Source organism: Pseudomonas sp. OVF7 (genome assembly GCF_030644265.1).
Lineage (GTDB): Bacteria > Pseudomonadota > Gammaproteobacteria > Pseudomonadales > Pseudomonadaceae > Aquipseudomonas > Aquipseudomonas gorinensis.
This window is the reverse complement of the sequence record NZ_CP128996.1, coordinates 4,984,132-5,095,903: the sequence shown is the minus strand read 5'-3', so window position 1 is coordinate 5,095,903 and position 111,772 is coordinate 4,984,132. Positions and strand designations below refer to the sequence as shown.

Sequence of the window (111,772 nt, the reverse complement as noted above, 5' to 3'; positions counted from 1 at the left end):
GCCAGCAGGCACAATCCACCGGCGCCCGTCACCATCAACGCCATGTACGCACCGCGCCGTGCATCAGCGCGGTGGTGCCAGTAGCCGATCAACAGGAACGAGAACAGGCTGGTCAGTTCCCAGAAGAACACGATCTGGATCAGGTTGCCGGAAATCACCAGGCCGAGCATGGCGCCCATGAACGCCAGGAAAAACGCGAAGAAGCGCGGCACCGGATCGTCCGGCGACATGTAGTAACGCGCATACAGCGACACCAGCGTGCCGATGCCGAGCACCAGCATCGAGAACAGCCAGGCGAACCCGTCCATACGCAAGACGAAATTCAGGCCGAGGCTGGGCAACCACATGAATTCTTCGCGGATCACGCCACCGTGGGCGATCTGGGGGTAGAGCAGGGCGACTTGAACGGTTCCGACCAGGGCCACAAGGCCAGCCAGCAGGGATTCGGTGTTACGTGCGTTATGCGGCAGCAAGGCCGCCAGACAGCTGCCAATGAAAGGCAGAAGCAGTAGAACTATCAGGGACATAGGCTTCTAATCTGCAGGAGTTTGGGATGCATCATACGTGCCGCTTTCGTGATCACCAAACGGCAAGATGTGGCAGGATCCTACAAGATAGGTCGAATAATCCCATTTGGCAGTGTTTCGGACCTGATCGCTCCCCTGTGGCTGCTGTGGCAGCGGGCTTGTTGTGGCGAGCGGGCTTGCCCCGCGTTGGGCTGCGAAGCAGCCCCAAAACACAGCCCCGGGAGCAGCCTGGCACACCGCAGCGTTCTTATTGGGGCTGCTGCGCAGCCCAACGCGGGGCAAGCCCGCTCGCCACAACAAGCCCGCTTGCCACAACAGGCCCGCTTGCCACAACAAGCCTGCTTGCCACAACAGGCCCGCTTGCCACAACAAGCCTGCTTGCCACAACAGGCCCGCTTGCCACAACAAGCCTGCTTGCTACAACACACCCGCTTGCCACAGTTACCGTGTTCCTCCTTGACAGACTGGCATCAGGGCTTGCCCGCGTTAGGTTGCTTCGCAGCCCCCAGCTGCCTCAATTCTGACGCTCTTGCTCCAACGCCTCTTCCAGCGCCTGCGCCTTTTGCCCGCGCGTCTTCATCTCGCTCACAATCACCGCCACCACAATCAACGCCGCCCCCAGCATCGCAATCGGCGAGAACCGCTCGCCAGCGATCCGCCCCACAACGCCTGCCCACACCGGTTCCCCGGCATAGATCAACGTGGCCCGTGTCGGCGAAACGCTCTGCTGCGCCCAGTTCATTGCGACCTGGATCACCGCACTGGTCAGGCCCAGGCCCACGGCGCTGAACAGCAGCAGCCAGGAGAACCCCGGCAACGCTTCGCCCATCGGCACCACCATCAGGAACGACAGCAGCGACGCCGTTGCCAGTTGCACCACGGTCACCCGGCGTACGTCTACCTGCCCGGCAAACGCACTGATCAAAATGATCTCGGCGGCTATCGCCACCGCACCGATCAAGGTCGCGATCTCCCCAGCGCTGAAATTCAGCGATGCCCCAGCCGGCCCGGTCAACAACATCAACCCGGCAAACGCCAGCATGATGCCAATGCTCGGCATCAACCCCGGACGACGGCCCAGCACCAGCCATTGCAGCAACGGCACAAACGGCACATACAGCGCGGTAATGAACGCCGATTGGCTGCTCAAGATCGTCTGCAGGCCAATGGTCTGCAAGCCATAGCCGAACATGATCGCCACGCCGATAAACACGCCCGCCTTCAGTTCGAACAACGTCAGGTCGCGTAAGGTCCGCAAGGAAAAGAACCCCACCACAACCGCCGCCGCGGCAAAGCGCAGGCCCACGAAAAACATCGGCCCGCTGACGGTCATGGCGTGTTGCACCAGCAAAAACGTGCCGCCCCAAATCATCGTGATAAACACCAGGATGCATTCGGCTTTGCTGAAGCGGTTGAAACGCGGGGAGGATTTCGGGGTGGTCATGGCGGCTCGGTCTTGCAAGGGAAAGGCACGGACCGCACAATGCGCCGCACGCTGGGCAGTATACTGCGCACACCCACCCATTGAGCAATATAGTGCACAAAGAAAATCCACAACGGGCTTCGGTCCTGCAGCACGTCAGCCAGAACGTTCGTCGCCTGCGTCATGCTGCCGACATGAGCCAGACTGCGCTTTCGGAAAAGTCCGGGGTCAGCCGGCGCATGCTGGTGGCCATCGAAGCGGGGGAGAAGAACGTCAGCCTGTCCACCCTCGACCGTGTGGCCGAAGCGCTGGATGTGGCGTTCAGCGACCTGATCCAGGCGCCGGATGTGCGCGATCACAGCCGCATCAACGAGCTGGCCTGGGCCGGCGAAATCGACGGCAGCAAGGCGGTGTTGCTGGCCAAGGCCACGGCGCGGCGTGAGGTCGAATTGTGGGAGTGGCGCCTTGAGCCGGGTGATCGCTATTGCCCGGACCCCGACCTGGAAGGGTGGAGCGAGCAACTGTTCGTCTTCGAGGGCAGCCTGACGTTGGTGGTCGGCGACCAGGAAAACACCATCGGTGCCGGCGAATTCTTCATGTTCGCCAGCCACCAGCCCCATGCCTATCGCAATGACGGCCACGTTGCCGTGCGCTTTGTGCGCAATGTGGTGATCTAACTGTTTGCCAGCCAACAGTGGATGGACACTTTGCTGGTTTGAAACCGCGGTTGCGCGCCCGTATACGCAGCAACCCACTGATTTTACTGACGATTAAATTCAGGCACGACTCCTGCAATCACTCCAGCATCCCCTCGGAGCCTGGAGTCGGCCCATGTCTGCCCACCCTCAACACCCTGCCCATATCATCCGCTCGGACGCGGAAGCCATCGAGGTCGCCCAGCGCCTGGCCGAACGCTTTGCGGTCGACGCCAGTGCGCGCGACCGTGAGCGGCGCCTGCCGCTTGCCGAGCTTGACGAGTTTTCCGCCAGCGGCTTGTGGGGCATCACCGTTCCCAAAGCCTACGGCGGCGCCGAGGTGTCCTATGTGACCGTGGCCGAGGTGATCAAGTTGATCTCCGCTGCCGACCCTTCACTGGGGCAAATCCCACAGAACCACCTGGGCGTGGTGGATATCCTGCTGCAAACCGCCACCGAGGAACAAAAGCGACACTACTTCGGTAAGGTCCTGGCCGGCTACCGTTTCGGCAATGCGTTCTCCGAGGCCAAGAGCAAAAACGCCGGCACCTTCGATACCCAGATCCGTTTTCACGGCGACACCGCGCAGATCAATGGCGAGAAGTTCTACTGCACCGGTGCGCTGTTCGCCCATCTGGTGCCCACCGTTGGCAATAACGAGCACGGCCAGGCGTTTATTGCCTTGGTTGAACGCGATGCGCCAGGCCTCACCGTTATCGACAGCTGGGACGGCTTCGGTCAGCGCACCACCGCCAGCGGCGGCGTGACCCTCGATGGCGTAACCGTGCCCCTCAGCGCGGTGATCCCCGCTCACCAGGCCTTCGATCAACCCACCGCCAACGGCCCGATTTCACAGATCATCCAGGCGGCGGTCGACACCGGCATCGCCCTGGGCGCCCTTGAACAAGCCAAGATCTATGCGCGCCAGGCGCGACCCTGGATCGACAGCCAGCAGGATCACGGCTGGCAAGACCCGTTCACCATCGCCGCCATCGGCGATCTGGAATGGCGTGTGCACGGCACCGAAGCCATCCTCGCCAAGGCCGGCCTGGCGGTGGACCGTGCCCTCGCCGAGCCGAGTGAAGACAGCGTGGCCCACGCCTCGTTGGTGGTCGCCCAGGCCAAAGTCCTGTCGGCCGAAACCGCGTTGCTCGCCAGCAGCAAGCTCTTCGAACTGGCCGGCACCCGCTCCGTCACCGGCAAACACAACCTTGACCGCTTCTGGCGCAACGCACGCACCCACACCCTGCACGACCCGGCCCGCTGGAAATACCACCTGATCGGCAATTTCGTGCTCAACGGCGTGAAGCCCGCGCGCCACGCCTGGAACTGAGGATTGACCATGACCGCACTGAGCCTTGCGCGCCAACTGTTGGACAGCACCCGCCGCCATGTCGAGACAAGCGATGACCCCTATGTCATCAGCCGCTTCGGTGATCTACAGATCCGCGTCGACGTGGCCGCCGCCCTGCTGGAACGCGCTGAAACCCACCCCAGCCCGGTGGCCGCCACCGAAGCGCAGATCGCCGCCGCCGAAGCCCTCATCGCCGCGAGCAACGCCGAATTCGAACTGACCGGCCAACGCACCGAACTGCCGTCGAGCCTCGATGACCCGTTGCGCTGGAAATACCAGATCGTCGGCAACTATCACCTCAACGGAGTGCTTTGATGTCCCGTGAAATCCGCTTGAATGCCTTCGACATGAACTGTGTCGGCCACCAATCGCCCGGCCTGTGGGCGCACCCGCGTGACCGTTCGTGGCAGTACAAGGACCTGGAGTACTGGACCGACCTGGCGAAAATCCTTGAGCGCGGCAAGTTCGACGGCTTGTTCATCGCCGACGTGCTGGGTATCTACGATGTGTACAACGGCAATGGCGACGCGGCCATTCGCCAGGCGACCCAGGTGCCGGTCAACGATCCGTTATCGCTGATCGCGCCGATGGCGCTGGTCACCGAGCATCTGGGCTTCGGCCTGACTGCCTCGCTGTCCTTCGAGCATCCGTATCCATTTGCCCGTCGGCTCTCCACCCTGGATCACCTGACCAAGGGCCGTATCGGCTGGAACATCGTCACCTCCTACCTGGAAAGCGGCGCCAAGAACCTCGGCCAGAAAGCCCAGACCGAACACGACGCGCGCTACGACTACGCCGAGGAATACCTGGAGGTCTGCTACAAACTCTGGGAAGGCAGTTGGGAGGAGGGCGCCGTGTTGCGCGACCGCGAGCGCCGGATTTTCAGCGACCCGAGCAAGATCCACGAGATCCGTCATGTCGGCAAACACTTCCAGGTGCCCGGTATTCACCTGTGTGAACCCTCGCCGCAGCGCACGCCGGTGCTGTACCAGGCCGGTGCGTCCAGCCGTGGCAAGCAGTTCGCCGCTGAACAGGCCGAATGTGTGTTCGTCGCCGCGCCATCTAAAGTCTTGCTGAAAAAGACCGTTGCCGACATCCGCCGTCGTGCCGCCGAGGCCGGGCGTGACCCGAAGAAAATCCTGATCTTCAACCTGCAGACGGTGATCGTCGGCGAGACGGATGCCAAGGCCAAAGCCAAGTTCGACGAGTACAAATCCTACGTCAGCTACGAAGGCGCGATGGCGCTGATCTCCGGCTGGACCGGTATCGATTTTAGCCAGTTCAAACCGGATGAACCGCTCAAGCATGTGCATACCAACGCCATTCAATCGGCGGTGGAAGCCTTTTCCACGGCAGACCCGAACAAGGTCTGGACGCCCAACGAGCTCGCCGATTGGGTCGGCATCGGCGGTTTTGGCCCGCTGTTTGTCGGTGGTCCGGAAACCGTGGCGGATCTGTTGCAGGAGTGGGTGGAAGAAACCGATGTGGATGGCTTCAACCTGGCCTATGCATTGACTCACGAAACCTTCATCGACGCCGTGGAGTTGCTGGTGCCGGAGTTGCAGAAGCGCGGTGTGTACAAGACTGAATATGCCCAGGGCACGTTGCGCGAGAAGTTATTTGGCAACGGAGCAAGGTTGTCGAGTTCCCATCCAGGCAGTGGTTACAGGATTTTGGAAGGTTTGCAGTGAGACAAGTACGCATATGATCCTGCTGTGTAAATGGTTCAGCGGGGGATGTGATAAAGATCGCAAACCCCGCATGAAAGATAAACGCCTATCGAGTAATACTGAAAACGCCATTGCGTGCTTCGGTAAAGTGTCGCCCACCACTGGGGTCGGTTGCACCGGCCACAAAGTTGAACGTTCCTGCGAAGGTTCCCGTAATGTTATTGTTACTGTCAACGTTGGGGAGTGAACGTATTGTCAACTGACCTTCTTCGCCATGGTAGATATAAGATCCACTCATGTTATAAAAAATAACACTGACCTCTTTGCTGTCTTCACTGATAGCGTAGGTGCCTGTCGGAAGGTCTCTTGAAATGAATATGGCTATTCGATAGTCGTATACGTCTGGCCTTGTCGAAAACGCTCGCGACCATCCCGCGATCTGGTTATTTGAACTGATGTATAGATTATCCTCATTAGACTCATAGCGTGCGTTGATATCGCGACTCAGGTCGCACACAACTGTCGGTGCCGCATAATTTCTTCTGCTTTCTGTGAACCCCACAAGCTCCAGAACGCCCTCACTCACGGTGACTGTTTTACCCCTGTTCTGCCCCTTGAAGTTGAAAGTCGCCTTGATTGTTTTGGTGCTCTTGTCAAATGTCAGTTTCAGGCTGCCTTCGGTGGCGGTGTAGTTGATTTGAGAGAAGGGGCCTGATTTTGACCAGAGGGCATTAACGCCAGAGGTGGTAGTGAAGTCTGAAGTGATGGCGTATGTTTTGTCAGTGACGTCGCCCTCGTTAGGGATAAAAAAAGAAAATTCTTGAAAGTCTTGGTTCTCATTTTTTTCGGTGCGTATGTTGAGGAGCCACTTGAGTGGCAGGTCATTCATGAATAGTGAATAGTGAACGCCATCGAATGCGTCATATTCATCTTCCTCGTCTTTGATCGTTGCAGTGCACTTTAGAGATGTGTTGGCTGAGATTTTTCCGGAAGTGTTCATGATGATTCTTCCTCTGTGGGAGCATGAGGCTAAAGATTATTCGGGGGGATGTGCGACGTCTACTGTCAGGTTTGACAGGTATAGCGGGAGTTTTTTTTATTTCGAAAGATACGCTCATGCTCGTGTGGCTAAGCAGGTTTAGGTATGAGGTCGCTGTTGCTCACACCGACGGCTTAGTTGGCTTTCTGTTGCTCCAGCAACAGTTGATATGCACTTTGTTCAACGAGGCTTCTGCCCGTCGTTGTAAGCCTATGAATTAGCTGAGTTTGAAGGCAATTCTGCATTGGCATAGTTAATGCTTTGCTCTGATTGCTATTTACCGTTACCGCTTGACCCCAGACAGCCAGCGGACCACCGCACGCTTAACTCCCAGTAGGAGCTTTACCCCTATGAGCGTGCACGTACTAAAAAGCCCGCTGGCCCTGGAATGGCCCGCCGAGCGGCTCGGCAACCTGCCCAACGCGCTGGAACATCTGCACCACTGGGCGCAGACCACGCCGCTGCACACCGCCTTGCGCCACAAGCGCCAGGGCCAGTGGTATGCGTGGCGCTGGATCGACGCCTTGCGAGATGTGGAGCGCCTGGCCGATGGCTTGCGTCAGCAGGGCTTTGACGAGCAATCGCGCTTGGCCCTCAGCGGGGCGTTCGAGCCGAACCTGTTGCTCCTGGCTCTTGCGGCTCAAGCCATCGGCGGGCAAGTCCTGACCCTGGCCGATGACTTGGAGCCCGAAGCGCTGCAACAACATTTATGGCGCATCCGTCCCACCCATGCCTACACCCAGGACCGTCAGCAAGTGCGGCATTGGCAGTCGGCCAACCTGCTGGATTTTGCCCCGTTGCTCGGCCCGATCGACCCGACGCAGCACCTCGTACGCTGGTGGCAACCCAGCGGCGAAACCGCGTTGTGGAGCGAAGAGGGCACCCACTGGGAGGGGGGGCTGGCGGTGGTGTTGGAGCAATGGCTGAACAGCGGCCATGGCCTGGCCTTTCCGGAAAGCCTGGCCTCGGCGCGGCGCGATCGCAGCGAAGTCGCCCCCACCGGCTTGCTGTTGTCACCCGCACGCTTGCAACACCTGGCCGACGAAATCGAAAGTCGCCTTGCACCCCATGGCACCTGGCGTCGGCGCCTGTGCGACTGGGCCATCGCCCACCCGCAAAGCGGCCTGCGTCGCCTGTTGAAAAAGCGTGTGCGCAAGCTGCTCGGCTTTCAGCGCCTGGCTTACATCTGGCAACCCCACACATCCACCCCTTCGCCGGTGTGGCTGGCGGAATTCAAACGGGACATCGCATGAGCCAAGCCATTCTCCAGGTGCGGGATATCTCGCTGTCGTTCAAGGGCGTCAAGGCGATCAATGCCTTGTCCTTCGAGGTGGCGCGCGGCGAGATCTGCGCGCTGATCGGTCCCAATGGTGCCGGTAAAAGCTCATTGCTCAATGTGCTCAACGGCGTGTACCGCTTCGATGCTGGCGAGATCGTCTTCGAAGACCAGCACTTCCAGCGCATCGACCCGCTGGGTGCCGCGCGCCGGGGCATTGGTCGCACCTTCCAGAACAACGCGCTGTTCAAGAAGATGAGCGTGCTCGACAACATCCTTACCGGCCTGTCGCGGCATATGCGCAGCCGTTTTATTGAACAAGCCCTGGGCTTGCCGCGCGCACGCCGGGAAGCCGAAGCGTTCCGCCTGCGCGCCCAGGGCATTCTCGAGTTTCTTGAGTTGCAAGCTCAGCGTGATGTGCTGGTGGGCAACCTCTCTTATGGCCTGCAGAAGCGTGTCGAGTTGGGCCGGGCATTGATCGCTGGGCCTAGCCTGTTACTGCTCGACGAACCCATGGCGGGCATGAACGCTGAGGAAAAACAGGAAATGGCACGCTTCGTCGCCGATGTGAACCGCGACCTGGGCACCACCGTGGTGTTGATCGAGCACGACATGGGCGTGGTGATGGGCCTGTCCGACCATGTGGTGGTGCTCGACTACGGGCGCAAGGTCGGCGACGGAACCCCCGCCGAGGTGCAGGCCAACCCCGATGTGATCGCGGCTTATCTCGGAGTGGCAAACGAATGACGTTCTTCTTCGAAACCCTGCTCGGCGGCCTGCTGGCCGGCACCATGTATTCGTTGGTCGCCATCGGCTTCGTGCTGATCTACAAGGCCAGCGGTGTGTTCAATTTTGCCCAGGGCTCGATGCTGCTGTTTGCCGCGCTGACCTTCGTCAGCCTGCATGACCAGGGCGTGCCGTTTGCCCTGGCACTGCTGCTGACGGTGATCGTGATGATCGTCGGTGCCTTGCTCATCGAGCGCCTGGTCCTGCGGCCCTTGGTGAACCGTTCGCAGATCACCCTGTTCATGGCCACCCTTGGCCTGTCGTTCATCATCGAGGGCCTGGCCCAGGGCTTGATGGGGTCCCAGGTGCGTGCACTGGACCTGGGCATTGATGACGTGCCGCTGTTCATCGGGCCGCTGATGCTCAGTCAGTTCGATCTGATCGCGGCCGCGGCTGCCGTGTTGTTGGTGACGGTCCTTGCGCTGCTGTTCAACAAGACCCGCATCGGTGTGTCCCTGCGTGCGGTGGCGGATGACACCACGGCGGCGCTGTCCATCGGCATCAACCTCAACCGTATCTGGCAGATCGTCTGGGCGGTGGCGGGGATTGTCGGGCTGGTGGCCGGCTTGCTCTGGGGGGCGCGCCAGGGCGTGCAGTTTTCGCTGTCGCTGGTGGTGCTCAAGGCCCTGCCGGTGCTGATCATCGGCGGCTTTACCTCGATTGGCGGGGCCATCGTCGGCGGGCTGATTGTCGGCGCGGCGGAAAACCTTGCCGAGGTGTATATCGGCCCGTTGATCGGCGGCGGCATCACGCCGTGGTTCGCCTATGTATTGGCCTTGGCCTTCCTGTATATCCGTCCCGCCGGCCTGTTCGGCGAGCGCGCCATCGAGCGAGTCTGAAACCATGTCGATTCCCGTTGCTCAACAAACCGCACCGTTGCTGCTGGTGCAGCGACGCGTGCCCTGGGGCCTGATCGGCCTGCTGGCCCTGGCCTTTATCGTGGTGCCGCTGTGGGGCAATGACTATTGGCTCAATGCGATCCTGATCCCGTTCCTGGTGCTGTCCCTGGCCGGGCTTGGCTTGAATCTGCTGACCGGCTATACCGGGCAAACCTCGGTCGGCGCGGCGGGTTTCATGGCCGTCGGCGCGTTCGCGACCTACGGTTTCCTGTTGCGCCTGCCGGAGCTGGGCCTGCCGCTGGCGCTGCTCGGTGGGGGGATTATCAGTGCGTTGGTCGGTTTGCTGTTCGGCTTGCCCAGCTCGCGGATCAAGGGCTTCTACCTGATGGTCACCACCCTGGCCGCGCAGTTTTTCCTGGAGTGGCTGTTCGTCAAGTTTCCCTGGTTCTACAACTACGGCTCGTCCGGGACCATCTCTGCGCCGAAGCTGGCGCTGTTCGGCCATGACCTCAACACGCCGCTGGGCCGCTATTGGCTGACGTTGGTGACGGTGCTGCTGTTGACCTGGACCGCCATCAACCTGGTGCGCAGCCAGGTCGGGCGCAATTGGATGGCGATCCGCGACATGGACACCGCCGCCGCCGTGGTTGGCATCCCGGTGGTGCGCTACAAGCGCCTGGCGTTTGCGGTCAGCTCGTTTTACCTGGGCATTGCCGGCGCGCTGTGGGCGTTCGCCTACCTGGGCACGGCCAGCGCCAGCAGCTTCGATATCAATCGCTCATTCCAGATCCTGTTCATCATCATCATCGGCGGCATGGGCAGCATCGCCGGCAACTTCGTGGGTGCGGCGTTTATCAGCCTGCTGCCGATTGTCCTCAGCCATGCCGGGCAGGCGCTGTTCGGCGGTTCGGTGGACGCGGGGCAGTTGCAGAACCTGCAAAAAATCATCTTTGGCGTGTTGATCATCGTGTTCCTGATCAAGGAGCCCGAGGGCTTGATCCGCCTGTTGCACAACCTGCATGACCGTGTGCGGCAGTGGCCGCTGCGTTTCTGACATTCCTCCAAGAGAATCCTTATGCGTGCATCCTTGAAACGTTCCTTGATCGGCGCCGCGTTTACGTTGGCAACCCTGGCCGGTGCTGTCCCCCAAGCGATGGCCTCGCCGGACCAGCAATTCATTCCCCTGGCCACCTATCGCGTGGGCGCCTACGCGTCCAGCGGTGTGCAGGTGTGGGCCGGGATGATCGACTACCTGCGTTATATCAACGAGGTCGAAGGCGGCATCAATGGCGTCAAGTTGGTGTGGCAGGAATGCGAGACCGAGTGGACGGCGGAGAAAGGCATCGAATGCTACGAGCGCTTCAAGCATGGCCTGGAGGGCGCGCCGGTCGCGGTGTACCAGCCCAATGGCGCGCCGGCGGCCTATGCGCTCAGCGAAAGGGCAGAGGTGGACAAGATCCCGCTGATCACCCTCGGTTACGGGCGCACCGAAGCCACCGACGGTACGGTGTTCCCGTATAACTTTCCGGTGATGCTGACGTTCTACAGCGAGGCGTCGACCCTGGTGAACTACATCGCCCAGCGCGAGGGTGGTTTCGACAAGCTCAAGGGCAAGAAGATCGCCACGGTCTACCACGACTCGGCCTACGGTCGCGAAACCCTCGGCCCGTTGAAGTTGCTCGCCGAAAAATACGGTTTTGAAAATATCCAGATTCCGGTGGCCGACCCAGGCAACGAACAATCGGCGCAATGGCGCCAGGTCCGCCAGGCCAACCCGGACTGGGTGTTCCTGCGCACCTGGGGCGTGTCGACCCCCGTGGCGGTCAAGACCGCTGCGCGCTTCGGCTTCCCGGTGGACCATATCATCGGCGATATCTGGGCCAGTTCCAGCGAAGACGTATTGCCCGCAGGCGCCGCCGCCAAGGGCTACCTGGCCCTCACGCCGTACCCGGCCGGCAGCGACTTCGAGATCCACAAACGCCTCAAGCAATCCGTCCTCGACAAGGGCCACAGCGACCTCAAGGACCTGAAGAACTTCGGCAGCGTGTACTACAACTCCGGCCTGGTGAACGCTGCCGTGGCGGTGGAGGCGATCCGCACGGCCCAGGCCAGGTTCGGCCAGCGCCCGCTCAATGGCGAAGAAGGCCGCTGGGGCCTGGAGCACTTGAATATCGACGACGCGCGCCTCAAGGCCATGGGTTACCTGGGCCTGATGCAGAACCTCAAGCTGTCGTGCCGCGACCACGAAGGCGGCGGCTCGGCGCGGGTACAGCAGTGGGACGGTGCTCAGTGGACGCTGGTCAGCGACTGGATCGCCGCCGACCGCGCACTGTTGCGCCCGCTGATCGATGAAAAGTCCGCGGCCTTCGCCAAGGAAAAAGGCCTGACGCCACGCACCTGCACCGGGGATGAATAAACCATGAGCCTGCCTGCCGCAGAACCTGCACACGCCGCGCTGCTGACGGTCAACGACATCGAGGTCATCTACGACGGCGCGATCCTGGCGGTGGCCGGGGTGTCGCTGAGCGTGCCCAAGGGCGCCATCGTCGCCTTGCTCGGCGCGAACGGCGCCGGCAAGAGCACTACCCTCAAGGCGATCTCCGGGTTGGTGCGTGCCGAGCGCGCCGAAGTCAGCCGTGGCGTGATCGAATACGCCGGCGTCGACCTGGCCGGTGTCGACCCCAGCCAGCGTGTGCGCCAAGGCATGGTGCATGTGCTCGAAGGCCGCCATGTGTTCGGCCAGCTCAGCGTGGAAGACAACCTGCGCAGCGGTGGTTTTGTGCGGCGCCTGAGCCGCAAGGCCATGGAACACGACCTGGAGCGCATCTATGCCTGGTTCCCCCGGCTCAAGACCAAGCGCCACACCCGCGCCGGGCTGACCTCCGGTGGCGAGCAACAGATGGTCGCCATCGGTCGGGCGTTGATGACCCGTCCTACTTTGGTACTGCTCGACGAGCCGTCCATGGGTTTGGCGCCTATGATCGTGCAAGAGATCTTCGAGATCATCGCGCAGCTCAACCGCGAGCAGCAGGTGAGCTTCCTGGTCGCCGAGCAGAACATCAACGTGGCGCTCAACTATGCGTCCCACGGCTACGTGCTGGATACTGGGCGGGTGGTCCTGAGTGGCAGCGCCGCCGAGTTGCTGGCGCGGGGCGATTTGCATGACATTTATCTGGGTAAACAGTAAGGGCGAATCCGCATGAGTGAAACCATCCGCAACGCTGATGTCCTGATCATCGGCGGCGGCCTGAGCGGCACGATGCTGGCTGTGCAACTGCTGCGCCTGCCTGGCCAACGGCAAATCCTGGTGATCGAACCGCGCCGCGAACTCGGGCGTGGCGAGGCCTACAGCGCGGTCGAGTTGGGCCACACCTTAAATGGCAATGCGGCGCGCATGAGTGTCGACCCGGACAATGCCGACGACCTGACCCAATGGCTCACCGACTACATCGGTGCGGGCGGTTGGCCTGAGTCCGACCAGCAGCACGTGCCCATCAGCGAACTGTTCCCGCCACGCGGCATTTTTGGCCTGTATGCGCAGCAACGGTTGGCTGAAGCCAAGGCGTTTTCGGCGTCCACCGTCGAGCATATCCGCGCCGAGGTGGTCGATCTGCAAGTCGAGGACGAGGGGGTATTGCTGACCCTCGACAACGGCCAGCAACTGCGCGGCGCCCAAGCGGTGTTGGCCACTGGCATGTTCCCGGCGGCGCGCACGCCCCAGACCGAGTCCAGCGGTTTGAACGCTGCGGCCGTCGACCCGTGGGACGTGCAGGCCATGACCCAGATCGACCCGCAGGCGCCCGTGCTGATCATCGGCTCCGGGCTGACCATGGTGGATGCCGTGGTGTCCCTGGAACAGGCCGGGCATCGTGGGCCGATCGAGGTGTTTTCCCGTCACGGCCTGCTGCCCCATGTGCGCCGGCAACCGCCCAGCTGGGAAGACTTTCTCGGCGCGAACCACAACCTGCGAAGCCCTCGGCAACTGCTGCGCGAGGTGCGTCGCCAATGCCGCCTCGCACTGGAGCAGGGTATCGATTGGCAGGCGCCGCTGGACACGGTGCGCGCCCATATCGGCCGGCTGTGGAGCCAGGCCAGCGAGGGCGAGAAGCGTCAGTTCGTGCGGCATGTGCGGCCATGGTGGGAAAGCCATCATCACCGTTCCCCGCCGTTGAGTGCGCAGTTGGTGGCCAGGCTGCATGAGGAGGGGCGGTTACGGATTCAAGCGGCCTCGTACAAGGGCCTGGAGCCTTCGGGCAGCGGCGTGACCATTCGTTTGCGCCGGCGTGGCGAACCTGCGGTGACTCTGGTGTCGGGCGCAGCCCTGATCAACTCCAGCGGCATCGAGTACGACTGGCGCCGCGTGGCCCGGCCACTGCCGCAACAGTTGCTCAAGCGCGGGTTGGTCCAGCCTGGGCCGTTGGCGTTGGGGATTGCGGCGGATGCGTCGGGGGCGGTGCTGGATGCCCAGGGCCAGGTCAGTGCGCGCTTGTTCGCCATGGGCCCGCCGTTGCGCGGGATGTGGTGGGAGAGCACGGCGGTGACCGATGTGGCGCTTCAAGCCAAGGCACTGGCTTCAACGCTGACAGAAATCTAAATGTGGGAGGGGGCTTGCCCCCGATGGCCATAAGTATCTACACAACTTTTTTCAGCGGTCTGTGGCGAGGGAGCTTGGTCCCGTGGCGGCCTTCGGGCCGACCGCTTTTTGGGGGTTGGGTGAGTACATATCCGTTGCTGCGGTAACGGCTGCCTATGGTTCCGCTCTTACAGCGGGTCACTTTTGGAAGAGCGCTGTATGGACCGGACACATGGTTGACGGGTGTGCGGGGACATGGTGGACACTTTTCGGCGAGCCAATTTCGCCGGAAAGCCATCATGCCCTGGGACACGAGAGATGCCATGAGCCTGAAAGAAGAGTTTGTTGCCTTAGCAGGGCAACCCGGCAGCAACAAACGAGAACTATGCCGACGGTTCGGTATCAGTCCGCAGACGGCTTACAAGTGGCTTAACCGCTACGCGACGCTCGGCCATTCAGGGCTGCAAGATAAATCCCGAAAACCGGCTACCAGCCCCAAGCTGACCACGCCGGCCCTGGAAGCGCAGGTCATAGCGCTCAGACAAGACCATCCAGCATGGGGTGGGCGCACGATCAGCAGCCTCTTGAAAAAGCAGATTGCTCCCAGCACCGTTACCAATGTCCTGCACCGGCACGGGCTGATTCAGCCGACTACGAAGGAGCAAGAGGCAAAGCTGAGGTTTGAACACGAGGCGCCCAACAATCTTTGGCAGATGGATTTCAAAGGGCATTTCCCGACGCAAGAAGGCAGATGCCATCCCCTGACTTTACTGGACGACCATTCACGTTTCAGTTTGGCTATTCAAGCTTGTGATAACGAGCGTGGAGCCACGGTGAAAGAAAGGTTGACCGAGGTATTCCAGCGCTTCGGATTACCGGCTCGCATCAACGTTGATAACGGACCGCCTTGGGGCTCTCCACGTAACCCTGGTGAAATCACAGAGCTGAGTATCTGGTTGATTCGTCTGGGTATTCGGATCAGTTTCAGCCGCCCTTACCACCCACAAACCAATGGAAAGATTGAGCGTTTCCATCGCTCACTCAAGGCCGAAGTACTTGAAGGGCGTCAGTTTTCCACGCTCAAGGAAGCTCAAGCAGCATTTGATCGGTGGCGTGATGTTTATAACCTGCAACGGCCCCATCAGGCGCTGGACTACAAGGTGCCTATGGACCGGTATAGAGCCAGCCCATGGGCTTATCCGCAACAGTTACCAACCTTTGAGTACGGACCGGACGACGTATTAGCCAAGACTTATCACAGCCGTTTTCGTTTTCAGAAACGCTACTTCAGCATCGCCAAAGGTTTGGCTGGGCATCACATCGCAATACGGCCCAACACTGAAGGTGATGGACTGTTTGACGTGTTTTTCTGCCATCACTTCCTACGAACGATCGACGTGAGCAAACCTGACTATGGTCCATAATGTGTCAACCATGTCCCCGCACATGTGTCCACCATGTGTCCGGTCCATACAGAAGAGCGCCAAAAGTAACCAAAAACGCTTCCCCAACACTCGGCACCTCGCCTAGGCTCGGTGTGCCCGAACGCAGGCTTTGGAGCATGGGCCGCCGCGATGGGCCATCCTTGGCCCAGCGCGGCTAACCCGGCGTCCTGCCGGGTTACCCACGCTACAAAGCCTGCGTTCGGCCAGCATGTTTGACGGGGCGATCCCAGATCAAAAACAAAAGCGAGGCGGCCTTAAAGCCGACCTGATCATTGAAGCGTACGCGGTGTGGCTTCTATTTCCTTAACCGCTGACGAAGTCAGCAATCTTTTGATCTGCTCTGGCTCTGGCTCTGGCTTTTGATCTTGATCTCAGGCGCCCCGTTAACCACGCTGGCCGAACGAAGGCTTGAATCCGTGGGTAACCCGGCAGGACGCCGGGTTAGCCGTCCTGGGCCAAGGATGGCCCATGACGGCGGCCCACGGATTCAAGCCTGCGTTCGGGCATACCGAGCCTAGGCGAGGTACCGAGTGGTGGGGCAAGAGCCCTTTTGGTTACTTTTGGGGCTCTTTTCCAAAAGTGACCCGCTGTAAGAGCGGAACCCTAAGCAGCCGTTACCGCAGCAACGGATATGTACTCGGTCAAATCCAACCACATGGTCGGCCCAAAGGCCGCCACGGGACCAAGCTCCCTCGCCACAGACCACTGAAAATTGTGTAGATACCCATGCCCCGATGAGGGAGTGTCAGTGAATGCATCTTTGGCTGACCCACTGCCATCGGAGGCAAGCTCCCTCCCACAGGGGTTCTGCATTTATCTTGAGGTCTTCACAAAGCCGGGCTTGAGGCCGAACACCTCCACGCCCTGCGGCGTCGATTGCCCGGTGGTCACCTTCACCTGCTCTACCGGCTTATCCATCGCCTCTCGATACTCCACTGTCATGCCATCCTCGCCACGGGTGATTGCCGGCGCCGGCACGATGATCGCCTGGGCATTGTTGTAAGTGACGATGGTCAAGCGTGCGCTCATCCCCAGCCGCACCCGCTGCAACTGCTGCGGCGTCAGCTTGGGGATCGACAGGGTCACAGGAAATTGCGCGCTGCCCTGGCTGTCGCCGGCTATCGCCAGGCCGCTGACCACGCTGACCGAGCCGGTCAGTCGCTCGCCATCAAAACCATCGCCCATCACTTCCACGGCCTGGCCCTGGTGCAACTGGTTGATGTCCAGTTCGGAGACCTTGGCGACGATTTTCAGCCGCTCGATATTGGCCAGGCCGAACAGCACCTGGCCCTGGCTGACCCTGCTGCCGGCCTGCACCGGTGCATTGTTGCTGCCGCCTTGGGCCGAAGGGGTGCTGCTGCCGGGCGCGGGCACGACGATGCCGGAGAATGGCGCCTTGACCTCGCGACCTTCGAGCAACTTGTGCAGGGCGTCGTATTTCACCGTGGCGTTGGTCAGCTCCATATCGGCAATTTGCCGGTACTCGCCTTTGCCTTGCTCCAGCGCCTGCTGCAGTTCGCTGCGGGCCGAGGCGAGGTCCAGTTGTTGTTGCTGGGTCTGTTGCTTGAGGTCGTCCAGCTCATTGCGCGGGATGATGCCGCGCTGGAACAGGTTTTCGCTCTCGGTGAGTTTGCGCTGGGTATTGCCGGCGGTCATTTCTACGGTGCGCAGGCTGCGGCGCGCACGGCTGACGGTGGGGCTGCTGTCCCAGTCCTGCATTTCCTGCACGGTGCGCCGCGCCTTGAGCTGTGCCGAGAGGGCGTCGCGCAGTTGCACTTCGAGGGTGGCCGGGTCCATGCGCAACAGCACCTGGCCGGCCTCGACCCGCTGGCCTTGTTCCACCAGGTTGGCCTCCACATTGCCGTCAAAGGGCGCGGTGAGGGTGAGGGTGGTGTCGGGCTCGATCTTGCCCACCAGGCCGATCTGGTGCACCAGCGGGTCGGGTTTCACCGCCAGCCATTGTTCGCCCACCGGCGCCGTGTTGGCGGCCGGGCTGCGCAGGCTGAGCGCGGTGATCCCCGCAGCCGCCAGCAGCACGATCAAGACAGCACCCAGCAGGCGTTTTTTGTCAGTAGTCATTGAGGGCGATTTCCCAGCTTTCCAGCGTCATGCCCAGGGTCAGATCGAGTTGGGTCTGGGCGTTCAAATAAGCGATCAGTGCATTGAGCTGTGCATTTTCGGCGTTGCGCAGGTCCGTCTCGAAGCTCAGCACCTGGAAGTTGGTGGAGCGTCCGGCGCTGAGTTTTTCCCGCTCGATGTCGATCTTGCGCCGCGACAGCTCCACGGCGCGCTGGGAGATTTCATATTGGCGCCAGCGCGTACCGAGGTCGCGCACCACATCGTTGACGTTGCGCTCCAGTTCCTGGCGCGCGTCGGTGATACGGATCTCCTGGTCCTCCACGTTCACCCGCGCACGCACTTCGGCCTGGCGCGTGCTGATATCACCGATGGGGATCTGCACCTGCACCCCGGCGTAGCTGTCCCAGGTGCGGTTGTTGGTGCTGCCGGCATTGTTATTGTAGGCATCGCGGACCTGGTTCGCCCCGGCCACCAGGTCCACTTGCCAGCGCCCGGAGTCCTTGGCAATCACCAGGTTGAGGTCGGCCTGCTGGCTGCCGAGCAGGGCGGCAAGGTATTCCGGCTGCTGGGTCTGCGCCAGGGTGAACGCCTGGCGCTTGTCGATTTGCATGGGCCTGGCTTCCAGGGCTTCGGTGGCACGAATCGGCGTCGACAGGTCCAGGGCCAGCAGGCGCAGCAGGGCCAGGCGGCTGGTGTCCAGTTGGTTTTGCGCCTCTTCCACGCCCAGTTGCTGGGTGGCGATGTCGGCTTCGGTCTGCACGATTTCGAACTCGGCCATGCGCCCGGCACTGATCAATGCCTTGTTCACTTCCAGCAACGTGCCCGAGCGCTTGAGGGCATCCTGCACGATGCTCAGTTGTTCCTGGGCGCGCAGCAGCTCGCGGTAGGTGGCGATGATCTGGCTGATGGTCTGCGCCACGGTGGCCTTGAGGTTCAGGCGGTTGGCCTGCTCCGACAGGCGTGACAGGCGCAGCGGCGCGGTGGTGGCGTCCCAGCCGGCGCCGCGCATCAGCGGTTGGATGATCGCCAGGTCGAGGCCGTCGCTGCGGTAGCGGCCGGCGCGGTCGGCGTTGGTCAGTTGCTGGGTCCACGCCATGCTCAGCCGCGTGCCGTATTCGCTGAGCAGGCTGGTGGCCGGCGCCAGGTTGGCGTTGCGTGTGTTGTCTGTCGAGCCACGGGTACTGCGGTAATAACTGTTGAGGGTGAGCTTGGGGTTGAACACATCTTCGGACACGCGCAGGTCGAACTTCTGCGCCACCCGCTGCAGGTAGGCGCTACGGATCGCCGGGTTATTGCGCAGGCCCAGGTACACGGCATCTCCCAGGGTCATGTTGGTGACCTGGGCGTTGAGCGAAACGCCACGCTCATAACCGCTGCGGGTGGTACTGGGCGCTGACGGTTTGATGACGACGTCGGCGGCCACGCCGTGCAGGCTGACCCAGGCGAGCAACCAGAGCCATTTACTCATCGCGCAGGGCCTCCACCGGTTGCAACCGCGAGGCCGAGACCGCCGGGTAAATACCGAAGAACAGCCCCACCAGCAACGTGCTGCCCACGCCCAGGGGCAGGGCGGCGACAGCCAGGGCGAATTCCCAGCCCGACAACCAGGCGTATAGCCAGGCGGCGGTCATGCCCAGCACGGCGCCGCACAGTGCGCCGACGGCGGTGAGGGTCACGGCTTCGAGCAGGAACAGGTTGCGGATATCCCGCTGGCGCGCACCGAGGGCCATGCGAATGCCGATCTCGCGTCGGCGTTCCGAGACGTTCATCAGCATCACATTCATCACACCGACGCCGCCGCCCACCAGGGAGATCGCCCCCAAGGCCAGCAGCAGGTAGGCGAAGGTGCGGCTTTGCCGGGTCATGCCATCGATCATTTGCTGGGGCACCGTGATCTCGACGTCGTGGTCGCTCAGTTGGGTTCGCAGCGCGACGGCGGCGTCCCGCGCCACGCGTTCCATGTCCTCGCCGGGGGCGGCGCGGATGATCACATTGCTGATTTGCGGGTTGGCGTAGATGCGGCGCATGCCGTCCGCAGGCATGAACAGCGTCTCGTTGGCCTGCACCGGCATCAGCATCGCCCGGGGCTGGTTGGCCAAAATGCCCACCACCTGGAACAGGTAGTCATTGATGCGCACCCGGTCGCCCAGCTTCAGTGGGTCACCCGGCGCGCCCAGGGCCTGGGCGAGCTGGTCGCCGATCACGCCGTAGGTTTCATTTGCGTCGAAGGGGGACAGGAAGCGTCCTTCGCGCAGCACCAGGCGCATGGTCGGCGGGATATCCGGGGTGATGCCGACGAAGTTGGCGTTGGTGGTGCGGCCATGGAACACCATGGGCCCGCTGAACGGGGTGATCGCGCCGATATGGGCGATCCCCGGCACGGCCCGGCGTACGGCATCGAGGTCGAGCTGGGTGCGCATCGGCACGTTGGCGGTGCCTTTGGGCGGGAACTGGGCGATCAGAGTGTCGGTGCCCATGTCCTTGAAGATCATTGCGGCGTCCACCGCCGCGTTGTGGCCGATATTGATCAGCGCCACCACTGACGAGCTGCCGATCACAATACCCAGCAGCGCCAGGATCGAGCGCTTGCCCAGGGTGCGCAGGCTGACGAACGCTTCGTGCAGCAGTTGGCTGAGGCTCTGTTCGACCCGCAGGTTCATAGGCCGCCAGCCTCATGCACCACACCGTTGCGCACCAGGATCTTGCGCTCCAGGCGCTCGGCGATGTGCGCGTCGTGGGTGACGATGATCAGGGTGACCTGTTGCTCGCGATTGAGCGCCAGGAGCAGGTCCATGATCTCCTGGGCAGTGGTGCTGTCGAGGTTGCCGGTGGGTTCGTCGGCCAGGATCACCGAGGGGCTGCCGACCAGGGCCCGGGCAATCGCCACACGCTGGCGCTGGCCGCCGGACAGGTCGGCGGGGCGGTGATGAGCGCGGTCGGCCAGGCCAACCTGTTCAAGCATGCGCAGTGCCTGTTCTACCGATTCATGGCGTGATACGCCGCGATAGCTCAAGGGCAGCGCGACATTATCCAGGGCGCTGAGACGCGGCAGCAGGTTGAAGCTCTGGAACACGAAGCCGATCTGCTGGTTGCGGATCGCCGCCAGTTCATCGGGGCTGGCACTGAAAATATCGTGGCCGGCAAAGTGGTACTGGCCGCAGTTGGGCACGTCCAGCAGGCCGAGGATATTGAGCAGGGTACTTTTGCCAGAGCCCGAAGCACCGAGGATGCCGCAGCTATCGCCGCTGGCGATGGACAAGCACACATCATTGAGAATGGACAGTTGCTGCCCGGCGAGCTCATAACGCTTGCCGATGCCTTGCAGGGAGATCAAGCCTGGGTGCGCGTGGGTGTCTGTCATCATGACTACGCCTGCAGTCTCGACGGTGCCGACACGCCCCCGGAAAATCGTTGTAACAAGTTCGGGAGCCGCCTGGTACGCGTCACGGACTGGTTTAATTTCTTGTTTTTAAAATATTGTTTGAATAGTAACCGCGTTCAATCCGCTTCGCCAGCCATGGATGTAGAGCGGTTTTACGCTTTGAAACGATTTCCAATGCGGCGCCTCACGCCCACAAAAAAACCTTCGGCGGCCTTCAATGCGCCACACTGCAAGGCTTTTCAATCATATGGCGCAGTGTCACTACTTGATTTCGAACGACGGCCCCGGTATAAAAAATCAAATAATTTTTTAAAACATATTTCCCACGTGGAACTTCTATGGTCGCGAAGAAAGTCAGCGCTCCAAACATTACCAAGACTCGATTGCTGGATGCGACAGAGGCTCTCTTCATAAAGTACGGATATGACGCGGTTTTGTTACGGCAGATTACCGAACGTGCCCAGGTCAACCTGGCCGCCGTGAACTACCACTTCGGGGACAAGGACTCCCTGATGAAAACCCTGCTGATGCAGCGCCTGGAGCCGCTTAACGAGCAGCGCCTGGAGTTGCTGGCACGCTGTGAAGCCGAATCCGACGGGCCCCTTGATTGCGACACGCTGCTGGGCGTGCTGTTTGCCCCGGCCATGGGCCTGGAACGCAGCGACCCCGCGAGCGGGGAAGGGCGCTCGTTCATTCGCTTCCTCGGGCGGGTGTACAGCGACACGTCGCCGTTTATCCAGGAATACCTCAAGGTGCATTACCAGCCGGTGTTCCAGCGTTTCTTCGAAGCCTTCGCCCTGGCCTTGCCGGACTTGCCGCGCAACGAGTTGGGGGTGCGCCTGCAATTTGCCCTCAAGGCGATTTCCGGGGTGATGGCCGGTACCGAACTGCGCCTGTTGATGAACTCCATGAGCCTGGGCCGCCCGGCCACGGATGCCGAGGTGATGGCCAAGTTGATCACCCTGGTGTCGGCGGCGATTCGCGTGCCGCAGCAAAGCCCGGAGGCGGAAAACGCGTTGGCCAAGGTGCTGGATACCCAGCGGGCCATTCGCGAACAAGCGGCAGCCCCCGCCGCCAAGGCCTCACGCTGACCTCCCTGTAGGAGCGAGCTTGCTCGCGAAGAACGCACGATCACCGCGGTTAACCAGCCTGAGACCGCTGCGTTATCGTTTAATGCTTTTCGCGAGCAAGCTCGCTCCTACAGTGTTTTGCGCAGGCAAAAAAAAGCCCGCTGGGGCGGCGGGCTTGATGTGCAACGTTTGTAACGGATGAGGCTTCACCCTACGTCCCGGGATGTGAATAATTCGTGAAAAAAATGTAAGAGAAAGTATGAAAGTGTTGACGTGCTTAAACACGTCAAAAGGCCATCTGTTTATATCTTCCAGTGCCCCGCGCTTTTGGCCAGGCGTTGACGCAGTGCATCCACATTTGCCGCCAGTTGCACCGTCAACAATCGGTAGCCATCCAACGCGCTATAGACCGGCGCATCCAGTGTCGGCTTGTCGCCTCCGAGGTGGCCAGGCCGTTCCAGGCGCTCTGTCACCCCGGATTTCAACGCCCGCGCCATGCCCACCAGCTGCACGCGAATCTGCCGGTGCTCGGCCTTCAACATCACCTGCATGCGCGCCATCGCCTGCTCGTCACGCGGGTCCGGCCGGGTATTGCCGAGAATCTCCAGGGTGCTGATACACATGCGCAGGTGGCGTTGGATGTGGTCCAGCTCGGTCATGGAAATTCGCACTTCCTTGGACACCGATGGCATCAGTGAGCGCAACTGCACGATGGCCGCGTTCAAACGGTTGAGCAGTTTAAGGTGCTCATCATCGGTGACCGACTGGCCGTTGATGATCCGGCTATAGATCGCGGCACAGTCGCGCAATGCGCTGGCCAGGTTGTAGCGCCACGAATACACGGCGTACAGCGGCAGGGCGAAGGAAAATGCCAGGGCCAGGACGATACCGATCAGGATATCGACGGTGCGCCACAGGCCATCCGACAGCGGGTTGTCACCATGCCCGGCGACGATGAACACCGTGATCGCCGACAGCAACGCGATGTAGCCGCCCTTGCCGATGGCGTGATAGGAAAAGAACCCGCACACCACCGACATCAACAGGTAGGTCAGCAAGGGTTGGCCGAAGTAAGCCTGTTGCACCACCAGCAGCAAACCGACGCTGGCGCCGATCAAGGTGCCGTAGGCGCGCTCCACGGCTTTCTTGCCGATATTGCCGTGATGCTGCAAGCCGCCGATCACGATCAGCATGGTCACCGACGCCCACTCACCGTGGGGAAGGTTGATGCCGGTGGTCAGCAGGATCGTCGCCAGCAAGCCGATGGACACGCGCACCGCGTGGATCAGCTTGGCATGACGATAGCGGCGATACGGGTCGAGCAGGGGGCGCAGCAGGCGCCGGGCGAAGAGGGGTAGATTCATCGGGAGTAAAGGGGCCTCAGCTAGTCAGGGCGAATTCGGTTCAAGTGTGGGAGGGGGTAAGCTCTAATGCACTTCATCAGTTAAGGAAGAATGCTGTCACTGTGGCGAGCGGGCTTGTCCCGCGTTGGGCTGCGCAGCAGCCCCAAAACCAGCCCCTGCGCAATATCGGGTACACCGCATTTGTCCTTCATTGGGGGCGCTTCGCACCCCAACGCGGGACAAGCCCGCTCGCCACAGGTTACCGGTCGCCCGTTCTATCTCTTAACTGACCGGCATTATGGCTTGCCCCCTCCCACATTTTCTGCGGTGCGTTTTTAGAAAATGTAGTCGGTGGTCAGGAAGCTCGAATCGCGGTTGCGCAGGATCTCGCTGAGCAACGCCTTGTTGCTGTCCTGGAACTTGGTTGCCACCAGGGTGCGGATCGAAAATACGCGCAACGCATCATGCACCGACAGCGTGCCCTCGGCCGAGTTCTTGCGGCCGTTGAAGGGGAAGGTGTCCGGCCCGCGTTGGCATTGGGCATTGATATTGATCCGGCCGACCTGGTTGGCGAAGGTGTCCACCAGGCGTCCGATTTGCACAGGGTCGGTGCCGAACAGGCTCAACTGTTGGCCGAAGTCCGATTCGAGCACGTAATCGACCACGGTTTCCAGGTCGCGGTAGGGCACGATCGGCACCACCGGGCCGAACTGTTCTTCGTGGTACACACGCATTTGCGGGTTCACCGGGTACAGCACCGCCGGGTAAAAGAACGACCCGCGACTGACGCCACCCTGGGCGTTCACCACCTGGGCGCCGTGCTGCGTCGCATCCGCCACCAGCGCCGTGAGGTAATCCACCTTGCCCACTTCCGGCAGCGGCGTCAGCGACACGCCGTCTTCCCACGGCATGCCGGGTTTGAGCGTGGCCAGTTTCTGGTTGAACTTCTCGATAAAGCGATCGACCACGTCTTCATGCACAAACAGGATCTTCAAGGCCGTGCAACGCTGGCCGTTGAACGACAGCGAGCCAGTGAGCGCCTCGCTGACCGCATTGTCCAGGTCCACCTGCGGCAGCACGATGCCGGGGTTTTTCGCGTCCAGGCCCAAGGCCGCGCGCAGGCGGTGTGGCTTGGGATGCAGTTTTTTCAAATCACTGGCGGCCTTGTTGGTGCCGATAAACGCAAAGATATCGATCTTGCCGCTGGCCATCAGCGCGCTGACGGTTTCGCGGCCGCTGCCGTAGATCACATTGATCACCCCGGCCGGGAAACTGTCGCGGAACGCCTCCAGCAACGGACGGATCAGCAGCACACCCAGCTTGGCCGGCTTGAACACCACGGTATTGCCCATGATCAGCGCGGGGATCAGCGTGGTGAACGTCTCGTTCAAGGGGTAGTTGTAGGGGCCCATGCACAGCGCCACGCCCATCGGCACGCGGCGGATCTGGCCGAGCGTGTCCTGCTCCAGTTCGAAGCGGCTGCTACGGCGATCGAGTTCCTTGAGGGCATTGATGGTGTCGGTGATGTAGTCGCAGGTGCGGTCGAACTCTTTTTGCGAGTCCTTGAGGTTCTTGCCGATTTCCCACATCAGCAGCTTGACCACCGCATCACGTTGTTCGCGCATGCGCCGCAGAAACGCTTCGACATGCAGGATGCGTTGCGCCACACGCATTGTCGGCCATTCACCCTGGCCACGGTCATAGGCGCGCACGGCGGCGTCGAGGGCGGTGAGGGCGGTGTCGGCATCCAGCAGTGGTGTGCTGCCAATCTGCACACGCGTGTCGCCCAGTTGCACGGGGCTGAGGACCTGGGCCAACGGACCGTCCCAAACCCGCAACTGGCCGTCGACCAGGTAATCACGCTGTTCGATAGGGGCCGCCAGGCGAAATTGCTCGGGAATGTCGGCGGTGGAAACGGGAAACAGCTGGGCGAGCAGGTTATCGGTGGTCATGTTGCTACCCCTGGAATAGTTGCAAAACATGACTAGAGAGTCACCCAACAACGGTCTCCATGGCAAGGCTTGTGCGCTTTGCAGTACGCAGGGGCGCGCGTGGCGGGTAAACTGCGCGGCTTTCTTGAAGGAGTTCATATGAGTCAGTACCAGCCGGGCATTCTTGCCGCTCCGGTGCCCTTGCAGGCACGCCATCTGTTTTTTGCCGTGGATTCCCTGGACGCCGTGCCCGCTGCGCTGGATGCGTTGGTGCAGCGTGTGGATTCGGCGGCCGTGGTCGGGTTCGGTGAGCCGCTGGTAACCGCCCTGGGCGCACAGATCGACGGTTTGCGCCCATTCCCGGCTGTCAGCGGGCCAGGTGCGCACAACCCCTCCACCCAGCAGGCGCTGTGGGTGTGGTTGCATGGTGTGGATCGCGGTGAGCTGCTGTTGCGCAGTCGCGCCTTTGAAAAAGCCTTGGCCCCGGCTTTTCGACTGGTGCAGTCGACCGAAGGTTTTCGCTTCAAGACCGGCTTCGACCTGACCGACTACGAAGACGGCACCGAAAACCCCCACGACGATGCCGCCGTGGAAGCCGCGCTGACCGACAGCGGTGCCAGCTTCGCCGCGATCCAGCAATGGCAGCACGACCTCGATGGCTTCGCCGCCTTGCCCGCCGAGGAGCGCGACCACATCATCGGCCGCCGCCATGGCGACAACGAAGAACTCGACGACGCCCCCGAATCCGCCCATACCAAACGCACCGCCCAAGAGAGTTTCACCCCGGAAGCTTTCGTGGTACGCCGCTCGATGCCGTGGGCCGAAAATGGCCAGGCTGGCTTGATGTTTCTTGCCTTCGGCCATTCCTTCGACGCATTCGAAGCGCAACTGCGCCGCATGAGCGGGCTGGAAGACGGGATTGTCGATGGCTTGTATCGCATCAGCACGCCGTTGACCGGCGGCTACTACTGGTGCCCGCCGCTTCAGGCCGGGCGCCTGGACCTGGGTGCACTGACGGGCTAAGCGATCCACCCCACGGGCCTGCTGTTTCGAAGCGAACATGAAAACTCTGACAGACAGGCAATCGATCACTGAAAAATGTCGGCACAGCCCTTAGTCTAGAGGCCTTTGTCACCCGCCTGGATCGTTCATGTCTTCTGTTGCCGATGGGTTGCCCTTTAACAAACGCCTGCCGGCGGTCATCGCCATTTCCCTGGGGATCGGCATGGCGACCCTGGACACGGCCATCGTCAACACGGCGCTGCCGACCCTGGCCGAAGGGATCGGCACCGATTCCGCCTCGGTGATCTGGGTGGTCAATGCCTACCAGTTGGCGATTATCGCCACGGTATTGCCGTTCGCTTCGTTGAGCGATGTGCTGGGCCATCGCCGGGTGTACCTCGGCGGTTTGCTGCTGTTTATCCTGTCTTCGCTGTTTTGCGGATTGGCCGGGTCGCTGGTGACCCTGACGGCGGCGCGAGTGGTGCAGGGGTTGGGCGCGGCAGCCATCATGAGCGTGAATACGGCGCTGTTGCGGCATATCTACCCGTCGAAAATGCTGGGCCGTGGCCTGGGCTACAACTCGTTGGTGGTGGGGCTGGCCTTTACCCTGGGGCCGACCGCCGCGTCGGCGATCCTGTCGGTGGCGACCTGGCACTGGCTGTACCTGATCAATGTGCCGTTGGGGCTGTTGGCCCTGGTGTTGGGCCTGCGTTCATTGCCGACCCTGCCCATGACCGGGCATGCCTTCGACCGTCTGGCGGCCGTGCTGTGTGCCGGGTTATTTGCCTTGCTGGTCCTCGGCCTGGGCACGGCGGTGCACGGCGCCCAGGGCGCACTGACCCTGGGCCTGGTCGCGCTGGCGCTGGTCTGTGGCGCGTTGCTGTTGCGCCGGCAGGCCGGGCACCCGGCGCCGATGCTGGCCCTGGATTTGTTCAAGCGGCCGGTGTTTGCCTTGTCTTCCCTCACGGCGATCTGCGCGTTCAGCGCCCAGGGCCTGGCCTTTGTGTCGCTGCCCTTTCTGTTGCAGGCGGTGCTCGGGCATAGCCAAGTGGAAACGGGCTTTCTGATGACGCCCTGGCCAGCCGTCGTGGCGGTCATGGCGCTGGTGGCGGGGCGCCTGGCCGACCGTGTCTCCCTGGGGGCGCTGTGCGGCATCGGCCTGCTGATGCTCAGTGTCGGCATGGCCGCGCTGGCGACACTCGGCAGCGGTGCGTCGACGTTCGATATCGGCTGGCGCATGGCACTGTGCGGCGCCGGGTTTGGCTTTTTCCAGTCGCCCAACCTCAAGGCGCTGATGACCAGTGCGCCGTTGGCGCGCAGCGGTGGGGCCAGTGGCATCGTGGCGATTTCACGGTTACTGGGGCAGACATTGGGCGCCTCGCTGGTGGCATTGTGTTTCCACCTGTTCCTGGGCAGCGGTCCGCAATATGCCTTGTGGCTGGGCTGCGTGTTCGCGTTGGTGGGCGCCGTGGCCAGTGGCTTGCGCTTACTGCCCTATGGGGAAAAAGCGTGATTGGGCGTTGTAAAAACCGGCGTGGGAAGGCTACCTTGGCGACCTGAATATTTCGGGATGTTTCAGATTTATGTCCAGCCTGGCCCTCCGCACCGCTGATACTCACTCCCGTCGCGCCGCGCTGACCCTTGCCTTATGCCTGCCCAGTGATGTGTTGCTCTACCTGCTGCTGCCGATGGAGTACCAGGCGTTCGGCATCACTTTGGCCCAGGCCGGGGTGTTGTTGGCCGCCAACCGCCTGGTACGGATTTTCGGTTACCGGCATGTATTGAATTTTTACGCGCGCCACGGCGACCGCTTGACCTGCATGATCGCGGCGGGGGCCGCGACATTGTGCGCCGTGGGCAATTCGATGCTGTCGGGGTTTGCCGCCCTGCTGGGCTTGCGCCTGGTCTGGGGCTTGTGTTTTGCCGCGTTGAACCTGTCCACCCAGGTGCTGGCCACCTCGGAGCCTGCGGGCGCCGCGCGCCGGGCCGGGCGATCGCGGGCGTTGATTGCGCTTGGGCCGATGCTGGCCTTGCCCCTGGGTGGGTTGCTGACGTTGTGGGCCGGGCCGCGTCCGACTTTCCTGATTCTTGCCGGCTGCTGCCTGGTGGGGCTGTGGATGGCGCGCGGTTTGCCCGGCACCGGGCACGACTTGCACAGCACCCCGGGGCGCCGTTTCAAATGGCCCGACAGTGTGGCGCTCTGGTCATTTATCGAAGGCGTGGCGCTGGATGGCTTGTTTATCTTCGGTCTGTCGATTCAGGCGCAGAAGATCATGGGCGGTGACGCGGTGCTGATCGCTGGGGGCTTGATGGCCCTGCGTTACCTGTCGGAATTGCTCCTCAGCCCCTTGGGGGGGCGCGCGGCACAACGCTTCGGCGCCACCGCCATGTTGTTGCTGTTTTCGTTCTTGAGTGCACTGGCCCTGGCTGCGTTTGGCAGCTATTGGGTGATCATCGGCGCGGCGGCGGTGCTGGTGCTGCGTGCCTTGCAACTGCCCCTGGTGACTACCCTGGTGGCCGAGCGCAACCCCGGTGCCATGCGGGTGTCGGCGTTGGCGTCGAACGCAGTGTGGCGCGATATCGGTGCCGGCCTCGGGCCGCTGCTGGCAGGCCTGTTGCTGCCGGTGGCGTCGGCGCCCTGGGTGTTTGGCCTGGCGGGCGCGGCGATTGCGGTAAGTGCGCTGTTCTGCTGGCGCGCCAAGCGTTCCAGCTGATGGGGCAGGGCGCGTGTATCCGCAGGCTCAAGCGGCTTTGATACTGTCCAGCCAGGCGGGGTTGAAGCGGGTTTGTTCGGTGTCGAGCCCCAGCGCCTGCATCTTGGCCTTATGCGCCTCGATCTCGCCAACCAACTGCGCCTGGGCGCTGGAGTTGGCGTCCAGCTCGTGCATTTGCGTCAGCCCCAGGTGGTAGAAGCGCAGCACCTTGAGCGCGGTCGGGTCGTTGGCCTGCACCCGTTCGGTCACGGTGTGCATCACATTGGTCACGCGCATCAACTGGCGCTTGAGCTGCCAGCCATACACCGCGGGCGCGAGCCACGGCTGGTGCCACAACGGGCCGCGCACCAGGGCAACAGTGATCAACACGCCGGCAAATACACCACCGACGTTGAAGCGAAAGTTATCACCACCAGGCTCGCCGAACAGCATCACGGCCAGGCTCGACAGCAGCATCGCCAAGGCCACGAAAAGCACGGCCACGATCAGCGTGCTGCGACGGGTCTGACGGCGGTAGGTGACGGGGTCGCAGGGTTTGAGCTCGAACATCCGGGGCAGGTCTCCAGAAGGAATGTGCCGGCATCTTCTCATGCCTGGGGCAATCAAGTTGAACGATGGTTTGCGGTACTTCCTCTAAAACGATGCAGGCCACTAACCCCCGTGAGGTGAAGCATCATGCCCGAATACAAGCAGCCGCCGCCCGGCACTCCCGACCCCGACCGCACACCCGGTGAAGAAGAGCGCGATAACGATGCATTGCGCCCCAATGATCCGAAGGAGCGTGACGAACACGATGAGGTGGAGCGCGTCGAGCAAGACCTGGAAACCCTCCACGACAAAGCCCGCCCGCTTTAACAGGAGACAGTCATGAATAAACCCTTGGATGGCCCACACTCCAACGAACATGCCAGCGGCCAGGATGAGCTGGGCTTCGACCCGGACTCGCCGGATGTGGCAGACCCGCAGGTCGACCCGGTAGGTCCGGCCATCGCCCCGCTGGATAGGAAAGGTAAGGACGAGGCGAAAAAAAAGCCGCCCTACGATCCGTTGGGCGACTTGAAACACTAATACGGGCCCCGCCATTGAGCGGGGCTTTGCTTTATTTGGGCGGTGTCCAACTGACGTCGGTGATGCCGTATTTCTCTGCCCAGGGCCGCGTGGTTTTTTTCACCTGCTCGTGACCTACCCGGCCGATACGACTGACATGGGCGATGTCGGCGTCGACGGCTGCCCAGTGCCAGGCTTCGGCGTTGTTCATGATTTCTGCGCGCACCACAAAAGATTTCGGCTGGCCGTGCAGTTGGTAGTGGATGGTGTAGATTTTTGCGGTACTCATGTTGCCTCCCTGTCTTGTTCATAGATGGAGAGGAAAGCGTCCAAAAAGGTTCACTCAAAATGACAAGGTGCATGCCAGGACGGCATAGTGACGCCTTTGCACCGTGCCCAAGGATCGCGCCATGCTCCAGCTGACCCATAGCCGTTTGTACCTGCAACACCTCGGTTACGATGCGCCGCCCCCGCCTACGTTGCAGACCCTGCGGGATTTGCAGCTGCGTCATGTCTGCCGCTTTGCCTTTGAAAGCCTGTCGACCCTGATGAAGCTGCCGGTACCGATCGACCTGCCCAGCGTCGAGCAAAAAGTGTTGTTCGAGGGGCGCGGTGGTTATTGCTACGAGTTGAACCAGATGTTTCTCGCGTTGCTGCAGGAACTGGGTTTCGACGCGCGTGGGATCACCGGCAGGGTGGTGATGGGCGGGCCACCCGATGCACGCACCGCGCGGACCCATCGCCTGAGCCTGGTAACCCTGGACGGCGTGCGCTATATGACCGATGTCGGCTTTGGCGGCATGGTGCCCAGCAGCCCGTTGCTGCTGGACACCGAAGCGGTGCAGGCGACCGCCCATGAACCCTATCGCCTGACCTTCAACGACGGCAGCTACACCCTGTGGGCCCTGGTCGCCGGGGAGTGGCGCGGCTTGTATGTGTTCGACCTGCAAGTGCAGGCGGACATCGATTATGAAATCGGCAATTGGTACGTCTCCACCCACCCAGGTTCGCCGTTTCTTGGCCAGTTGAAAGTGGCACTGCTGGCGCCCGGTCGACGCCAAACCTTGAACAATGCTGACTATGCGATTCACACCCTGGATCGCCCCAGCGAAAAACACCGGATAGACAGTGCCGACGAATTGTCGAGGGTGCTGCACGATACCTTCGGTATTCGCCTGCCAACGCATCCGCAACTTCGCGAAGCGCTGGAGGGCTTAATCCTGGGGCGTCCGTAAGCGCGCGACGAACCGGAAATCAACGAGCTTGACGGGAAACTCACCAACAACGTTTTTTAGGGTGGCAACCTGCTGCCGGGCTTAAACCAAGTCAGCCGGTTGCATCGTCAGAATGATTTTTCCAACATTCTCGGATGATTCCATTCGGCGATGGGCATCGGCCGCACGAGACAGCGGGAACGTGCTGTCAACGACCGGCTCCAGACTTCCGGCGCCCTCGAAGCGATCAAGCCAATGCGCGCGGAAGCGCTTGATCATGTCGTGCTTCTCTGGCTGTGTACGGGACTTCATGACCGTACCGATGATTTGCAAGTGACGGTAAAGGATGTGCTCCAGTTCTACGCTTACCTTACCGCCTCCGCCCAGGATACCGACCTGCACCAGCCGGCCTCCATGGGCAAGGGAAGCGATGTTGCGTGCGAAGTAGGGCTCGCCCACGAAATCAATGACGACATCAACCCCTCGACCATGGGTTTTATCGGCGATGACTTGGGCAAAATCCTGCGTCTTGTAGTCAATGGCCGTATCGGCTCCCAAATGTTCGACACGCGCCAGCTTGCTGCCGTCGGTTGTCGCATACACCGTGGCCCCGGTGGCGTATGCCAGTTGCACGGCGGCAGATCCCACACCACCCGCAGCGGCATGGATCAATACCGAATCGCCGGACTTGAGCCGAGCCAGGTGCATCATTGCTTCATGGGCGGTGACGAAGACCTCGGGAATAGCGGCTGCGTGCACATAGTCCAACTGCGCAGGAATAGGCATGGCCATGCGATAGTCGATGCGTGCAAGCTCGGCGTAGGCCCCACCGCCGACAACGCCCATCACTCGATCTCCGATCTCAAAATCCTTGACCTCATCACCTTTGCCAATCACCTCGCCGGCGATCTCCAGACCGATGATCGGTGAGTCACCGAAATTTGGATGGCCGTAGCCACCTGTTCGATGGGTCAGATCCGCACGGTTCACACCCGCCGCATAGACCCGTACCAGCAAGTCAGTCGGGCGGACTTCAGGGGTGGGAGCGTCTGCCAGTTCAAGTACGTCCGCCGCGCCGAAGGCGCTAATGCTGATGGCTTTCATGGTCAGTTTTTCTCCGATTCGGTAAACGTGGCATTGGCGATAGCGGAGGCGGTGATGGCGCCTGGAAAGCCTACGTAGAACGCCAGGTGAGTGATCGCGGCGGCGATTTCGTCATGGGTCACCCCGTTGCTGACTGCCCGTCGCAAGTGCGCGGGCAACTCTTCAGAGTGACCGCCGGCAATCAATGCCGCCACGGTGATCAGGCTTCGGTCGCGCGGGGACAATGCCGGGTCGCTCCAGATCTGCGGATACAGCGTTGAATCGACGAATTGCGACAGCTTGGGTGTAAACGCCCGGGCCGCTTCACGAGGGCTGCTGAAATTGAGCGTGGACATGATGAGGTCTCCTTAAGCCTGGCTGATGAATTTGTGGGTGAGGTAGTGCTCGATGCCTTCAATGCCGCCTTCCGAACCGTGGCCGCTTTCTTTCATGCCGCCGAAGGGAAGTTCCGTGGCGACGATGCGGTATTGGTTGATGCCGATCATTCCGGCCTCCAACCCGTCAGCGACGTCAATGGCTGTTCGAGCGCTGGACGTGAACGCGTAGGCTGACAGCCCGTAGGGCAGTCGATTTGCCTCCTTCAAACCATCCGCCAAGTGATCGAATGGCATCAGTACGGCGATAGGCCCAAAGGGTTCTTCATGCATGACTCGGGCGCTCATAGGCACATCCGCCAACACGGTGGGCTCAAAAAAGTAGCCGCTGCATTCCAGGCGTTTACCACCGGCCAACACGCGTGCACCTTTGGCGACGGCATCAGCCACCAACGCTTCCATCTTGGCCAACTGCCTTGGATTGGCGAGCGGTCCAACCTGGGTACCAGGCAGCAGGCCATCGCCAATGTTCAACGCGAGGGTGGCCGTCACAAAGTGATCGACAAAGGTTTCGTAGACGTCACGCTGAATCAGAAACCGCGTTGATGAGATGCAGACTTGGCCAGTCCCGCGGAACCGATTGGCAACGCCTTCGACGGCGGCTTTTTCGACGTCGGCGTCATCGAATACCAGCACTGGCCCGTGCCCTCCCAATTCCAGGGTGATGGGCTTGACGCCTTCTGCCGCGCGGGCTGATAGCAGCCGCCCGATGGGAACCGAACCCGTAAAGGTCACCTTTCGAATGATGGAGGAGGCGATCAGGTGGCTGGAAACCTGATCCGGTACACCAAAGACCACCTGCAACACGCCTTTAGGCAAGCCTGCATCGTCGAGTGCACGCGCCAGGGCCAGCGCCGTGGAGGGGCTTTCTTCCCCTGGCTTGAGGATGACACTGCAACCTGCGGCCAAGGCTGCCGAGAGCTTGCGTGCGGGCGTAATGGCTGGGAAATTCCAGGGCGTGAACGCAGCGACAGGACCGATCGCTTGGCGTTTTACCAGTTGCAGCACACCGGGACGATTGGCCGGCACTACGCGCCCATCGATGCGGCGTGCGCTTTCGGCAAACCACTCGAAGTATTCAGCCGCACGCGTGACCTCATCCAGGCTTTCTGCAAGCGGCTTGCCCTCTTCAAGGGTCATTTGCTCGGCAATGTGGGGGGCGCGCTCCAGGATGAGATCGGCAGCACGTTTGAGAATTTTTGCGCGCTTGTCAGGTACGGTCTGGCGCCATTGCTCAAAGCTCAGTTGCGCCACTTCGAGGGCGTGATTGAGGTCGTCGGTGGTGGCGAGTGGAACGCGCCCGATCTCACGTGCGGTTGCGGGGTTGACGACAGCAGCGGTTGCGCGTCCTTCGGCACTGATCCATTCACCACCGATAAAGAGATAAAGCGGGTCGTAAGACGTGTTCATGGGGTTGCCCTTCGGTTGGATTATCAAACGTTCATACAGCTCGGCGCCTGGGGTGCCGCGGCAGTGCTTGTTCAGGCGCCCTGTGCAACCCAGTCTATGGACTGGGAACCGTTTGATTTAGCCGGCCAGGAGGGAATCATTGTTGTGTCTGGAGGGAATATCGAGCACAGGCAGGAGCGTGTAGCATCTGCACTGCCGCACGCGTCATGCGGCGATGACTGTCCGGATCGAAGGTCAAGACGTTAGTGTTTTTTGGTGGCGTACTTCTGCAGTGAAGAACGTTGGGAATTGGATCGACAGGTAGATCTGGATGGATAAGCTTACGAACATGTCGGTGTACGTCAAAGTGGTTGAGATGGGCAGTTTTACTGCTGTGGCTAACCATCTTGACTCTACGGTCGGCAATGTCTCGCGTGCGGTTTCCGCGCTGGAAAACGTGCTCGACACCCGCCTGTTGCAGCGCTCGACCCGCCGTCTTTCGGTGACGGACGCTGGCCGGCGCTTTTATGAGCGCTGTACCAAGATTCTGGCGGACCTTGAAAACGCAGAAGCCGAGGCGAGTAATGCCGCGCTGAAACCCAGGGGGACATTGCGTGTGCATTGTGTGCCGGGGCTGGCGCGGCAGTTGGTCACCTCGGCCGTGCTGGAGTACCGCCGGGAATTCCCCGAAGTCACCGTGGACTTATTGCTTTCTCAGCGAATGCCTAACCTTTTGGAAGACCAATTGGACGTGTCTATTCTGATCGCCCGCACGCTGCCGGATTCAGCGTATGTCAGCCAAAAAATCGGTGTTAGCCATTGTGTGCTGGTTGCGTCTCCAGCCTATCTGGAACGACACCCGGCCCCTGTGACGCCGGAAGATCTCAATGATCACCAGTGCTTGCTGTTGGGCACCGTCGATTATGTGCGGGATGAGTGGCAATTGAAGAGCAAGGCCGGGGATGCCACGTTCGCCCCCCAGGGCCCGAGTTTCAGCGTCAATGATATGGACGCAATGGCGTCCGCCATTCGAGAGGGCGCAGGCATAGGTTTGCTGGCCGGCTTTTCAGCTATCGAGGACCTGCGTTCAGGCAGGCTCGTGCGTGTTCTGCCTGAGTATCACACCTACGAGCGCAATGTTTACGCCGTCTACAAATCACGGCAGTTCATCGATGCAAAAATTACCCGCTTCATCGAGACGTTAAAAAATCGGGTCGGCACTGAGCTGATGATGACCGCTCAGGAACTGATTGTTTGAACGAAGCCTGGAACCATTCCCCAGTATGCAAAACGGCGCCCGAAGGCGCCGTTTCTGTTTACTGACATCCCGCTAGGCAATCAAACGCCCAGCACCGCGTGCTGCACCAGGGTGAGCAACGGTTGTGGGTACACGCCCAGGAAGAAGGCGAGCAGGGCGATGGCCAGCAGCATCACGCCACCGGCTTTCTGTTCCCAGTGCAGCTCGGCGTCAACACGGCGCAGGTTTGGCTCGATCAGGTACAGGGTGACCATCACGCGCAGGTAGTAGAACACGCCGATGGCACTGCCCAGCACCAGGGATGCAACCAACCACCACTCGTGGGCTTCGACACCGGTAGCGACGATGTAGAACTTGCCGATGAAGCCCGCGGTCAGCGGGATACCGGCCAGGGAGAGCATCATCACGGTCAGCACGGCGGTCAGGTACGGACGGCGCCAGAACAGGCCGCGGTATTCGTACAGGGCGTCGGCGTCACGGCCTTTGTAAGGCGAGGACATCAGGGTGATCACGCCGAACGCGCCGAGGCTGGTGATCACGTAGGTGACCAGGTACACGCCGATCGCTTCCACGGCCAGGCCTTTGCTCGCCACCAGGGCGATCAGCAGGTAGCCGAAGTGGGCGATGGACGAGTAACCCAGCAGACGCTTGAGGTTGTTCTGGGTCAGTGCCAGCAGGTTACCGAACAGGATCGACGCAATGGCGATCACGGTCAGCACGTTGCTCAGCACGCCGGTGTTGGCGGCAGGAGAGATCTGGAACAGACGCACCATCACCGCAAACACGGCAACCTTCGACGCGGTGGCCAGGAACGCGGCGACCGGCGCCGGGGCGCCTTCGTACACGTCCGGGGTCCACAAGTGGAACGGCACCAGCGACAGCTTGAACGCCAGGCCGATCAGCATCATCGCCAGGCCCAGTTGGGCAATCGGCGCGGGGCTGTTGGTGGCGGCCAGGGCGTGACCGATACCGGTGAAGCTCAGGCTGCCGGCTTCGGCGTAGAGCAGGGCCATGCCGAACAACAGGAACGCGGAACCGGCGGCCGACAGCACCATGTACTTGATGCCGGCTTCCAGGGAGCGCTTGTTGAAGAAGGCGTAGGCCACCAGGCCGTAGGTCGGGATCGACAGCAGTTCCAGGCCGATGAACAAGCCGGCCAGGTGCTGCGCGCTGACCAGCACGATGCCGCCGGCCGCAGCCAGCAGGATCAGCAGGTACAGCTCTTCGCGGTTGCCCGGGTAGCCCGTGCCGCCTTCGCCGAGGTAGGCGTGGGCGAGGGTGACGCAGGCCAGGGTCGCCACGAGGATCAGCGCGATATACAGCAACGCGAAGTCATCGATCATCATCAGCGGGGTGACCGCCAGTGGTGCGACCTTGAGTGCCGGGATAATCGACAGCAGGGCCAGGTTCAAGCCCGCGCAGGACAGCAGGAACGTTTGCGAGTGATTGCGGCGCCAGGCGATCGCCAGCATCACCACCACGATGGTGAGGCTGGTGATCAGCAGCGGCGCAAGCGCGATAAAGTGTTGGATCGTGAATTCCATAGCGCTCTTACCGGGCCGAAGCGAGTTGAGAGAAGGCGGTGCCGAACCACTGCTGCACGCCATGCATCGTTGCGGCAGAAGTGTCCAGGAACGGTTGCGGGTAAACGCCGATGTAGATCAGCAAGACCGCAAGGCCGAGCACCATGATCAGTTCGCGAGCATCCATCCCGTGCAGCACGGTGTCGGACTTGGCCGGACCGAAGTACGCGCGGTGGATCATGATCAGCGAGTAGACTGAACCGAACACCAGGCCGGAGGTGGCGATGGCGCTGATCCATGGCGTGTGTACGAACGAACCCATCAGGATCAGGAACTCGCCGATGAAGTTGCCGGTACCCGGCAAGCCCAGGGACGCGGCGGCGAAGAACAGGCTGATCGCCGGCAGGTAGGCAATGCGCGACCACACGCCACCCATCTCACGCATGTCACGGGTATGCAGGCGCTCGTACAGCTGGCCACTGAGGATAAACAGCGCGGCAGCCGAGACACCGTGAGCGAGCATCTGGATCACCGCGCCTTGCAACGCCAGCTGGCTACCGGAGTAGATGCCGATCAGCACGAAACCCATATGGGAAACAGACGAGAAGGCGATCAGACGCTTGATGTCGGTTTGCGCAAAGGCCAGGAACGCACCGTAGAAGATCCCGATCAGACCCAGGGTCATGGCGATCGGCGCGAACTCGGCCGAGGCATTCGGGAACAGCGGCAGGGCGAAACGCAGCAGGCCATACGCAGCGGTCTTCAGCAGGATACCGGCCAAGTCCACGGAACCCGCGGTCGGCGCCTGGGCGTGGGCGTCAGGCAGCCAGGAGTGGAACGGCACCACCGGCAGCTTCACCGCGAAGGCGATGAAGAAGCCCAGCATCAGGATGTACTCGGTGGTCAGGGACATCTTGGTTTTCAACAGGTCGGCGTAGTTGAAGGTAATCACGCCCGTGCTGTTGAAGTTGACCAGTACCAGGCCAAGGATCGCCACCAACATGATCAGGCCGGAAGCCTGGGTGAAGATGAAGAACTTGGTCGCCGCGTAGATCCGGGTTTTCTTGCCGTCCGAAGAACTGTGACCCCAGAGCGCGATGAGGAAGTACATCGGCACCAGCATCATTTCCCAGAAGAAGAAGAACATGAACAGGTCGAGGGCGAGGAACACGCCGACAACGCCGCCCAGGATCCACATCAGGTTCAGGTGGAAGAAGCCCACGTGACGCTGGATCTCTTTCCAGGAGCAGAGTACCGAGAGGATACCCAGCAGGCCGGTCAGCAGGATCATCAACAGCGACAGGCCGTCGAGGGCCAGGTGCACGTTGATGCCGAAGCGTTGGATCCACACGTGCTTGAATTCAAGCGCGAACGTCGGATCGACACCCGGTGCCGGAGCAAATGAATAGTCGCCATGGGCCCACAGCCAGAGGCCGAGAGCGAGTTCCAGGGACATGGTCAGCAACGCAATCCAGCGGGGGAGGGTGGCGCTGAAGCGTTCACCCATCCAGCAGAGCAGGCCGCCGATAAAGGGGATCAGGATTAGCCAGGGCAGAATCATGACGGGCTCGTTTCCTTTCGCAAGTTCGCAAAGTTCATATCAGACCGCTACCACAACGATGGCGCCGATCACCAGCACGGCACCGGCCGCCATGGAAGCTGCATACCAACGCAGTTGGCCCGTCTCGGTACGGCTCAGGGCGGTGTGACCGCCTTTGGCAGCGCGCGGGATCAAACCGATGGTCTGGTCCAGCGGGTCTTTACGCAGTACATGACTGATGGCCAGGTATGGCTTGACGAACAGTTTGTCGTAGATCCAGTCGAAGCCCCAGGCAGCGAACCACCAGGCCGAGAGGAAACGGCCGACGCCACTGTTGGCCACGGCGGTCACGAAGCGACGCTTGCCGAGGAACAGCAGGGCCGCCAGCAGGATACCGGCGATGGCAATGGCGCCCGAGGCGATTTCCAGGCTGTGCTTGGCGGCGCCACCGGCATGGCCGGCGCTTTCCGGCAGTACACCGGCCAGTGGCGGGGTGATCAGGGCGCCGATGAAGGTCGACAGGATGATCAGCACCGACAGTGGCAACCAGTGGGAGATGCCATGGCCTGCGTGGGCTTCGGTCTTGGCTTCACCGTGGAAGGTGATGAAGATCAGGCGGAAGGTGTACAGCGAGGTCATGAATGCACCGACCAGGCCTGCATACAGCAGGTTCTGGTTACCGCTGGCAAAGGCTTCCCAGAGGATTTCGTCCTTGGAGTAGAAACCGGCGGTCACCAACGGCAAGGCGGCCAACGCGGCACCACCGACGATGAAGCTGGCGTAGGCCAGTGGCAGTTTCTTCCACAGGCCGCCCATCTTGAAGATGTTCTGCTCGTGGTGGCAGGCAACGATCACCGCACCGGAGGCAAGGAACAACAGGGCCTTGAAGAAGGCGTGGGTCATCAGGTGGAAGATCGCCGCGTCCCAGGCGCCAACGCCCAGGGCCAGGAACATGTAGCCGATCTGGCTCATGGTCGAGTAGGCGAGGATACGCTTGATGTCGGTCTGCACCAGCGCGGCGAAGCCGGCCAGTACCAGGGTCACGCCGCCGACCACGCCCACCAGGTGCAGGATGTCCGGCGCCAGGGTGAACAGGCCGTGGGTACGGGCGATCAGGTAGACACCGGCGGTCACCATGGTCGCGGCGTGGATCAGTGCCGAGACCGGTGTAGGGCCGGCCATCGCATCCGCCAGCCAGGTTTGCAGCGGCAGCTGTGCGGATTTACCCACGGCGCCGCCCAGCAGCATCAGGGTCGCCAGGGTGATCCAGAAGTCACCGACCTGGAATTTCTGCGGTGCCAGCACCAGCAGTTCCTGGATGTTCAACGTGCCCACGTGTTGGAACAGGATGAACAGGCCGATGGCCATGAACACGTCGCCGATGCGGGTGACGATAAAGGCCTTGAGTGCCGCGTTACCGTTGTTGCGGTTGCTGTAGTAGAAACCGATCAACAGGTACGAGCACAGGCCCACGCCTTCCCAGCCGAAGTACAGGAACAACAGGTTATCGCCCAGCACGAGGAACAGCATGCTGGCGATAAACAGGTTGGTGTACGAGAAGAAGCGCGAGTAGCCCGCTTCACCGCGCATGTACCAGGACGCGAACAGGTGGATCAGGAAGCCCACGCCCACCACCACGCCGAGCATGGTGATCGACAGGCCGTCGACGTAGAGGGCGAAGTTGGGCTTGAAGCCCTCCACCGACATCCATTGCCACAGCACCAGGGTGTAGTGACCGCCTTCGGGTGGCGCGACGTTGAATTGCCAGATGACGTAGGCGGCGACGATCGCCGACAGGCCAATGGAACCCACGCCGATCAGGGCAGAAAGGTTTTCCGACCAGCGTCCACGGGAGAACGACAGCAGCAGGAAACCGATCAGGGGAAATACGAAAGTCAGAAAGATCATGTTCATCCGCGCATCTCACTGGCAGCGTCGATATCAAGCGTGTGGAAGCGACGATACAGTTGCAGCAGGATCGCCAGGCCAATACTGGCCTCGGCGGCTGCCAGGCTGATCACCAGGATGAACATGACTTGTCCATCCGGCTGGCCCCAACGTGCACCCGCCACGATGAACGCCAGTGCCGCAGCGTTCATCATGATTTCCAGGCTCATCAACACGAACAAAATGTTACGGCGGACCATCAGGCCGACCAGGCCAAGGCAGAACAGGATGCCGGCGACCGCCAGACCATGCTCCAAAGGGATAGCAGGCATCGTCATTGCTCCTTGGCTTCGTTGCGGCCCAAGTGGAAGGCGGTGATGGCTGCGGCGAGCAGCAGCATCGAAGCCAGTTCGACCACCAGCAGGTACGGGCCGAACAGGCTGATGCCCACGGCTTTCGCGTCCACGGTGGTGTGGCCGATGGCCTGGCCGCTCTGGTGAGCGAACAGCACATACAGCAGTTCACCCAGCAGCAGGGCTGCGAGGACGACCGGGCCGAGCCAGATGCCGGGCTTGAGCCAGACGCGCTCCTGGGCGACCGAAGCCGGCCCGAGGTTGAGCATCATCACCACAAACACGAACAGCACCATGATGGCGCCGGCGTAGGCGATCACTTCCAGGACACCGGCGAACGGTGCGCCGAGGCTGAAGAAGGTCATGGCCACGGCGATCAGCGAAATGATCAGGTAGAGCAGGGCGTGCACGGGGTTGGTGTTGGTGATCACGCGAAGCGTGGACACAACCGCGATACCCGATGCGAAATAGAAAGCGAATTCCATCTTTCTTCCTTAAGGCAGCAAGCTCTTCACGTTGATCGGCTCGGCTTCGTTTTGTGCGGCGCCCTTCGGCTTACCGGCAACGGCCATACCTGCAACACGATAGAAGTTGTAATCAGGGTTTTTACCGGGACCAGAGATCAGCAGATCTTCTTTCTCGTACACCAGGTCCTGACGTTTGAACTCGGCCATCTCGAAATCCGGTGTGAGCTGGATCGCGGTGGTCGGGCAAGCTTCCTCGCACAGGCCGCAGAAAATGCAGCGCGAGAAGTTGATGCGGAAGAAGTCCGGGTACCAGCGACCGTCTTCGGTTTCAGCTTTCTGCAGGGAGATGCAACCCACCGGGCACGCCACGGCGCACAGGTTGCAGGCTACGCAACGCTCTTCGCCATCGGGGTCGCGAGTCAGCACGATGCGGCCGCGATAGCGCGGCGGCAGGTACACCGCTTCTTCCGGGTATTGCAGGGTGTCGCGTTTGCGGAAGCCGTGACCGAACACCATCACCAGGCTTCGCAACTGGGTACCGGTACCCTTAACGATGTCGCCAATATATTTGAACATGGGTCAAATCCTCACTGAACCGCGCCCGCTGGCGTGTTCAACAACACAACGGCAGCAGTCACCAGCAAATTGATCAGGGTCAGCGGCAGGCAGAAACGCCAGCTGAAATCCATCACCTGGTCGTATCGTGGACGCGGAATGGAAGCGCGCAGCAGGATAAACAGCATGATGAAGAACGCGGTCTTCAGGAAGAACCAGAAGAACGCCAGCTGCGGCAGGATGCCGAATGGACCGTGCCAGCCGCCGAAGAACAGCGTGACCAGGAGGGCCGAGATCAAGATGATGCCGATGTACTCACCGACGAAGAACATGCCCCATTTCATGCCGGCGTATTCAATGTGGTAACCGTCGGCCAGTTCCTGTTCCGCTTCCGGCTGGTCGAACGGGTGACGGTGAGTCACGGCCACGCCAGCGATGAAGAAGGTACAGAAGCCGAAGAACTGCGGAATGATGAACCACAGGTTCTGCGCCTGGTACTCGACGATGTCGCGCATGTTGAACGAGCCGACCTGCACCACGATGCCCATCAGCGCGAGGCCCATGAACACTTCGTAGGACACGGTCTGGGCCGAGGCACGCAAGCTGCCGAGCAGGGCGAACTTGTTGTTACTCGACCAGCCGGCGAACAGCACCGCGTAGACCGACAAACCCGCCATGGCGAAGAAGAACAGCAGGCCGATGTTCAGGTCCGCCACGCCCCAGGTCGGGGTGATCGGGATGATCGCGAAGGCAATCAGCAAGGCGCTCATGGCCACGACCGGTGCCAGGGTGAAGATCACCTTGTCGGCAAACGGCGGGGTCCAGTCTTCCTTGAAGAACATTTTCAGCATGTCGGCAGCGATCTGGAACATGCCGAACGGGCCAACGCGGTTCGGACCGTAGCGGTCCTGCCACCAGCCCAGCAGGCGACGTTCGACGAAGCTGAGCAGGGCGCCCGCGACGACCACGGCCAACAGGATCACGATGGCCTTGACGACCGAGATGATCACGTCGATCACTTCAGGGGTGAACCAGGTCATTGCGCTGCCTCCTGCAGACCGTCAACGGTTTTGCCAAAGATTGCCGCGGGAATACCGGCGAAACCTTTAGGCAGTGCAACCAGGCCGGCACCCAACGCTTCGTTGATGCGCAGCGGCAGACGCAGGGTCTGGCCGGCCACGTTCAGGCTGAGCAGGGCGCCGTCGTTGACGCCCAGGCGGTCGGCTTCGGACTTGGCCACGGATACATAGGCAGCGGGAATGCGCTCTTGCACCGGCGCGGCTTTGGAAGAGGTTTCTTCGCTGCCGAACAGGTGGAAGAACGGCACGACCTGCCAAGTACCGGGGGCCGGATTGAACGGACGCGGTACGGCGGCGAACCAGTTCAGCGCATCGCCCTGGGTTTCGATCAGGCGGGTGCCTGGGTCGCCAGCGCGGATATGACCACCGACTTCGTCCTGGAACTTGTTCCAGGCCTGCGGCGAGTTCCAGCCCGGCGACCAGGCAAACGGCACCTGCTGACGTGGCTCGACGGAGCCCGAGTAACCTTCCATGGAGAAGGCGAATGCGGTGTCGTTATCTTGCGGGGTGCGCGGTTCGTGCACGCTGATATCGGCGCGCATGGCGGTACGACCGGAGTAGCGCAGCGGTTCACGGGCGAGTTTCAAGCCCTTGATGCGGAACGCGGCGGACGGTGCGGCGTCGACGATACGTGCCAGTTGCGGTGCACTTGCGGCGACAGCTGCGGTGACGTGGTCGAGCTGGGTCCAGTCCAGCGGCTGGTTCAGCAGGGTCGAGCGCAAGGCATGCAGCCAGCGCCAGCCTTCGTGAACCAGGATGCTGGCGTCCATGTACTTCGGATCGAACACCTGGAAGAAGCGCTGGGCGCGGCCTTCCTGGCTGACCAGGGTACCGTCGCCTTCGGCGAAGGTCGCGGCCGGCAGTACCAGGTCGGCACGCTCGCTGGTCGCGGTCTTCTGGTGGTCGGCCACGATCAGCACCTTGGCGGCGTTCAGCGCGGCATCGACCTTGGCCGAATCGGTGCGGGTGTACAGGTCGTTTTCCAGTACCACGATCGCGTCGGCCTTGCCGTCGGTGACCGCTTGCAGGGCCGCGTCCAGGGACTCGCCCCCGAGCATGGCCAGGCCAAGGCTGTTGGCTTCCGGCACGACCAGGCTGATGGAGCCGTTCTTGTCACGCAGCTTCAGGGCCTTGGCGATGTTGGCGGCGGCTTCGATCAACGCCTTGGACGCCAGGGAGGTCCCGGCAATGATCAGTGGGCGCTTGGCTGCCAGCAGGGCGTCGGCGATGCGTTGGGCAAGTGCCAGCGCTTCAGCGTCCAGGCCTTCGACGGCAGGCGCGCTGGCATCGAGGGCGTGGGCCACGGCGAAACCGATGCGGGCCAGGTCGTCAGGGGCGGCGTGTACGCATTCTTCGGCGATATCGTCGAGCTTGGTTTCAGCGATGCTTGCGATAAACAGCGGGTTCAGCGCGTGCTGGCCGATGTTTTTCACCGCAGCGTCGAGCCAAGGCTGTACGCGCATGGCGTCGGCCATGTCTTCGGCCTTGCCTTTGACTGATTGACGCAGGGACAGCGCGATACGCGCGGCGGTCTGGGTCAGGTCTTCACCGAGCACGAAGATCGCGTCGTGGTCTTCGATGTCGCGCATGTTCGGCACTGGCAGCGGGCTGTCGTTCAGCACTTGCAGGACCAGGCGGATACGTTCCAGTTCACCGGCTTCGATACCGGAGTAGAAGTGCTCGGCGCCGACCAGTTCGCGCAACGCGTAGTTGCTTTCGAGGCTGGCGCGGGGCGAACCGATACCGACGATATTGCGCCCGCGCAGCAGGTCAGCGGCCTTATCGAGGGCCTCATCGGTGCTCAGCTTGGCGCCGCCGGCCAGCAGGGGCTGGCGTGGGCGGTCTTCGCGGTTGACGTAGCCATAGCCGAAACGGCCACGGTCGCACAGGAAGTACTGGTTGACCGAACCGTTGAAGCGGTTTTCGATGCGACGCAGTTCACCGTAGCGCTCGCCCGGGGAGATGTTGCAACCGCTGGAGCAGCCATGGCAGATGCTCGGTGCGAACTGCATGTCCCACTTGCGGTTGTAGCGCTCGGAGTGCGTCTTGTCGGTGAAGACACCGGTCGGGCAGACCTCGGTGAGGTTGCCGGAGAATTCGCTTTCCAGCACGCCGTCCTCGACGCGACCGAAGTACACGTTATCGTGGGCGCCGAAAACGCCGAGGTCGGTGCCGCCGGCGTAGTCTTTATAGAAGCGCACGCAACGATAGCAGGCGATGCAGCGGTTCATTTCGTGGGAAATGAACGGGCCGAGGTCCTGGTTCTGGTGGGTGCGCTTGGTGAAGCGATAACGGCGCTCGTTGTGGCCGGTCATCACCGTCATGTCTTGCAGGTGACAGTGACCGCCTTCCTCACAGACCGGGCAGTCGTGGGGGTGGTTGGTCATCAGCCATTCGACAACGCTGGCGCGGAACGCCTTGGATTCTTCATCGTCGATGGAGATCCAGGTGTTGTCGGTGGCAGGGGTCATGCAGGACATGACGATACGACCACGGGTGTCGTTCTCGTCGGTGTACTGCTTGACCGCACACTGGCGACAGGCACCGACGCTACCAAGCGCGGGGTGCCAGCAGAAATACGGGATATCGAGGCCGAGTGACAGACACGCCTGTAACAGGTTGTCCGCCCCATCGACTTCGAGCGCTTTGCCGTCTACGTGGATAGTGGCCATGGTTCAAAGTTCTTCGTTGGCCCGTTGTCAGCGGGCGTGGCTAATGGAATCTTGTTATTCATGTGCATCAACACAGCCATCAAGGCGTCAGCACATGACAAGGCGAAGGGCACGGACCCTTCGCCTGTTTAAGCGTTACGCGCCGACTATGATCGGCCTTGCCAGAGGCGGGACGGCGGCGCTGGTGGGCGCGATGCCGGCTTCGAACTCCGAGCGGAAGTATTTGATTGCGCTGCCCAATGGCTCTACGGCGCCCGGTGCGTGAGCACAGAAGGTCTTGCCTGGGCCGAGGAAACCGACCAGGCCCAGCAGGGTCTCGATGTCACCCTCGCGGCCTTCGCCGTTTTCCAGGGCCATCAGCAGCTTGACGCTCCACGGCAAACCGTCGCGGCATGGGGTGCAGAAACCGCAGGATTCACGGGCAAAGAACTGCTCCATGTTGCGCAGCAGCGAGACCATGTTCACGGTGTTGTCGACTGCCATCGCCAGGCCGGTCCCCATCCGGGTGCCGACCTTGCCGATGCCGCCGGCATACATTTGTGCGTCGAGGTGCTCAGGAAGCAGGAAACCGGTACCGGCGCCGCCTGGTTGCCAGGCTTTCAAGGTGTAGCCGTCGCGCATGCCGCCGGCGTAGTCCTCGAACAGCTCGCGCGCGGTCACGCCGAACGGCAGTTCCCACAGGCCAGGGTTCTTGACCTTGCCGGAGAAGCCCATGAGCTTGGTGCCCATGTCTTCACTGCCTTCGCGAGCCAACGATTTGTACCAGTCCACGCCGTCGGCGATGATCGCCGGCACGTTGCACAGGGTCTCGACGTTGTTCACGCAGGTCGGCTTGCCCCACACGCCCACGGCGGCAGGGAAGGGCGGCTTGGAGCGTGGGTTGGCGCGGCGGCCTTCGAGGGAGTTGATCAGTGCGGTTTCTTCACCGCAGATGTAACGCCCGGCGCCGGTGTGCACGAACAGTTCGAAGTCAAAACCCGAACCAAGGATGTTCTTGCCCAGCAGGCCAGCGGCCTTGGCTTCTTCCACGGCACGGTTGAGGTGCTTGGCGGCGGTGGTGTATTCGCCGCGCAGGAAGATATAGCCACGGTAGGTTTTCAGCGCGCGGGCGCTGATCAGCATGCCTTCGATCAGCAGATGGGGCAGTTGCTCCATCAGCATGCGGTCTTTCCAGGTGTTGGGCTCCATTTCATCCGCGTTGCACAGCAGGTAGCGGATGTTGATGGATTCGTCTTTGGGCATCAGGCCCCACTTCACGCCGGTGGGGAAGCCTGCACCGCCGCGACCCTTGAGGCCGGCGTCTTTCACCGTCTGGACGATGTCGTCCTGGCTCATGTCGGCGAAGGCTTTGCGCGCAGCGGCGTAACCGTTCTTGGCCTGGTACTCGTCGAGCCATACCGGCTCGCCGTCGTCACGCAGGCGCCAGGTCAGCGGGTGGGTTTCGGCCGAACGCTTGATCAGGTTGGCCGGGCCGAAGGAAGTCAGGGTCATGGGTAGCCCTCGAGCAATTGGGTCACGCCAGCAGGCTGCACGTCACCGAATGTGTCGTCGTCGATCATCAACGCCGGCGCCTTGTCGCAGTTGCCCAGGCAGCACACCGGCAGCAGCGTGAAGCGGCCGTCCGGGGTGGTCTGGCCGAGGCCGATGCCCAGTTTGTTCTGGATCTCGCTGACCACCGACTCGTGGCCACCGATGTAGCAGACCATGCTGTCGCACACGCGAATGATGTGGCGGCCAACCGGCTGGCGGAAGATCTGGCTGTAGAACGTGGCCACGCCTTCAACGTCGCTGGCAGGAATGCCAAGGATCTCGCCGATGGCGTAGAGGGCGCCGTCCGGCACCCAGCCACGTTCCTTCTGGACGATCTTCAAGGCTTCGATCGACGCCGCGCGCGGGTCTTCGTAGTGATGCAGCTCGTGCTCGATGGCCGAGCGCTCGGTTTCACTCAAGGTGAAACGGTCTGTCTGGATAAGCGTGCTGTTCATGCTTAGCGGTCCACGTCGGCCATAACGAAATCGATACTACCCAGGTACGCAATCAAGTCCGCGACCATCTCGCCTTTGATCACCGAAGGGATCTGCTGCAAGTGGGCGAAGCTTGGGGTGCGAATCCGGGTGCGGTAGCTCATGGTGCCGCCATCGCTCGTCAGGTAATAACTGTTGATACCCTTGGTCGCTTCGATCATCTGGAAGGATTCGTTGGCCGGCATTACCGGGCCCCACGAAACTTGCAGGAAGTGCGTGATCAGGGTTTCGATGTGCTGCAGGGTGCGCTCTTTCGGCGGCGGCGTGGTCAGCGGGTGATCCGCCTTGTAGGGACCTGCCGGCATGTTGCGCATGCACTGCTCGATGATCTTCAGGCTCTGGCGCATTTCTTCGACGCGCACGATGCAACGGTCGTAGGCATCGCCGTTGGCCGCCAGCGGTACTTCGAACTCGAAGTTCTCGTAGCCGGAGTACGGGCGTGCTTTACGCAGGTCGAAATCGCAGCCGGTGGAACGCAGGCCGGCACCGGTGACGCCCCATTCCAGGGCCTCTTTGGTGTTGTAGGCGGCGACGCCGATGGTGCGGCCCTTGAGAATGCTGTTGTCCAGCGCGGCTTTCTGGTACTCGTCCAGGCGCTTGGGCATCCAGTCGATGAATTCCTTGACCAGGCGTTCCCAGCCGTTCGGCAGGTCGTGGGCTACGCCGCCGATGCGGTACCAGGCCGGGTGCAGGCGGAAACCGGTGATGGCTTCGATGACCTTGTAGGCGCGCTGACGGTCGGTGAAGGTGAAGAACACCGGGGTCATGGCGCCGACGTCCTGGATATAGGTACCCAGGAACAGCAGGTGGCTGGTGATCCGGAAGAACTCGGCCATCATGATGCGGATGGTGTCGACGCGGTCCGGTACCTTGATGCCGGCCAGCTTCTCGACCGAGAGCACGTACGGCAGGTTGTTCATCACGCCGCCGAGGTAGTCGATACGGTCGGTGTACGGGATGAAGCTGTGCCAGGACTGACGCTCGGCCATCTTCTCGGCGCCACGGTGGTGGTAGCCGATGTCGGGCACGCAGTCGACGATCTCTTCGCCGTCCAGTTGCAGGATGATACGGAAGGCACCGTGGGCCGAAGGGTGGTTCGGACCCAGGTTGAGGAACATGTAGTCCTCGTTGGCGCCGGAACGCTTCATGCCCCAGTCTTCCGGACGGAAGCGTGCAGCCTCCTCTTCCAGCTGTTGCTTGGCGAGGTTGAGGCTGAACGGGTCGAATTCGGTGGCGCGGGCAGGGAAGTCCTTGCGCAGCGGGTGACCTTCCCAGGTCGGCGGCATCATGATGCGCGTCAGGTGCGGGTGGCCGGGGAAGTCGATGCCGAACATGTCCCAGACTTCACGCTCGTACCAGCTGGCGTTCGGCCAGATACCGGTCACGGTGGGAATGCTCAGGTCGCTCTCGGACAGGGCGACCTTGATCATCACGTCGCTGTTACGTTCGATCGACAGCAGGTGATAGAACACGGTGAAATCGGCGCCGCTCGGCAGCCCCTGGCGCTTGGTGCGCAGACGCTCGTCCACGCCATGCAGGTCATAGAGCATGACGTACGGCTTGGGCAGGTTGCGCAGGAAGGTCAGGACTTCGACGAGCTTGGCACGTGCCACCCACAGCACCGGCATGCCGGTGCGTGTGGCCTGGGCGGTGAAGGCATCAGGGCCGAAACGGTTATTGAGTTCGACGACCACATCCTGGTCGTCTGCCTTGTAAGGCGGGATGTACAGAGCACTGCCTGTAGTCATGGTTTTTTATCGCTTTCGGTCAACGTAAAGAATGAAGCCAGGTTTTCGTTCTATAAAAGAATCGGTTCTGGATCAGACTTCGTCGGGGCTGCGCAGGTTGGTGACCTGAATACGCTGTTCGCGGCGCTGTTCCTTTTGTGACGGCATCTCGGCGCGGTAAACGCCTTGATCTCCGACAACCCAGGAAAGTGGGCGACGCTCCTTGCCAATCGATTCCTGCAACAGCATCAAGCCTTGCAGGAATGCTTCAGGGCGGGGCGGGCAGCCAGGCACGTAGACGTCCACGGGCAGGAACTTGTCCACCCCCTGAACCACGGAGTAGATGTCGTACATGCCACCGGAGTTGGCGCACGAACCCATGGAGATAACCCACTTTGGCTCGAGCATTTGCTCGTAGAGACGCTGAATGATCGGCGCCATCTTGATAAAGCAGGTTCCGGCGATAACCATGAAATCCGCCTGGCGCGGTGATGCCCGGATGACTTCGGCGCCGAAGCGTGCGATGTCGTGGGGCGCCGTGAAGGCGGTGGTCATTTCCACGTAGCAGCAGGACAGACCGAAGTTGTACGGCCACAGGGAGTTCTTACGTCCCCAGTTGACCGCGCCACTCAGCACGTCTTCCAGCTTGCCCATGTAGATGTTTTTGTGGACTTGGTCTTCTAACGGGTCGGAAACGGTTTCCCGTTCGCCGATGGGGTACTGCTCGTTAGGAGCATCCGGGTCGATCCTGGTGAGATTGTATTGCATCGCCAAAGCCTCATTGTTTCAGCTTCGCTTGCCGCTTGCGACGAGCTTCCGGAGCCCAGTCAAGGGCGCCCACTCGAAATAGGTAGACAAGGCCTGCCAACAGAATTGCTATGAAAACGAGGGCTTCGACGAATCCGGTCCAGCCGCTTTCGCGGACGGACACAGACCAGGCAAAGAGAAAGAGGGCTTCGATATCGAAGATCACGAAGAGCATCGCGACCAGATAGAATTTGGCTGAGAGCCGCAAGCGGGCGCCACCTGTGGGTAGCATGCCGGACTCGAACGGTTCGTTTTTGCTGCGGCCCCAGGCTTTTGACCCGAGGAGGCTGGAGACGCCAAGCATGAAGGCACAAAGGCCGACAACACCGAGGAGGAAAATGGCAAAGCCCCAGTTGTGGGCCATGAGTCCTGTCGCTTCGGTCATGCTGGAAATCCTTAACAGAGAGCAAAGGTCTCTGAGCTCGAAAAAGTAACGATGCAGTGACGATATGTCGCAGCGCAATCAATCGCGTTGATTTTATGGCTAAACACCGGGCAAGTAAAATTCCGATAGCGAAATTATTCGCGGGAATAAGCACATAGTGCACCTCCTTGGGGCTGCAGCCCTTGCATAGTGGGCATTAGCGGGCATTTGATCAAATGTGTTTTGTTTAACCTGTAACGAAGCTTTCTTGTTCTAAATGATAATGAATATTGTTTGGGTGGGTTTTAAGCAGGTGCTGATGGTGTAGCGGGGGAAGTTGCCGTTACTTGGTTGATTTCCGCTAGTTGCCGGAGCGGATCTTTTAACCGATTTATTTGCAGCGAATACCGCGCTGGATCAATGTTTTGTAAAAAATATTCAGGTTGCATGCGTTCCCGGGGTGTGGGGGGGGGCTTGTCAGTTAAGAGATAGAACGAGCAAACAGTCACCTGTGGCGAGCGGGCTTGCCCCGCGTTGGGCTGCGAAGCGGCCCCAAAACCAGGCATCGCGGTGTGTCAGTTGAAAACACATCGCCTGTAACGGGGCTGCTTCGCAGCCCAGCGCGGGGCAAGCCCGCTCGCCACAGTTAGGGTGCTCCTTCTGGACTGACAGGCATCAGGGCAGGCCCCCTCCCACATTTGGGGGCTCATTGACCTGGGGCGGATCGCTCAGGCAAAAAAACGCCCCGAACCAGTCGGGGCGTCAGATCGTGCGGCACTGCGGTTAGCTCTTTATCGGGTCCGCGATGGCCGTGTGCTCATGCACTCAGTGGAACTGTTCTTCTTCGGTCGAGCCGGTCAGTGCGGTCACGGACGAGGTGCCGCCCTGGATCACGGTGGTCATGTCGTCGAAGTAGCCGGTACCCACTTCCTGCTGGTGAGCCACGAAGGTGTAGCCCTTGGCGGCGTCAGCGAACTCTTGCTCTTGCAGCTTCACGTAGGCGGTCATGTCGTTGCGGGCGTAGTCGTGCGCCAGGTTGAACATGCTGTGCCACATGTTGTGAATGCCGGCCAGGGTGATGAACTGGTGCTTGTAGCCCATGGCGGACAGTTCGCGCTGGAACTTGGCGATGGTCGCGTCGTCCAGGTTTTTCTTCCAGTTGAAGGAAGGCGAGCAGTTGTAGGACAGCAGTTGGTCCGGGTATTCCTTTTTGATCGCTTCAGCAAAGCGACGGGCTTCAGCCAGGTCCGGCTTGGCGGTTTCGCACCAGATCAGGTCGGCGTACGGCGCGTAGGCCAGGCCGCGGGCGATCGCCTGGTCAAGACCGGCGCGTACTTTGTAGAAACCTTCCTGGGTGCGTTCGCCAGTGACGAACGGTTGGTCGTACGGGTCGCAGTCCGATGTCAGCAGGTCGGCGGCGTTGGCGTCGGTACGGGCCAGGATGATGGTCGGTGTACCGGCAACGTCAGCCGCCAGGCGGGCAGCGGTCAGCTTCTGTACGGCTTCCTGGGTCGGCACCAGTACCTTGCCGCCCATGTGGCCGCATTTTTTCACCGAGGCCAGTTGGTCTTCGAAGTGCACGCCGGCGGCGCCAGCCTCGATCATGCTCTTCATCAGCTCGTAGGCGTTCAGTACGCCGCCGAAACCGGCTTCGGCGTCAGCCACGATCGGTGCGAAGTAGTCGATGTAGCCTTCGTCGCCAGGACCTTTACCGGCTTTCCACTGGATCTGGTCGGCACGGCGGAACGAGTTGTTGATGCGCTTGACCACGGTCGGTACGGAGTCCACCGGGTACAGCGATTGGTCGGGGTACATGGATTCAGCGGAGTTGTTGTCCGCTGCCACTTGCCAGCCGGACAGGTAGATCGCCTGGATACCGGCTTTTACCTGTTGGACTGCCTGGCCGCCAGTGAGGGCGCCCATGCAGTTGACGAAATCTTTGTCGGGACGGAAGGAAGGCTTGGCGCCCTGGGTCACCAGGTTCCACAGCTTCTCGGCGCCGAGTTTTGCAAAGGTGTGCTCAGGTTGAACCGAGCCACGCAGGCGGACGACGTCAGCAGCGGAATAAGCGCGGGTTACGCCTTTCCAGCGTGGGTTTTCAGCCCAGTCTTTTTCAAGGGCTGCAATTTGCTGTTCGCGTGTCAGTGCCATGGGGGAAAACCTCGTCGCATAGGTCTAGGTGGAAAATTCCATTTGCCAGCCACGTAGTGAATGCGTGGTTGTGGCTGCTCGCTGACCAGAAGCTTGGGTGTTCAAGTCAAGTTCGGCGGGGATGGCGACGGGATGAACGATGGCTCAAGGGGGGAGTTGAGCAGGTAAGGGCGAACTGCGAACGGTCTTCGGGCATCGTGGGCCTTTGTACGATCCATCAGTGTGTAGCCGGGTTACCTGGTTAGCTTCCGTCCCTCGGGACAACTTCGTTCCAGTCGCAACCTCGTCAAACACACCTTGTGGGCGGTACAGACACGAATCGGCTCGGGTGGGTAGCTTGGAGCGTCGATCCGAAGGCCCTTGCCAGGGCCCCTGATTAGCGGGAGCGAGGCCATCATGCACAGGCTTTTTTGGATCGTCAAATGTTTTGTAGTGCTTTTTTTATAGCACTACATCTTTAGTCTAATACGACTCGTCAGTCAGTTTTTGGTGCTTCAGTTCAGGGTGTCGACCTTAACCCGCAAAGTCAGGTCGTCACGGCCCTGAGTAGAGTAGCTGCGGGTTGTGGAGGATTTATCGGCCTGGGTCTCACGGTTGATGCCGGCCAGGGGGATCCATTCGCCCAGCCGGCCGCTGACGGTTGTGTCGGTACTTTGCACGTTCACTACATCGGCACGTTCCTGGCTCATGCGGTCACGGTTGGTACTGATCGCCAGGTGCACGGTGTCGCCGGTGACGCTGGCGGTGACGTAGAAGCCCTGAGTGACGTTGCGGTACTGGGTCTGGTTCTGCGGGCGGCCGTAGGCATCGGGCTGCGTGGTGGTCAGGGGGACGCTCTGGCCGACCTGGATCAACGCGGGTACGCCTTCGCTGGCCTGGATCTGCTGGATGCCGCCCTCGCGGCTGGCGGTGCCGTAGCTGATGATGCGCGTCTGGCTGTCGCCGCTGTTCTGCTGGTTGTTTTCATTGGTATCGACGGTGATCAGCAGGCGTTTGGCCGGCGTGTCCAGTTGGGCGAGCAGGGCGCGCAGGTCCTGGATCTTACCGGGGGCGGCATTCACGATCAGTTGGTTGCCGTAGGCGCTGACGGTACCGTCCTTGCCGATGAAGTTCTGCGCCACGGGCAGCAGGTCGGCGCTGGTACGGTTGCTCAGGTTGACGACTTCGGTGTCGGCCAATGCCGTGCAACTGGCGGTCAGGAGGAGAGCGGTGAGTAGGGTGCGAAGGGACATGTCCGTTATCTCTGCGAGTCATTTAGGCTTGATAGTGCCAGTTTGTCGGCCTGGCAGGTCGCAAGTTTAGTGAGGATCAAGCCTGCTGTAGTGGGTAAGTCTGTCGTGGCGAGCGGGCTTGCCCCGCGTTGGGCTGCGTAGCAGCCCCAATAAAAAACGCCGCGTTCCTTCAGAAAGAGCGCGGCGTCTGGTTTTTGGGGCTGCTACGCAGCCCAGCGCGGGGCAAGCCCGCTCGCCACGGGGATCAGCCCCCGCGCACCATGTCGACATGCGGAATCCCGACTTCCAGGAATTCCTCGCTGGTGATCTTGAAGCCCAGTCGCTCATAGAACGGTGCCGCATAGACCTGCGCGCTGAGGAACTGTTTGGTCTGGCCGCGTTTCTCGGCCTCGCCAATCACGGCTTCCATCAGCTTGTCGCCGACCTTCAGCCCGCGCCAGTCCTTGAGGACCGACACGCGACCGATCTCGCCGCTGGGCAGCAGGCGAGCGGTGCCAATCGGGAAGTCGCCCTCGTATGCGAGGAAATGCACTGCATCTGCGTCGTCTGCGTCCCACTCCAGTTCTGGTGGGACCGATTGTTCGGCGATAAATACCGCTTCACGAATGCGCCGAATCTCGGCGATATCCTTTTGCCAGTCCGCGACACTTACGTGAATTTTATTCATCGGCAAACCCCAGGCTTCCTTGTTTGACCAGTTCGCACAACAGGTCGCGGCCATCTTCGTCCGCCAGCCATGGGCTGAGGTTCTCGATGTGCAGTGCGTCGGCGGCGCAGATCAGCTTCAGCAGCTCGCGCAGTTTGCCCGGCAGGTAGCGACTCTGGCCGCTGGCGAACAGCAGCAGGTCGTCGTCCACTTCCGACCAGGCCAGGCGCGCGCTCGGGTTGCGAATCAGCACGGCGCCGTCTTCCAGGCTGCTCACCACGTCTTCTTCCGACAGGTCTTCCGGTCCGGTAACCAGTTCCGGATAGCGCGGCTCGGTCATGAACTGGCCAAACCAGGTCAGCAGCATGCGCTCGTCGCTCATGTGCTCGGCCAGCAGGCTCTTGAGACGGTCGAGGGCGTCGCTCTGGATCTGGTGCGGGTCGCCGGCTGGTTGGGCGTCGGCGTCGGTGTAGCGCTCTTCGTCGGTCAGGTACTGGCTGAGGAAGTCGGTGAAGTGGGTCAGCACTTCAGCGGCGCTCGGTGCACGGAAACCTACCGAGTAGGTCATGCAGTCATCTTCAGCGATGCCGAAGTGTGCCAGGCGTGGCGGCAGATAGAGCATGTCGCCCGGTTCCAGTACCCATTCGGCGCTTTCTTCGAATTCGGCGAGGATGCGCAGGTCGGCGTGTTGCAGCAGCGGGCTTTCGGAGCTGCACATTTGGCCGATCTTCCAGTTGCGCTTGCCCTGGGCCTGCAGCAGGAACACATCGTAGTTGTCGAAGTGCGGACCCACGCTGCCGCCCGGCGCAGCGAAACTGATCATCACGTCGTCGATGCGCCAGCTCGGCAGGAAGCGGAACTGCTCCAGCAGATCGGCCACTTCCGGCACGAACTGGTCGACCGCTTGTACCAGCAGGGTCCACTCGCGCTCAGGCAGGGTGCTGAAGGTGTCTTCGGCGAACGGACCGCGACGCAGCTCCCATGGGCGTTCGCCATGCTCGATCACCAGGCGCGACTCGACTTCCTCTTCCAAGGCGAGGCCGGCCAGTTCGTCGGCGTCGATCGGGCTTTCGAAGTCAGGGATGGCCTGGCGGATCAGCAGGGGTTTTTTCTGCCAGTAGTCGCGCAGGAACTCCCGTGCCGTGATGCCGCCCAGAAGTTGAAGAGGGATATCAGGATTCATGTGTAACCTATTGAAAAAAAGCACTTTTCAGACTGGAATAAAAACGCCCGGCGCGGCCGGGCGTCTCAGGGGTCTTGCGGTAATCAGATGCGTTTGGCTTGGGCCACGGCGTTGCCGATGTAGTTGGCCGGGGTGAGCAGTTTCAGCTCGGCCTTGGCAGCGGCTGGCATGTCCAGGCCGTCGATGAAAGTTTGCAGCGCTTCAGGGCTGATGCCCTTGCCACGCGTCAACTCTTTGAGCTTCTCGTACGGGTTTTCGATGTTATAGCGGCGCATCACGGTCTGGATCGGCTCGGCCAGCACTTCCCAGCAAGCGTCCAGGTCAGCGGCGATCTTCTGCTCGTTGAGCTCAAGCTTGCTGATGCCTTTGAGGCTGGCTTCGTACGCGATCACGCTGTGGGCAAAGCCGACGCCGAGGTTGCGCAGTACGGTGGAGTCGGTCAGGTCGCGCTGCCAGCGGGAGATCGGCAACTTGCTGGCCAGGTGCTGGAACAGGGCGTTGGCGATGCCGAGGTTGCCTTCGGAGTTTTCGAAGTCGATCGGGTTGACCTTGTGCGGCATGGTCGACGAACCGATTTCGCCGGCAATAGTGCGCTGCTTGAAGTAGCCCAGGGAGATGTAGCCCCAGATATCGCGATCGAAGTCGATCAGGATGGTGTTGAAGCGTGCAATGGCGTCGAACAGCTCGGCGATGTAGTCGTGCGGTTCGATCTGCGTCGTGTACGGGTTGAAGCCCAGGCCCAGCTCGTCTTCGATGAAGGCGCGGGCATTGGCTTCCCAGTCGATCTCGGGGTAGGCCGACAGGTGCGCGTTGTAGTTGCCGACAGCGCCGTTGATCTTGCCCAGTAATGGCACGGCGGCGACCTGTGCGATCTGACGCTCCAGGCGGTACACCACGTTGGCCAGTTCTTTGCCCAGGGTGGTCGGCGACGCCGGCTGGCCGTGGGTGCGCGATAGCATCGGCACGGCGGCGAAACGGATCGCCAGTTCGCGGATAGCTTCGGCGGTCTGGCGCATCAGCGGCAGCATGACGTCATCACGGCCTTCGCGCAGCATCAGGGCATGGGACAGGTTGTTGATGTCCTCGCTGGTGCAGGCAAAGTGGATGAACTCGCTGACCTGGGCCAGTTCCGGCAGCTTGGCCGCCTGTTCCTTGAGCAGGTACTCGATGGCTTTTACGTCGTGGTTGGTGGTGCGCTCGATCTCTTTGACACGCTCGGCGTGTTCCAGGGAGAAGTTTTCCGCCAGGGTGTTGAGCACGGCGTTGGCTTCGGCGGAGAACGCCGGCACTTCGCTGATGGCGGGGTGAGCGGCCAGGCGCTGGAGCCAGCGCACTTCAACCAGTACACGAGCACGGATCAGGCCGTATTCGCTGAAAATAGGGCGCAGGGCCTGGGTTTTGCCGGCGTAGCGGCCGTCAACAGGGGAAACCGCAGTGAGCGAAGAGAGCTGCATGGGGTGTTCTCGGACAGTCGGGCAACGAAATGGGGCGCGTATCATACATGAAAAAATCCGCCGGTCCGTTGCCAACTGACCGGCGTATTACGCGTAACGGCTTGAAAAGGGCCCGTTGGTACGACTTATTCGTTGCGCATCAACGGGTAAAGCTCTTTGAGCAATTTGCGACGGCTGATGACCAGCTGCCAACGATGACCGCCCAACTGGCGCCACAACCGCGCCGAACGAATACCGGCCAGGAGCAGCGCGCGGATTTTCGAGGCGTTGTTCGGTTGTTGCAGGTTGCGCATGTCGCCGTGGACCTGGATCCGCTGGCGCAAGGTGCTCAAGGTGTCCTGGTACAGCGCACCCACGGCGGCGATCACGTTTTCGTGGGCTGGGCCGAAGTGTTCCACCTGGGATTGAATCTGCGGCAGGCGTTTGCCAATGGTCTCGAGCAGGTCGTCGCGCTTGGCCAGTTGGCGCTCGAGACCGAGCATCGACAAGGCATAGCGCAGCGGCTCACGTTGCAAGGTGCTCGGGTCACGCTCGAGTGCGCCGATCAGCGCGCGGTAACCTTCGCGCAGGGCCAGGTCGTCGCCGCCGTAGACTTCTAGGGTGTCCTTGGGGTCGCGGATCAGCAGGCTGCCGAGCATGCAGGTCAGGCCCGCTTCGGTGACCTGGCCGGTCTTGGCGATCTTGTCCACCAGCACCGCGGCGAGGAATACACCGCCGAGTGCCGTCAGTTGCTCCTGGGTCGGGCTCATGCCGGGGTGCTCCAGGGTTCGGCGATTTCGATCACGCCGCCCCCCAGGCAAATCTCCCCGTCGTAGAACACTACGGACTGGCCAGGTGTGACCGCGCGTTGCGGGTCATCGAAGGTGGCACGGTAACCGCTGGCGGTTTTTTCCAGGGTGCAGGGTTGGTCGCTCTGGCGATAGCGCACCTTGGCGGTCAAGCGACGCGGGGTGCTCAGGTCGATCGGGTTGACCCAATAGATCTCCGACGCCAGCAGGGCGCGGGAGAACAGCAGCGGGTGTTCATTGCCCTGTCCAACAACCAGTACGTTGTGCTCCAGGTCCTTGATCAGTACGTACCAGGGTTCTTCACCGGCGTCTTTCAAGCCGCCGATACCCAGGCCCTGGCGCTGCCCGATGGTGTGGTACATCAGGCCGTGGTGGCGGCCGATGACCTCGCCGTCGGTGGTCTTGATCTCGCCCGGTTGTGCCGGCAGGTACTGCTTGAGGAAGTCACTGAAGCGGCGCTCGCCAATAAAGCAGATCCCGGTGGAGTCCTTCTTCTTGGCCGTGGCCAGGCCGTGTTGCTCGGCGATCCGGCGCACTTCGGGTTTCTCCAGCTCGCCGACCGGGAACAGGGTCTTGGCGATCTGTTCGCCGCCGACGGCGTGCAGGAAGTAGCTCTGGTCCTTGTTCGGGTCCAGGCCCTTGAGCAGTTCGGTGCGGCCATCGATGTCGCGACGGCGCACGTAGTGGCCAGTTGCAATCAGGTCGGCGCCGAGCATCATGGCGTAGTCGAGGAACGCCTTGAACTTGATCTCGCGGTTACACAGGATGTCCGGGTTCGGCGTACGACCGGCCTTGTATTCGGCCAGGAAGTGCTCGAACACATTGTCCCAGTACTCGGCGGCGAAGTTGGCGGTGTGCAGCTTTATACCGATTTTGTCGCACACGGCCTGGGCATCCGCCAGGTCGTCCATGGCGGTGCAATATTCCGTTCCATCGTCTTCTTCCCAGTTCTTCATGAACAGGCCTTCCACCTCATAGCCCTGCTCCATGAGCAGAACGGCGGAAACGGAAGAATCCACGCCGCCGGACATACCGACGATGACGCGCTTCTTTTGTGTGTCAGAAGGGGCTGGATCACGCATAGGATTTCAACGGGTGTCTTTAAAAAGGACGCGATTCTAGCAGGCTCGCGCCTGCAAGGCTAAAGAGAAGGGCGGATCAATTCGAGACTGTGGCGCTGACCGGCCAGATAATCGTCGATACAGCGGATGATCAGCTCACTGCGCCAGTCGTCGCGCAAGGCTATCAGCTCGTCGCGCGTCAGCCAGCGGGCGCGCACGATGCCCTCGTCGAGTTGATAGTCCGGGTAGTGTTTCAGCGCCTTGGCGGTGAAGCAGACCCGCTGGTAGGTCACGCCATTGCTGGGGGCGGTGTACAGGTAGATACCGACGACGCCGGTGGCCTCCACGTCCCAGCCGGTTTCTTCGAGGGTTTCGCGCACGGCGGCTTCGGTCAGGGTTTCATGTGGGTCGAGGTGGCCGGCGGGCTGGTTGAGCACGGCACGCCCGTTCTTGAGTTCTTCGACCATCAGGAAGCGGCCGTTGTCTTCGACGATGGTGGCGACGGTGATGTGGGGTTGCCAGGTCATGGGATGCCTCGATTCAGTTGTACGGCTCGGCCTATCGGCAGGATTGCAGTCAATGTGGGAGGGGGCTTGCCCCCGATAGCGGCGGATCAGCTATAAGTAGCCTGGTCGGTATGTGCCATCGGGGGTAAGCCCCCTCCCACAACTTGATTGGGTTTCTTCAGCAAAAAGCACATAAACAAAAACCCCGGCACAGGGCCGGGGCTTCTTTGCATCCTTACAACCTTACTTCAACTTGGCAATCGCCGCGTTGAGGGTGTTGCTTGGGCGCATGGCCTTGCTGGTCAGCTCCGGGTTCGGCGCGTAGTAGCCGCCGATGTCCACTGGCTTGCCCTGTACGGCGTTGAGCTCGGCAACGATGGTTGCTTCGTTCGCGGCCAGGGTCTTGGCCAGTTCGCTGAACTGCCCTTGCAGTGCCGTGTCTTCGGTCTGTGCCGCCAGGGCCTGGGCCCAGTACAGCGCCAGGTAGAAGTGGCTGCCGCGGTTGTCGATGTTGCCGACTTTGCGCGATGGCGACTTGTTGTTGTCGAGGAACTGGCCGGTGGCCTGGTCCAGGGTCTTGGACAGTACCAGGGCTTTCGGGTTGTTGTATGTCACGCCCAGGTGTTCCAGGGAGGCTGCCAGGGCCAGGAATTCGCCCAGGGAGTCCCAGCGCAGGAAGTTCTCTTCCAGCAGCTGTTGCACGTGCTTGGGTGCCGAACCGCCAGCGCCGGTTTCGAACAGGCCGCCGCCGTTCATCAGTGGCACGATCGACAGCATTTTGGCGCTGGTGCCCAGTTCCATGATCGGGAACAGGTCGGTCAGGTAGTCGCGCAGTACGTTACCGGTCACCGAGATGGTGTCCAGGCCCTTGCGGGTGCGCTCCAGGGTGAACTTCATCGCGTCGACCGGCGACATGATGCGGATGTCCAGGCCTTCGGTGTTGTGGTCTTTCAGGTAGGTCTGGACTTTTTCGATCACGGCGCCATCGTGGGCGCGCTTCGGGTCCAGCCAGAAGATGGCTGGGGTGTTGCTGGCGCGAGCGCGGTTGACGGCCAGCTTGACCCAGTCCTGGATCGGCGCGTCTTTGGCCTGGCACATGCGGAAGATGTCGCCGGCTTCGACGGGCTGTTCCATCAGCAGGTTGCCCTTGCTGTCGGTGACGCGGACCACGCCGTCAGCCTTGATCTGGAAAGTCTTGTCGTGAGAGCCGTACTCTTCGGCTTTCTGCGCCATCAGGCCAACGTTCGGTACGCTGCCCATGGTGGTTGGATCGAACGCGCCATTGGCCTTGCAGTCTTCGATGACGGCCTGGTAGATGGTGGCGTAGCAACGATCCGGAATCACGGCCTTGGTGTCGTGCAGTTGGCCGTCGGTGCCCCACATTTTACCGGAGTCACGGATCATGGCCGGCATCGAAGCGTCGACGATGACGTCGCTCGGCACGTGCAGGTTGGTGATGCCTTTGTCGGAGTTGACCATCGCCAGGGAAGGGCGCGAGGCGTAGACCGCCTGGATGTCAGCTTCGATCTGCGCTTGCTGCTCGGCCGGCAGGGCCTTGATGCGTGCGTACAGGTCGCCGATACCGTTGTTCAGGTTGAAGCCGATCTCGGCCAGCACGTCTGCGTGCTTGGCCAGGGCGTCTTTATAGAACTCGGCAACGATCTGGCCGAACATGATCGGGTCGGAGACCTTCATCATGGTGGCTTTCAAGTGAACCGACAGCAGTACGCCTTGTTTCTTGGCGTCTTCGATTTCAGCGGCGATGAAGCTGCGCAGGGCTTTCTTGCTCAGTACGGCGCTGTCGATGATTTCGCCGGCCTTGACCGTGGTCTTTTCCTTCAGGACGGTGGTGGTGCCGTCTTGGGCGACCAGCGCAATTTTGACAGTGTCAGCGGCTTCGATCTGTACGGCTTTTTCGCTGCCGTAGAAGTCGCCGTTGCTCATGTGGGCAACGTGGGACTTGGAGTCGGCAGCCCAGGCGCCCATTTTGTGCGGGTGCTTGCGTGCGTAGTTCTTGACCGACAGGGGCGCGCGACGGTCGGAGTTGCCTTCGCGCAGGACCGGGTTCACGGCGCTGCCCTTGACCTTGTCGTAACGTGCACGGGTTTCTTTTTCCGCGTCGGTGGTTACGGTTTCGGGGTAGTCCGGCAGGGCATAGCCCTGGGCCTGCAGTTCCTTGATCGCCGCCTGCAGTTGGGGGGTCGAGGCACTGATGTTAGGCAGCTTGATGATGTTGGCTTCAGGGGTCACGGCCAGGGCGCCCAGTTCGGCGAGGTGGTCCGGTACGGCCTTGGTGCCCAGTTGCTCGGGGAAGCTTGCGAGGATGCGCCCGGCGAGGGAGATGTCGCGGGTTTCCACGGCAATATCAGCGGAAGCGGTGAAGGCCTCTACGATAGGCAGCAGTGAATAGGTGGCGAGGGCTGGGGCTTCGTCGGTGAAGGTGTAGATGATCTTCGAGCGGGTGGGCATATTCGGATTAACTCTCTTCTTTGCTGAAAGCGTGCGCAGAAACTCGAGATGCGCCGGGTAGAGCGCGTTCGTTCAAAGTCATCCATGAGCGAAAGGTCGAGGTTTCTTCGCGGTGATGTTGGGTTGCATCAGTCGAGCGTCAAGCGGGTGGACTATTGTAATAGTCCTGCTTTGTGGCGGAGGGCGTTGTTCTAGAGCGGTCCGCCGTCGTGACTCTTTGGTCAGCGGCGGCATTATACATAGGTCGCTATGCTTACGCTGAGCCTTCATACAAAAGGTGTGTCGTCCATTGGTCTAAAGGTCGCAGGTACCGGATTACGCCTAAAGTCGCACGATGTGCTCAAGATTGGCGCTTTTCCCTTTGCTTTCAGGCTTGTAGGCGACTAAATGTGCTGTTTTCGATGCAAATGAGCATGGCGCGAGGTTTCAGTCGCCATTTATCTGGAGTAGGCTCGAACGCAGCCAGATGTTCAATCCATAGATGGAGTTCAGCATGGGATACAAGAAGATTCAGGTTCCGGCAGTCGGCGAAAAAATCACCGTCAATCCAGACCATTCTCTCAATGTTCCTGACCAACCGATCATCCCTTATATCGAAGGTGACGGTATTGGCGTCGACATCAGCCCGGTGATGATCAAGGTAGTCGACGCGGCTGTTGAAAAAGCCTACGGCGGCAAGCGCAAAATCTCGTGGATGGAGGTGTACGCCGGCGAAAAGGCGACCCAAGTCTACGACCAGGACACCTGGCTGCCCCAGGAAACCCTGGATGCGGTCAGGGATTACGTGGTGTCCATCAAGGGCCCGCTGACCACTCCAGTCGGTGGTGGTATCCGTTCATTGAACGTAGCCCTGCGCCAGCAACTCGACCTGTATGTGTGCCTGCGTCCGGTGCGCTGGTTCGAGGGTGTACCGAGCCCGGTCAAGAAGCCCGGTGACGTGGATATGACCATCTTCCGTGAAAACTCCGAAGATATTTACGCCGGCATCGAGTGGAAAGCCGGCTCGCCGGAAGCCATCAAGGTGATCAAGTTCCTCAAGGAAGAAATGGGTGTCACCAAGATCCGTTTCGATCAGGATTGCGGCATTGGTATCAAGCCGGTATCGCTGGAGGGCACCAAGCGCCTGGCGCGCAAGGCCCTGCAATATGTGGTGGATAACGACCGCGACTCGCTGACCATCGTGCACAAAGGCAACATCATGAAGTTCACCGAAGGTGCCTTCAAGGAATGGGCCTACGAAGTGGCGGCTGAAGAGTTCGGTGCCACCCTGCTTGATGGTGGCCCGTGGATGCAGTTCAAGAACCCCAAGACCGGCAAGAATGTGGTGGTCAAGGATGCCATTGCCGACGCGATGCTCCAGCAGATCCTGCTGCGTCCGGCTGAATATGACGTGATCGCGACGCTTAACCTGAACGGCGACTACCTGTCCGACGCCCTGGCGGCGGAGGTGGGTGGTATCGGTATTGCGCCGGGCGCCAACCTGTCCGACACCGTGGCCATGTTCGAGGCCACCCACGGGACTGCGCCCAAGTATGCGGGCAAGGACCAGGTCAACCCGGGCTCATTGATCCTGTCGGCAGAAATGATGCTGCGCCATATGGGTTGGACCGAGGCGGCCGACCTGATCATCAAGGGCACCAATGGCGCTATCTCGGCCAAGACCGTGACCTATGACTTCGAGCGCTTGATGGAAGGTGCCAAGCTGGTCTCTTCGTCAGGCTTCGGCGATGCGCTGATTTCGCATATGTAGGTGTAGGGTTCAGGCAACAAAAAACGGCCGCCCCGATTTGACTGGGTGGCCGTTTTTTTTATCGCAATTTGCTCGCTCGGCAGCCGATGGTTCAGGCCGTTTGTTTCTTTTCTTTATGAGCGTGCGGGGCTGCGGGTTTTTCCAGTGTTTCCGCTTTCACTGGTTCGATCTTGACGGCGTGCAGCCCTTTCGGTCCTTGAATGATTTCAAAGCTCACAGCTTGGCCCGCTTTCAGCGTTTTATAGCCATCCATTTCGATCGCTGAGTAATGCGCAAAAAGGTCCTCGGTTTTTCCATCCTCCTGCACAAAGCCATATCCTTTGGCGTTGTTGAACCACTTGACCTTGCCATTGATCTTGACGCCAGACATACACATTTCCTTCTGCACCAGACTCCATCACTGGAGTATCATCCAGTTTATCCGTCCTAACCCGAATAAATAAGGTTGACTGCGCGGACCTTTTTTACCCACTGTGGGTTCTATTGGTTGTAACACCGTTTTGCCGATAGTCAAGGCGACCGTATAGTCAGAGTTGAAATTCTGACAGCTCGCCCCCACCACTGTATTTGAACCACTGACGAACCTTTCTTTCCATGCATGCAATCAGCCAGATTCGACTAACATTCAATCAGGATCGACCGGATCACGAACACGATGACGACGGTTCTGCAGGCATTGCTGTTCAGGAGGCCAAGCCTGCTTTACAGGCGCCGCCGATGTACAAGGTGGTTTTGTTCAATGATGACTACACACCGATGGATTTCGTGGTCGAAGTGCTCGAGGTGTTTTTTAACCTGAACCGCGAGTTGGCGACCAAGGTAATGCTGGCCGTTCACACAGAAGGACGGGCAGTATGTGGAGTGTTTACCCGCGACATCGCCGAGACAAAGGCCATGCAGGTCAACCAGTACGCCAGGGAAAGCCAGCATCCGCTACTCTGTGAAATCGAGAAGGACGGTTAACGCCGACCACTTGGGTATGAGGTGAAGCTATGTTAAACCGCGAGCTCGAAGTCACCCTCAATCTTGCCTTCAAGGAGGCTCGTTCGAAGCGTCATGAATTCATGACCGTCGAGCACCTGCTGCTGGCACTTTTGGATAACGAAGCTGCCGCCACCGTATTGCGTGCGTGCGGCGCCAACCTCGACAAACTCAAGCATGACCTGCAGGAGTTTATCGACTCCACCACGCCACTGATCCCCGTGCATGACGAGGACCGCGAAACCCAGCCAACCCTGGGCTTCCAGCGGGTGTTGCAGCGTGCTGTTTTCCACGTACAGAGCTCCGGCAAGCGTGAAGTCACGGGCGCCAACGTGCTTGTGGCGATCTTCAGCGAACAGGAAAGCCAGGCGGTATTCCTGCTCAAGCAACAGAGCGTTGCCCGTATTGATGTCGTCAACTATATCGCCCACGGTATCTCCAAGGTGCCTGGGCACGGCGATCATTCCGAGGGTGAGCAGGAAATGCAGGATGACGAGGGCGGTGAGTCTTCTTCTTCGGGCAATCCACTGGATGCCTATGCCAGCAACCTTAATGAATTGGCGCGCCAGGGGCGGATCGATCCGCTGGTAGGGCGTGAGCTTGAGGTGGAGCGTGTCGCGCAGATCCTCGCGCGCCGTCGCAAGAACAACCCGCTGCTGGTGGGTGAGGCGGGTGTCGGTAAAACCGCGATCGCCGAAGGCCTGGCCAAGCGCATCGTCGATAACCAGGTGCCAGACCTGCTGGCCAACAGCGTTGTCTATTCACTGGACCTGGGCGCGTTGCTCGCGGGCACCAAGTACCGTGGTGATTTCGAGAAGCGCTTCAAGGCTTTGCTTGGCGAATTGAAAAAACGCCCGCAGGCGATCCTGTTCATTGATGAGATCCACACGATCATTGGTGCCGGTGCGGCGTCCGGTGGGGTGATGGATGCGTCCAACCTGCTCAAGCCTCTGCTGTCGTCGGGTGACATTCGCTGCATCGGTTCGACCACGTTCCAGGAATTCCGTGGGATCTTCGAGAAAGATCGCGCACTGGCGCGTCGCTTCCAGAAAGTCGACGTGTCCGAGCCTTCGGTTGAAGACACCATCGGCATCCTGCGCGGGCTCAAGGGGCGTTTCGAGGCGCACCACGGCATCGAGTACACCGATGAAGCATTGCGGGCGGCGGCTGAGCTGGCATCGCGCTATATCAATGACCGTCACATGCCGGACAAGGCGATCGATGTGATCGATGAGGCGGGTGCTTATCAGCGTCTGCAGCCGGTCGAGAAGCGGGTGAAGCGCATCGACGTGGCCCAGGTCGAGGATATCGTGGCGAAAATTGCGCGGATTCCGCCAAAACACGTCACCAGCTCCGACAAGGAACTGCTGCGTAATCTGGAACGTGACCTCAAGCTCACCGTTTTCGGCCAGGATGCGGCCATCGACTCGCTGTCCACCGCGATCAAGCTGTCGCGTGCGGGCCTCAAGTCGCCGGACAAGCCTGTCGGTTCGTTCCTGTTCGCCGGCCCTACCGGCGTCGGCAAGACCGAGGCTGCGCGGCAGTTGGCCAAGGCCATGGGTATCGAGTTGGTGCGGTTCGACATGTCCGAGTACATGGAGCGTCACACCGTGTCGCGCCTGATCGGTGCGCCTCCAGGCTATGTTGGCTTCGACCAGGGCGGCCTGTTGACCGAGGCAATCACCAAGCAGCCGCATTGCGTATTGTTGCTCGATGAAATCGAGAAGGCTCACCCGGAAGTCTTCAACCTGCTGCTGCAGGTCATGGATCACGGGACCCTGACCGACAACAACGGGCGCAAGGCGGACTTCCGCAATGTGATCGTGATCATGACTACCAACGCCGGTGCTGAAACGGCTGCGCGGGCCTCGATCGGCTTTACGCATCAGGATCACTCGTCCGATGCGATGGAAGTCATCAAGAAGAGCTTTACGCCGGAGTTCCGCAACCGCCTGGACACTATTATCCAGTTTGGTCGCCTCAGCCATGAGGTCATCAAAAGCGTGGTGGACAAGTTCCTTACCGAGCTTCAAGCGCAGTTGGAAGACAAGCGCGTGCAGTTGGACGTAACGGACGCGGCGCGCAATTGGCTGGCAGAGGGTGGCTACGACGCGGCAATGGGTGCTCGCCCAATGGCACGTCTGATCCAGGACAAGATCAAGCGGCCATTGGCCGAAGAGATCCTGTTTGGCGAATTGTCCGACCATGGTGGCGTGGTGCATATCGACCTGAAGGACGGCGAACTGACCTTCGAGTTCGAAACCACGGCTGAAATGGCCTGATCGATAGCTGCGGGCGCCAATGTGGGAGGGTGCTTGCCCCCGATAGCGGTAGATCAGTCACTTATGTAGCGACTGAAACACTGCTATCGGGGGCAAGCCCCCTCCCACATTTGGTTTTGGCACTTGGTAAATAGCACGCACACAAAAACGCCCGGCATAACCGGGCGTTTTGTATTGACTTGATTAGCGAGCGCGGTAAGTGATGCGCCCTTTGCTCAAGTCATAGGGCGTCAGCTCGACGCGCACTTTGTCACCGGTAAGAATACGAATGTAGTTCTTGCGCATCTTGCCGGAGATATGCGCGGTTACGACGTGCCCATTTTCCAACTCCACACGAAACATGGTGTTGGGCAGGGTGTCGACGACAGTGCCTTCCATTTCGAAGCTGTCTTCTTTCGACATGCAGTAAAGCCCTCGGTATCCAGTGAATGGCCCGGTGCAACTGCGCCAGGCAAAAGCGGCGTGCATTGTGCCCGAAAAAGGGTGTTTAAGCCAAGGGGTTCTAGTTAAGCGTGACCCATCTTTGATTAATTAGCAGTTCAATGGGCCGATATTGGGTCTTGTAGTTCATCTTTTTGCAGTTTTTGATCCAGTAGCCCAGGTACACCGCCTCCAGTTCCAGGCGTAGAGCTTCGCCGATTTGCCAGAGGATCGCGAAACGTCCCAGGCTGCGACGTTCCTCGGCCGGCTCATAGAAGGTATAGACCGCCGACAGGCCGTTGGGCAGCAGGTCGGTCACGGCGACGGCCAGCAGGCGGCCGTCGAGGCGAAACTCGTAGAAGCGCGAGAAGGGCAGGTCGCGCACCAGGAACGTGGAAAACTGGTCGCGGCTGGGGGGGAACATATCGCCGTCGGCATGGCGTTGTTCAATGTAGCGCTGATACAGGTCGAAGTATTCTTCGCTGAATCGAGGCTTGCTCGCGGTGACAGTCAGGTCGGCATTGCGCTTGAGGATGCGCTTCTGGTTACGATCGGGTAAAAACTGCGCCACCGGGATGCGTGCCGGCACGCAGGCATTACAGTTCTGGCAGTGGGGCCGGTAGAGGTGATCGCCGCTGCGCCGAAAACCCATTTCCGAAAGGTCGGCATACACATGCACATCCATCGGCTGGCTGGGGTCGAGGAACAGGGTGGTGGCCTGTTCGTCTGGCAGATAGCTGCAAGAGTGGGCTTGAGTGGCATAAAACTTCAAACGCGCCAGCTCGGTCATGATCAACCCTCGGATAAGCTTTGAAATAAGTGTAAGCCAGGTGCGCGGATGTCGCCTAGGAAACCCACGGCCCAGAGCTGGGTTGATCCAAGTGGTCGTGCAGGAAGCCGGCGAACTCGCTGCGGGGAATGGCGCGGGCGCCCAGGCTGTGCAGGTGATCATTGGGCATCTGGCAGTCGATCAGCACAAACCCCCAGGCCTGCAATTGACGGGTCAGCGTGACGAAGCCAAATTTCGAGGCGTTGTCAGCGCGGCTGAACATGGACTCGCCAAAAAAAAGCTGGCCCATCGCCAGGCCATACAGCCCGCCCACCAGCTCTCCGTTGTCCCATACCTCCACGGAGTGCGCATAACCGCGTTTGTGCAGCGCCTGGTAGGCGCTCTGGATGCCTTCGGTGATCCAGGTGCCATCGGCATAGGCGCGGGGCGCGGCGCAGGCCTGGATGACCGCTGCGAAGTCCTGGTCGAACGTCACGGTATAACGCTGTTGGCGCAATAATTTGCCCAGGCTGCGGGATACGTGCAGCTCGTCCGGAAAAATCACGGTGCGCGGGTCCGGCGACCACCACAGGATCGGCTGGCCTTCCGAGAACCATGGAAAGCAGCCATGGCGGTAGGCCTGAATCAATCGTTCGGCCGACAGGTCGCCACCGGCGGCGAGCAGGCCGTTGGGTTCGCGCATGGCTTTGGCCAGCGGCGGGAAGGTCAGGGTATTGCGTTGCAACCAGGTCAGCATGGCATCCAGGCTTACGGAAGGGGAGGGGAGTGGCAGGCATGTTGCCTGCCCCAAGGGGGTGATTATTGTCGACCCAGCGCCATGGGGCCAGTCCGAATCGGCCATTGACGTGGATTAACGTGAGCGGAAGGTTCTGCAACTCTGTGCGCGAGGTGTGGTCGTAATCGGGTCTGGCCGATGCAGGCCATTTGCCAAGCTTGCCTGGATTGGCAAAAACAGCTCATAAGCCTTTGTCAGCAAAGACAATGCATGCTCAAATTGAACATGGTGTGACACACAATTGGCTATGCTGCCTGCAGAAAGGTAAGTGGCGTGGCATCGGGGGCACAAACCCGTACAATGCGGCCATTGTGGCGTTATCGCCGTTTCGTGAATCAGTCACGGAATGTTAAAAGTAAATTCAACAATGTTCGTTCATTTTTCAACTGCTCGGATTGAGCGGTAGTGTGCAGTCATTCAACAGATGGACGCGCTGAAGGCGCAGGAAAAGACCCGTTTTGAAGAAATCCACCGCGACACCCAAGACAGTCGTGCCGGCCTGGCGCCAGCACCTGCACTATCGACTCAAGGAAGGTGCGCTGATCGCTATCGGTGCGTTGTGCCTGTTCCTGATGATGGCCTTGCTCACCTATGGCAAGGACGATCCGGGCTGGAGCCACAACAGCAAGATCGAAGACGTGCAGAATTTCGGTGGGCCTGCCGGTTCCTACAGCGCCGATATCCTGTTCATGGTATTGGGCTACTTCGCTTATATCTTCCCGCTGTTGCTGGCGATCAAGACCTGGCAGATCTTCCGCCAGCGTCATGAGCCGTGGCAGTGGAGTGGCTGGCTGTTTTCCTGGCGGCTGATCGGCCTGGTGTTCCTGGTGCTGTCCGGCGCGGCGCTGGCTCATATCCATTTCCACGCGCCCACCGGCCTGCCGGCGGGCGCGGGTGGCGCATTGGGCGAAAGCCTCGGCGACCTGGCGCGCAAGACCCTGAACATCCAGGGCAGCACCCTGATGTTTATCGCATTGTTCCTGTTCGGCCTCACGGTGTTCACCGACCTGTCATGGTTCAAGGTGATGGACGTGACCGGTAAGATCACCCTTGACCTGCTGGAACTGTTCCAAGGCGCTGCCAACCGCTGGTGGGCGGCCCGGGTCGATCGCAAGCGCATGGTCGCGCAACTGCGTGAGGTGGACACCCGCGTCAACGAAGTGGTCGCCCCGAGTACGCCGGATCGCCGCGAGCAAGCCAAGGTCAAGGAACGCTTGATCGAGCGCGAGCAGGCCCTGAGCAAGCACATGTCGGACCGTGAGAAACAGGTGCCACCGGTGATTGCCCCTGCGCCGACCAAGGCCCCGGAGCCGAGCCATCGCGTCCAGAAAGAGAAGCAGGCCCCCTTGTTTGTCGACAGCGCGGTCGAAGGCACCTTGCCACCGATCTCGATTCTCGACCCGGCCGAAAAGAAACAACTCAATTATTCCCCTGAGTCCCTGGCGGCCGTCGGCCACCTGCTGGAAATCAAGCTCAAGGAATTTGGCGTCGAGGTATCGGTGGATTCGATCCACCCCGGCCCGGTGATTACCCGTTACGAAATCCAGCCCGCCGCTGGCGTCAAGGTCAGCCGCATTTCCAACCTGGCCAAGGACCTGGCGCGCTCCCTGGCCGTGACCAGCGTGCGCGTGGTGGAAGTGATCCCCGGCAAGACCACCGTGGGTATCGAGATTCCCAACGAAGACCGCCAGATCGTGCGCTTCTCCGAGGTGCTGTCGACGCCGGAGTACGACAACTTCAAATCGCCGGTGACCTTGGCCCTGGGCCATGATATCGGCGGCAAGCCGGTGATCACCGACCTGGCCAAGATGCCTCACCTGCTGGTGGCCGGTACCACCGGTTCCGGTAAGTCGGTGGGTGTGAACGCGATGATCCTGTCGATCCTGTTCAAGTCCGGCCCGGAAGACGCCAAGCTGATCATGATCGACCCGAAAATGTTGGAATTGTCGATCTACGAAGGCATTCCACACCTGCTTTGCCCGGTAGTCACCGACATGAAGGACGCCGCCAACGCCCTGCGTTGGAGCGTGGCCGAGATGGAGCGCCGCTACAAGCTGATGGCGAAGATGGGCGTGCGTAACCTGTCGGGCTTCAACGCCAAGGTCAAGGAAGCCCAGGATGCCGGCACGCCGTTGACCGACCCGCTGTACAAGCGCGAAAGCATCCACGACGAAGCGCCCTTGCTGAGCAAGCTGCCGACCATCGTGGTGGTAGTCGATGAATTTGCCGACATGATGATGATCGTCGGCAAGAAGGTCGAAGAACTGATCGCACGTATTGCCCAGAAAGCGCGTGCGGCCGGTATCCACTTGATCCTCGCCACCCAGCGTCCTTCGGTGGATGTGATCACCGGCCTGATCAAGGCCAACATTCCGACCCGGATGGCGTTCCAGGTTTCCAGCAAGATCGACTCGCGCACCATCATCGACCAGGGCGGCGCCGAGCAATTGCTGGGGCACGGTGACATGCTCTACATGCCGCCGGGCACCAGCCTGCCGATCCGGGTCCACGGCGCCTTCGTTTCCGACGACGAAGTGCATCGCGTGGTGGAAGCCTGGAAACTGCGCGGCGCGCCGGAGTACAACGATGACATCCTCGCCGGTGTCGAAGAGGCCGGCAGCGGCTTCGACGGTGGCAGCGGCGGCGGTGACGATGATGCCGAAACCGATGCGCTGTACGACGAGGCCGTGGCGTTCGTGCTGGAAAGTCGTCGCGCCTCGATCTCCGCGGTGCAGCGCAAGCTGAAGATCGGCTACAACCGCGCCGCCCGTATGATCGAGGCCATGGAAAACGCTGGCGTCGTCACCGCAATGAACACCAACGGCTCGCGCGAAGTCATCGCTCCTGGGCAGATGCGCGACTGATCACGCGCCGCGTGGCATTACGCGGCGCGCCTTAAACGACTCAATGAGGACTCCCATGCGTCTTATCCGCATGCTGTTGTTGCCGGCACTGGCCCTGACTGCTGTCTCGGCCCACGCTGACCAGGCTTCCGTCGACAGCTTGAAAAACCTGTTGGACAAATCCCAGACCCTGACTGCGCGTTTCTCCCAGCTGACCCTGGATGCCGGTGGTACCCGGTTGCAGGAAACCGCGGGTGAGATGGCCGTGCAGCGTCCAGGCCTGTTTTACTGGCACACCGAAGGTAAGGCTGAACAGACCATCGTTTCCGACGGCAAGAAGGTCACGCTGTGGGATCCTGACCTGGAACAGGCGACCATCAAAAGGCTGGATCCGCGCCTGAGCCAGACCCCGGCGCTGTTGCTGTCGGGCGATGTGTCGGAAATCAACAAAAGCTTCGACATCACCTCCAAGCAAACCAGCAATGTGATCGAATTCACCCTCAAGCCGAAATCCAAGGACACGCTGTTTGACAGCCTGAACCTGTCGTTCGGCAACGGCATGATCAACAACATGCGCCTGATCGACAGTGTCGGCCAGCGTACCGATATCCTGTTCTCCGGGGTCAAGGCCAACCAGCCGGTACCGGCATCCAAGTTCAAGTTCGACATCCCCAAGGGTGCCGACGTGATCCAGGAATAACCTGCCTAGAGGTCTCAAGCGCTGCCCATGGATCTGTTTCGAAGTGACCCGATTGCCCAGCCCCTGGCCGCGCGCTTGCGCTCCACCAACCTGGATGAGTATGTCGGTCAAGAACACCTGCTCGCTCGCGGCAAGCCTCTGCGCGAAGCCCTGGAGCAGGGTGCGCTGCACTCGATGATTTTCTGGGGGCCGCCGGGCGTGGGTAAAACCACCCTGGCCAGGCTGCTGGCGAAGGTCTCCGACGCGCACTTTGAAACGGTCTCGGCGGTCCTGGCCGGGGTCAAGGAGATCCGCCAGGCCGTCGAGGTCGCCAAGCAGCAGGCCGGGCAATACGGTAAGCGCACCATCCTGTTCGTTGACGAAGTGCATCGCTTCAACAAGTCGCAGCAGGATGCATTTTTGCCTTATGTCGAAGATGGCACGCTGATCTTTATCGGGGCCACCACCGAGAATCCGTCCTTCGAATTGAACAACGCCTTGCTCTCTCGGGCGCGGGTCTATGTGCTCAAGAGCCTCGACGAAGCGGCGATGCGCAAGCTGCTGCAGCGCGCCTTGAGCGAAGACAAGGGCTTGGGCAAGCGCCAGCTGAGCCTCAGTGACGAAGGCTTCAAGATCCTGCTGAGCGCTGCCGACGGCGACGGCCGACGTTTTCTCAACCTGTTGGAGAACGCCTCCGACCTGGCCGAAGACGGCAGCGAAATTGGCGTTGACCTGCTGCAAAGTCTGCTCGGCGATACCCGCCGCCGCTTCGACAAGGGCGGCGAAGCCTTCTATGACCAGATCTCCGCACTGCACAAGTCGGTACGTGGTTCCAACCCGGACGGCGCGCTGTACTGGTTCGCGCGGATGATCGATGGCGGGTGTGACCCGTTGTACCTGGCGCGCCGCGTGGTGCGCATGGCCAGCGAAGACATCGGCAACGCCGACCCGCGCGCCTTGAGCCTATGCCTGGCGGCCTGGGAGGTGCAGGAGCGCCTCGGTAGCCCTGAAGGCGAGTTGGCGGTGGCCCAAGCCATCACCTACCTGGCCTGCGCGCCAAAAAGCAACGCGGTGTACATGGGGTTCAAGTCGGCCCTGCGGGCCGCCGCCGAGCATGGTTCCCTCGAAGTACCGCTGCACCTGCGTAATGCCCCGACCAAACTGATGAAGCAACTGGGCTATGGCGATGAATATCGCTATGCCCACGATGAGCCGGACGCCTATGCCGCCGGCGAAGATTACTTCCCCGAGGAACTGGAGCCGCAGCCGTTCTACCAGCCAGTGCCTCGCGGCCTGGAGCTGAAGATCGGTGAAAAGCTCAATCACCTCGCCCAACTCGATCGCCTCAGCCCAAAACAGCGGAGAAAGTAGTGCTCAAGACGATTCTTGCCGTGTCCGTTGCCGGCATCGCTGGTACATTATTGCGTTTCGCCACCGGTACTTGGGTAAACGCCAATTGGCCGAAGCATTTTTATGCGGCGACCCTGGCCGTCAACCTGGTGGGTTGCCTGATCATTGGGCTGTTGTACGGCTGGTTCCTGTTGCGCCCGGAAGTGCCGATTGAAATTCGGGCCGGCTTGATTGTCGGCTTTGTAGGCGGTCTGACGACCTTTTCATCCTTTTCACTGGATACGCTGCGCCTGCTGGAAAGCGGGCAGGCCCTGGTCGCCTTCGGGTACCTGGGCATCAGCGTATTCGGCGGGCTGCTCGCCACCTGGGCCGGCCTGTCCTTGACCAAACTTTGATAAACGAGAGACCGACATGCTCGATTCCAAACTGTTACGTAGCAACCTTCAGGACGTAGCGGACCGCCTGGCATCCCGTGGCTTTGCCTTGGATGTTGCGCGCATCGAAGCGCTGGAAGAACAGCGCAAGACCGTCCAGACCCGCACTGAAGCACTGCAGGCTGAGCGTAATGCGCGTTCCAAATTCATCGGTCAGGCCAAGCAGCGCGGCGAAGACATCGCGCCGTTGATGGCCGATGTCGAGCGCATGGGCACCGAGCTGTCCCACGGTAAAATCGAGCTGGACAAGATTCAGGGCGAGCTGGATTCAATCCTGCTGGGTATTCCCAACCTGCCGCACGAGTCCGTGCCGGTGGGCGCCGATGAAGACGGCAACGTCGAAGTGCGCCGCTGGGGCACGCCGAAAACCTTTGATTTCGAGATCAAGGACCATGTCGCCCTGGGCGAACTGAGCGGTGGCCTGGATTTCGAAACCGCCGCCAAGCTGTCCGGCGCGCGCTTCGCCCTGCTGCGTGGACCGATCGCGCGCCTGCACCGTGCCCTGGCGCAGTTCATGATCAACTTGCACACCGGCGAGCACGGTTACGAAGAGGCGTACACGCCTTACCTGGTTCAGGCGCCGGCCCTGCAGGGGACTGGGCAACTGCCGAAGTTCGAAGAAGACCTGTTCAAGATCGGTCGCGATGGCGAAGCCGACTTGTACCTGATCCCGACCGCCGAAGTGTCGCTGACCAATATCGTGGCCGGCGAGATCCTCGACGCCAAGCAACTGCCGATCAAGTTTGTCGCACACACGCCGTGCTTTCGCAGTGAGGCCGGTGCATCGGGTCGCGATACCCGCGGCATGATTCGCCAGCACCAGTTCGACAAGGTCGAGATGGTGCAAGTGGTCGAGCCGTCGACCTCCATGGAAGCCCTCGAGGGGCTGACCGCCAACGCCGAACGCGTCCTGCAATTGCTGGAGCTGCCGTACCGCGTACTGGCGTTGTGCACCGGCGACATGGGCTTCAGCGCCGTGAAGACCTATGACCTCGAAGTATGGGTGCCCAGCCAGGACAAATACCGCGAGATTTCGTCCTGCTCCAACTGCGGTGATTTCCAGGCGCGTCGCATGCAGGCGCGTTTCCGCAACCCGGAAACTGGCAAGCCGGAGCTGGTGCACACCCTCAACGGTTCGGGCCTGGCCGTTGGCCGCACCCTGGTGGCGGTGCTGGAAAACTACCAGCAGGCCGACGGCTCGATCCGTGTACCTGACGTGCTGAAGCCCTACATGGCGGGCATTGAGGTCATCGGCTAAATGGAATTTCTGCCGCTGTTTCATAACCTGCGCGGCAGTCGTGTGTTGGTCGTCGGTGGCGGGGAGATTGCCTTGCGCAAATCCCGGCTGCTGGCCGACGCCGGTGCGTTGCTGCGGGTGGTTGCTCCCCAGATTGAACCCCAGTTGCGTGAACTGGTGCTGGGCAGTGGCGGGGAGCTGATGTTGCGCGGTTATCAGGAGGCCGACCTTGAGGGGTGCACCCTGATCATCGCCGCGACGGATGACGAACCACTGAACGCGCAGGTGTCCAGTGATGCCAGGCGCCGTTGTGTGCCGGTCAACGTGGTGGATGCACCGGCCTTGTGCAGCGTGATCTTTCCGGCGATTGTCGACCGTTCGCCCTTGGTGATCGCGGTGTCCAGCGGCGGCGACGCGCCGGTGCTGGCGCGCTTGATCCGCGCCAAGCTGGAAACCTGGATTCCGTCTACCTACGGCCAATTGGCCGGGTTGGCGGCGCGTTTCCGCGCCCAGGTCAAAGCCTTGTACCCGGATGTGCAGCAACGCCGCGCGTTCTGGGAGGAGGTGTTCCAAGGCCCGATTGCCGACCGGCAACTGGCCGGGCAGGGCGATGAGGCCGAGCGCCTGCTGATCGACAAGGTCAACGGTGCGCCGCCTTATGCGCCGGGTGAAGTCTATCTGGTCGGCGCTGGCCCGGGCGATCCGGACCTGCTGACCTTCCGCGCCTTACGCCTGATGCAACAAGCCGATGTGGTGCTGTATGACCGCCTGGTGGCGCCGGCGATTCTCGAGCTGTGCCGTCGCGATGCCGAGCGGGTATATGTCGGCAAGCGTCGCGCCGATCACGCCGTGCCCCAAGACCAGATCAACCAGCAATTGGTGGACCTGGCCAAGCAAGGCAAGCGCGTGTTGCGCCTCAAGGGGGGGGATCCGTTCATCTTTGGGCGGGGTGGCGAAGAAATCGAGGAACTGGCGGCCCATGGCATCCCGTTCCAGGTGGTGCCGGGAATTACCGCCGCCAGTGGTTGCGCGGCGTATGCCGGGATTCCGCTGACACACCGCGACTATGCGCAATCGGTACGCTTTATCACCGGGCACTTGAAGGACGGCACCTCGGACCTGCCTTGGCAGGACCTGGTGGGGCCTTCGCAGACGCTGGTGTTCTACATGGGCCTGATTGGCTTGCCGATCATCTGCGAGCAGTTGATCAAGCATGGTCGCGCGGCGGATACCCCGGCAGCGCTGATCCAGCAGGGCACTACCGCCAACCAGCGCGTGTTTACGGGCACCCTGGCCGACTTGCCGCGCATGGTGGCGGAGCATGAAGTGCATGCGCCGACGCTGGTGATTGTCGGTGAGGTAGTGGTGTTGCGTGAGAAGCTGAAGTGGTTTGAAGGCGCCCAGGCCCAGGTCTGAGCCTGAATGCATCGGGGGCAAGCCCCCTCCCACATTGGAATGCATTCCAAAATGTGGGAGGGGGCTTGCCCCCGATAAGGCGATTTGATCCAACCAGTCCTCTGGATCAGCTCCAGACACCCTTACCGCTCAACCGTCCACGATCATGCTTGGCATCGAACGCCTGCAACGGCCCCTTCGGCACAATCCCGGTCGGATTGATCGTCCGGTGGCTGGCGTAGTAATGCCCCTTGATGTGCTCGAAATCCACCGTCTCGGCCACGCCCGGCCACTGATACAGCTCCCTCAACCAATTCGAAAGGTTCGAATAATCGGCAATCCGCCGTAGGTTGCATTTGAAGTGGCTGTAGTACACCGCATCAAAACGAATCAGCGTGGTAAACAGCCGCACATCCGCTTCGGTCAGGTATTCGCCTGCCAGGTAGCGATGGTCGCCCAGGTGCTGTTCCAGGTAGTCCAGTTCGGCAAACACATCATCAAACGCGCTTTCGTACGCTGGCTGCGAAGTGGCGAAGCCTGCGCGATACACACCGTTGTTGACGGCGGGGTAGATGCGCTCGTTCAGCGTGTCGATGCTTGGGCGCAGCGCCTCGGGGTAGAAGTCCAGGGTATTGCCGGTCAGTGCATTGAACGCACTGTTAAACATGCGAATGATCTCTGCCGATTCGTTGCTGACGATGCGATTCAACTGCTTATCCCACAGCACCGGCACGGTAACGCGCCCGGTGTAGTCGGCGGTGTCGGCGGTATAGCGTTGGTGCATGAAGTCGAAGCCATCCAGCGTATCGCCACTGGAGCCGAGGGCCTTGTCGAAGGTCCAGCCGTTTTCCAGCATCAGCCAGCTGACCACGGAGACGTCGATCAGGCTTTCCAGGCCCTTGAGCTTGCGCAGGATCAGGGTACGGTGCGCCCAGGGGCAGGCCAGGGAAACATACAGGTGATAGCGACCGGCCTCGGCCTTGAAGCCACCCTCACCACTTGGCCCGGGCTGGCCATCGGCGGTCACCCAGTTGCGGCGTTGCGCCTGTTCCCGTTGGAAGGCGCCATCGGCGCTACTTTCGTACCACTGGTCATGCCAGTGTCCTTTGATCAGCAAACCCATGATGGGCTCCTTGGCTAATAAACGTTGGAGCCCAGTCTAGAGGGATGAGTTCGAACTAAAAGCGCAAAGACCGGAAGTTAATGATCGATTAAATCGATTTGTCCCGCGCGTCCCAGTATTGCTGGGCCAATTCGAACGCCTGTTCCCGTGGGTGGCCGAGGCCGCGCAGCGCCAACGCCATGGTGGCGATCAGGGCCAGTTGCGGGTAGCTGTCCTCGACGTCGCCGCGCCACAGTGCTTTCAAGTGCTCCGGCTCAAGCGTGGCCGGCTTGACATGGCGCTGGGCGGAGAGGGCGGGCCATTCTTCGTCCCAACTGGCCCCGCCCGTGGTGCCGTACAGGTGGCTGAGCGTGTCGGGGTTGATCTCGATCTCGCCACCGTCGCCCTTGACCACAATCACATTGTCGCCAAGCAGGCCGCTGGCATCGCGATGAACACCCTGGTAGCCCGGGTGGAAAATGCTTTGCAGGCCGCACCGGGCATTCAGTGGGTTGAGCAGGCGCGCCAGGGAGTGGATCGGTGAACGCAGGCCCAGGGTATTGCGCAAGTCGATCATGCGTTGCAGTTGCGGTGCCCAATCGCCGAGCGGGATAAACGCCAGGTTGCCGTGTTCATAGGCCGCCTCGACCTGCTGCCAGTTGCGGCACAGCGGGATCTGCAAGCCTTCCAGCAATTGCTCGGTGTACAACCGGCCGGCGGTGTGTGCGCCGCCGCCGTGCATCAGGATGCGCACGCCATGTTGTGCCAGGCATTTGGCCGCCAGCAGGAACCAGGGCAGGTGGCGTTTCTTGCCGGCATAGGTTGGCCAGTCGACATCTACGTTCAGTGCCGGTGCGTGCAGGCGTTCGCGCACGGCTTCGGTGAAGCCAGCGAGCTCTTCAGGGCTTTCTTCCTTATGCCGCAACAGCATCAGGAAGGCGCCGAGCTGGGTGTCCTCGACCTTTTCATCGAGCAGCATGCCCATGGCTTCGCGCGCTTCTTCGCGGGTCAGGTTGCGCGCGCCGCGTTTGCCTTTGCCCAGGATGCGTACGAATTGCGCAAAGGGGTGCTCGGCGGGAGTTTCGAGGGTCAGCGGGGCAAAGTCGGTCATAAGCAATTCGTCGGCCTTGGCAGGCCCGCCAGCTTGGCGGCGAGTTTGGCGGGAGTGCCGTTGAACAGTTTGTTGAGGTGCAGGCTGTTGCCCTTTTCCGGGCCCAGCTTCAAGGCGGTGTACTTGATCAGGGGGCGCGTGGCGGGGGACAGCTGGAATTCGGCATAGAACTGGCGCAGCAACTCGAGGATTTCCCAGTGGTCCGCGGTCAACTCCAGAGGCTCGGCGGCGGCCAGGGCGTTGGCCACGTCGACGGACCATGCGTTCAGGTCGACGAGGTAGCCGTCCTTGTCCAGTTCAAGGGTACGAGCGCCTACGGTCAGGGTGTTCATAACCAGCTGTTGACCTTGTCGTAGTCAATCGACAACTGCACGAAACCCGGGTAGTCCACGCTATCGGCCCAGTCTGGCAGCGGTAGATTACGCGCCAGCATGTCCTCGGCCAGCACAAAGACCTTCACCCCCCTGGTCAGCAGGGCAGGGGCGTGCAGACCGTAGGCGCCATCGCCGCAGAGCAGGATGGCGTCCTCGCTGCCGCAGATACGCAGGCAGCTCTCGAGGCGGCTATCGGTAAACGGGGAGTGGGATATCACATGTAAAGTCGACATCAGAGGGTGATCACCTGGTCGTAACGGTCAATCAGCTGGGTGATGGCTGCGCTGTCCAGCGGCTGGGCAAGGGTCGAGTGCACAAGCCCGCGGGCGGCGAGGCTGTGGCTGCAGGCGAACACGTCGTCGATGCCAAACAGTCCCAGCGCCTGCAGGTTGGCGCTGAGGTCTTTTTGCTGCACGGCCTTGGCGTCCTGGTGCGGGGCCAGTTGGAACACGCCGTCATCGAGCAATAGCAGGCCGATGGGCAGGTCGAACGCGCCGCCGGCCAGCACGATGTCCAGGGCCTCCCGCGCACTCGGCCCGGACCAAGGCGCCTGGCGGCTGATCACCAGCAAGGATTTGGCCATGTCACGGTCCTCCAAAACAGATCAGGCGGTCGGCCGCCTGGGCGGCGTCATGCAATTGGCCCAGGCCGGACAATGCCCATGGCGCTTCCAGGTTGACCGCGCTGCGTTGATAGCGCGTGGCTTCTTCGTGATTGAGCACGCCACGGCGCAACGCCGCGGCGATGCAGACGACCCCGTCGAGCTGGTGCGCGCTGACCAGCTCACGCCATTGGCGGGCAATATCCTGCTCGTCCTGGGGCGTGACGATGGCATTGGAAGCGCTGTACACGCCATCCTGGTAAAAAAACAGGCGCACAATCTCATGCCCACCGGCCAATGCGGCCTTGGCGAACAACAAGGCGCGGCGCGAGGAGGGCGCGTGGGCGGCGGAAAACAGTGCAATCGCGAACTTCATGGAACACTCTGCAAGCAAACGTGGGCCAATGATAAAGCCGCCGACGCGAAAAAGCCCGCCATGATCAAAACGGTCACTGTCGCTGATCGTTCTGACGATTGCCGGTCGGCGCAAGGCTGCCTAGTCTGTGGGCATTCGAAACCCAGCAGGAGTCTCCATGTCAGGTCCCTTGGCGTCCCTCAAAGTCCTGGATTTTTCCACCTTGCTGCCCGGCCCGTTTGCCTCGTTGATGCTCGCCGACATGGGCGCCGACGTACTGCGCATCGAGTCGCCCACGCGCATGGACCTGTTACGGGTATTGCCGCCCCATGACCAGGGGACGTCGGCAAGCCATGCCTACCTCAACCGCAATAAGCGCAGCCTTGCCTTGGACCTCAAGCAGGCAGAGGCGCTGGAGATTGTGCGCGAGCTGGTCAAGGGCTACGACATTGTGCTTGAGCAATTTCGTCCCGGGGTGATGGAACGCCTGGGCTTGGGTTATGACGCATTGAAGGCGATCAATCCGCGGCTGATTTATGTGTCGATTACCGGCTACGGCCAGACCGGCCCCTATAAGGACCGCGCCGGGCACGATATCAATTACCTGGCGCTGGCCGGCGTGGCCAGTTACACCGGGCGTCGGGACAGCGGGCCATTGCCGTTGGGCATACAGTTGGCGGATGTCGGCGGCGGGTCGTTGCATGCGGTGGTGGGCCTGCTCGCTGCTGTGATCGCTCGACAGCAAAGCGGCGTGGGCCAGTATCTGGACGTGAGCATGACCGATTGTTCGTTCAGCCTGAATGCCATGGCAGGCGCTGGCTACCTGGCCTGCGGGGTGGAGCCGGAATGGGAAAGCCATGTGCTCAATGGCGGTAGTTTCTACGATTACTACCGGTCGCGGGATGGGCGCTGGATGTCAGTGGGCAGCCTGGAGCCGGCTTTTATGCAGCGGTTGTGTGAAGCGTTGGGGCGCCCGGAGTTGGCCGCGCAGGGTTTGAAGCCAGAGCAGCAGCCGGCGCTTAAGCAGGCCTTGCAGGTGGAGTTCGAGAAGCGCAGTTTCGAGGAGTTGTGCGAGCTGTTTGCCGGGGTGGATGCCTGCGTTGAGCCGGTGCTGACGCTCAGCGAAGCCGTGGCCCATCCGCAGTTAAAGGCGCGGGCGCTGGTCAGCCAGGTGCCCAGGGGGGATGGCTCGAGCCAGGCCCAGATTGCATGCCCGTTGAGGTTTTCGGAAGGGTTGCCCGCGCCCCGGCACATTGGCGCCGCCGTGGGCGCGCACAGTGATGACGTGTTGGCGGAGCTGGGTTTCAGTGCCCAGCGCATAGCCGATTTGCGGCGGAGCAAGGTTGTGGGGTGACTTCACCGGCGCTATCGGGGGGCAAGCCCCCTCCCACATTTGACCGCACTGTCATGTCGATCAACTGTGGGCGTCGGTTTTGCCCGCGATGAGGCCCTCGCAGGCACCGCAACCTTCACTCGACGCGGGTTTCCCCGGTAAACACCAAGGTCTGTCGGCAGCGCCGGCACAGGTAACGCCGCCCCTGCCGCACCAGCCCATGGCGCTGTGGCGAAAATGGGAAGTCGCTGTCGGCACACGGGCAACGATAGATGTAACGGGTCACCTGGCGGCGCTTGATTGCATAGGTGTGGCAGCGGTCCGGCGGTAGTTCATAGACGCCGCGCATGATCAACTGCCATTCCTCGCCATGGGGCTGGATGCGTTCACCAAACAATTGGTGGGCGATCAGGTGCGCGACTTCATGCGCCACGGTTTGCTTCAGGAAGTGTTGGCTGTTTTCTCGGTACAACTGTGGGTTGAAGCGCAGCAGGTTCTCATGCAAATGCGCGACACCGGCTTTCTGGCCCCGCAGCTTGAGGCTGACCTGGGGGCGTTTGAAGCTTCGTTTGAAAAAGGATTCGGCTAGCAGGAAACAATCTTCGACGCGGGTATTGAGTTGCTCGGGCATGCTGTACATATCTCCAGAGGTGCCCAGTATGCCGCAAAGCTGGGTGTTTCCGAATCTGTCAGGCGCCGAATGGTCATGCATGACGCACAAAGCCACCTTGCGGTGGCCTTGCCTGCGGTGTGAATACTCAGTTGGTGTAGATCGGGCCCACGCCCAGGCCCCAGACAATCACGGTAAACGCCATGATCGCGACCAGCACCACCAGGCCCACGGCCAGTACCGAGCTGGAAAACAGGAAGCCTTCATCGGGGTCGATGTTCATAAAAGTCGGCAGCCCTACGTACAGCAGGTACACCGTGTAGCAAATGGCTGCCGTTCCGACCACCATGCCGAGCCACATATGCGGATAGAGCGCCGCGAGCCCGCCGATAAACAGCGGTGTCGCCGTGTAGGTGGCAAAGGCGACACAACGCGCCATGCTGGGGCTGGCGTCGTAGGTGCGCGCCATCCAGTGAATGAAGGCGCCCATGACCGCTACGCCGCCGAGCATGGCCAGGTACGACATGATGGTCATCCACAGCGCGCTTTCCTGGGTCAGCATGACCGGGGAGCGGTTGCCAATGACCCAGCCCACCTGGGTAGTACCGATAAAGGCAGACACGGCGGGGATCGCCGCGAGAATCAAGGTATGAGTGAGGTACATGTGGCCGATGCTTTCTTCTTTATCGCCACGAATTTCCCGCCATTCCTGGTCGGGATGGGTAAAAAGCCCCACGACGTGATGGATCATGCCAGTCACTCCTGTCGTTATTACCATCGCCCCCCATTGGAGCGCCCACGGGCCAGATGGCCTGAAAGGTCTGGATATGTGTGCGACCTCAAGTCGCAGTATAGGAAGTGATGACCGGAAAAACCGTAGGGCTTTAGAGCAAATTGCGCTGTAAACAGTGGGGTTAATCGCGGCGCGGTCTGTAGTCGGCCATGCAGCCAAGTGTGGGTCCCTCCCGCATTGGAACTTGGCCAACCTTATCGGTAAAATACCCGGCTTTTCGTCACATACCTCCAGCGGATCCAAGCGCCATGGGCACTCTTACGGTCAACCAGAACAAACTGCAAAAACGCCTGCGTCGCCTGGCCGGTGAAGCGGTCGCCGATTTCAACATGATCGAGGACGGCGACAAGGTCATGGTCTGCCTCTCCGGCGGCAAAGACAGCTACACCATGCTCGACGTGCTGCTGCACCTGCAAAAGGTCGCGCCGATCAAGTTCGAGATCGTCGCCGTCAATATGGACCAGAAGCAACCGGGCTTCCCCGAGCACGTACTGCCGGCGTACTTGAAAGAGCTGGGCATCGAGTACCACATCGTCGAGAAAGACACTTACTCGGTAGTCAAGGAACTCATCCCCGAAGGCAAGACCACCTGCTCGCTGTGCTCGCGCCTGCGCCGTGGCACGCTTTATACCTTTGCCGACGAAATCGGCGCGACCAAGATGGCCCTGGGTCATCACCGCGATGACATCGTCGAAACCTTCTTCCTCAATATGTTCTTCAACGGCTCCCTCAAGGCCATGCCGCCCAAGCTGCGCGCCGATGATGGGCGCAACGTGGTGATCCGCCCGCTGGCCTATTGCAACGAGAAGGACATCCAGGCCTATTCGGATTTCAAGCAATTCCCGATCATCCCGTGCAACTTGTGCGGCTCCCAGGAAAACCTGCAGCGCCAGGTGGTCAAGGAGATGCTTCAGGAGTGGGAGCGCAAGACGCCGGGCCGCACCGAGAGTATCTTCCGCAGCCTGCAGAACGTGATCCCGTCACAGTTGGCCGACCGCAACCTGTTTGACTTCACCAGCCTGCGTATCGACGAGACCGCCGCTTCGCGCTTCGTCAACGTAGTGAACCTCTGACGTTTTTCAACGCTCTGAACGACGGCGCTCACGGGCGCCGTTTTCATTTCAATTTCCAGGAGAGGGCATGCGCGATTACAAGTGGCTGCACGAATACTGTCTGAACCGCTTCGGTTCGGCGGCCGAGTTGGAGGCGCACCTGCCAGTGCCCAAGACCCCGGCGCAATTGCGCAGGATCAGTGATGATCGCTACCTGTCGACCCTGGCGCTTCGTGTATTCCGTGCCGGGCTCAAGCACAGTGTGGTGGACGCCAAATGGCCGGCGTTCGAGCAGGTATTCTTCGGTTTTGACCCGGAAAAAGTCGTGCTGATGGGCGCTGAGCACCTCGAGCGCCTGATGCAGGACACCCGTATGATCCGCCACCTGGGCAAGCTCAAGAGTGTGCCGCGCAATGCGCAGATGATCCTGGATATCGAGCAGGAGAAAGGCAGCTTCGGTGCGTTTATCGCCGATTGGCCGGTGACCGATATCGTCGGCTTGTGGAAGTACCTGAGCAAGCACGGCCATCAGTTGGGTGGGCTGTCGGCGCCGCGCTTCCTGCGCATGGTGGGCAAGGACACGTTTGTGCCGAGTGATGACGTGGTCGCCGCATTGAATGCGCAGAAGATTGTCGACAAGGCGCCGACCAGCCTGCGCGACTTGGCGACGGTGCAGGGTGCGTTCAACCAGTGGCATGCCGAGAGTGGGCGGCCGATGTGCCAGTTGTCGATGATGTTGGCGTACACCGTCAACCATTGAGCCGGTTTTAATGTGGCGAGCCCGATTGTTGTGGCGAGCGGGCTTGTTGTGGCGAGCGGGCTTGCCCCGCGTTGGGCTGCGAAGCGGCCCCAAGACCGGCTAATCAGTTCTGCCTGAAAGAATGCGGCGCCTGGGTCAGGGCTGCTTCGCAGCCCAACGCGGGCAAGCCCTAATGCCGTTCAGTTAAGCGTACATCGCCTTCTGTAGGAGCGAGCTTGCTCGCGAAAAACGTCAACGATAACGCGTGTTTCCTGAATCAACGCGGCGCCTGTGAGTTTTTCGCGAGCAAGCTCGCTCCTACAAAAAAGCCTTAACTGAACGGCATTAGGGCAAGCCCGCTCGCCACCACAAGCCCGCTTGCCACGCTTTACTCGGCCAGCCGGCGATTCAGTTGGTGCCGCCAACGCACATACAGCAGCGCCGTACAAAACAGCGCCAGGCTCGCCAGCATTTCCAGAACGCCGAACCACTGGCGGTTCGGGTCATACGCCGCTAGCGCGCCCTTGATGAAATACAAATTCACCACAAAGCACATCCACGAATGCCCGCGGGCGCTGCCGATGAGCATTCCCGGCGCCAGTACCAGCAGCGGCACCAGTTCGATCAGCAGGATCACCCACGGGCGTGCGCCATGCAGGTCGGCCACGAACAGGTAGTAAATGCACAGCAACCCCACCAACCCGAAAAACGCCAACAGGCTCAGGGCGCGTGCGACCTTGACCCGCGGTTCGAGCCACGCCTGTGGGGGCAGGACCTTAGGCTTCCTGGCCACGGCCGTTCTCCAACAGTGCCGCGGTTTTTGCCAGGCGCAGGCCAAGGGCCTTGCACAGCGCAATTTCATGGGGGTCGAGCAGGCGCTTGCCGTCGGGCCCGGCGTGGTGGCTGGCGCCATAAGGCGTACCGCCGCCCTGGGTGTCGAGCAGTGCCTGTTCGCTGTAAGGCAGGCCGGTGATCAGCATGCCGTGGTGCAGCAGCGGTAGCAGCATCGACATCAGCGTAGTCTCCTGGCCGCCGTGCAGGCTGGCGGTGGAGGTGAATACACCCGCCGGCTTGCCGACCAGGGCGCCGGTGAGCCACAGGTTGCTGGTGCTGTCGATAAAGTATTTCAACGGTGCGGCCATGTTGCCGAAGCGTGTCGGGCTGCCCAGCGCCAGGCCCGAGCAGTGCTTGAGGTCATCCAGGCTCGCATAGAGTGCGCCTTCATCGGGAATGCTCGGCGCCACGGCTTCGCATTCGGTGGAGATGGCCGGCACGGTGCGCAAGCGCGCTTCCAGTCCGCCCAACTCGATGCCTCGGGCAATGTGCCGGGCCATTTCGCTGACCGAGCCATTGCGGCTGTAGTACAACACCAGCACATACGGCGCCGTCACGGCAGGATCTCCAGCACGTTCTCTGGCGGGCGGCCGATGATGGCCTTGTCGGCGGTTTCCAGGATCGGGCGCTCCATCAACTTTGGATGCGCGGCAATGGCGGCGATCAACTGGGCTTCAGTCAGGCTGGCATCCGCCAGGTTCAGGGCCTTGTATTCATCTTCGCCGGTGCGCAGCAATTGACGTGCGCTGACGCCCAGCTTGGCCAGCAGGGCCTTCAATTGTGTGGCGTCCAGCGGGGTTTCGAGGTAGCGCACGACGGTGGGGGCAAGGCCGCGCGCTTCGAGCAGTTCGAGCGCACCGCGGGATTTCGAGCAGCGCGGGTTGTGATAAAGCGTCAGATCGGTCATGTGCGGGTCGCATCTTGCGTAAGGTGGCGGGTATTCTACCTGCGCTGCGGCCCGTCCTTAAACCGTAAGAGGCGATAGGTCGCAGTGAACGTTCATTTTTGCGAAGGATTACCCCATGACAAGGCGACTGATCGGTGCATTAGCGATCATCACAACCCTGCTGCTCAGCGGCTGTGGCAATGACTATGGCGTTGACCAGTACGGCCAGAAGGTTGCGGCCGAGCGCCTGGACAAGCAATGGTTGGTGGTCAATTACTGGGCGGAATGGTGTGGCCCTTGCCGTACTGAAATTCCGGAGCTCAACGCCTTGTCAGAACAATTGAAAAGGCAGAACGTCGGCGTGTTCGGGGTCAATTTCGACAATGTGCAGGGTGCGGAACTGAAGGAAGCCAGTGACAAGCTGGGCATCAAGTTCACGGTGCTGGCGCAGAACCCGGATGGGATCTTCGATATTCCGCGCAGCGAGGCGTTGCCGGTGACGTACATCATCGATGACAAGGGCAAGGTGCGTGAGCAGTTGATGGGCGAGCAGACGGCGGAAGGGGTGCTCGCCAAACTTAAGGCCCTGCGCGGTTAAAGCAACACTTCAAATCAAATGTGGAAGGGGGCAGGCCCGAACGCCAGTCAGTTAAGGCTTTTTTGTAGGAGCGAGCTTGCTCGCGAAAAACGTCAACGATAACGCGTGTTTCCTGAATGAACGCGGCGTTTGTGAGTTTTTCGCGAGCAAGCTCGCTCCTACAGAAGGCGATGTAGCCTTAACTGACTAGCGTTCGGGCTTGCCCCTCCCACATTTGGATCCCATCAATCCATAGATTGGGGGTTCAACCCTCTTCGAGCCACAGGCGAATGGGCTTGCCTTCGGCCGGCCAGAAGCGGGTCTGTTCGATCGGCGAGGTATCCCAGCGCTCGACGCCTTGCAGGGCCTGGAAGAAGCGGTGTTCCTGCTCCATCAATGCCTCGGCGCAGAGTTTGCGGGTGCTGCCGAGCTTGCCGAAGCTGAGCTTGTCGCCCTTGACGGTGTACGGCGCGAACCAATGGTTGCAGCCGCCGTTGCCATAGGCACGGCCGTCAGATCCCAGGGTGACGGTGAGGTGGGCGTAATCCATCAGCGGCCGCTCGCCAATCCATTCCACCACGTAGCTGTGATCCTGCTTGAGCTTCGCCGTGTCGCCGGCGCAGCCTGTCAATGCCGTACCGAGGACGGCGAGCAGAAGCGGGCCTTTCATTGCGCAGCCTGCTGGCATTTCGGGCAGCGGTGTTTGTCGCCTTCGTGGGTCCAGCCTAACTCGGCAATGCGCGCGTTGGCGGCCGGCTGCAGCGGCTCCTTGGTCAGCTTGGTTTCCACCGCGAATTCAAACTCCAGCACAGCGTCGCAGCTGTCGCAGTTGACCTTCCAGGTGTGAATCTCCAGCTCGCCGAATTTCGGCCCCTGGGCCATGGCAACCCATTGGCCCGCCGGGCGGATGGAGTAGCGTGCATCACCTTCGACGGTGAGGCGCATCGACAGGGTTTTACTGCCGCGCAGGGTGACGATCAGTACGTCGCCATGCTTGATCGAGCCCCCGTTGCCGGTGACCTGGTAACGGCCCGGCACCAAGGCGCGGCATTCGATCAGGGTGTGTTGCGGGCTCAGCAAGCTGAAGCGGAAATCGTGTTCGGCCATGGATCCTCCAAATAGGCGCGGCATCCTATCACGGGTGCCGCTCGATCATGAGCCGGGTATGTGACCGCTGATCATCCCTCGACCAGGTTTTGTGCCCGGCCGTCGGCCCATGCCGCGATATTGGCCAGGGTGGTGCCGGCGATCGCCGCCAGCGCTTCACGGGTGAGGAAGGCCTGGTGCGCGGTGATGATTACATTGGGGAAGGTCAGCAGGCGGGCGAGGACGTCGTCCTGCAAGGGCAGGTCCGAGCGGTCCTCGAAAAACAGTTGGGCTTCTTCCTCGTACACGTCCAGCCCCAGATAGCCGAGTTGGCCCTCCTTGAGCGCTTCGATCAGCGCCGGGGTGTCCACCAGGCCGCCTCGTCCGGTATTGATCAGCATCGCACCGGGTTGCATCTGCGCCAGGGAACGGGCGTTGATCAGGTGTTTGCTGTCGGCTGTCAGCGGGCAATGCAGGCTGATGATCTGCGCCTGGGCCAGCAGCTCGGGCAGGCTCACATAGCGAGTGCCAAGAGCCAGGACGTGGGGGTTAGGGAAGGGGTCGTAGGCCAGCAGTGTGCAGCCGAAACCGGCCATGATTTTGGCGAACGTCGCGCCGATCTGCCCGGTGCCGACCACGCCCACCGTCTTGCCCACCAGATCGAAGCCCGTCAGGCCGTGCAGGCTGAAATCGCCGTCGCGGGTGCGGTTGTAAGCGCGGTGCAGGCGGCGGTTGAGGGCAAGGATCAATGCCACGGCGTGTTCGGCCACGGCGTGAGGCGAGTAGGCGGGGACGCGCACGATGGTCAGCCCCAGGCGCTTGGCGGCGGCCAGGTCGACATGGTTATAGCCGGCCGAACGCAGGGCGATCAGGCGCGTGCCGCCGCGGGCCAAGTGTTCCAGCACCGGGGCGCTGAGATCGTCGTTGATAAAGGCGCAGACCACTTCGTGGTGTTCGGCCAGGGCGACGGTGTCGAGGTTGAGGCGGGCCGGCTGGAATTGCAGTTCCAGGCCGGCGGGCAAGGGCTCACCGAGAAAACTGTCGCGGTCGTAGGCCTGGCTGCTGAAAAGGATGATGCGCATTGAATAGCTCCCTGCATTAAGGTGGATCAGACACTGACCCGCGCTTCACTGGCCAGTCGTGCAATGGCCATGTCCAGTTCGTCCAGCGCGGCCACGGCCTTGGCATCGTCCTGCTTGAGCAGGGTTTCGGCACGTTGGCAGGCAGCACGCAGTTGCGGCACGCCGCAGTAGCGCGTGGCGCCATGCAGGCGGTGGACGCGCTCGATCAAGGCATGGTTGTCGTTGGCTTCGCGGGCAACGGTGATGGCCAGGCGGTCGGCTTCCAGGGATGCCAGCAGCATCGCGAGCATGTCCGCCGCCAAGTCAGTCTTGCCGGCGGCCAGGCGCAAGCCTTCCTCGTGATCGAGCACCAGCAGTTGCACGCCGGGCCCCAGATTGTCGGACGAGCGCTCCGGCCCCTGGTTGCGCAGGGCCAGGCCGGTCCACTTCAACACCACCTGGGCCAGTTGCCGCTCGCTGATGGGCTTGGTCAGGTAGTCGTCCATGCCGCTTTGCAGCAGGGCGCGTTTTTCATTGGCCATGGCGTGGGCCGTGAGGGCCACCACCGGCAGGGGCGTGCCATTGCGCTCGCTTTCCCATTGGCGAATCGCCTCGGTGCTCTGGCGACCATCCATGCCCGGCATTTGGACGTCCATCAATACCAGGTCGAAGGTTTCCTGCTTGACCGCTTCGATGGCCGCGTAACCGCTTTCTACCGCCTGGACCTTGGCACCCATGTCTTCCAGCAGGGTTTGCACCAGCAACAGGTTGGCCGGATTGTCGTCCACGCATAACACACGAGGTGCGCGGCTGGACAACGGCTCGCCCGGCTCGCTACGCGATGGGCGCGGGCTGATCAGGTCGGCCAGCGCGCGGCGCAGCTTGCGCGTACAGGCCGGCTTGGCCTGCAACTGGCTGTTAGGGTTGGGCACCGACTGGTTGAATAGCATTTGCTCGGTGGTCGGGCACAGCACCAGGACTTTGCAGCCCAGGTGTTCGAGGTCCCACAGGTGCTGGTTGAGACGCTCGGGCGGAATGTCATTGGCGGTGACGCCGAGCACGGCGAGGTCGATCGCCTGTTCGGTCTGGTGGGCGCTGGTGATGCCGTTGGTCAAGCTTTCCAGGGTATTGAACGGGGTGACTTCCAGGCCGCAGTCTTCCAATTGATGTTGCAGGGCCTGGCGCGCCAGTTCGTGGTTTTCCAGGACCGCCACGCGATGGCCGAGCAACGGCGCACAGGGCAGGTCTTCGACGTCATCGCGGGTCTTGGGCAGGTTCAGGCTGATCCAGAACTCCGAGCCTTCGCCCGGTGTGCTGTCGACGCCGATTTCACCGCCCATCTGCTCGATCAGGCGCTTGGAGATCACCAGGCCCAGGCCGGTGCCGCCGGGCTGGCGCGACAGTGAGTTGTCCGCCTGGCTGAACGCCTGGAACAGTGCGCGCACATCCTGGTTGGACAAGCCAATACCGGTGTCCTGCACGCTGATGCGCAGTTGTACGCTGTCTTCCTGTTCGTCCTCGATCATCGCGCGGGCAACGATGGTGCCTTCACGGGTGAACTTGATCGCATTGCTGATCAGGTTGGTCAGGATCTGCTTGAGGCGCAGCGGGTCGCCGACCAGCGCCAGCGGGGTGTCGCGGTACACCAGGCTCACCAATTCCAACTGCTTGGCATGGGCGGCAGGGGCGAGGATGGTCAGGGTGTCTTGCAGCAGGTCGCGCAGGTTGAAGGGCACGCTGTCGAGGACCAGCTTGCCGGCCTCGATTTTCGAGAAGTCGAGGATTTCGTTGATGATGCCCAACAGGTTGTCGGCAGATTTTTCGATGGTGCCCAGGTAGTCCAACTGGCGTGGGGTCAGTTCGCTTTTTTGCAGCAGGTGGGTGAAACCGAGGATGCCGTTGAGCGGGGTACGGATTTCATGGCTCATATTGGCCAGGAACTCCGACTTGATACGGCTGGCCTCCAGGGCTTCCTTGCGTGCCAGGTCCAGCTCGATGTTCTGGATCTCGATGGTTTCCAGGTTTTGGCGCACGTCTTCGGTCGCCTGGTCGATGCTGTGCTGCAATTCTTCCTGGGCGTTCTGCAGGGTCTCGGCCATGCGGTTGATGCCTGAGGCGAGCTGGTCCAGCTCCTGGCTGCCCAGCGGCGGCAGGCGCGTTTCCAGGTTGCCGTCCTTGAGCTGGGCGACGGCTTGTTTGATCTGGCCAATCGGCGAGTTGATGGTACGACTGATGCGCAGCGCCAGGGCGGCAGTGCAGATCAAGCCGATAGCGATCAACAGCAGGCTGGCGAACAGGCTGCGATAGCCACGCAGCAACATGCCGTTGTGGGACAGTTCCACCTCGACCCAGCCCAGCAGGCGGTCGGATTCATCGGGGATCAGGTCGCCCGCCAGGTTGCGATGACGGCCAAACACCGGCAGCAGATAGCGGGTGGCGTCGTTGCCGGTGCGCTGCAACAGGTGGGAACTGTTGCCGGTCGGCGGCTGGTTGAGCATGGTCGGGCCGGCGTGGGCCAGGGACACGCGATCCGGCGCTAAGAAGGACACGGCGCGTACGTCGGGCTGTTCCAGGGATTGGGTGGCGATGCGTTCCAGCAGGTCGGTGTTCTTGTTGCTCAGGGCCGGCGCGACCAGCGGTGCCAACTGTTCGGCGATCATTTCGCCGCGTTGCAGTAATTGGGTTTGCAGCTCAGAAAGTTGCATCCAGGTGAAATAGCCCCCCAGCAACAAGGCCATCAGGCTGGTCGGTAACAAGGTCAGCAACAGTACGCGGCCTTTTATCCCCATTCTTCTAAGCACGCCACTCTCCTGCTTCCACACTGAAATCAATTGTCCCGCGCGGGCATCCGGCCCGCGCCACGTGCGCAGTGTAGCCATTTGCGCGGCCTGGAATCTTGCAAATTAATGATACATCGCAGTCTTCAGGCCATTTCGCGCCGCTCGGCGATTGCCTGGGGCGGGGTAATCTTGAATAATTAGTATTTGAGAATGACTTGCAGACGCTAATGAATCCCGCGGCAGTTAGCCTACCCAATATCCTGACCATCGAAGATGACCCTGTGCTCGGTGCCTACGTCCACGAGCATTTGGGGCGCTGCGGGTTTCAGGTCACTTGGTGCCAGAACGGCCAGCAAGGCTTGCAACTGGCGCGTAGCCAAGTGTTCGACGTGGTGTTGATGGATATTTTGCTGCCGGGGCTGGATGGCTTGTCGATCCTCACGCACTTGCGCCAGCATCACGCGACGCCGGTCATCCTGATGTCTGCCTTGGGCGCCGAGGCTGACCGCATCAACGGCTTTCGCCTGGGCGCGGACGATTACCTGCCCAAGCCGTTCAGCATGATTGAACTGCGGGTGCGCATCGAAGCCATCCTGCGCCGCGTGGCCTTGGACCGTCGGCCGTTGCCGACGCAGCAAGCGATGCGCGACGACGCACGCACCCTGCGCTTTGATGATGAGCTGTGCGACGTCGTCTATCAGGCGCAGTGGGCCGGACTGACCCGCAGTGAATACCGTCTGTTGGAAACCCTGCACCGCAACGGGGAAGAGGTCCTGAGCAAGGCCTTCCTTTATCAACATGTGTTGCAGCGCGGCTATGCACCCCACGACCGCAGCCTCGATATGCACATCAGCCAGATGCGTCGCAAGCTCAAGGCCATCGGCTACAGCGAGCGCGAAGTGCGCACGGTGTGGGGCAAGGGTTATGTACTGAGCGGTCACGATGAAGCTGTTTGAGCGGCCATTGCAGCGGCTTCCGGGCAAGCATTCGATATTCTGGAAGCTGGCGTGCCTGCTGATTGCTTTCTGCTTGCTGATGATCTGGCTCAGTTGGTCGTGGGGCCGGTACATGGAGGAGCAGAACGCCTTCCTGGCGGACAAGTCCCGCGAGATTCTCAGGGGCTACGCGGCGGGTGCCGAGTTGGCCTTCAGCACCCAGGGGCGTGCCGGCGTGGATGCTTGGCTGCAATTGATGGCAACGCGTGAAAGCACTTGGGTCGGCGTGATTGGCAATGACCTGCAGTCGCTCAGCAGCGCGCCACTGAACGATAAGGAAAGCCAGCGCCTGACTTTTTTGCGCGGCCTGGATTGGCCGGTCAGCCGCCATGTCAAAGGCTTGCCCTGGATGAAGGTGCCGTTTCCCGTCGACCCCAGCGTCGGCTCGCTGGTCATCGAACTGCCCCAGCGCTTTATGCCGGGGCAATACCAGCTGTTCTGGCGGGTGGTGACCAATGGCATGATCCCAGGCCTGTTTACCCTGTTGCTGTGCATCGGCCTTTATCGGCTGCTGATCATGCCTCTCAACCAGCTGCGCGAGCAGGCCAACGCCTGGCGTGCCGATCAATTGAATACCCGTCTGTCCCACGATGCCACCAGTCGCCAGGATGAACTCGGCGAATTGGGGCGCGCCTTTGACCAGATGTCCGAGCGCCTGCAAGGCACAGTGGTGGTGCAACGGCAACTGCTGCGGGACATGTCCCATGAACTGCGCACGCCGTTAAGCCGTTTGCGGGTGGCCTGTGACAGTGAGCGAGACCTGACGCAACTGCGTGAGCGGCTGGGACGGGAGATCGATGCCATGCAGCGCCTGGTGGATGACAGCCTGCAACTGGCCTGGCTGGATACCGAGCGGGCGCCGCTGCCGGTGGAAAACATCCAGGTGCAAGCGCTGTGGGACATGCTCAGCGAGAACGCCTGTTTTGAAAGCGACTGGCCAGCCACGCGCCTGCCGTGCGTGGTCGGGGCTGATTGCTGGGTGCGCGGCAACCTGAATGCCTTGGCCCAGGCGCTGGAAAATATCCTGCGCAACGCCATACGACATTCCCCTGTGGGCGGGATTGTGTGGCTTGATGGACGCCGTGATGGCGAGCACTGGCACCTGTGGCTGGAAGATCAGGGCGGGGGAATTGATGAGGGCGATCTGGAACGGATCTTTGCGCCGTTCACCCGGCTGGAGGGTTCACGCCCCGGCGACGGCGGCTTCGGACTGGGCTTGAGCATCGCGCGCAATGCCGTGCAACGCCAGGGCGGTAGCCTCTGGGCGGAAAACGCCGGGCAGGGCTTGCGCGTGCACCTGCGGTTGCCGGCCCGCGCGGATTAACCGCGGCGCTGTTTGCGTTTCTTCCATTGGTGCGCGACCCACCAGCGCCAGTAAATCATGGTCAGGCAATAGGCCAGCGCACCCAATACCAGGCCCAACACCACCGAACCCAGCAGGAACGGCTGCCACAGCGTGCTCAACTGACCGCTGATCCATTCCCAGGTCAGGTCATCGGGCAGGCTGCGCGGCGGCACATTCATCAGCCACGCGCCGGTCATGTAGGTACAAAAGAACACCACCGGCATGGTGATCGGGTTGGTCAGCCACACCAGGCTGATGGCAATGGGCATATTGCCGCGCACCGCGATTGCCAGCACCGCAGCCAACAGCATCTGCAAGGGGATCGGGATAAACGCCGCGAACAAGCCCACGGCCATGGCACGCGCCACCGAGTGTCGGTTCAGGTGCCAGAGGTTCGGGTCATGCAGCAAGGTGCCAAGAAACTGTAATGACTTGTGTTCCCTGATACTGGTGGGGTCGGGCATGTACCGTTTGAATAAGCGCCGGGGCATAAGGGGTCCAGGTCAGTTCGAGGGGCAAGTATGCCCGCATTCTATAAACAGAAAATTCAGACTTTGTGACAAAACATCATAGGCGTTGCTCGGTGTCCGGCTAAGACTGAGTGGATCACTTGGAAGGGATGATTCATGAAGACAGGGATGTTCGCGCTTGCGCTGGGGCTGCTCGCCTTGCGTTTTTTACCCGCGTTGCCGCCTGCCGCGGGGGTGTTGGCCATGTGCGTGCTGGCGTTGATGCTGCTGCCGTTTCGCAGCCACCCACTGGCGTTCTTTCTGCTGGGCTTGAGTTGGGCGTGCATCAGCGCGCAGTGGGCGCTGGATGACCGCCTGCAACCGGCGCTCGATGGCCAGACGCGCTGGGTGGAGGGCCGGGTGACCGGGTTGCCGCAGCAGACCAGCACGGGCGTGCGTTTCGAACTGACCGACGGCCGGTCCCCCAAGGCGCGTTTACCCAAGCGTATTCGCGTGGCCTGGCATGGCGGGCCACCGGTGCGCAGTGGGGAGCGCTGGCGCTTGGCCGTGACGCTCAAGCGGCCATCCGGCGTGCTCAACTTCCATGGCTTTGATCATGAGGCCTGGCTGTTGGCCCAGCGCATCGGTGCCACCGGCTCGGTGAAAGACGGTGAGCGTTTGGCGCCGGCGCGCAACGCTTGGCGCGACGCGGTCCGCCAACGACTGATGGCTGTGGATGCCCAAGGCCGCGAGGCCGGGCTGGCCGCCTTGGTGCTGGGCGATGGCTCGGGGCTGGCCGCCGAGGATTGGCGTGTGTTGCAGGACACCGGTACGGTGCACCTGCTGGTGATATCCGGCCAGCATATTGGCTTGCTGGCGGGGTTGATCTATGGGCTGGTCACACTGCTGGCGCGCTACGGTTGCTGGCCCCCCGCCTGGCCGTGGCTGCCTTGGGCGTGTGGCCTGGCATTTGCTGCCGCGCTGGGCTACGGCCTGCTTGCGGGGTTCGGAGTGCCGGTGCAAAGGGCCTGCGTGATGGTGGGGCTGGTATTGCTGTGGCGTTTGCGTTTTCGCCATTTGGGCGCCTGGTGGCCATTGTTACTGGCATTTAATGGCGTGCTGATCCTTGAGCCTTTGGCCAGCCTGCAGCCGGGGTTCTGGTTGTCGTTCGCGGCTGTCGCGGTATTGGTGCTGGCATTCGGTGGGCGTTTGGGGCCGTGGAGCGCCTGGCAAGCCTGGACCCGTCCCCAGTGGTTGATCGCGATCGGCCTGTTTCCGCTGTTGCTGGTGCTGGGGTTGCCCATCAGTCTCAGCGCGCCGTTGGCTAACCTGTTTGCCGTGCCATGGATCAGCCTGGTGGTGTTGCCCTTGGCATTGTTGGGCACTGTGCTGGTGGCGGTGCCCTTTGTGGGGGAGGGGCTGTTATGGCTGGCGGGTGGGGCGCTGGATGGGTTGTTCCGCGCCTTGGCGTTGCTGGCCGGGCACCTGCCGGCATGGATACCGGCCGAGGTGCCGATGGGCTATTGGCTGGTGAGCGTCGCGGGTGCAGTGTTACTGCTGTTGCCCAGGGGCGTACCGTTACGACCGATGGGGTGGCCGATGCTGTTGTTGGCGGTGTTTCCGCCGCGGGAGCCGGTGCCCCATGGGCAGGTTGAGGTGGTGCAACTGGATGTCGGTCAGGGGCAGGCGCTGGTGCTGCGCACCCGTCATCACACCTTGCTCTACGATGCGGGTCCGCGCTCGGGGGAAGTCGATCTTGGCGCGCGCGTGGTATTGCCGTCATTGAGAAAACTCGGGGTGGAGGTATTGGACATGATGCTGCTCAGCCACGCCGACGCCGACCATGCCGGCGGTGCGGCGGCTATTGCCCGTGGGCTGCCGATCAGACGGGTAGTCGGAGGCGAAACACGAGGCTTGCCGGCGTTTCTCGGCACTGAACCCTGTGTCAGCGGTGAACAGTGGGAGTGGGATGGGGTGTCATTTGAACTGTGGCAGTGGCCAGATGCTATTAGTGGTAACCCGAAATCCTGTGTATTACAGGTCCAGGCCAAGGGTGAGCGCATGTTGCTCACGGGGGATATTGATCGCGCCGCCGAGCGGGCTTTTCTTGCCTCGCCCTTGGCTGTGCGGACTGATTGGTTGCAGGCGCCCCATCATGGCAGCCGCAGTTCTTCGTCCTGGCCCTTTGTGCAGCGGCTGGCGCCCACGGCGGTGCTGATTTCCAGGGGGCGAGGCAACGCGTTCGGCCACCCCCACCCCCAGGTGATGGAACGCTACCGGGCACTGGGTACCCAGGTTTATGACAGTGCTGAACAAGGGGCTGTGCGTGTGCAATTGGGGGCGTTCCTGCCACCGACTGTTGCGCGCAGTCAACGCCGTTTCTGGCGCGAAGCGTTACCGTAATCCTGCGTTACCAAAGACCGGAGCCCGTGAGAGGCGGGTCCATGGCCGACGAACCCTGCTGCCGAACCTATATGGTAAAGTGGCGCACTTTTTCGAGGGGACATTCACTGTGTGGGAATTGGTCAAATCCGGCGGCTGGATGATGTTGCCGATCATCATGAGTTCCATCGCCGCACTCGGCATCGTTGCCGAACGCCTGTGGACCCTGCGCGCCAGTCGCGTCACCCCGGAGCATCTGCTGGGGCAGGTCTGGGGCTGGATCAAGAACAAGCAACTGGACAAGCAAAAGCTCAAGGAGCTGCGCGCCCATTCACCGCTGGGTGAAATTCTCGCCGCCGGCCTGGCCAACTCCAAGCATGGTCGCGAGATCATGAAGGAGTGCATTGAAGAAGCGGCTGCCCGCGTCATCCATGAGCTGGAGCGCTACATCAACGCCCTGGGTACCATCGCGGCCATGGCGCCGTTGCTCGGCCTGCTGGGCACGGTGTTGGGCATGATCGATATTTTCAGCGCCTTCACGGGCTCCGGCATGACCACCAACGCTGCCGTGCTGGCCGGCGGTATTTCCAAGGCATTGATCACCACGGCCGCGGGCCTGATGGTCGGTATTCCCTCGGTGTTCTTCCATCGCTTCCTGCAGCGCCGCATCGATGAACTGGTGGTTGGCATGGAACAGGAGGCTATCAAGCTGGTGGAAGTGGTGCAGGGCGACCGTGATGTGGACCTGGTCGAGGGCAAAGCGTGAAATTTCGCCGCAAGCAACGGGAAAATGTCGATATCAACCTTGCGTCGCTGATTGACGTGGTGTTTATCCTGCTGCTGTTTTTTGTCGTCACCACCACCTTCACCCGACAGACCGAGCTGCGCGTCGACTTGCCGGAAGCAGTGAGCGGGTCGCCGGCCGAGGACCAGGAGGTCAAGCAACTGGACATCGCCATCAGCGCCGAGGGGGTGTTTTCGGTTAACAACCAGTTGCTGGAAAAAAACGACCTCAATAGCCTGATGGAGGCCTTGCAGAAGGAATCCGGTGGCGACACCAAGATGCCCCTGTCCATCAGTGCCGATGGCAAGACCCAGCATCAAGCCGTGATCACCGCGATGGATGCCGCCGGCAAGCTGGGTTTCAGCCATCTGCGCATGTCCACGGTCGAGGCGGCGAGCCAACCCTGATGGCCATGTCCGATCGTTTGCTCAAGGCATGGTACGAAGGTCACCCGGCGCTCACGCTGTTGCGGCCGCTGGAGTGTCTGTATCGCCGGGTGGTGCAGCGCAAGCGTGCGCGTTTCGTGGCGGGCGAGGGCGACATCTATCAATCGCCGGTGCCTGTGGTTGTGGTCGGTAATATCACCGTAGGAGGCACTGGCAAGACGCCGTTGATCCTATGGTTGATCGAGCATTGCCGACGCAGTGGCTTGCGTGTGGGGGTGGTCAGTCGTGGGTATGGCGCCAGGCCGCCGCAGTTGCCATGGCGCGTCGAGGCCAACCAAAGCGCCGCAGTGGCCGGCGACGAGCCCTTGCTGATCGTGCAGCGCAGCGGTGTAGCACTGATGATCGATCCCGATCGCAGTCGCGCAGTGAAGGCCTTGCTGGCCAGTGACAACCTCGACCTGATCCTCTCTGACGACGGCCTGCAGCATTACCGCCTGGCCCGCGATCTTGAACTGGTGCTGATTGACGCCGCGCGCGGCTTGGGCAATCGCCGTTGCCTGCCGGCCGGGCCATTGCGCGAGCCGGTGGAGCGCCTGCAGAGCGTTGATGCGCTGCTCTACAATGGTGCCACTACGGACCGCGAAGACGGTTTTGCCTTTCGTCTGCTGCCCACCACGTTGGTCAATCTGCACAGCGGCGAGCACCAGTCGGTCGATCATTTTCCGATGGGCCAGCAGGTGCATGCGGTCGCTGGCATCGGCAACCCGCAACGTTTCTTCAACACCCTCGAGACGCTACACTGGCGTCCAATACCCCATGCTTTTGCCGACCACGCGCCCTACAGCGCCGAAGTCCTGAATTTCACGCCGTCATTACCACTGGTCATGACCGAGAAGGACGCGGTGAAGTGCCGCGCCTTTGCCCGGCCAGACTGGTGGTACCTTGCGGTGGATGCGGTACCGTCGCCGGCGTTTGTCGCTTGGTTCGACACGCAGTTGATGCGCCTGTTACCCGACCGTCTCTTGCCTTAAAACGCTTCTTTCCAGGAAACACTCATGGACACCAAACTGCTCGATATCCTCGCTTGCCCGATCTGCAAAGGCCCGCTCAAGCTCAGCGCCGACAAAACCGAGCTGATCAGCAAGGGGGCCGGCCTGGCTTATCCCATCCGTGATGGCATTCCGGTCATGCTGGAAAGCGAAGCTCGCACCCTGACTACCGATGAGCGCCTGGATAAATGACCACCGCCTTTACCGTTGTCATTCCCTCGCGATATGCCTCGACGCGCTTGCCGGGCAAGCCGCTGCAACTGATCGGCGACAAGCCGATGATCCAACTGGTGTGGGAGCAGGCCTGCAAGAGCAGCGCCGAGCGAGTCGTGGTGGCGACCGATGACCCGCGCATCATCGAAGCCTGCAAAGGGTTTGGTGCCGAAGCGGTGCTGACCCGCGAAGACCATAATTCCGGCACCGACCGCCTGGCCGAAGTGGCCACCAAGCTTGGCCTGGCGCCCGATGCGATCGTGGTCAACGTGCAAGGCGACGAGCCGTTGATTCCACCGCGCGTGATTGACCAGGTGGCCGCCAACCTGGCGGCCCATGGCGAAGCGCGCATGGCGACCCTGGCCGAGCCGATCGAGGACATTGACACGCTGTTCAACCCGAACGTGGTCAAGGTGGTGAGCGATATCAACGGTCTGGCCCTGACATTCAGCCGTTCGACCTTGCCTTGGGCGCGGGACGCGTTCGCTCAGAGTCGCGACGTGTTGCCGGAGGGCGTCCCGTATCGCCGCCATATCGGTATCTACGCCTACCGCGCCGGCTTCCTGCATGACTTCGTCAGTTGGGGCCCGTGCTGGTTGGAAAATACCGAATCCCTGGAGCAATTGCGTGCCTTGTGGCATGGCGTGCGCATCCACGTAGGCGATGCCCTGGAAGCTCCTCCTGCGGGCGTTGACACCCAGGAAGACCTCGAGCGCGTCCGTCGCCTGCTGGGGGCCTGATGGAGGTCCTGTTTGTCTGCCTGGGCAATATCTGCCGCTCGCCCACCGCAGAAGGCGTACTGCGCCATAAGTTGCGCGAAGCCGGGTTGGCCGACCAGGTCGACGTGGCATCTGCGGGGACCGGTGAGTGGCATGTCGGCAACCCACCGGACCAGCGCAGTCAGCGTGCAGCGCTGCTGCGCGGTTATGACCTGTCGGCCCAGCGCGCCCAGCAGGTCTCTCGCGCCGACTTTGCACGTTACGACCTGATCCTGGCCATGGACCACAGCAACCTGCGCAACCTCAAAGCGCTGCAGCCAGTGCAGGGCAAGGCGGAGCTGGACTTGTTCCTGCGTCGCTACGACGCCGAGGTGGACGAGGTGCCAGACCCTTATTACGAAGGTGAACAAGGCTTTGAACGGGTCCTGGACCTCATCGAGCGAGCCTGTGACTTATTGGTGATCGAATTGAAGGGGCGGTTATGACCTTGCACGTGCTTGCGCAGGTGTCGCTCAAGCCATTCAACAGCTTTGGCATCGATGTGCGCGCCCAATTGTTCGCCGAGGCCCATAGCGACGACGATGTCCGTGAAGCGCTGGCCTGCGCTGCCGTGCATGCGTTACCGCTGCTGGTGATCGGCGGGGGCAGCAATTTGCTGCTGACCCAGGACATCCCGGCTTTGGTATTGCGCATGGCAACCCAGGGCATTCGCGTGTTGCACGATGATGGCCTGCAAGTAGTGGTCGAGGCCGAAGCGGGCGAAGCCTGGCACCCGTTTGTGCTGTGGACCCTCGAACACGGCTTTTGCGGCCTGGAGAACCTCAGCCTGATCCCCGGCACCGTCGGTGCGGCACCGATGCAGAACATCGGCGCCTACGGCGTGGAGATCAAGGATGTGTTTGCCGGCCTCACGGCCCTGGATCGCCAGACCGGCGAGCTGCGGGATTTCAGCCTGCAAGAATGCCAGTTCGCCTACCGCGACAGCCTGTTCAAGCATGAAACCGGGCGCTGGCTGATTCTACGGGTGCGTTTTGCCCTCAGCCGCGCCAGCCATCTGAAACTAGACTACGGTCCAGTGCAGCAGCGCCTGGCCGGGCAGGGGATCACCGAGGCAACCCCGAGCGATGTCAGTCGGGCGATTTGCAGCATTCGTCGGGAAAAACTGCCGGATCCTGCGGAGCTGGGCAATGCGGGTAGTTTCTTCAAGAACCCATTGGTTTCCCAGGCGCTGGCCGAAGAGCTACGGGGCCTTTACCCGGACCTGGTGGCCTACCCCCAGGCGGACGGGCAGATGAAGCTCGCCGCCGGTTGGCTGATCGATAAGGCTGGCTGGAAGGGCTTTCGGGATGGCGACGCAGGTGTACATAAAATGCAGGCGTTGGTGCTGGTCAACTATGGCGGCGCCACAGGGCACGATATAGCGAACCTGGCGCTGCGTATCCAGCGCGATATTGCCGAACGCTTTAACGTCGAGCTCGAAATGGAGCCGAACCAGTACTGAGCATCCACGCCAAGCGCTGGAAACAAAAATGCCCCGCATCTTTCGATACGGGGCATTTTTTATTGCGGGATGAATCAGTCGTCGCGGCTCATGATGCCGAAGATCTGCAACAGGCTGATAAACAGGTTGTAGATCGACACATACAGGCTGATGGTCGCCATGATGTAGTTGCGTTCACCGCCGTGGATGATGGCGCTGGTCTGGAACAGGATGCACACCGACGAGAACAGCACGAACCCTGCGCTGATTGCCAGTTGCAGGCCACTGATCTGGAAGAACATGCCCGCGACCACCGCGGCCAGCAACACGAAGAAGCCAGCGGTGATGAAGCCACCCAGGAAGCTCATGTCCTTGCGGGTAATCAGCACGTAGGCCGACAGACCACCAAATACCAGGGCGGTCATGGCAAACGCCGAGCTGACCACTTCCGCACCGCCGGCCATGCCCAGGTAACGGTTAAGGATCGGGCCGAGGATAAAGCCCATGAAGCCGGTCAACGCAAAGGCCGACACCAGGCCCCAGGCCGAGTCACGCAGCTTGTTGGTCAGGAAGAACAGGCCATAGAAACCGATCAACACGACAAAGATATTCGGATAGCCAACACGCATCTGTTGGGCCACGAACGCCATTACGCCGCTGAATGCGAGGGTAAGGGCGAGCAAGCCGTACGTGTTGCGCAAGACGCGGCTGACTTCAAGCTGCTCAGCCTGCGCGTTACCATTCACTGCGTAATTCTGTTCGCGCATGGCGACACTCCTTCAGTTTTGAAACGTTCAGTCGCAAAGATCATAACAGACGCTCTGTAACAAGCGATGGCGAGAGTTTGACAGTGTGTTTCATTCGGGTATTATGGCGCCCGCTGAGACGGGATGGGCTACTATAATCCTGTGACGCACAAGGGAAATTGGCAGAGTGGTTGAATGCACCGGTCTTGAAAACCGGCGGACGTTAATAGCGTCTCCAGGGTTCGAATCCCTGGTTTCCCGCCAAGATTCAAACGAAAGCCCCGCAAATGCGGGGCTTTTGTGTTTCTGGGGTTTGGGGGGCAAGCGGCGGTTGGCACCGCCATCATCGCCACCAACTCAGAAGGTTTTGTGCATACCTTGGGTGTTGGCATTCTTGCAGGGGGGCTACCGCTTTCGCTGCAGGTGGCCGGTTTGTTGGTGATACCTTTACGGCCCCATCGATGTTTCCGTAATCGAGCAGGCTGACAGTAAACCACCATAGCTTGATCGGAATTGATCAACGGCGGAAACGAAATTTTGACCAACCATGCTTGTATTTAAATGACCCCGTGTCTCCTCGAAGGACATAGAGGGACGTCCGGTAAAATGCTGTAAATCGAGAGAAGCCGAAGCTTCTTATCTTTTTGTAGACCCAAACCCATCCGTGGTGATTGGTAGTTTTGGTGGGTCTCAACACCATTGACGCGTTCCTTGTAGGGTTAATTTGGCGAAGATGATAGCGATGTGCCCCTACACAAAGGCTGTCAATTAATAACGGAGCGGAACTTCTTGTCGCGACGGGGTCTTTGGCCAAATTCGTTTGAATACAGCATCTTGCCAACCTTATCCAACTGAGTTGGTTTTTACCCTTGATCCCGCCTTGTATGCGGTTTTTTTTCGCCTGGAGAAAAGACAATGGCACGAATTTCAGCTATCCAAGCGGGCAGTCGTGACGCGTTGGCCTTCCTCGATATGCTCACTTGGTCCGAAGGGACCAGCACATCGCCGGCCACCGCCCTGGATGGCTACGACGTCATCGTGACGGGCATCGACAGGAAGCCTGAGATCTTCACGGATTTCAGTGATCACCCCCTTCGCAAAGGGACGACGCTCGAAGGTCATCAACAGTAAGGGGCTGACATCTAATGCCTCGGGCCGGTACCAGCAGATGCTCAAAGATTGGCCGTATTGCCGAACGCTGCTGACCCTGTCGGACTTCAGCCCGATCAGCCAGGACCTGCTGGCTCTGCAGCACATCCGCGAATGCCGCGCACTACCGGACGTGCATGCAGGTCGGGTCGGAACCGCAATCGAAAAGTGCCGGAATATTTGGGTAAGCCTGCCTGGTGCAGGGTATGGCCTGTGTGAATACCGGCTTGATGATCTGATCCAGCAGTACCGCTTGGCGGGGGAGCACTGTCATGACGGCATTACGGAAAGTGTCCCAGCGCAAACGCAACATACCCTTCGTCATCCGTTTCCCGTGCTTGTTGATCAGTAAGTATTTGGAGTGGGGGCGCACGTCCCTTTCTGTTATCTCCCTAACCAATTTCCCGAGGCTGTTTTCTCCGGCTTCTGTTCGCATCAGAGTTCTGAGTTTTTGCCTGGTCAGATAGGCCAGATCAGCTTTGGTTGGTCGCTAGCAAAAACTGACCTTCGACACTTTGTGACCCGCGCATTGGAGTAGGGATTTCCCTAACCGCTTTTCCAGTATTCCTACATTTGAATAGGGATGATCTGATGGTTGCATTGGTGTCAATAAGCCACTATTTGGCCAGCGGCTCATAACCTGTCCACCAGAGGCGACAGGTTATGAGCGGGAGACAGGCAGTGAGCAAACAGACTCCATCCATTCTGCAGCTTTTGCCCGGTTTCGCGTGAGGAGTGCCAGCCTGCTGAACTACAACGATCTTTATATGACATCAATTCTTCGAGCTGACTGATTCCGCTTGTGAATTTCAGGTTCCGAAGTCACGAGAAATCGAGCCGGTGGATGCGTTGGCGGCATTGTTCGACTTTTACGGATGTTGGCTGCCGAAGTAGCGTCCATGTTGTACCGACCTTCCTCAGAGAGATAAAAATGAACATCAGGAATATGAATCTGGCTCCAAGGTCTGCCGCCTTCTTCTCACTCATTGTCCTAGTGGTTTTTGCTCTGGGCATTGTCGCCGTGATGCAAATGGGCAAGCTTCGAGAGTCGGAGCAAGATGTCGAAACTAATTGGATGGCGAGCATCCGTGAGATTGGCAAGATGCAGGTGGGCGTCTTGCGTCTGCGTCTGGAAAGTATCCGTATCACCGTGACCACTGACGAACAACAGCGCCAAACCCGCATCGCTTCGTTGAGCGGCTACCGCAGTACGCTGAAGGACACCATCAGCCATTACGAGCCCCTGGTTACCGGGCCGGCAGAGAATGAGCTCTACCGGGCAGTCGAAGGCGATGTGCAGCAGTATTTCAAGCTGTTGGATGAGCTGGAACCTTTGTTGCGAAGTGGTGATGACGCCGCAGCTGTTGCCCTGATCAACACCCGCATCAGTCCGATGACCAATACCCTGCAAGACAACCTGAACAAGCTTGCGGACTTCAACGATGAGGGCGCCAAGCGTTCAGGTCTGGATGCTGCCGCGACGTACAGCAATGGTGTGACGCTGGTGATTGGCTTGCTGGTGGCGACCGTCATACTTACCGTGGTGCTGGCTGCAATGCTGACCCGCAGCATTACGACGCCCATTAGCGATGCGTTGGCCGTGGCCGAGCGCATCGCCGGCAGCGACCTGTCCAAGGAGGTCGTGATCATTGGCCGTGATGAAGCCGGTCGCCTGCTGGCCGCTTTGGCGAAGATGCAGGGCAACCTGCGGGAAACCATCGCTCGTATCGCCGATTCTTCCACCCAATTGGCGTCAGCCTCTGAAGAAATGACTGCTGTAACCGAAGAGGCCAGTCGCGGGTTAGTGCGACAGAACGATGAAGTCAATCAGGCCGCGACGGCAGTGACCGAAATGAGCGCTGCGGTGGACGAGGTGGCACGTAATGCCGACGCCGCCGCCCAATCTTCCCGCGAGTCCATGGAATTCACGCGCTCGGGTATCGAGAATGTGGCGCAGACCCTCAAAGCCATCGAAAGTCTGGCCAGCAACGTGGCCAGCACGGGTGACCAGGTCAAGGCCTTGTCAGGCAAAGCTCAGGACATCAGTAAGGTGGTCGAAGTGATTCGCGCGATTGCCGAGCAGACCAACTTGCTGGCGCTTAACGCTGCTATTGAAGCTGCCCGCGCGGGCGAGCAAGGTCGCGGCTTTGCGGTGGTGGCTGATGAAGTGCGTGCCCTGGCCCACCGCACCCAGCAGTCGACCCAGGAAATCGAACAGATGATCAGCGCGATTCAGGCGGACTCGACCCAGGCAGTGGGCGCCATGAACGTCAGTGCCCAGATGGCCAGCAGCTCAATCTCTGTGGCGCAGAATGCCGACCTGTCGCTCAAGCAAATCGCTGAGGCCATAGCCCAGATCAATGATCGCAACCTGCTGATCGCCACCGCCTCCGAAGAGCAGGCTCAGGTGGCCCGCGAGGCGGATCAGAACCTGACCAGCATCCGAGAACTGTCGATCCAGAGCTCGGCAGGTGCCAATCAGACCGCCAGCGCCTGCAGTGAGATGGCCAACCTGGCTATTGAACTCAATCATCTGGTGGCGCGCTTCAAGGTATGACATGCGTCGTTGTCCTGGCCTGTACTTGCCATATCAGTCGCACCCTCATCGGAGGTGATTACGTTTGCGAGTGTTCGAATCCCTGGTTTCCCGCCAAGATTCAAATGAAAGCCCCGCACTGCGGGGCTATTGCGTTTCTGGGGGCTGGTACCGCCGCCCTCTGAAAATATGATCGTTTCCGCATCATTTCAGGCAGTTGCCGCAACTCGTGGCGAGTTACGGTTAGCCGGATGGCTTTACGATCTGCGCGCCACGTCGGTAAACCGTCTCGGTTACTCGGTCGGGCCTTGCTGGTAGTGGCAGAAGAGGGCATGTCCGCCGATGCCCGGACAGGTATATGCCGAGCCAGCCGATGGAGGGGCACGCGTCTTACCCCAGATAGGCGCCGCCCTGACCACCGGATGCAGCGAGTCGGAAGAAGGCGAAACTAAAACCGACAATACCGTCTACCTTTCAAGGGGTAATCCCTTTTGGAGAAAACGGTCATGTTTAAATCTCGCTCGCTTGTAGCCGCTGTTACCTGCCTTGCTTTGGCTGTTGGCTCTGTGGCGGCTGTGGCCGACCCTGGTAATGGGAAGGGCCAAGGCAATGGAAAAGGCAACTCCCAAGGTGGTCAAGGCCATGGCAACCAGGGTAACAAGGGGAAAGGTTCGAGCGGGGATGATTGGGCGCGCGGGCCTAGCATTGACCGGGGCGGTGTATTGGGTGTGGTTGGTGGCTATCGTGACTATTGGCGCCCAGGTCCGTCACTGCCGCCCGGAATACAAAAGAACCTGGCTAGGGGAAAACCTCTTCCTCCAGGCATCGCCAAGAAGCTGGATGGCCGGTTGCTGGGCAGGTTGCCCCATTACGACGGCTACGAGTGGCAACAAGCGGGCACTGATTTGATATTGGTAGCAATTGCCTCCGGCATAATTTACGAGGTGCTCAACGGAGCATTCAATTAAGGCGATAGCGGTTCGATGATCTTGTCGCCCTGCGCAGTAATGCTTGCTCTCAACCCTGAGTGTTAGCCCGATAGTCGCGGACACCAGGGCGTGTTGCTCAAACCGGCAGGCGGAATTGCTTACGCAGGGCTTTGTCGAAGAATCCTGCGGGGGCAAAGCGGCGCAGCAGACTGATTTGTCGCGCTGTCTTGCCGGCCGTGTAGCGATGCTGAGGCTGGAAATCGGTCGCCGCTTTGACTATGACCGCTGCCACGACGTCAGGAAGATCGGCTTTTGGCATCACCTCGTCGAGTAGTGCCCGGAACCCTGATCGAGCCTGGTCGTACTCTTTCAACGGCGCGTCCGGTTCAATGCTGTTTTGATCGAAAACGGTACGCACGAATGCCGGCTCGATGACCGAGACGCGAATATCGAAGGCTCGAACCTCGTGATCAAGGGATTCCGAATAGCCCTCTAGAGCGTGCTTGACCGCCGAATAATGAGCGGAGTAGGGCGCGGGTATTAATCCCAAAATAGATCCGATATTGATGATGCGCCCTTGGCCACGTTGTCGCATCGAAGGCAATACCGCGTTGGTCATACGGATTACGCCGAACAGATTGACATCGAACAATGCCTGCACCTGTGGGATCGAGAACTCTTCGGCGCCGCCCAGCAGGCCAATGCCGGCATTATTGACCAACAGATCGATCCGCCCGGTCTGGGCGAGCACGCTGGAGACGAGAGCACTGACAGAGTTGTCGTCTGTCACATCGCAGGTGAGCATGGATACCTGTGTTGGGCTGGCACCAGCCTTGCGACTCGTGCCAAATACCCTATACCCAGCACGCAGCAGAGCCTCGGCAGTCGCTTGGCCAATCCCGGATGATGCACCGGTCACTATCGCGGTTCTTTCGGAAGAGGTTTTCATTGGGTGCTCCAGTGTGTCCGTGAGTTGCTTTCGGCTATAGCAAGGTGTGAGTTCAACGTTATTGCTCCAGCATTAATGGGCGCCAGACTCCTGTTGGCTGTGTTGCTCGCACACGTCTGACTGCAAAAGACATGAGCCCTCGCCCTGAGCTTCAGTTATCGAGTACTCGTTGTAGTCATATGAGCTTAATGATCACCTTACCTTTGGCTCTGCCCCGTTCCACATAACTCAAGGCCTCAGCCGTTGACTCGAAAGGGAAGGTCCGGTCGATGACAGGTGTGATAACGCCAGACTCGACAAGCGCAGTGATTTTCTTCAACTGAGCGCCGCTCGCACGCATGAACACGAACGCATAACTGACGTTCTGTTTGCGGGCTTTTCTGCGTATGCCACTGCTCAACAGGCGCATTACCCAACCCAGCCCCCAGAACAGCTTCTGTTCTTTTGCGAACTCCGCCGTCGGTGGCCCAGAGATAGAAATAAGCTGGCCGCCAGGCTTGAGAATACTGAGTGATTTTTCCAGCTCGACCGGGCCGAGGCTGCTCAATACGACATCGTAGTCGCGCAAGACGTATTCGAATTTTTGCTGCGTGTAGTCGATGACGACGTCTGCTCCCAACGCCTTAACCCAAGCCACGTTACTTGTACTGGTCGTCGTCGCAACAAAGGCCCCCAGATGTTTTGCAAGCTGGATGGCCACTGTGCCGACTCCACCGGAACCTGCGTGGATAAAGACTTTTTGCCCCTTCTTCAACCGGGCTGTTTCAACCAGCACCTGCCAGGCGGTCAGTGCAACCAAGGGAAGAGAAGCCGCTTCTTGCAGGGTGATATTGTTGGGTTTCAGCGCAAGGGCACTTTCCTCCACCGCAATCATCTCGGCAAAGGTGCCAATGCGCGATTCGGGTGGGCGTGCATAGACTTCGTCACCCGGCTTGAAGTGCTGCACGCCCGACCCCACGCGAACCACGACGCCGGCTAGGTCATTACCCAGGATCAAAGGGAATGAATACGGCAGGATCAGCTTGAATTCGCCTTTGGCAATCTTCGAATCCAGCACATTGACGCTACTGGCATGTACTTTGACCAGCACGTCGTAGATGCCTGGTTCAGGTACCGGTACCTCGCCAATATGTCCATGGTTCTCGCCGTAGCGGTCGATCAGGAAGGCTTTCATGCTTCAGTTCTCTGGCTTCAATGGGCTGGCAGCATGCGCACCCCAACGTAATGTTAGAACCTTTGCAGCAAGCGCCTTTACCTCAACGTATGCGTATCACCGCTTGCAGCGTGGCAATCACACCTGGGCTTGATAGCGCTCGGCGACTACCGATTGGCGAATCTCTGAAAGCAAACCTTGGCGGGCAGACTGCAGAGCATCCCAACGCGCGGCGTCTTGTAACGGCGGAATGGTCACCGGCTCGCGACGATCAAAACCCACCAGCGCAGCATCGACCAGGTCGCTCACGTTCATGACTTCGCTCAGGGTATTGATATCGATACCTGCACGTTCCCAGATTTCCGTACGGGTGGCCGCGGGGAGTACAGCTTGCACGTAGACGCCTTTGGGCGAGAGTTCAAGGCTCAACCCTTGCGATAGAAACAGGACAAACGCCTTGGTCGCACCGTAGACGCTCATCCCGAATTCCGGTGCCAGCCCCACGACCGAACCAATATTGATAATCGCACCATTACCGGCGTGTGCCAGGCGTGGGGCGATGGCGCTGGCGAGCCGTACCAATGCGGTGGTGTTGAGCGCGACCAGGTTGGCAATGCTGTCGGTGGATTGCTCGATGAAGCTGCCCGATTGCGCGGCTCCGGCATTATTTACAAGGATGCCGATACGGGCGTCATCACGTAGGCGAGCTTCGACGGTGATCAGATCATTGGTTTGAGTCAGGTCAGCCTGGACCACGTCAATGGAAACACCGTGTTGCTCGCGCAGCCGGGAGGACAGTGCGTCTAACCGGCTTTTGTCGCGGGCAACCAGTACCAGGTTGTGGCCACGTTGGGCAAAACGCTCGGCGTAGGTTGCGCCAATGCCTGTCGAGGCGCCGGTAATCAGTACGGTTTCAGGGATGCTCATAAATGAATGCTCTTGAGTGGACGTGGATAAGCGATGCAGTTCCCAGGGCTGTTCAGCCCTGCGCGCAGCCCCAGAGACATGCGGCGGTGTTTTTATGATGTCGATCATAATCAATGCTGTCAACGGTTTTGATTGCGATCGACATCAGAGTATAGTCAGGCCATTGTTCAGGAGTCCCAGGGGCGCGAAATGAAGATCACCAAGACGCAATCGCTCGCCAATCGAGCCCATATAGTGGAGACGGCGTCAGAGCTGTTTCGTGAGCGTGGCTATGATGGTGTGGGTGTGGCAGAACTCATGGCGACTGCCGGTTTTACCCAGGGAGGCTTTTACAAGCACTTTGGCTCTAAGGCCGATTTGATGGCTGAAGCCGCAGAAAACAGTCTTGCAAAATCTCTCACGAGTACCTGCGATCTCGACCTTCCCGGGTTTGTAAATCTTTACGTGTCGAGGGATCACAGGGACGGCAGGGGAGTGGGTTGTACGATGGCAGCGCTATGTGGTGACGCTGCTCGTCAGTCAAATGAGCTGAAGGCGACCTTTGCGGACGGATTAGAGAGCACGCTGGCAGCACTTGAGGAAAAGTACCTGAAGGGGCTGGATACGATGGGGCAAGACGTTCGGGCAAAAATGATCAACTTGCTGGCACATGCCATCGGTGCCGTCATGTTGTCACGGGCGTGTCCGGATGATTCGTCTCTCGCCGATGAAATACTGGAAACGTGCCGCGCTGAGATCATTGCATCATTGCCATTGAGTGAGAAAAACAGCCTGTAAGTGGCTGGGACACGGTCCCAGCGAGTTGCCGGCGTCAGTAACGCTGCGGCAATGCCCCCCCCCCCCCCTCATTGCGTGGAGGTTGCCCTGCCTCGAGCGATGGGTGCGGAGGTTTTTCGACGAGTGACGTGTCTAGATCAAGGGTTCTGAGGTTTTTGGGGTTGTCACCTCCGACGTTGGCGTCTACCCTGAAAATGTATGAATTGTTACTAACAATTTCGGAAGCGCCCGTTTTTGAGGCGCGATACTTCAGGACGAGGAACGAAACATGTTTTCACATGAAGGTGCCGCAATAGAGCTGTTGTTGTTCATTATCGGTCTGTCGGGACTGCTCTTGGTCGTCTGGTTTATTCACCATCAATATGAACGAAGGGGCGGGAAAGGCGTAAAAAAACAACATGGCCGTAATGCCGGGCGTTCGACGTAGCCTGGCTGTCTATCTACCATCCAAGCCAGCCGTTTTCGGCGGGTTCCTGGCGGCCACGCCCTGTAGGGATGAGATTCTCCAGCACTGTTCGTGCCGGCCCAGGCTGCCGAGCATTGCCCCCCAGA

General features: G+C 60.7%; 109 protein-coding genes and 1 tRNA gene (1 of these 110 cut by a window edge). 50 read left to right on the top strand and 60 right to left on the bottom strand.

What is annotated here, in order from left to right; translation table 11 throughout:
- Both QU606_RS23000 and QU606_RS22995 read right to left on the bottom strand, forming a co-directional pair.
- A protein-coding gene (locus QU606_RS23000) for a monovalent cation/H+ antiporter subunit A (protein ID WP_024076214.1) crosses the window boundary here: on the bottom strand, positions 1-527 show its start. 2,395 nt of this gene lie to the left of the window's left edge; 527 of the gene's 2,922 nt are visible here — the first part of the coding sequence; it begins with the start codon at positions 525-527; its stop codon lies off the left edge, out of view.
- Positions 528-1,041: 514 nt separating this feature from the next.
- The gene (locus QU606_RS22995; RefSeq protein WP_024076213.1) at positions 1,042-1,971 is read right to left on the bottom strand and encodes a DMT family transporter; all 930 of its coding nucleotides are present in this window, start codon (positions 1,969-1,971) and stop codon (positions 1,042-1,044) included.
- Positions 1,972-2,063: 92 nt separating this feature from the next.
- On the opposite strand from QU606_RS22995, the gene QU606_RS22990 reads away from it, so the two are divergent.
- From QU606_RS22990 to QU606_RS22975, 4 genes are all read left to right on the top strand, one after another.
- Positions 2,064-2,627 (top strand): helix-turn-helix domain-containing protein, encoded by a 564-nt coding sequence (locus tag QU606_RS22990; RefSeq protein WP_024076212.1) that lies wholly within the window; start codon positions 2,064-2,066, stop codon positions 2,625-2,627.
- Between the two features lie 154 nt (positions 2,628-2,781).
- A complete protein-coding gene (locus tag QU606_RS22985; RefSeq protein ID WP_150296374.1) occupies positions 2,782-3,978 on the top strand; it encodes an SfnB family sulfur acquisition oxidoreductase in 1,197 nt (398 codons plus the stop codon).
- A 9-nt stretch (positions 3,979-3,987) separates the two neighbouring features.
- The gene (locus tag QU606_RS22980; RefSeq protein ID WP_193689512.1) at positions 3,988-4,314 is read left to right on the top strand and encodes an acyl-CoA dehydrogenase; all 327 of its coding nucleotides are present in this window, start codon (positions 3,988-3,990) and stop codon (positions 4,312-4,314) included.
- Entirely contained in the window at positions 4,314-5,690 is a 1,377-nt protein-coding gene (locus QU606_RS22975) for an LLM class flavin-dependent oxidoreductase (protein WP_024076209.1), read from the top strand. Before QU606_RS22980 ends, QU606_RS22975 begins: the two co-directional genes overlap by 1 nt.
- 85 nt (positions 5,691-5,775) lie before the next feature.
- Here QU606_RS22975 and QU606_RS22970 read toward each other — a convergent pair whose 3' ends face one another.
- A complete protein-coding gene (locus tag QU606_RS22970) occupies positions 5,776-6,669 on the bottom strand; it encodes a hypothetical protein (RefSeq protein ID WP_304997560.1) in 894 nt (297 codons plus the stop codon).
- Positions 6,670-7,058: 389 nt separating this feature from the next.
- On the opposite strand from QU606_RS22970, the gene QU606_RS22965 reads away from it, so the two are divergent.
- From QU606_RS22965 to QU606_RS22930, 8 genes are all read left to right on the top strand, one after another.
- The gene (locus QU606_RS22965; protein WP_304997559.1) at positions 7,059-7,961 is read left to right on the top strand and encodes an AMP-binding protein; all 903 of its coding nucleotides are present in this window, start codon (positions 7,059-7,061) and stop codon (positions 7,959-7,961) included.
- Positions 7,958-8,731 carry an ABC transporter ATP-binding protein gene (locus QU606_RS22960; protein ID WP_024076206.1) on the top strand — a complete coding sequence of 258 codons (774 nt, stop codon included), beginning with the start codon at positions 7,958-7,960 and terminating at the stop codon, positions 8,729-8,731. The genes QU606_RS22965 and QU606_RS22960 overlap by 4 nt, the downstream gene beginning before the upstream one ends.
- Positions 8,728-9,609, top strand: a complete 882-nt coding sequence (locus QU606_RS22955; RefSeq protein WP_024076205.1) for a branched-chain amino acid ABC transporter permease — start codon at positions 8,728-8,730, stop codon at positions 9,607-9,609. Before QU606_RS22960 ends, QU606_RS22955 begins: the two co-directional genes overlap by 4 nt.
- A gap of 4 nt (positions 9,610-9,613) precedes the next feature.
- On the top strand, positions 9,614-10,663 hold the full coding sequence (locus QU606_RS22950) for a branched-chain amino acid ABC transporter permease (protein WP_304997558.1): 1,050 nt from the start codon (positions 9,614-9,616) through the stop codon (positions 10,661-10,663).
- A gap of 21 nt (positions 10,664-10,684) precedes the next feature.
- Entirely contained in the window at positions 10,685-12,025 is a 1,341-nt protein-coding gene (locus tag QU606_RS22945; protein WP_024076203.1) for an ABC transporter substrate-binding protein, read from the top strand.
- A gap of 3 nt (positions 12,026-12,028) precedes the next feature.
- Complete coding sequence (locus QU606_RS22940; protein WP_024076202.1) at positions 12,029-12,796, top strand: ABC transporter ATP-binding protein; 768 nt, start codon at positions 12,029-12,031, stop codon at positions 12,794-12,796.
- A gap of 12 nt (positions 12,797-12,808) precedes the next feature.
- Positions 12,809-14,203, top strand: coding sequence for an FAD/NAD(P)-binding protein (locus QU606_RS22935; RefSeq protein ID WP_102625049.1), 1,395 nt, complete (start codon positions 12,809-12,811; stop codon positions 14,201-14,203).
- A gap of 278 nt (positions 14,204-14,481) precedes the next feature.
- The gene (locus tag QU606_RS22930) at positions 14,482-15,606 is read left to right on the top strand and encodes an IS481 family transposase (protein WP_304997557.1); all 1,125 of its coding nucleotides are present in this window, start codon (positions 14,482-14,484) and stop codon (positions 15,604-15,606) included.
- Positions 15,607-16,440: 834 nt separating this feature from the next.
- On the opposite strand, the gene QU606_RS22925 is transcribed toward QU606_RS22930, so the two are convergent.
- From QU606_RS22925 to QU606_RS22910, 4 genes are read right to left on the bottom strand one after another with little or no spacing between them, the layout of a single operon-like run.
- Positions 16,441-17,706: an efflux RND transporter periplasmic adaptor subunit gene (locus QU606_RS22925; protein ID WP_024076200.1), complete on the bottom strand. Its 1,266-nt coding sequence runs from the start codon at positions 17,704-17,706 to the stop codon at positions 16,441-16,443.
- Positions 17,696-19,174 (bottom strand): TolC family protein, encoded by a 1,479-nt coding sequence (locus tag QU606_RS22920; RefSeq protein WP_304997556.1) that lies wholly within the window; start codon positions 19,172-19,174, stop codon positions 17,696-17,698. The genes QU606_RS22925 and QU606_RS22920 overlap by 11 nt, the downstream gene beginning before the upstream one ends.
- Positions 19,167-20,366 carry an ABC transporter permease gene (locus QU606_RS22915; RefSeq protein ID WP_304997555.1) on the bottom strand — a complete coding sequence of 400 codons (1,200 nt, stop codon included), beginning with the start codon at positions 20,364-20,366 and terminating at the stop codon, positions 19,167-19,169. Before QU606_RS22915 ends, QU606_RS22920 begins: the two co-directional genes overlap by 8 nt.
- A complete protein-coding gene (locus QU606_RS22910) occupies positions 20,363-21,070 on the bottom strand; it encodes an ABC transporter ATP-binding protein (protein ID WP_024076197.1) in 708 nt (235 codons plus the stop codon). Before QU606_RS22910 ends, QU606_RS22915 begins: the two co-directional genes overlap by 4 nt.
- 356 nt (positions 21,071-21,426) lie before the next feature.
- Between QU606_RS22910 and QU606_RS22905 the strand changes: the two genes are divergently transcribed.
- A complete protein-coding gene (locus QU606_RS22905) occupies positions 21,427-22,179 on the top strand; it encodes a TetR/AcrR family transcriptional regulator (RefSeq protein ID WP_069076510.1) in 753 nt (250 codons plus the stop codon).
- A gap of 281 nt (positions 22,180-22,460) precedes the next feature.
- On the opposite strand, the gene QU606_RS22900 is transcribed toward QU606_RS22905, so the two are convergent.
- Positions 22,461-23,522, bottom strand: a complete 1,062-nt coding sequence (locus QU606_RS22900; protein WP_024076195.1) for an FUSC family protein — start codon at positions 23,520-23,522, stop codon at positions 22,461-22,463.
- A gap of 314 nt (positions 23,523-23,836) precedes the next feature.
- On the bottom strand, positions 23,837-25,453 hold the full coding sequence (locus QU606_RS22895) for an NADP-dependent glyceraldehyde-3-phosphate dehydrogenase (protein ID WP_069076511.1): 1,617 nt from the start codon (positions 25,451-25,453) through the stop codon (positions 23,837-23,839).
- A 138-nt stretch (positions 25,454-25,591) separates the two neighbouring features.
- Here QU606_RS22895 and QU606_RS22890 point away from each other — a divergent pair, with 138 nt between their 5' ends.
- The 3 genes from QU606_RS22890 (at position 25,592) to QU606_RS22880 (ending at position 29,148) form a co-directional block, all read left to right on the top strand.
- Positions 25,592-26,455: a Dyp-type peroxidase gene (locus QU606_RS22890; RefSeq protein WP_024076193.1), complete on the top strand. Its 864-nt coding sequence runs from the start codon at positions 25,592-25,594 to the stop codon at positions 26,453-26,455.
- A gap of 127 nt (positions 26,456-26,582) precedes the next feature.
- Positions 26,583-27,947, top strand: coding sequence for an MFS transporter (locus tag QU606_RS22885; protein ID WP_024076192.1), 1,365 nt, complete (start codon positions 26,583-26,585; stop codon positions 27,945-27,947).
- Between the two features lie 70 nt (positions 27,948-28,017).
- Entirely contained in the window at positions 28,018-29,148 is a 1,131-nt protein-coding gene (locus QU606_RS22880) for an MFS transporter (RefSeq protein WP_193689509.1), read from the top strand.
- Between the two features lie 27 nt (positions 29,149-29,175).
- Here the strand turns inward: QU606_RS22880 and QU606_RS22875 are convergent, their stop codons facing one another.
- Complete coding sequence (locus tag QU606_RS22875) at positions 29,176-29,697, bottom strand: DUF3087 domain-containing protein (RefSeq protein WP_024076190.1); 522 nt, start codon at positions 29,695-29,697, stop codon at positions 29,176-29,178.
- 126 nt (positions 29,698-29,823) lie between these two features.
- Between QU606_RS22875 and QU606_RS22870 the strand changes: the two genes are divergently transcribed.
- Both QU606_RS22870 and QU606_RS22865 read left to right on the top strand, forming a co-directional pair.
- Positions 29,824-30,003, top strand: coding sequence for a hypothetical protein (locus tag QU606_RS22870; protein WP_024076189.1), 180 nt, complete (start codon positions 29,824-29,826; stop codon positions 30,001-30,003).
- A 12-nt stretch (positions 30,004-30,015) separates the two neighbouring features.
- Entirely contained in the window at positions 30,016-30,216 is a 201-nt protein-coding gene (locus tag QU606_RS22865) for a DUF6021 family protein (RefSeq protein WP_193689508.1), read from the top strand.
- Between the two features lie 31 nt (positions 30,217-30,247).
- Here the strand turns inward: QU606_RS22865 and QU606_RS22860 are convergent, their stop codons facing one another.
- On the bottom strand, positions 30,248-30,484 hold the full coding sequence (locus QU606_RS22860; RefSeq protein ID WP_024076187.1) for a DUF6555 family protein: 237 nt from the start codon (positions 30,482-30,484) through the stop codon (positions 30,248-30,250).
- Between the two features lie 121 nt (positions 30,485-30,605).
- On the opposite strand from QU606_RS22860, the gene QU606_RS22855 reads away from it, so the two are divergent.
- Entirely contained in the window at positions 30,606-31,430 is an 825-nt protein-coding gene (locus QU606_RS22855; protein WP_193689507.1) for an arylamine N-acetyltransferase, read from the top strand.
- A gap of 81 nt (positions 31,431-31,511) precedes the next feature.
- On the opposite strand, the gene QU606_RS22850 is transcribed toward QU606_RS22855, so the two are convergent.
- Genes QU606_RS22850 through QU606_RS22840 form a run of 3 tightly spaced genes read right to left on the bottom strand, consistent with a single transcriptional unit; the run spans position 31,512 to position 34,297 of the window.
- Positions 31,512-32,513, bottom strand: coding sequence for an NAD(P)H-quinone oxidoreductase (locus QU606_RS22850; RefSeq protein WP_024076185.1), 1,002 nt, complete (start codon positions 32,511-32,513; stop codon positions 31,512-31,514).
- Between the two features lie 2 nt (positions 32,514-32,515).
- Entirely contained in the window at positions 32,516-32,848 is a 333-nt protein-coding gene (locus tag QU606_RS22845) for a carboxymuconolactone decarboxylase family protein (protein WP_024076184.1), read from the bottom strand.
- Positions 32,849-32,860: 12 nt separating this feature from the next.
- Positions 32,861-34,297, bottom strand: a complete 1,437-nt coding sequence (locus QU606_RS22840) for an NAD-dependent succinate-semialdehyde dehydrogenase (RefSeq protein ID WP_024076183.1) — start codon at positions 34,295-34,297, stop codon at positions 32,861-32,863.
- Positions 34,298-34,607: 310 nt separating this feature from the next.
- On the opposite strand from QU606_RS22840, the gene QU606_RS22835 reads away from it, so the two are divergent.
- The gene (locus QU606_RS22835) at positions 34,608-35,534 is read left to right on the top strand and encodes a LysR family transcriptional regulator (protein WP_193689506.1); all 927 of its coding nucleotides are present in this window, start codon (positions 34,608-34,610) and stop codon (positions 35,532-35,534) included.
- Positions 35,535-35,614: 80 nt separating this feature from the next.
- Here QU606_RS22835 and nuoN read toward each other — a convergent pair whose 3' ends face one another.
- The 22 genes from nuoN to QU606_RS22725 all read right to left on the bottom strand — a co-directional run bounded on the left by nuoN (position 35,615) and on the right by QU606_RS22725 (position 62,022).
- The gene (gene nuoN, locus QU606_RS22830; RefSeq protein WP_024076181.1) at positions 35,615-37,078 is read right to left on the bottom strand and encodes an NADH-quinone oxidoreductase subunit NuoN; all 1,464 of its coding nucleotides are present in this window, start codon (positions 37,076-37,078) and stop codon (positions 35,615-35,617) included.
- A gap of 7 nt (positions 37,079-37,085) precedes the next feature.
- The gene (nuoM, locus tag QU606_RS22825) at positions 37,086-38,618 is read right to left on the bottom strand and encodes an NADH-quinone oxidoreductase subunit M (RefSeq protein ID WP_024076180.1); all 1,533 of its coding nucleotides are present in this window, start codon (positions 38,616-38,618) and stop codon (positions 37,086-37,088) included.
- A gap of 39 nt (positions 38,619-38,657) precedes the next feature.
- Positions 38,658-40,511, bottom strand: a complete 1,854-nt coding sequence (gene nuoL / locus QU606_RS22820; protein WP_304997553.1) for an NADH-quinone oxidoreductase subunit L — start codon at positions 40,509-40,511, stop codon at positions 38,658-38,660.
- Positions 40,508-40,816: an NADH-quinone oxidoreductase subunit NuoK gene (gene nuoK, locus QU606_RS22815; RefSeq protein WP_003174727.1), complete on the bottom strand. Its 309-nt coding sequence runs from the start codon at positions 40,814-40,816 to the stop codon at positions 40,508-40,510. Before nuoK ends, nuoL begins: the two co-directional genes overlap by 4 nt.
- 2 nt (positions 40,817-40,818) lie before the next feature.
- Positions 40,819-41,322 carry an NADH-quinone oxidoreductase subunit J gene (nuoJ, locus tag QU606_RS22810; RefSeq protein ID WP_003174726.1) on the bottom strand — a complete coding sequence of 168 codons (504 nt, stop codon included), beginning with the start codon at positions 41,320-41,322 and terminating at the stop codon, positions 40,819-40,821.
- Positions 41,323-41,331: 9 nt separating this feature from the next.
- Positions 41,332-41,880 carry an NADH-quinone oxidoreductase subunit NuoI gene (nuoI, locus tag QU606_RS22805; RefSeq protein ID WP_003174725.1) on the bottom strand — a complete coding sequence of 183 codons (549 nt, stop codon included), beginning with the start codon at positions 41,878-41,880 and terminating at the stop codon, positions 41,332-41,334.
- 11 nt (positions 41,881-41,891) lie between these two features.
- A complete protein-coding gene (gene nuoH / locus QU606_RS22800; RefSeq protein WP_017137518.1) occupies positions 41,892-42,899 on the bottom strand; it encodes an NADH-quinone oxidoreductase subunit NuoH in 1,008 nt (335 codons plus the stop codon).
- Positions 42,896-45,610, bottom strand: coding sequence for an NADH-quinone oxidoreductase subunit NuoG (gene nuoG, locus QU606_RS22795; protein WP_024076178.1), 2,715 nt, complete (start codon positions 45,608-45,610; stop codon positions 42,896-42,898). The genes nuoH and nuoG overlap by 4 nt, the downstream gene beginning before the upstream one ends.
- A gap of 135 nt (positions 45,611-45,745) precedes the next feature.
- Positions 45,746-47,101 carry an NADH-quinone oxidoreductase subunit NuoF gene (gene nuoF / locus QU606_RS22790; RefSeq protein WP_277379506.1) on the bottom strand — a complete coding sequence of 452 codons (1,356 nt, stop codon included), beginning with the start codon at positions 47,099-47,101 and terminating at the stop codon, positions 45,746-45,748.
- Positions 47,098-47,595, bottom strand: coding sequence for an NADH-quinone oxidoreductase subunit NuoE (nuoE, locus tag QU606_RS22785; RefSeq protein WP_003174721.1), 498 nt, complete (start codon positions 47,593-47,595; stop codon positions 47,098-47,100). The genes nuoF and nuoE overlap by 4 nt, the downstream gene beginning before the upstream one ends.
- 2 nt (positions 47,596-47,597) lie before the next feature.
- Positions 47,598-49,382: an NADH-quinone oxidoreductase subunit C/D gene (nuoC, locus tag QU606_RS22780; protein WP_024076176.1), complete on the bottom strand. Its 1,785-nt coding sequence runs from the start codon at positions 49,380-49,382 to the stop codon at positions 47,598-47,600.
- A 72-nt stretch (positions 49,383-49,454) separates the two neighbouring features.
- Positions 49,455-50,129 carry an NADH-quinone oxidoreductase subunit B family protein gene (locus tag QU606_RS22775; protein WP_003219572.1) on the bottom strand — a complete coding sequence of 225 codons (675 nt, stop codon included), beginning with the start codon at positions 50,127-50,129 and terminating at the stop codon, positions 49,455-49,457.
- 10 nt (positions 50,130-50,139) lie between these two features.
- Positions 50,140-50,553 (bottom strand): NADH-quinone oxidoreductase subunit A, encoded by a 414-nt coding sequence (locus QU606_RS22770; protein ID WP_003219575.1) that lies wholly within the window; start codon positions 50,551-50,553, stop codon positions 50,140-50,142.
- 804 nt (positions 50,554-51,357) lie between these two features.
- On the bottom strand, positions 51,358-52,683 hold the full coding sequence (gene aceA / locus QU606_RS22765; protein ID WP_024076175.1) for an isocitrate lyase: 1,326 nt from the start codon (positions 52,681-52,683) through the stop codon (positions 51,358-51,360).
- Between the two features lie 494 nt (positions 52,684-53,177).
- Positions 53,178-53,915, bottom strand: coding sequence for a secretin N-terminal domain-containing protein (locus QU606_RS22760; RefSeq protein ID WP_069076506.1), 738 nt, complete (start codon positions 53,913-53,915; stop codon positions 53,178-53,180).
- A gap of 244 nt (positions 53,916-54,159) precedes the next feature.
- Entirely contained in the window at positions 54,160-54,582 is a 423-nt protein-coding gene (locus QU606_RS22755; RefSeq protein WP_024076173.1) for a GNAT family N-acetyltransferase, read from the bottom strand.
- Entirely contained in the window at positions 54,575-55,744 is a 1,170-nt protein-coding gene (locus QU606_RS22750) for a cupin domain-containing protein (protein WP_024076172.1), read from the bottom strand. The genes QU606_RS22755 and QU606_RS22750 overlap by 8 nt, the downstream gene beginning before the upstream one ends.
- Before the next feature lie 83 nt (positions 55,745-55,827).
- On the bottom strand, positions 55,828-57,198 hold the full coding sequence (gene purB, locus QU606_RS22745; protein WP_024076171.1) for an adenylosuccinate lyase: 1,371 nt from the start codon (positions 57,196-57,198) through the stop codon (positions 55,828-55,830).
- Between the two features lie 125 nt (positions 57,199-57,323).
- Positions 57,324-57,947: a high frequency lysogenization protein HflD gene (gene hflD / locus QU606_RS22740; protein WP_024076170.1), complete on the bottom strand. Its 624-nt coding sequence runs from the start codon at positions 57,945-57,947 to the stop codon at positions 57,324-57,326.
- Positions 57,944-59,068, bottom strand: a complete 1,125-nt coding sequence (gene mnmA, locus QU606_RS22735) for a tRNA 2-thiouridine(34) synthase MnmA (RefSeq protein ID WP_024076169.1) — start codon at positions 59,066-59,068, stop codon at positions 57,944-57,946. Before mnmA ends, hflD begins: the two co-directional genes overlap by 4 nt.
- Before the next feature lie 59 nt (positions 59,069-59,127).
- Complete coding sequence (locus tag QU606_RS22730; protein WP_024076168.1) at positions 59,128-59,574, bottom strand: NUDIX hydrolase; 447 nt, start codon at positions 59,572-59,574, stop codon at positions 59,128-59,130.
- Positions 59,575-59,796: 222 nt separating this feature from the next.
- Positions 59,797-62,022: an NADP-dependent isocitrate dehydrogenase gene (locus tag QU606_RS22725; protein ID WP_024076167.1), complete on the bottom strand. Its 2,226-nt coding sequence runs from the start codon at positions 62,020-62,022 to the stop codon at positions 59,797-59,799.
- Positions 62,023-62,515: 493 nt separating this feature from the next.
- Between QU606_RS22725 and icd the strand changes: the two genes are divergently transcribed.
- The gene (gene icd / locus QU606_RS22720) at positions 62,516-63,772 is read left to right on the top strand and encodes an NADP-dependent isocitrate dehydrogenase (RefSeq protein ID WP_102625113.1); all 1,257 of its coding nucleotides are present in this window, start codon (positions 62,516-62,518) and stop codon (positions 63,770-63,772) included.
- Between the two features lie 91 nt (positions 63,773-63,863).
- On the opposite strand, the gene cspD is transcribed toward icd, so the two are convergent.
- A complete protein-coding gene (gene cspD / locus QU606_RS22715) occupies positions 63,864-64,142 on the bottom strand; it encodes a cold shock domain-containing protein CspD (protein WP_304997552.1) in 279 nt (92 codons plus the stop codon).
- 224 nt (positions 64,143-64,366) lie between these two features.
- Between cspD and clpS the strand changes: the two genes are divergently transcribed.
- Positions 64,367-64,735 (top strand): ATP-dependent Clp protease adapter ClpS, encoded by a 369-nt coding sequence (gene clpS, locus QU606_RS22710; protein ID WP_010567912.1) that lies wholly within the window; start codon positions 64,367-64,369, stop codon positions 64,733-64,735.
- 29 nt (positions 64,736-64,764) lie between these two features.
- Positions 64,765-67,035: an ATP-dependent Clp protease ATP-binding subunit ClpA gene (gene clpA, locus QU606_RS22705; protein WP_024076164.1), complete on the top strand. Its 2,271-nt coding sequence runs from the start codon at positions 64,765-64,767 to the stop codon at positions 67,033-67,035.
- A gap of 183 nt (positions 67,036-67,218) precedes the next feature.
- On the opposite strand, the gene infA is transcribed toward clpA, so the two are convergent.
- The 3 genes from infA to aat form a co-directional block, all read right to left on the bottom strand.
- Positions 67,219-67,437 (bottom strand): translation initiation factor IF-1, encoded by a 219-nt coding sequence (gene infA, locus QU606_RS22700; protein ID WP_002553999.1) that lies wholly within the window; start codon positions 67,435-67,437, stop codon positions 67,219-67,221.
- 100 nt (positions 67,438-67,537) lie between these two features.
- Positions 67,538-68,245: an arginyltransferase gene (locus tag QU606_RS22695; protein WP_024076163.1), complete on the bottom strand. Its 708-nt coding sequence runs from the start codon at positions 68,243-68,245 to the stop codon at positions 67,538-67,540.
- Between the two features lie 55 nt (positions 68,246-68,300).
- Positions 68,301-68,981, bottom strand: a complete 681-nt coding sequence (gene aat / locus QU606_RS22690) for a leucyl/phenylalanyl-tRNA--protein transferase (RefSeq protein WP_024076162.1) — start codon at positions 68,979-68,981, stop codon at positions 68,301-68,303.
- A 497-nt stretch (positions 68,982-69,478) separates the two neighbouring features.
- Here aat and ftsK point away from each other — a divergent pair, with 497 nt between their 5' ends.
- The 6 genes from ftsK to cysG are packed head-to-tail and all read left to right on the top strand — an operon-like array spanning position 69,479 to position 76,979.
- Positions 69,479-71,884 (top strand): DNA translocase FtsK, encoded by a 2,406-nt coding sequence (ftsK, locus tag QU606_RS22685; RefSeq protein ID WP_024076161.1) that lies wholly within the window; start codon positions 69,479-69,481, stop codon positions 71,882-71,884.
- Between the two features lie 55 nt (positions 71,885-71,939).
- Positions 71,940-72,563: an outer membrane lipoprotein chaperone LolA gene (gene lolA / locus QU606_RS22680; protein ID WP_168233395.1), complete on the top strand. Its 624-nt coding sequence runs from the start codon at positions 71,940-71,942 to the stop codon at positions 72,561-72,563.
- Between the two features lie 27 nt (positions 72,564-72,590).
- Complete coding sequence (locus tag QU606_RS22675; RefSeq protein WP_304997551.1) at positions 72,591-73,913, top strand: replication-associated recombination protein A; 1,323 nt, start codon at positions 72,591-72,593, stop codon at positions 73,911-73,913.
- Positions 73,913-74,287: a fluoride efflux transporter CrcB gene (crcB, locus tag QU606_RS22670; protein WP_024076158.1), complete on the top strand. Its 375-nt coding sequence runs from the start codon at positions 73,913-73,915 to the stop codon at positions 74,285-74,287. Before QU606_RS22675 ends, crcB begins: the two co-directional genes overlap by 1 nt.
- Positions 74,288-74,303: 16 nt before the next feature.
- On the top strand, positions 74,304-75,584 hold the full coding sequence (gene serS, locus QU606_RS22665; protein ID WP_304997550.1) for a serine--tRNA ligase: 1,281 nt from the start codon (positions 74,304-74,306) through the stop codon (positions 75,582-75,584).
- Positions 75,585-76,979: a siroheme synthase CysG gene (gene cysG / locus QU606_RS22660; protein ID WP_024076156.1), complete on the top strand. Its 1,395-nt coding sequence runs from the start codon at positions 75,585-75,587 to the stop codon at positions 76,977-76,979.
- Between the two features lie 106 nt (positions 76,980-77,085).
- On the opposite strand, the gene QU606_RS22655 is transcribed toward cysG, so the two are convergent.
- The 6 genes from QU606_RS22655 to tusD all read right to left on the bottom strand — a co-directional run bounded on the left by QU606_RS22655 (position 77,086) and on the right by tusD (position 80,522).
- On the bottom strand, positions 77,086-78,081 hold the full coding sequence (locus QU606_RS22655) for a glutathione S-transferase family protein (RefSeq protein ID WP_304997549.1): 996 nt from the start codon (positions 78,079-78,081) through the stop codon (positions 77,086-77,088).
- Positions 78,082-78,169: 88 nt separating this feature from the next.
- On the bottom strand, positions 78,170-79,171 hold the full coding sequence (locus QU606_RS22650; protein WP_024076154.1) for a glycosyl transferase family protein: 1,002 nt from the start codon (positions 79,169-79,171) through the stop codon (positions 78,170-78,172).
- Entirely contained in the window at positions 79,168-79,503 is a 336-nt protein-coding gene (locus tag QU606_RS22645) for a TusE/DsrC/DsvC family sulfur relay protein (protein ID WP_024076153.1), read from the bottom strand. The genes QU606_RS22650 and QU606_RS22645 overlap by 4 nt, the downstream gene beginning before the upstream one ends.
- Positions 79,500-79,778, bottom strand: coding sequence for a sulfurtransferase complex subunit TusB (gene tusB / locus QU606_RS22640; protein ID WP_024076152.1), 279 nt, complete (start codon positions 79,776-79,778; stop codon positions 79,500-79,502). Before tusB ends, QU606_RS22645 begins: the two co-directional genes overlap by 4 nt.
- On the bottom strand, positions 79,778-80,128 hold the full coding sequence (gene tusC / locus QU606_RS22635) for a sulfurtransferase complex subunit TusC (protein WP_024076151.1): 351 nt from the start codon (positions 80,126-80,128) through the stop codon (positions 79,778-79,780). Before tusC ends, tusB begins: the two co-directional genes overlap by 1 nt.
- 1 nt (position 80,129) lies before the next feature.
- Positions 80,130-80,522 (bottom strand): sulfurtransferase complex subunit TusD, encoded by a 393-nt coding sequence (gene tusD / locus QU606_RS22630; RefSeq protein WP_041160966.1) that lies wholly within the window; start codon positions 80,520-80,522, stop codon positions 80,130-80,132.
- A 157-nt stretch (positions 80,523-80,679) separates the two neighbouring features.
- Between tusD and QU606_RS22625 the strand changes: the two genes are divergently transcribed.
- A complete protein-coding gene (locus QU606_RS22625; protein WP_304997548.1) occupies positions 80,680-81,855 on the top strand; it encodes a CaiB/BaiF CoA-transferase family protein in 1,176 nt (391 codons plus the stop codon).
- Between the two features lie 115 nt (positions 81,856-81,970).
- Here QU606_RS22625 and QU606_RS22620 read toward each other — a convergent pair whose 3' ends face one another.
- The gene (locus QU606_RS22620) at positions 81,971-82,465 is read right to left on the bottom strand and encodes a SprT family zinc-dependent metalloprotease (RefSeq protein ID WP_041161247.1); all 495 of its coding nucleotides are present in this window, start codon (positions 82,463-82,465) and stop codon (positions 81,971-81,973) included.
- A gap of 127 nt (positions 82,466-82,592) precedes the next feature.
- Positions 82,593-83,195 (bottom strand): Yip1 family protein, encoded by a 603-nt coding sequence (locus tag QU606_RS22615; RefSeq protein ID WP_024076147.1) that lies wholly within the window; start codon positions 83,193-83,195, stop codon positions 82,593-82,595.
- A gap of 290 nt (positions 83,196-83,485) precedes the next feature.
- On the opposite strand from QU606_RS22615, the gene ttcA reads away from it, so the two are divergent.
- Positions 83,486-84,310, top strand: a complete 825-nt coding sequence (gene ttcA / locus QU606_RS22610; protein WP_150054751.1) for a tRNA 2-thiocytidine(32) synthetase TtcA — start codon at positions 83,486-83,488, stop codon at positions 84,308-84,310.
- A 67-nt stretch (positions 84,311-84,377) separates the two neighbouring features.
- Positions 84,378-85,049, top strand: coding sequence for a DNA-3-methyladenine glycosylase I (locus QU606_RS22605; protein ID WP_304997547.1), 672 nt, complete (start codon positions 84,378-84,380; stop codon positions 85,047-85,049).
- Between the two features lie 367 nt (positions 85,050-85,416).
- On the opposite strand, the gene QU606_RS22600 is transcribed toward QU606_RS22605, so the two are convergent.
- The 3 genes from QU606_RS22600 to arsC are packed head-to-tail and all read right to left on the bottom strand — an operon-like array spanning position 85,417 to position 86,769.
- The gene (locus QU606_RS22600) at positions 85,417-85,821 is read right to left on the bottom strand and encodes a DUF2069 domain-containing protein (protein WP_024076144.1); all 405 of its coding nucleotides are present in this window, start codon (positions 85,819-85,821) and stop codon (positions 85,417-85,419) included.
- The gene (wrbA, locus tag QU606_RS22595; RefSeq protein ID WP_024076143.1) at positions 85,805-86,419 is read right to left on the bottom strand and encodes an NAD(P)H:quinone oxidoreductase; all 615 of its coding nucleotides are present in this window, start codon (positions 86,417-86,419) and stop codon (positions 85,805-85,807) included. Before wrbA ends, QU606_RS22600 begins: the two co-directional genes overlap by 17 nt.
- The gene (gene arsC, locus QU606_RS22590) at positions 86,416-86,769 is read right to left on the bottom strand and encodes an arsenate reductase (glutaredoxin) (protein ID WP_024076142.1); all 354 of its coding nucleotides are present in this window, start codon (positions 86,767-86,769) and stop codon (positions 86,416-86,418) included. The genes wrbA and arsC overlap by 4 nt, the downstream gene beginning before the upstream one ends.
- A 115-nt stretch (positions 86,770-86,884) precedes the next feature.
- Here arsC and QU606_RS22585 point away from each other — a divergent pair, with 115 nt between their 5' ends.
- Positions 86,885-87,346, top strand: coding sequence for a TlpA disulfide reductase family protein (locus QU606_RS22585; RefSeq protein WP_304997546.1), 462 nt, complete (start codon positions 86,885-86,887; stop codon positions 87,344-87,346).
- A gap of 244 nt (positions 87,347-87,590) precedes the next feature.
- Here the strand turns inward: QU606_RS22585 and QU606_RS22580 are convergent, their stop codons facing one another.
- The 4 genes from QU606_RS22580 to QU606_RS22565 form a co-directional block, all read right to left on the bottom strand.
- A complete protein-coding gene (locus QU606_RS22580; protein ID WP_024076140.1) occupies positions 87,591-87,995 on the bottom strand; it encodes an META domain-containing protein in 405 nt (134 codons plus the stop codon).
- The gene (locus QU606_RS22575; RefSeq protein ID WP_024076139.1) at positions 87,992-88,432 is read right to left on the bottom strand and encodes a hypothetical protein; all 441 of its coding nucleotides are present in this window, start codon (positions 88,430-88,432) and stop codon (positions 87,992-87,994) included. The genes QU606_RS22580 and QU606_RS22575 overlap by 4 nt, the downstream gene beginning before the upstream one ends.
- 71 nt (positions 88,433-88,503) lie before the next feature.
- Positions 88,504-89,493 carry a 2-hydroxyacid dehydrogenase gene (locus tag QU606_RS22570; RefSeq protein ID WP_304997545.1) on the bottom strand — a complete coding sequence of 330 codons (990 nt, stop codon included), beginning with the start codon at positions 89,491-89,493 and terminating at the stop codon, positions 88,504-88,506.
- A gap of 26 nt (positions 89,494-89,519) precedes the next feature.
- Entirely contained in the window at positions 89,520-92,273 is a 2,754-nt protein-coding gene (locus QU606_RS22565; protein ID WP_069076500.1) for a response regulator, read from the bottom strand.
- A gap of 206 nt (positions 92,274-92,479) precedes the next feature.
- Between QU606_RS22565 and QU606_RS22560 the strand changes: the two genes are divergently transcribed.
- Positions 92,480-93,208 (top strand): response regulator transcription factor, encoded by a 729-nt coding sequence (locus QU606_RS22560; protein WP_102625480.1) that lies wholly within the window; start codon positions 92,480-92,482, stop codon positions 93,206-93,208.
- Complete coding sequence (locus QU606_RS22555) at positions 93,195-94,571, top strand: sensor histidine kinase (RefSeq protein WP_150055036.1); 1,377 nt, start codon at positions 93,195-93,197, stop codon at positions 94,569-94,571. Before QU606_RS22560 ends, QU606_RS22555 begins: the two co-directional genes overlap by 14 nt.
- Here the strand turns inward: QU606_RS22555 and QU606_RS22550 are convergent.
- Positions 94,568-95,083, bottom strand: coding sequence for a DUF2062 domain-containing protein (locus tag QU606_RS22550; protein WP_024076134.1), 516 nt, complete (start codon positions 95,081-95,083; stop codon positions 94,568-94,570). The genes QU606_RS22555 and QU606_RS22550 overlap by 4 nt on opposite strands.
- Before the next feature lie 135 nt (positions 95,084-95,218).
- Here QU606_RS22550 and QU606_RS22545 point away from each other — a divergent pair, with 135 nt between their 5' ends.
- The 8 genes from QU606_RS22545 to murB all read left to right on the top strand — a co-directional run bounded on the left by QU606_RS22545 (position 95,219) and on the right by murB (position 102,075).
- Entirely contained in the window at positions 95,219-97,444 is a 2,226-nt protein-coding gene (locus QU606_RS22545) for a DNA internalization-related competence protein ComEC/Rec2 (protein ID WP_236645988.1), read from the top strand.
- Positions 97,445-97,553: 109 nt separating this feature from the next.
- Positions 97,554-98,189, top strand: a complete 636-nt coding sequence (locus QU606_RS22540) for a MotA/TolQ/ExbB proton channel family protein (RefSeq protein ID WP_024076132.1) — start codon at positions 97,554-97,556, stop codon at positions 98,187-98,189.
- A complete protein-coding gene (locus tag QU606_RS22535; RefSeq protein WP_102625483.1) occupies positions 98,186-98,614 on the top strand; it encodes a biopolymer transporter ExbD in 429 nt (142 codons plus the stop codon). Before QU606_RS22540 ends, QU606_RS22535 begins: the two co-directional genes overlap by 4 nt.
- Positions 98,614-99,624: a tetraacyldisaccharide 4'-kinase gene (lpxK, locus tag QU606_RS22530; protein WP_304997544.1), complete on the top strand. Its 1,011-nt coding sequence runs from the start codon at positions 98,614-98,616 to the stop codon at positions 99,622-99,624. Before QU606_RS22535 ends, lpxK begins: the two co-directional genes overlap by 1 nt.
- Before the next feature lie 24 nt (positions 99,625-99,648).
- On the top strand, positions 99,649-99,834 hold the full coding sequence (locus tag QU606_RS22525) for a Trm112 family protein (RefSeq protein WP_003174668.1): 186 nt from the start codon (positions 99,649-99,651) through the stop codon (positions 99,832-99,834).
- Complete coding sequence (gene kdsB / locus QU606_RS22520; RefSeq protein ID WP_024076129.1) at positions 99,831-100,595, top strand: 3-deoxy-manno-octulosonate cytidylyltransferase; 765 nt, start codon at positions 99,831-99,833, stop codon at positions 100,593-100,595. The genes QU606_RS22525 and kdsB overlap by 4 nt, the downstream gene beginning before the upstream one ends.
- Positions 100,595-101,059, top strand: a complete 465-nt coding sequence (locus tag QU606_RS22515; RefSeq protein WP_024076128.1) for a low molecular weight protein-tyrosine-phosphatase — start codon at positions 100,595-100,597, stop codon at positions 101,057-101,059. The genes kdsB and QU606_RS22515 overlap by 1 nt, the downstream gene beginning before the upstream one ends.
- A complete protein-coding gene (gene murB / locus QU606_RS22510; protein ID WP_304997543.1) occupies positions 101,056-102,075 on the top strand; it encodes a UDP-N-acetylmuramate dehydrogenase in 1,020 nt (339 codons plus the stop codon). The genes QU606_RS22515 and murB overlap by 4 nt, the downstream gene beginning before the upstream one ends.
- A gap of 74 nt (positions 102,076-102,149) precedes the next feature.
- Here murB and QU606_RS22505 read toward each other — a convergent pair whose 3' ends face one another.
- On the bottom strand, positions 102,150-102,821 hold the full coding sequence (locus QU606_RS22505) for a Bax inhibitor-1/YccA family protein (protein WP_010209655.1): 672 nt from the start codon (positions 102,819-102,821) through the stop codon (positions 102,150-102,152).
- Positions 102,822-102,973: 152 nt separating this feature from the next.
- Here QU606_RS22505 and QU606_RS22500 point away from each other — a divergent pair.
- From QU606_RS22500 to QU606_RS22480, 5 genes are all read left to right on the top strand, one after another.
- Positions 102,974-103,064, top strand: a tRNA-Ser gene (locus tag QU606_RS22500).
- A 651-nt stretch (positions 103,065-103,715) separates the two neighbouring features.
- The gene (locus QU606_RS22495; RefSeq protein ID WP_236645987.1) at positions 103,716-103,931 is read left to right on the top strand and encodes a hypothetical protein; all 216 of its coding nucleotides are present in this window, start codon (positions 103,716-103,718) and stop codon (positions 103,929-103,931) included.
- Between the two features lie 37 nt (positions 103,932-103,968).
- Positions 103,969-104,301, top strand: coding sequence for a glycoside hydrolase family protein (locus QU606_RS22490; protein WP_236645986.1), 333 nt, complete (start codon positions 103,969-103,971; stop codon positions 104,299-104,301).
- Between the two features lie 579 nt (positions 104,302-104,880).
- Positions 104,881-106,506, top strand: a complete 1,626-nt coding sequence (locus QU606_RS22485) for a methyl-accepting chemotaxis protein (protein WP_102625313.1) — start codon at positions 104,881-104,883, stop codon at positions 106,504-106,506.
- Positions 106,507-106,991: 485 nt separating this feature from the next.
- On the top strand, positions 106,992-107,453 hold the full coding sequence (locus tag QU606_RS22480; RefSeq protein ID WP_150054335.1) for an anti-virulence regulator CigR family protein: 462 nt from the start codon (positions 106,992-106,994) through the stop codon (positions 107,451-107,453).
- Positions 107,454-107,550: 97 nt separating this feature from the next.
- Here QU606_RS22480 and QU606_RS22475 read toward each other — a convergent pair whose 3' ends face one another.
- The 3 genes from QU606_RS22475 to QU606_RS22465 all read right to left on the bottom strand — a co-directional run bounded on the left by QU606_RS22475 (position 107,551) and on the right by QU606_RS22465 (position 110,443).
- Positions 107,551-108,363, bottom strand: a complete 813-nt coding sequence (locus tag QU606_RS22475) for an oxidoreductase (RefSeq protein WP_304997542.1) — start codon at positions 108,361-108,363, stop codon at positions 107,551-107,553.
- Positions 108,364-108,538: 175 nt separating this feature from the next.
- Positions 108,539-109,537: an NADP-dependent oxidoreductase gene (locus tag QU606_RS22470; protein WP_304997541.1), complete on the bottom strand. Its 999-nt coding sequence runs from the start codon at positions 109,535-109,537 to the stop codon at positions 108,539-108,541.
- 117 nt (positions 109,538-109,654) lie between these two features.
- The gene (locus QU606_RS22465; RefSeq protein WP_304997540.1) at positions 109,655-110,443 is read right to left on the bottom strand and encodes an SDR family oxidoreductase; all 789 of its coding nucleotides are present in this window, start codon (positions 110,441-110,443) and stop codon (positions 109,655-109,657) included.
- Positions 110,444-110,632: 189 nt separating this feature from the next.
- Between QU606_RS22465 and QU606_RS22460 the strand changes: the two genes are divergently transcribed.
- Positions 110,633-111,220 (top strand): TetR/AcrR family transcriptional regulator, encoded by a 588-nt coding sequence (locus QU606_RS22460; RefSeq protein ID WP_024076104.1) that lies wholly within the window; start codon positions 110,633-110,635, stop codon positions 111,218-111,220.
- A gap of 268 nt (positions 111,221-111,488) precedes the next feature.
- Positions 111,489-111,647 carry a hypothetical protein gene (locus QU606_RS22455; protein WP_304997539.1) on the top strand — a complete coding sequence of 53 codons (159 nt, stop codon included), beginning with the start codon at positions 111,489-111,491 and terminating at the stop codon, positions 111,645-111,647.
- The last annotated feature ends 125 nt before the right edge of the window (positions 111,648-111,772 follow it).

Excerpts from the sequence above, each read along its gene's own strand:
- QU606_RS22995 (WP_024076213.1), bottom strand. The coding sequence starts at position 1,971 with ATGACCACCCCGAAATCCTCCCCGCGTTTCAACCGCTTCAGCAAAGCC.
- QU606_RS22985 (WP_150296374.1), top strand. The coding sequence starts at position 2,782 with ATGTCTGCCCACCCTCAACACCCTGCCCATATCATCCGCTCGGACGCG.
- QU606_RS22980 (WP_193689512.1), top strand. The coding sequence starts at position 3,988 with ATGACCGCACTGAGCCTTGCGCGCCAACTGTTGGACAGCACCCGCCGC.
- QU606_RS22975 (WP_024076209.1), top strand. The coding sequence starts at position 4,314 with ATGTCCCGTGAAATCCGCTTGAATGCCTTCGACATGAACTGTGTCGGC.
- QU606_RS22970 (WP_304997560.1), bottom strand. The coding sequence starts at position 6,669 with ATGAACACTTCCGGAAAAATCTCAGCCAACACATCTCTAAAGTGCACT.
- QU606_RS22965 (WP_304997559.1), top strand. The coding sequence starts at position 7,059 with ATGAGCGTGCACGTACTAAAAAGCCCGCTGGCCCTGGAATGGCCCGCC.
- QU606_RS22960 (WP_024076206.1), top strand. The coding sequence starts at position 7,958 with ATGAGCCAAGCCATTCTCCAGGTGCGGGATATCTCGCTGTCGTTCAAG.
- QU606_RS22955 (WP_024076205.1), top strand. The coding sequence starts at position 8,728 with ATGACGTTCTTCTTCGAAACCCTGCTCGGCGGCCTGCTGGCCGGCACC.
- QU606_RS22950 (WP_304997558.1), top strand. The coding sequence starts at position 9,614 with ATGTCGATTCCCGTTGCTCAACAAACCGCACCGTTGCTGCTGGTGCAG.
- QU606_RS22945 (WP_024076203.1), top strand. The coding sequence starts at position 10,685 with ATGCGTGCATCCTTGAAACGTTCCTTGATCGGCGCCGCGTTTACGTTG.
- QU606_RS22940 (WP_024076202.1), top strand. The coding sequence starts at position 12,029 with ATGAGCCTGCCTGCCGCAGAACCTGCACACGCCGCGCTGCTGACGGTC.
- QU606_RS22935 (WP_102625049.1), top strand. The coding sequence starts at position 12,809 with ATGAGTGAAACCATCCGCAACGCTGATGTCCTGATCATCGGCGGCGGC.
- QU606_RS22930 (WP_304997557.1), top strand. The coding sequence starts at position 14,482 with ATGCCCTGGGACACGAGAGATGCCATGAGCCTGAAAGAAGAGTTTGTT.
- QU606_RS22925 (WP_024076200.1), bottom strand. The coding sequence starts at position 17,706 with ATGACTACTGACAAAAAACGCCTGCTGGGTGCTGTCTTGATCGTGCTG.
- QU606_RS22920 (WP_304997556.1), bottom strand. The coding sequence starts at position 19,174 with ATGAGTAAATGGCTCTGGTTGCTCGCCTGGGTCAGCCTGCACGGCGTG.
- QU606_RS22915 (WP_304997555.1), bottom strand. The coding sequence starts at position 20,366 with ATGAACCTGCGGGTCGAACAGAGCCTCAGCCAACTGCTGCACGAAGCG.
- QU606_RS22910 (WP_024076197.1), bottom strand. The coding sequence starts at position 21,070 with ATGATGACAGACACCCACGCGCACCCAGGCTTGATCTCCCTGCAAGGC.
- QU606_RS22905 (WP_069076510.1), top strand. The coding sequence starts at position 21,427 with ATGGTCGCGAAGAAAGTCAGCGCTCCAAACATTACCAAGACTCGATTG.
- QU606_RS22900 (WP_024076195.1), bottom strand. The coding sequence starts at position 23,522 with ATGAATCTACCCCTCTTCGCCCGGCGCCTGCTGCGCCCCCTGCTCGAC.
- QU606_RS22895 (WP_069076511.1), bottom strand. The coding sequence starts at position 25,453 with ATGACCACCGATAACCTGCTCGCCCAGCTGTTTCCCGTTTCCACCGCC.
- QU606_RS22890 (WP_024076193.1), top strand. The coding sequence starts at position 25,592 with ATGAGTCAGTACCAGCCGGGCATTCTTGCCGCTCCGGTGCCCTTGCAG.
- QU606_RS22885 (WP_024076192.1), top strand. The coding sequence starts at position 26,583 with ATGTCTTCTGTTGCCGATGGGTTGCCCTTTAACAAACGCCTGCCGGCG.
- QU606_RS22880 (WP_193689509.1), top strand. The coding sequence starts at position 28,018 with ATGTCCAGCCTGGCCCTCCGCACCGCTGATACTCACTCCCGTCGCGCC.
- QU606_RS22875 (WP_024076190.1), bottom strand. The coding sequence starts at position 29,697 with ATGTTCGAGCTCAAACCCTGCGACCCCGTCACCTACCGCCGTCAGACC.
- QU606_RS22870 (WP_024076189.1), top strand. The coding sequence starts at position 29,824 with ATGCCCGAATACAAGCAGCCGCCGCCCGGCACTCCCGACCCCGACCGC.
- QU606_RS22865 (WP_193689508.1), top strand. The coding sequence starts at position 30,016 with ATGAATAAACCCTTGGATGGCCCACACTCCAACGAACATGCCAGCGGC.
- QU606_RS22860 (WP_024076187.1), bottom strand. The coding sequence starts at position 30,484 with ATGAGTACCGCAAAAATCTACACCATCCACTACCAACTGCACGGCCAG.
- QU606_RS22855 (WP_193689507.1), top strand. The coding sequence starts at position 30,606 with ATGCTCCAGCTGACCCATAGCCGTTTGTACCTGCAACACCTCGGTTAC.
- QU606_RS22850 (WP_024076185.1), bottom strand. The coding sequence starts at position 32,513 with ATGAAAGCCATCAGCATTAGCGCCTTCGGCGCGGCGGACGTACTTGAA.
- QU606_RS22845 (WP_024076184.1), bottom strand. The coding sequence starts at position 32,848 with ATGTCCACGCTCAATTTCAGCAGCCCTCGTGAAGCGGCCCGGGCGTTT.
- QU606_RS22840 (WP_024076183.1), bottom strand. The coding sequence starts at position 34,297 with ATGAACACGTCTTACGACCCGCTTTATCTCTTTATCGGTGGTGAATGG.
- QU606_RS22835 (WP_193689506.1), top strand. The coding sequence starts at position 34,608 with ATGGATAAGCTTACGAACATGTCGGTGTACGTCAAAGTGGTTGAGATG.
- nuoN (WP_024076181.1), bottom strand. The coding sequence starts at position 37,078 with ATGGAATTCACGATCCAACACTTTATCGCGCTTGCGCCGCTGCTGATC.
- nuoM (WP_024076180.1), bottom strand. The coding sequence starts at position 38,618 with ATGATTCTGCCCTGGCTAATCCTGATCCCCTTTATCGGCGGCCTGCTC.
- nuoL (WP_304997553.1), bottom strand. The coding sequence starts at position 40,511 with ATGAACATGATCTTTCTGACTTTCGTATTTCCCCTGATCGGTTTCCTG.
- nuoK (WP_003174727.1), bottom strand. The coding sequence starts at position 40,816 with ATGCCTGCTATCCCTTTGGAGCATGGTCTGGCGGTCGCCGGCATCCTG.
- nuoJ (WP_003174726.1), bottom strand. The coding sequence starts at position 41,322 with ATGGAATTCGCTTTCTATTTCGCATCGGGTATCGCGGTTGTGTCCACG.
- nuoI (WP_003174725.1), bottom strand. The coding sequence starts at position 41,880 with ATGTTCAAATATATTGGCGACATCGTTAAGGGTACCGGTACCCAGTTG.
- nuoH (WP_017137518.1), bottom strand. The coding sequence starts at position 42,899 with ATGACCTGGTTCACCCCTGAAGTGATCGACGTGATCATCTCGGTCGTC.
- nuoG (WP_024076178.1), bottom strand. The coding sequence starts at position 45,610 with ATGGCCACTATCCACGTAGACGGCAAAGCGCTCGAAGTCGATGGGGCG.
- nuoF (WP_277379506.1), bottom strand. The coding sequence starts at position 47,101 with ATGACCCTGACTTCCTTCGGCCCGGCCAACCTGATCAAGCGTTCGGCC.
- nuoE (WP_003174721.1), bottom strand. The coding sequence starts at position 47,595 with ATGAACAGCACGCTTATCCAGACAGACCGTTTCACCTTGAGTGAAACC.
- nuoC (WP_024076176.1), bottom strand. The coding sequence starts at position 49,382 with ATGACTACAGGCAGTGCTCTGTACATCCCGCCTTACAAGGCAGACGAC.
- QU606_RS22775 (WP_003219572.1), bottom strand. The coding sequence starts at position 50,129 with ATGCAATACAATCTCACCAGGATCGACCCGGATGCTCCTAACGAGCAG.
- QU606_RS22770 (WP_003219575.1), bottom strand. The coding sequence starts at position 50,553 with ATGACCGAAGCGACAGGACTCATGGCCCACAACTGGGGCTTTGCCATT.
- aceA (WP_024076175.1), bottom strand. The coding sequence starts at position 52,683 with ATGGCACTGACACGCGAACAGCAAATTGCAGCCCTTGAAAAAGACTGG.
- QU606_RS22760 (WP_069076506.1), bottom strand. The coding sequence starts at position 53,915 with ATGTCCCTTCGCACCCTACTCACCGCTCTCCTCCTGACCGCCAGTTGC.
- QU606_RS22755 (WP_024076173.1), bottom strand. The coding sequence starts at position 54,582 with ATGAATAAAATTCACGTAAGTGTCGCGGACTGGCAAAAGGATATCGCC.
- QU606_RS22750 (WP_024076172.1), bottom strand. The coding sequence starts at position 55,744 with ATGAATCCTGATATCCCTCTTCAACTTCTGGGCGGCATCACGGCACGG.
- purB (WP_024076171.1), bottom strand. The coding sequence starts at position 57,198 with ATGCAGCTCTCTTCGCTCACTGCGGTTTCCCCTGTTGACGGCCGCTAC.
- hflD (WP_024076170.1), bottom strand. The coding sequence starts at position 57,947 with ATGAGCCCGACCCAGGAGCAACTGACGGCACTCGGCGGTGTATTCCTC.
- mnmA (WP_024076169.1), bottom strand. The coding sequence starts at position 59,068 with ATGCGTGATCCAGCCCCTTCTGACACACAAAAGAAGCGCGTCATCGTC.
- QU606_RS22730 (WP_024076168.1), bottom strand. The coding sequence starts at position 59,574 with ATGACCTGGCAACCCCACATCACCGTCGCCACCATCGTCGAAGACAAC.
- QU606_RS22725 (WP_024076167.1), bottom strand. The coding sequence starts at position 62,022 with ATGCCCACCCGCTCGAAGATCATCTACACCTTCACCGACGAAGCCCCA.
- icd (WP_102625113.1), top strand. The coding sequence starts at position 62,516 with ATGGGATACAAGAAGATTCAGGTTCCGGCAGTCGGCGAAAAAATCACC.
- cspD (WP_304997552.1), bottom strand. The coding sequence starts at position 64,142 with ATGTCTGGCGTCAAGATCAATGGCAAGGTCAAGTGGTTCAACAACGCC.
- clpS (WP_010567912.1), top strand. The coding sequence starts at position 64,367 with ATGCATGCAATCAGCCAGATTCGACTAACATTCAATCAGGATCGACCG.
- clpA (WP_024076164.1), top strand. The coding sequence starts at position 64,765 with ATGTTAAACCGCGAGCTCGAAGTCACCCTCAATCTTGCCTTCAAGGAG.
- infA (WP_002553999.1), bottom strand. The coding sequence starts at position 67,437 with ATGTCGAAAGAAGACAGCTTCGAAATGGAAGGCACTGTCGTCGACACC.
- QU606_RS22695 (WP_024076163.1), bottom strand. The coding sequence starts at position 68,245 with ATGACCGAGCTGGCGCGTTTGAAGTTTTATGCCACTCAAGCCCACTCT.
- aat (WP_024076162.1), bottom strand. The coding sequence starts at position 68,981 with ATGCTGACCTGGTTGCAACGCAATACCCTGACCTTCCCGCCGCTGGCC.
- lolA (WP_168233395.1), top strand. The coding sequence starts at position 71,940 with ATGCGTCTTATCCGCATGCTGTTGTTGCCGGCACTGGCCCTGACTGCT.
- QU606_RS22675 (WP_304997551.1), top strand. The coding sequence starts at position 72,591 with ATGGATCTGTTTCGAAGTGACCCGATTGCCCAGCCCCTGGCCGCGCGC.
- serS (WP_304997550.1), top strand. The coding sequence starts at position 74,304 with ATGCTCGATTCCAAACTGTTACGTAGCAACCTTCAGGACGTAGCGGAC.
- cysG (WP_024076156.1), top strand. The coding sequence starts at position 75,585 with ATGGAATTTCTGCCGCTGTTTCATAACCTGCGCGGCAGTCGTGTGTTG.
- QU606_RS22655 (WP_304997549.1), bottom strand. The coding sequence starts at position 78,081 with ATGGGTTTGCTGATCAAAGGACACTGGCATGACCAGTGGTACGAAAGT.
- QU606_RS22650 (WP_024076154.1), bottom strand. The coding sequence starts at position 79,171 with ATGACCGACTTTGCCCCGCTGACCCTCGAAACTCCCGCCGAGCACCCC.
- QU606_RS22645 (WP_024076153.1), bottom strand. The coding sequence starts at position 79,503 with ATGAACACCCTGACCGTAGGCGCTCGTACCCTTGAACTGGACAAGGAC.
- tusB (WP_024076152.1), bottom strand. The coding sequence starts at position 79,778 with ATGTCGACTTTACATGTGATATCCCACTCCCCGTTTACCGATAGCCGC.
- tusC (WP_024076151.1), bottom strand. The coding sequence starts at position 80,128 with ATGGCCAAATCCTTGCTGGTGATCAGCCGCCAGGCGCCTTGGTCCGGG.
- tusD (WP_041160966.1), bottom strand. The coding sequence starts at position 80,522 with ATGAAGTTCGCGATTGCACTGTTTTCCGCCGCCCACGCGCCCTCCTCG.
- QU606_RS22625 (WP_304997548.1), top strand. The coding sequence starts at position 80,680 with ATGTCAGGTCCCTTGGCGTCCCTCAAAGTCCTGGATTTTTCCACCTTG.
- QU606_RS22620 (WP_041161247.1), bottom strand. The coding sequence starts at position 82,465 with ATGCCCGAGCAACTCAATACCCGCGTCGAAGATTGTTTCCTGCTAGCC.
- QU606_RS22615 (WP_024076147.1), bottom strand. The coding sequence starts at position 83,195 with ATGATCCATCACGTCGTGGGGCTTTTTACCCATCCCGACCAGGAATGG.
- ttcA (WP_150054751.1), top strand. The coding sequence starts at position 83,486 with ATGGGCACTCTTACGGTCAACCAGAACAAACTGCAAAAACGCCTGCGT.
- QU606_RS22605 (WP_304997547.1), top strand. The coding sequence starts at position 84,378 with ATGCGCGATTACAAGTGGCTGCACGAATACTGTCTGAACCGCTTCGGT.
- arsC (WP_024076142.1), bottom strand. The coding sequence starts at position 86,769 with ATGACCGATCTGACGCTTTATCACAACCCGCGCTGCTCGAAATCCCGC.
- QU606_RS22585 (WP_304997546.1), top strand. The coding sequence starts at position 86,885 with ATGACAAGGCGACTGATCGGTGCATTAGCGATCATCACAACCCTGCTG.
- QU606_RS22580 (WP_024076140.1), bottom strand. The coding sequence starts at position 87,995 with ATGAAAGGCCCGCTTCTGCTCGCCGTCCTCGGTACGGCATTGACAGGC.
- QU606_RS22575 (WP_024076139.1), bottom strand. The coding sequence starts at position 88,432 with ATGGCCGAACACGATTTCCGCTTCAGCTTGCTGAGCCCGCAACACACC.
- QU606_RS22570 (WP_304997545.1), bottom strand. The coding sequence starts at position 89,493 with ATGCGCATCATCCTTTTCAGCAGCCAGGCCTACGACCGCGACAGTTTT.
- QU606_RS22560 (WP_102625480.1), top strand. The coding sequence starts at position 92,480 with ATGAATCCCGCGGCAGTTAGCCTACCCAATATCCTGACCATCGAAGAT.
- QU606_RS22555 (WP_150055036.1), top strand. The coding sequence starts at position 93,195 with ATGAAGCTGTTTGAGCGGCCATTGCAGCGGCTTCCGGGCAAGCATTCG.
- QU606_RS22550 (WP_024076134.1), bottom strand. The coding sequence starts at position 95,083 with ATGCCCCGGCGCTTATTCAAACGGTACATGCCCGACCCCACCAGTATC.
- QU606_RS22545 (WP_236645988.1), top strand. The coding sequence starts at position 95,219 with ATGAAGACAGGGATGTTCGCGCTTGCGCTGGGGCTGCTCGCCTTGCGT.
- lpxK (WP_304997544.1), top strand. The coding sequence starts at position 98,614 with ATGGCCATGTCCGATCGTTTGCTCAAGGCATGGTACGAAGGTCACCCG.
- QU606_RS22525 (WP_003174668.1), top strand. The coding sequence starts at position 99,649 with ATGGACACCAAACTGCTCGATATCCTCGCTTGCCCGATCTGCAAAGGC.
- kdsB (WP_024076129.1), top strand. The coding sequence starts at position 99,831 with ATGACCACCGCCTTTACCGTTGTCATTCCCTCGCGATATGCCTCGACG.
- QU606_RS22515 (WP_024076128.1), top strand. The coding sequence starts at position 100,595 with ATGGAGGTCCTGTTTGTCTGCCTGGGCAATATCTGCCGCTCGCCCACC.
- murB (WP_304997543.1), top strand. The coding sequence starts at position 101,056 with ATGACCTTGCACGTGCTTGCGCAGGTGTCGCTCAAGCCATTCAACAGC.
- QU606_RS22505 (WP_010209655.1), bottom strand. The coding sequence starts at position 102,821 with ATGCGCGAACAGAATTACGCAGTGAATGGTAACGCGCAGGCTGAGCAG.
- QU606_RS22495 (WP_236645987.1), top strand. The coding sequence starts at position 103,716 with ATGGCACGAATTTCAGCTATCCAAGCGGGCAGTCGTGACGCGTTGGCC.
- QU606_RS22490 (WP_236645986.1), top strand. The coding sequence starts at position 103,969 with ATGCTCAAAGATTGGCCGTATTGCCGAACGCTGCTGACCCTGTCGGAC.
- QU606_RS22485 (WP_102625313.1), top strand. The coding sequence starts at position 104,881 with ATGAACATCAGGAATATGAATCTGGCTCCAAGGTCTGCCGCCTTCTTC.
- QU606_RS22480 (WP_150054335.1), top strand. The coding sequence starts at position 106,992 with ATGTTTAAATCTCGCTCGCTTGTAGCCGCTGTTACCTGCCTTGCTTTG.
- QU606_RS22475 (WP_304997542.1), bottom strand. The coding sequence starts at position 108,363 with ATGAAAACCTCTTCCGAAAGAACCGCGATAGTGACCGGTGCATCATCC.
- QU606_RS22470 (WP_304997541.1), bottom strand. The coding sequence starts at position 109,537 with ATGAAAGCCTTCCTGATCGACCGCTACGGCGAGAACCATGGACATATT.
- QU606_RS22465 (WP_304997540.1), bottom strand. The coding sequence starts at position 110,443 with ATGAGCATCCCTGAAACCGTACTGATTACCGGCGCCTCGACAGGCATT.
- QU606_RS22460 (WP_024076104.1), top strand. The coding sequence starts at position 110,633 with ATGAAGATCACCAAGACGCAATCGCTCGCCAATCGAGCCCATATAGTG.
- QU606_RS22455 (WP_304997539.1), top strand. The coding sequence starts at position 111,489 with ATGTTTTCACATGAAGGTGCCGCAATAGAGCTGTTGTTGTTCATTATC.